Source organism: Streptomyces sp. HmicA12, from assembly GCF_000373565.1.
In the GTDB taxonomy this organism is placed as follows: domain Bacteria; phylum Actinomycetota; class Actinomycetes; order Streptomycetales; family Streptomycetaceae; genus Streptomyces.
On record NZ_KB891798.1, the window covers coordinates 398651 to 509857 of the forward strand.

The 111207-nt window shown below is 71.5% G+C and carries 114 protein-coding genes and 2 pseudogenes (2 of these 116 only partly in view); 67 read left to right on the forward strand and 49 right to left on the reverse strand.

Annotated features, from left to right (window positions below; translation table 11 throughout):
• The 4 genes in view from B072_RS0105600 to B072_RS0105615 are tightly spaced (at most 47 nt apart) and all read right to left on the reverse strand, a layout consistent with a single transcriptional unit that may run on beyond the window.
• Positions 1 to 1239, reverse strand: the 5' portion of a protein-coding gene (locus B072_RS0105600) for a beta-N-acetylhexosaminidase (protein ID WP_018528955.1). 291 nt of this gene lie to the left of the window's left edge; the window shows 1239 of its 1530 coding nt (coding positions 1–1239); the start codon lies at positions 1237 to 1239; the stop codon falls past the left edge of the window.
• A 35-nt stretch (positions 1240 to 1274) separates the two neighbouring features.
• A complete protein-coding gene (locus tag B072_RS0105605) occupies positions 1275 to 2111 on the reverse strand; it encodes a carbohydrate ABC transporter permease (RefSeq protein WP_018528956.1) in 837 nt (278 codons plus the stop codon).
• Entirely contained in the window at positions 2108 to 3076 is a 969-nt protein-coding gene (locus B072_RS0105610) for a carbohydrate ABC transporter permease (protein WP_018528957.1), read from the reverse strand. The genes B072_RS0105605 and B072_RS0105610 overlap by 4 nt, the downstream gene beginning before the upstream one ends.
• Before the next feature lie 47 nt (positions 3077 to 3123).
• Complete coding sequence (locus B072_RS0105615) at positions 3124 to 4395, reverse strand: extracellular solute-binding protein (protein ID WP_018528958.1); 1272 nt, start codon at positions 4393 to 4395, stop codon at positions 3124 to 3126.
• Positions 4396 to 4604: 209 nt separating this feature from the next.
• Here B072_RS0105615 and B072_RS0105620 point away from each other — a divergent pair, with 209 nt between their 5' ends.
• The gene (locus B072_RS0105620) at positions 4605 to 5450 is read left to right on the forward strand and encodes a GntR family transcriptional regulator (RefSeq protein WP_026245486.1); all 846 of its coding nucleotides are present in this window, start codon (positions 4605 to 4607) and stop codon (positions 5448 to 5450) included.
• 19 nt (positions 5451 to 5469) lie between these two features.
• A complete protein-coding gene (locus B072_RS0105625) occupies positions 5470 to 5910 on the forward strand; it encodes an OsmC family protein (protein WP_018528960.1) in 441 nt (146 codons plus the stop codon).
• An 81-nt stretch (positions 5911 to 5991) separates the two neighbouring features.
• Here B072_RS0105625 and B072_RS0105630 read toward each other — a convergent pair whose 3' ends face one another.
• Complete coding sequence (locus B072_RS0105630) at positions 5992 to 7704, reverse strand: chitinase (RefSeq protein WP_018528961.1); 1713 nt, start codon at positions 7702 to 7704, stop codon at positions 5992 to 5994.
• A 142-nt stretch (positions 7705 to 7846) separates the two neighbouring features.
• Positions 7847 to 8347, reverse strand: a complete 501-nt coding sequence (locus tag B072_RS0105635; RefSeq protein WP_026245488.1) for a mycothiol transferase — start codon at positions 8345 to 8347, stop codon at positions 7847 to 7849.
• Positions 8348 to 8605: 258 nt separating this feature from the next.
• On the opposite strand from B072_RS0105635, the gene B072_RS0105640 reads away from it, so the two are divergent.
• From B072_RS0105640 to B072_RS0105660, 4 genes are all read left to right on the forward strand, one after another.
• Entirely contained in the window at positions 8606 to 9019 is a 414-nt protein-coding gene (locus B072_RS0105640; protein WP_026245489.1) for a hypothetical protein, read from the forward strand.
• Positions 9020 to 9157: 138 nt separating this feature from the next.
• Positions 9158 to 9523, forward strand: coding sequence for a hypothetical protein (locus tag B072_RS0105650; RefSeq protein ID WP_018528964.1), 366 nt, complete (start codon positions 9158 to 9160; stop codon positions 9521 to 9523).
• Between the two features lie 7 nt (positions 9524 to 9530).
• Positions 9531 to 10043: a hypothetical protein gene (locus tag B072_RS0105655; RefSeq protein WP_018528965.1), complete on the forward strand. Its 513-nt coding sequence runs from the start codon at positions 9531 to 9533 to the stop codon at positions 10041 to 10043.
• A gap of 45 nt (positions 10044 to 10088) precedes the next feature.
• Complete coding sequence (locus tag B072_RS0105660; protein WP_018528966.1) at positions 10089 to 10457, forward strand: peptidase inhibitor family I36 protein; 369 nt, start codon at positions 10089 to 10091, stop codon at positions 10455 to 10457.
• A gap of 40 nt (positions 10458 to 10497) precedes the next feature.
• On the opposite strand, the gene B072_RS0105665 is transcribed toward B072_RS0105660, so the two are convergent.
• Positions 10498 to 11730 (reverse strand): GNAT family N-acetyltransferase, encoded by a 1233-nt coding sequence (locus B072_RS0105665; protein WP_018528967.1) that lies wholly within the window; start codon positions 11728 to 11730, stop codon positions 10498 to 10500.
• A 372-nt stretch (positions 11731 to 12102) separates the two neighbouring features.
• Here B072_RS0105665 and B072_RS0105670 point away from each other — a divergent pair, with 372 nt between their 5' ends.
• Positions 12103 to 13092: a MerR family transcriptional regulator gene (locus B072_RS0105670; protein WP_051127097.1), complete on the forward strand. Its 990-nt coding sequence runs from the start codon at positions 12103 to 12105 to the stop codon at positions 13090 to 13092.
• Here B072_RS0105670 and B072_RS0105675 read toward each other — a convergent pair.
• Both B072_RS0105675 and B072_RS0105680 read right to left on the reverse strand, forming a co-directional pair.
• The gene (locus tag B072_RS0105675; RefSeq protein ID WP_018528969.1) at positions 13067 to 14440 is read right to left on the reverse strand and encodes a cryptochrome/photolyase family protein; all 1374 of its coding nucleotides are present in this window, start codon (positions 14438 to 14440) and stop codon (positions 13067 to 13069) included. The two genes, B072_RS0105670 and B072_RS0105675, sit on opposite strands and share 26 nt — an antisense overlap.
• Before the next feature lie 456 nt (positions 14441 to 14896).
• Positions 14897 to 16870, reverse strand: coding sequence for a hypothetical protein (locus B072_RS0105680; protein WP_018528970.1), 1974 nt, complete (start codon positions 16868 to 16870; stop codon positions 14897 to 14899).
• Between the two features lie 190 nt (positions 16871 to 17060).
• Between B072_RS0105680 and B072_RS0105685 the strand changes: the two genes are divergently transcribed.
• Positions 17061 to 17519: an ATP-binding protein gene (locus tag B072_RS0105685; protein WP_018528971.1), complete on the forward strand. Its 459-nt coding sequence runs from the start codon at positions 17061 to 17063 to the stop codon at positions 17517 to 17519.
• A gap of 265 nt (positions 17520 to 17784) precedes the next feature.
• On the opposite strand, the gene B072_RS0105690 is transcribed toward B072_RS0105685, so the two are convergent.
• On the reverse strand, positions 17785 to 18654 hold the full coding sequence (locus tag B072_RS0105690) for an RNA polymerase sigma factor SigF (RefSeq protein ID WP_026245490.1): 870 nt from the start codon (positions 18652 to 18654) through the stop codon (positions 17785 to 17787).
• Positions 18655 to 18752: 98 nt separating this feature from the next.
• Between B072_RS0105690 and B072_RS0105695 the strand changes: the two genes are divergently transcribed.
• The gene (locus B072_RS0105695; RefSeq protein ID WP_018528973.1) at positions 18753 to 20183 is read left to right on the forward strand and encodes an FAD-linked oxidase C-terminal domain-containing protein; all 1431 of its coding nucleotides are present in this window, start codon (positions 18753 to 18755) and stop codon (positions 20181 to 20183) included.
• A gap of 18 nt (positions 20184 to 20201) precedes the next feature.
• On the opposite strand, the gene B072_RS0105700 is transcribed toward B072_RS0105695, so the two are convergent.
• Complete coding sequence (locus B072_RS0105700; protein WP_018528974.1) at positions 20202 to 22616, reverse strand: GH92 family glycosyl hydrolase; 2415 nt, start codon at positions 22614 to 22616, stop codon at positions 20202 to 20204.
• A 237-nt stretch (positions 22617 to 22853) separates the two neighbouring features.
• Here B072_RS0105700 and B072_RS0105705 point away from each other — a divergent pair, with 237 nt between their 5' ends.
• Positions 22854 to 23726 (forward strand): universal stress protein, encoded by an 873-nt coding sequence (locus tag B072_RS0105705; RefSeq protein ID WP_018528975.1) that lies wholly within the window; start codon positions 22854 to 22856, stop codon positions 23724 to 23726.
• Positions 23727 to 23736: 10 nt separating this feature from the next.
• On the opposite strand, the gene B072_RS0105710 is transcribed toward B072_RS0105705, so the two are convergent.
• Entirely contained in the window at positions 23737 to 23937 is a 201-nt protein-coding gene (locus B072_RS0105710) for a ferredoxin (RefSeq protein ID WP_026245492.1), read from the reverse strand.
• Positions 23938 to 23942: 5 nt separating this feature from the next.
• Entirely contained in the window at positions 23943 to 25175 is a 1233-nt protein-coding gene (locus tag B072_RS0105715; protein ID WP_018528977.1) for a cytochrome P450, read from the reverse strand.
• Positions 25176 to 25580: 405 nt separating this feature from the next.
• Between B072_RS0105715 and B072_RS0105720 the strand changes: the two genes are divergently transcribed.
• From B072_RS0105720 to trpS, 3 genes are all read left to right on the forward strand, one after another.
• On the forward strand, positions 25581 to 26621 hold the full coding sequence (locus B072_RS0105720) for an NAD(P)-dependent alcohol dehydrogenase (RefSeq protein ID WP_018528978.1): 1041 nt from the start codon (positions 25581 to 25583) through the stop codon (positions 26619 to 26621).
• Between the two features lie 139 nt (positions 26622 to 26760).
• On the forward strand, positions 26761 to 27984 hold the full coding sequence (locus tag B072_RS0105725) for a cytochrome P450 (protein ID WP_018528979.1): 1224 nt from the start codon (positions 26761 to 26763) through the stop codon (positions 27982 to 27984).
• A 192-nt stretch (positions 27985 to 28176) separates the two neighbouring features.
• Entirely contained in the window at positions 28177 to 29262 is a 1086-nt protein-coding gene (trpS, locus tag B072_RS0105730) for a tryptophan--tRNA ligase (protein ID WP_018528980.1), read from the forward strand.
• Between the two features lie 22 nt (positions 29263 to 29284).
• Here the strand turns inward: trpS and B072_RS0105735 are convergent, their stop codons facing one another.
• From B072_RS0105735 to B072_RS0105765, 7 genes are all read right to left on the reverse strand, one after another.
• Positions 29285 to 30526, reverse strand: a complete 1242-nt coding sequence (locus B072_RS0105735) for a cytochrome P450 (RefSeq protein WP_018528981.1) — start codon at positions 30524 to 30526, stop codon at positions 29285 to 29287.
• The gene (locus B072_RS0105740) at positions 30523 to 31140 is read right to left on the reverse strand and encodes a GTP-binding protein (RefSeq protein ID WP_018528982.1); all 618 of its coding nucleotides are present in this window, start codon (positions 31138 to 31140) and stop codon (positions 30523 to 30525) included. The genes B072_RS0105735 and B072_RS0105740 overlap by 4 nt, the downstream gene beginning before the upstream one ends.
• The gene (locus B072_RS0105745; protein ID WP_018528983.1) at positions 31121 to 31480 is read right to left on the reverse strand and encodes a DUF742 domain-containing protein; all 360 of its coding nucleotides are present in this window, start codon (positions 31478 to 31480) and stop codon (positions 31121 to 31123) included. The genes B072_RS0105740 and B072_RS0105745 overlap by 20 nt, the downstream gene beginning before the upstream one ends.
• Positions 31477 to 31896, reverse strand: a complete 420-nt coding sequence (locus tag B072_RS0105750) for a roadblock/LC7 domain-containing protein (protein ID WP_051127109.1) — start codon at positions 31894 to 31896, stop codon at positions 31477 to 31479. Before B072_RS0105750 ends, B072_RS0105745 begins: the two co-directional genes overlap by 4 nt.
• A gap of 107 nt (positions 31897 to 32003) precedes the next feature.
• On the reverse strand, positions 32004 to 33737 hold the full coding sequence (locus B072_RS0105755) for a sensor histidine kinase (protein WP_078506302.1): 1734 nt from the start codon (positions 33735 to 33737) through the stop codon (positions 32004 to 32006).
• A 348-nt stretch (positions 33738 to 34085) separates the two neighbouring features.
• On the reverse strand, positions 34086 to 34277 hold the full coding sequence (locus B072_RS0105760; protein ID WP_018528986.1) for a hypothetical protein: 192 nt from the start codon (positions 34275 to 34277) through the stop codon (positions 34086 to 34088).
• A 285-nt stretch (positions 34278 to 34562) separates the two neighbouring features.
• Positions 34563 to 38447: a hypothetical protein gene (locus B072_RS0105765; RefSeq protein ID WP_018528987.1), complete on the reverse strand. Its 3885-nt coding sequence runs from the start codon at positions 38445 to 38447 to the stop codon at positions 34563 to 34565.
• Between the two features lie 215 nt (positions 38448 to 38662).
• On the opposite strand from B072_RS0105765, the gene B072_RS42505 reads away from it, so the two are divergent.
• Positions 38663 to 38998, forward strand: a complete 336-nt coding sequence (locus B072_RS42505; RefSeq protein WP_018528988.1) for a hypothetical protein — start codon at positions 38663 to 38665, stop codon at positions 38996 to 38998.
• Between the two features lie 199 nt (positions 38999 to 39197).
• On the opposite strand, the gene B072_RS0105775 is transcribed toward B072_RS42505, so the two are convergent.
• The gene (locus B072_RS0105775; RefSeq protein WP_043243426.1) at positions 39198 to 39488 is read right to left on the reverse strand and encodes a zinc-ribbon domain-containing protein; all 291 of its coding nucleotides are present in this window, start codon (positions 39486 to 39488) and stop codon (positions 39198 to 39200) included.
• Positions 39489 to 39567: 79 nt separating this feature from the next.
• Positions 39568 to 40209, reverse strand: a complete 642-nt coding sequence (locus B072_RS0105780) for a MerR family transcriptional regulator (protein WP_018528990.1) — start codon at positions 40207 to 40209, stop codon at positions 39568 to 39570.
• An 86-nt stretch (positions 40210 to 40295) separates the two neighbouring features.
• On the opposite strand from B072_RS0105780, the gene B072_RS0105785 reads away from it, so the two are divergent.
• The 3 genes from B072_RS0105785 to B072_RS0105795 all read left to right on the forward strand — a co-directional run bounded on the left by B072_RS0105785 (position 40296) and on the right by B072_RS0105795 (position 42866).
• Positions 40296 to 40757 (forward strand): DUF4188 domain-containing protein, encoded by a 462-nt coding sequence (locus B072_RS0105785; protein WP_018528991.1) that lies wholly within the window; start codon positions 40296 to 40298, stop codon positions 40755 to 40757.
• Between the two features lie 102 nt (positions 40758 to 40859).
• Entirely contained in the window at positions 40860 to 41351 is a 492-nt protein-coding gene (locus B072_RS0105790) for a peptidylprolyl isomerase (protein ID WP_018528992.1), read from the forward strand.
• Between the two features lie 180 nt (positions 41352 to 41531).
• Positions 41532 to 42866 carry a S28 family serine protease gene (locus tag B072_RS0105795; RefSeq protein WP_018528993.1) on the forward strand — a complete coding sequence of 445 codons (1335 nt, stop codon included), beginning with the start codon at positions 41532 to 41534 and terminating at the stop codon, positions 42864 to 42866.
• A 3-nt stretch (positions 42867 to 42869) separates the two neighbouring features.
• Here the strand turns inward: B072_RS0105795 and B072_RS0105800 are convergent, their stop codons facing one another.
• The 3 genes from B072_RS0105800 to B072_RS0105810 form a co-directional block, all read right to left on the reverse strand.
• Positions 42870 to 43613, reverse strand: coding sequence for a ferredoxin reductase (locus tag B072_RS0105800; protein WP_018528994.1), 744 nt, complete (start codon positions 43611 to 43613; stop codon positions 42870 to 42872).
• Positions 43606 to 44217, reverse strand: a complete 612-nt coding sequence (locus B072_RS0105805; protein ID WP_018528995.1) for a sulfite oxidase-like oxidoreductase — start codon at positions 44215 to 44217, stop codon at positions 43606 to 43608. Before B072_RS0105805 ends, B072_RS0105800 begins: the two co-directional genes overlap by 8 nt.
• Positions 44218 to 44316: 99 nt before the next feature.
• Positions 44317 to 46485 (reverse strand): FUSC family protein, encoded by a 2169-nt coding sequence (locus B072_RS0105810; protein ID WP_078506316.1) that lies wholly within the window; start codon positions 46483 to 46485, stop codon positions 44317 to 44319.
• Between the two features lie 264 nt (positions 46486 to 46749).
• Between B072_RS0105810 and B072_RS0105815 the strand changes: the two genes are divergently transcribed.
• Complete coding sequence (locus B072_RS0105815) at positions 46750 to 47880, forward strand: glycoside hydrolase family 88 protein (RefSeq protein WP_018528997.1); 1131 nt, start codon at positions 46750 to 46752, stop codon at positions 47878 to 47880.
• A gap of 87 nt (positions 47881 to 47967) precedes the next feature.
• Positions 47968 to 48168 (forward strand): hypothetical protein, encoded by a 201-nt coding sequence (locus B072_RS0105820; protein WP_026245494.1) that lies wholly within the window; start codon positions 47968 to 47970, stop codon positions 48166 to 48168.
• Here B072_RS0105820 and B072_RS0105825 read toward each other — a convergent pair.
• Positions 48162 to 49805, reverse strand: a complete 1644-nt coding sequence (locus B072_RS0105825) for a penicillin-binding transpeptidase domain-containing protein (protein ID WP_234018797.1) — start codon at positions 49803 to 49805, stop codon at positions 48162 to 48164. The genes B072_RS0105820 and B072_RS0105825 overlap by 7 nt on opposite strands.
• 126 nt (positions 49806 to 49931) lie before the next feature.
• Here B072_RS0105825 and B072_RS0105830 point away from each other — a divergent pair, with 126 nt between their 5' ends.
• Positions 49932 to 51155: an alpha/beta hydrolase family protein gene (locus tag B072_RS0105830; protein WP_018529000.1), complete on the forward strand. Its 1224-nt coding sequence runs from the start codon at positions 49932 to 49934 to the stop codon at positions 51153 to 51155.
• A gap of 9 nt (positions 51156 to 51164) precedes the next feature.
• Here the strand turns inward: B072_RS0105830 and B072_RS0105835 are convergent, their stop codons facing one another.
• Together B072_RS0105835 and B072_RS48605 are read right to left on the reverse strand one after the other, a co-directional pair.
• Positions 51165 to 52040: an SGNH/GDSL hydrolase family protein gene (locus B072_RS0105835; protein ID WP_018529001.1), complete on the reverse strand. Its 876-nt coding sequence runs from the start codon at positions 52038 to 52040 to the stop codon at positions 51165 to 51167.
• Positions 52041 to 52234: 194 nt separating this feature from the next.
• Complete coding sequence (locus tag B072_RS48605) at positions 52235 to 52396, reverse strand: hypothetical protein (RefSeq protein WP_018529002.1); 162 nt, start codon at positions 52394 to 52396, stop codon at positions 52235 to 52237.
• A 167-nt stretch (positions 52397 to 52563) separates the two neighbouring features.
• On the opposite strand from B072_RS48605, the gene B072_RS0105845 reads away from it, so the two are divergent.
• Positions 52564 to 52959, forward strand: coding sequence for a tautomerase family protein (locus B072_RS0105845; protein ID WP_018529003.1), 396 nt, complete (start codon positions 52564 to 52566; stop codon positions 52957 to 52959).
• A 74-nt stretch (positions 52960 to 53033) separates the two neighbouring features.
• On the opposite strand, the gene B072_RS0105850 is transcribed toward B072_RS0105845, so the two are convergent.
• Positions 53034 to 54269, reverse strand: a complete 1236-nt coding sequence (locus B072_RS0105850; RefSeq protein WP_018529004.1) for an MFS transporter — start codon at positions 54267 to 54269, stop codon at positions 53034 to 53036.
• A 116-nt stretch (positions 54270 to 54385) separates the two neighbouring features.
• Here B072_RS0105850 and B072_RS0105855 point away from each other — a divergent pair, with 116 nt between their 5' ends.
• The 3 genes from B072_RS0105855 to B072_RS0105865 all read left to right on the forward strand — a co-directional run bounded on the left by B072_RS0105855 (position 54386) and on the right by B072_RS0105865 (position 56347).
• Positions 54386 to 54844 carry a winged helix-turn-helix transcriptional regulator gene (locus B072_RS0105855; RefSeq protein WP_018529005.1) on the forward strand — a complete coding sequence of 153 codons (459 nt, stop codon included), beginning with the start codon at positions 54386 to 54388 and terminating at the stop codon, positions 54842 to 54844.
• A gap of 228 nt (positions 54845 to 55072) precedes the next feature.
• Complete coding sequence (locus B072_RS0105860; protein WP_018529006.1) at positions 55073 to 55282, forward strand: hypothetical protein; 210 nt, start codon at positions 55073 to 55075, stop codon at positions 55280 to 55282.
• Between the two features lie 111 nt (positions 55283 to 55393).
• Complete coding sequence (locus B072_RS0105865) at positions 55394 to 56347, forward strand: ankyrin repeat domain-containing protein (RefSeq protein ID WP_018529007.1); 954 nt, start codon at positions 55394 to 55396, stop codon at positions 56345 to 56347.
• Between the two features lie 3 nt (positions 56348 to 56350).
• Here B072_RS0105865 and B072_RS0105870 read toward each other — a convergent pair whose 3' ends face one another.
• On the reverse strand, positions 56351 to 57571 hold the full coding sequence (locus B072_RS0105870; RefSeq protein WP_018529008.1) for an MFS transporter: 1221 nt from the start codon (positions 57569 to 57571) through the stop codon (positions 56351 to 56353).
• Positions 57572 to 57672: 101 nt separating this feature from the next.
• On the opposite strand from B072_RS0105870, the gene B072_RS0105875 reads away from it, so the two are divergent.
• Positions 57673 to 58758 carry a helix-turn-helix domain-containing protein gene (locus B072_RS0105875; RefSeq protein ID WP_018529009.1) on the forward strand — a complete coding sequence of 362 codons (1086 nt, stop codon included), beginning with the start codon at positions 57673 to 57675 and terminating at the stop codon, positions 58756 to 58758.
• 120 nt (positions 58759 to 58878) lie between these two features.
• Positions 58879 to 59364, forward strand: a complete 486-nt coding sequence (locus tag B072_RS0105880; RefSeq protein ID WP_018529010.1) for a GNAT family N-acetyltransferase — start codon at positions 58879 to 58881, stop codon at positions 59362 to 59364.
• A 9-nt stretch (positions 59365 to 59373) separates the two neighbouring features.
• Here B072_RS0105880 and B072_RS0105885 read toward each other — a convergent pair whose 3' ends face one another.
• The 5 genes from B072_RS0105885 to B072_RS0105905 form a co-directional block, all read right to left on the reverse strand.
• A complete protein-coding gene (locus B072_RS0105885; protein ID WP_018529011.1) occupies positions 59374 to 60288 on the reverse strand; it encodes a PDR/VanB family oxidoreductase in 915 nt (304 codons plus the stop codon).
• A complete protein-coding gene (locus B072_RS0105890; RefSeq protein WP_018529012.1) occupies positions 60285 to 60470 on the reverse strand; it encodes a hypothetical protein in 186 nt (61 codons plus the stop codon). Before B072_RS0105890 ends, B072_RS0105885 begins: the two co-directional genes overlap by 4 nt.
• Complete coding sequence (locus tag B072_RS0105895) at positions 60467 to 61489, reverse strand: aromatic ring-hydroxylating dioxygenase subunit alpha (protein ID WP_018529013.1); 1023 nt, start codon at positions 61487 to 61489, stop codon at positions 60467 to 60469. The genes B072_RS0105890 and B072_RS0105895 overlap by 4 nt, the downstream gene beginning before the upstream one ends.
• A gap of 95 nt (positions 61490 to 61584) precedes the next feature.
• Complete coding sequence (locus B072_RS0105900; RefSeq protein WP_018529014.1) at positions 61585 to 62355, reverse strand: IclR family transcriptional regulator; 771 nt, start codon at positions 62353 to 62355, stop codon at positions 61585 to 61587.
• Positions 62352 to 63161, reverse strand: coding sequence for an alpha/beta fold hydrolase (locus B072_RS0105905; RefSeq protein ID WP_018529015.1), 810 nt, complete (start codon positions 63159 to 63161; stop codon positions 62352 to 62354). Before B072_RS0105905 ends, B072_RS0105900 begins: the two co-directional genes overlap by 4 nt.
• A gap of 137 nt (positions 63162 to 63298) precedes the next feature.
• Here B072_RS0105905 and B072_RS0105910 point away from each other — a divergent pair, with 137 nt between their 5' ends.
• From B072_RS0105910 to B072_RS0105960, 12 genes and pseudogenes are all read left to right on the forward strand, one after another.
• On the forward strand, positions 63299 to 64447 hold the full coding sequence (locus tag B072_RS0105910) for an ROK family transcriptional regulator (RefSeq protein WP_018529016.1): 1149 nt from the start codon (positions 63299 to 63301) through the stop codon (positions 64445 to 64447).
• Positions 64448 to 64605: 158 nt separating this feature from the next.
• Positions 64606 to 65481, forward strand: a complete 876-nt coding sequence (locus B072_RS0105915) for a Cof-type HAD-IIB family hydrolase (protein WP_018529017.1) — start codon at positions 64606 to 64608, stop codon at positions 65479 to 65481.
• A gap of 107 nt (positions 65482 to 65588) precedes the next feature.
• On the forward strand, positions 65589 to 66065 hold the full coding sequence (locus tag B072_RS0105920) for an HIT family protein (protein ID WP_234018798.1): 477 nt from the start codon (positions 65589 to 65591) through the stop codon (positions 66063 to 66065).
• Positions 66066 to 66250: 185 nt separating this feature from the next.
• Positions 66251 to 67414 carry a S1 family peptidase gene (locus tag B072_RS0105925; protein ID WP_018529019.1) on the forward strand — a complete coding sequence of 388 codons (1164 nt, stop codon included), beginning with the start codon at positions 66251 to 66253 and terminating at the stop codon, positions 67412 to 67414.
• A gap of 70 nt (positions 67415 to 67484) precedes the next feature.
• On the forward strand, positions 67485 to 68204 hold the full coding sequence (locus tag B072_RS0105930; RefSeq protein WP_018529020.1) for a hypothetical protein: 720 nt from the start codon (positions 67485 to 67487) through the stop codon (positions 68202 to 68204).
• A 515-nt stretch (positions 68205 to 68719) separates the two neighbouring features.
• Complete coding sequence (locus B072_RS0105935; protein ID WP_018529021.1) at positions 68720 to 68953, forward strand: hypothetical protein; 234 nt, start codon at positions 68720 to 68722, stop codon at positions 68951 to 68953.
• 168 nt (positions 68954 to 69121) lie between these two features.
• Positions 69122 to 70042 (forward strand): dioxygenase, encoded by a 921-nt coding sequence (locus B072_RS0105940; protein WP_018529022.1) that lies wholly within the window; start codon positions 69122 to 69124, stop codon positions 70040 to 70042.
• 68 nt (positions 70043 to 70110) lie between these two features.
• Positions 70111 to 71190: a maleylacetate reductase gene (locus B072_RS0105945; RefSeq protein ID WP_018529023.1), complete on the forward strand. Its 1080-nt coding sequence runs from the start codon at positions 70111 to 70113 to the stop codon at positions 71188 to 71190.
• Between the two features lie 161 nt (positions 71191 to 71351).
• Positions 71352 to 71783, forward strand: coding sequence for a hypothetical protein (locus tag B072_RS0105950; protein ID WP_158689156.1), 432 nt, complete (start codon positions 71352 to 71354; stop codon positions 71781 to 71783).
• Positions 71784 to 71886: 103 nt separating this feature from the next.
• Complete coding sequence (locus B072_RS0105955) at positions 71887 to 72675, forward strand: NPP1 family protein (RefSeq protein WP_018529025.1); 789 nt, start codon at positions 71887 to 71889, stop codon at positions 72673 to 72675.
• A 182-nt stretch (positions 72676 to 72857) separates the two neighbouring features.
• Positions 72858 to 72992: pseudogene (locus B072_RS49910) on the forward strand (triacylglycerol lipase); the annotation flags it as partial.
• Positions 72993 to 73114: 122 nt separating this feature from the next.
• Positions 73115 to 73525, forward strand: coding sequence for a RidA family protein (locus tag B072_RS0105960; RefSeq protein WP_018529026.1), 411 nt, complete (start codon positions 73115 to 73117; stop codon positions 73523 to 73525).
• A gap of 68 nt (positions 73526 to 73593) precedes the next feature.
• On the opposite strand, the gene B072_RS0105965 is transcribed toward B072_RS0105960, so the two are convergent.
• Complete coding sequence (locus tag B072_RS0105965) at positions 73594 to 75048, reverse strand: SulP family inorganic anion transporter (RefSeq protein ID WP_018529027.1); 1455 nt, start codon at positions 75046 to 75048, stop codon at positions 73594 to 73596.
• A gap of 8 nt (positions 75049 to 75056) precedes the next feature.
• Positions 75057 to 75638, reverse strand: a complete 582-nt coding sequence (locus B072_RS0105970) for a carbonic anhydrase (RefSeq protein WP_018529028.1) — start codon at positions 75636 to 75638, stop codon at positions 75057 to 75059.
• 462 nt (positions 75639 to 76100) lie between these two features.
• On the opposite strand from B072_RS0105970, the gene B072_RS0105975 reads away from it, so the two are divergent.
• Positions 76101 to 76769, forward strand: coding sequence for a haloacid dehalogenase type II (locus B072_RS0105975; protein ID WP_018529029.1), 669 nt, complete (start codon positions 76101 to 76103; stop codon positions 76767 to 76769).
• A 72-nt stretch (positions 76770 to 76841) separates the two neighbouring features.
• On the opposite strand, the gene B072_RS0105980 is transcribed toward B072_RS0105975, so the two are convergent.
• The 3 genes from B072_RS0105980 to B072_RS48030 form a co-directional block, all read right to left on the reverse strand.
• Positions 76842 to 78206, reverse strand: a complete 1365-nt coding sequence (locus B072_RS0105980) for an FAD-dependent oxidoreductase (RefSeq protein WP_018529030.1) — start codon at positions 78204 to 78206, stop codon at positions 76842 to 76844.
• A gap of 169 nt (positions 78207 to 78375) precedes the next feature.
• Positions 78376 to 79248, reverse strand: a complete 873-nt coding sequence (locus B072_RS0105985) for an alpha/beta fold hydrolase (protein WP_018529031.1) — start codon at positions 79246 to 79248, stop codon at positions 78376 to 78378.
• 45 nt (positions 79249 to 79293) lie between these two features.
• Positions 79294 to 79845, reverse strand: a complete 552-nt coding sequence (locus B072_RS48030) for a PHB depolymerase family esterase (RefSeq protein WP_018529032.1) — start codon at positions 79843 to 79845, stop codon at positions 79294 to 79296.
• Between the two features lie 382 nt (positions 79846 to 80227).
• On the opposite strand from B072_RS48030, the gene B072_RS48035 reads away from it, so the two are divergent.
• From B072_RS48035 to B072_RS42515, 3 genes are all read left to right on the forward strand, one after another.
• Positions 80228 to 80644, forward strand: a complete 417-nt coding sequence (locus tag B072_RS48035; RefSeq protein ID WP_018529033.1) for a hypothetical protein — start codon at positions 80228 to 80230, stop codon at positions 80642 to 80644.
• A gap of 130 nt (positions 80645 to 80774) precedes the next feature.
• A complete protein-coding gene (locus B072_RS0106005) occupies positions 80775 to 81170 on the forward strand; it encodes a VOC family protein (RefSeq protein ID WP_018529034.1) in 396 nt (131 codons plus the stop codon).
• A 201-nt stretch (positions 81171 to 81371) separates the two neighbouring features.
• Complete coding sequence (locus tag B072_RS42515; protein ID WP_018529035.1) at positions 81372 to 81743, forward strand: hypothetical protein; 372 nt, start codon at positions 81372 to 81374, stop codon at positions 81741 to 81743.
• 112 nt (positions 81744 to 81855) lie between these two features.
• On the opposite strand, the gene B072_RS0106015 is transcribed toward B072_RS42515, so the two are convergent.
• Positions 81856 to 83814, reverse strand: coding sequence for an acyl-CoA dehydrogenase (locus B072_RS0106015; RefSeq protein WP_026245499.1), 1959 nt, complete (start codon positions 83812 to 83814; stop codon positions 81856 to 81858).
• Between the two features lie 234 nt (positions 83815 to 84048).
• Between B072_RS0106015 and B072_RS0106020 the strand changes: the two genes are divergently transcribed.
• The 13 genes from B072_RS0106020 (at position 84049) to B072_RS0106080 (ending at position 95157) form a co-directional block, all read left to right on the forward strand.
• A complete protein-coding gene (locus tag B072_RS0106020; RefSeq protein WP_018529037.1) occupies positions 84049 to 85515 on the forward strand; it encodes an MFS transporter in 1467 nt (488 codons plus the stop codon).
• Complete coding sequence (locus tag B072_RS0106025) at positions 85512 to 86087, forward strand: TetR/AcrR family transcriptional regulator (RefSeq protein ID WP_018529038.1); 576 nt, start codon at positions 85512 to 85514, stop codon at positions 86085 to 86087. Before B072_RS0106020 ends, B072_RS0106025 begins: the two co-directional genes overlap by 4 nt.
• A 64-nt stretch (positions 86088 to 86151) precedes the next feature.
• The gene (locus B072_RS0106030) at positions 86152 to 86535 is read left to right on the forward strand and encodes a VOC family protein (RefSeq protein WP_026245500.1); all 384 of its coding nucleotides are present in this window, start codon (positions 86152 to 86154) and stop codon (positions 86533 to 86535) included.
• A 126-nt stretch (positions 86536 to 86661) separates the two neighbouring features.
• The gene (locus B072_RS0106035; RefSeq protein WP_026245501.1) at positions 86662 to 87588 is read left to right on the forward strand and encodes a YihY/virulence factor BrkB family protein; all 927 of its coding nucleotides are present in this window, start codon (positions 86662 to 86664) and stop codon (positions 87586 to 87588) included.
• A 4-nt stretch (positions 87589 to 87592) separates the two neighbouring features.
• Positions 87593 to 88633, forward strand: a complete 1041-nt coding sequence (locus B072_RS0106040) for a YdcF family protein (RefSeq protein WP_018529041.1) — start codon at positions 87593 to 87595, stop codon at positions 88631 to 88633.
• Positions 88634 to 88921: 288 nt separating this feature from the next.
• On the forward strand, positions 88922 to 90508 hold the full coding sequence (locus tag B072_RS0106045) for a PP2C family protein-serine/threonine phosphatase (protein WP_018529042.1): 1587 nt from the start codon (positions 88922 to 88924) through the stop codon (positions 90506 to 90508).
• On the forward strand, positions 90505 to 91617 hold the full coding sequence (locus B072_RS0106050; protein WP_018529043.1) for a cobalamin B12-binding domain-containing protein: 1113 nt from the start codon (positions 90505 to 90507) through the stop codon (positions 91615 to 91617). The genes B072_RS0106045 and B072_RS0106050 overlap by 4 nt, the downstream gene beginning before the upstream one ends.
• On the forward strand, positions 91614 to 92027 hold the full coding sequence (locus tag B072_RS42520; protein WP_018529044.1) for an STAS domain-containing protein: 414 nt from the start codon (positions 91614 to 91616) through the stop codon (positions 92025 to 92027). Before B072_RS0106050 ends, B072_RS42520 begins: the two co-directional genes overlap by 4 nt.
• A 35-nt stretch (positions 92028 to 92062) precedes the next feature.
• Positions 92063 to 92458 (forward strand): STAS domain-containing protein, encoded by a 396-nt coding sequence (locus B072_RS42525; protein WP_018529045.1) that lies wholly within the window; start codon positions 92063 to 92065, stop codon positions 92456 to 92458.
• Between the two features lie 52 nt (positions 92459 to 92510).
• Entirely contained in the window at positions 92511 to 92945 is a 435-nt protein-coding gene (locus B072_RS45410; RefSeq protein WP_018529046.1) for an ATP-binding protein, read from the forward strand.
• Between the two features lie 170 nt (positions 92946 to 93115).
• On the forward strand, positions 93116 to 93538 hold the full coding sequence (locus B072_RS45415; RefSeq protein ID WP_018529047.1) for an ATP-binding protein: 423 nt from the start codon (positions 93116 to 93118) through the stop codon (positions 93536 to 93538).
• Positions 93539 to 93634: 96 nt separating this feature from the next.
• Positions 93635 to 94504, forward strand: a complete 870-nt coding sequence (locus B072_RS0106075) for a SigB/SigF/SigG family RNA polymerase sigma factor (protein WP_018529048.1) — start codon at positions 93635 to 93637, stop codon at positions 94502 to 94504.
• 152 nt (positions 94505 to 94656) lie between these two features.
• A complete protein-coding gene (locus B072_RS0106080) occupies positions 94657 to 95157 on the forward strand; it encodes a MarR family winged helix-turn-helix transcriptional regulator (protein ID WP_018529049.1) in 501 nt (166 codons plus the stop codon).
• Positions 95158 to 95174: 17 nt separating this feature from the next.
• Here B072_RS0106080 and B072_RS46250 read toward each other — a convergent pair whose 3' ends face one another.
• Positions 95175 to 95669 carry a MarR family winged helix-turn-helix transcriptional regulator gene (locus tag B072_RS46250; RefSeq protein WP_018529050.1) on the reverse strand — a complete coding sequence of 165 codons (495 nt, stop codon included), beginning with the start codon at positions 95667 to 95669 and terminating at the stop codon, positions 95175 to 95177.
• A gap of 162 nt (positions 95670 to 95831) precedes the next feature.
• Between B072_RS46250 and B072_RS0106090 the strand changes: the two genes are divergently transcribed.
• The 3 genes from B072_RS0106090 (at position 95832) to B072_RS0106100 (ending at position 98100) form a co-directional block, all read left to right on the forward strand.
• Positions 95832 to 97178: a PP2C family protein-serine/threonine phosphatase gene (locus tag B072_RS0106090; protein WP_018529051.1), complete on the forward strand. Its 1347-nt coding sequence runs from the start codon at positions 95832 to 95834 to the stop codon at positions 97176 to 97178.
• Between the two features lie 207 nt (positions 97179 to 97385).
• Positions 97386 to 97745: an STAS domain-containing protein gene (locus tag B072_RS42545; RefSeq protein WP_018529052.1), complete on the forward strand. Its 360-nt coding sequence runs from the start codon at positions 97386 to 97388 to the stop codon at positions 97743 to 97745.
• 82 nt (positions 97746 to 97827) lie between these two features.
• Complete coding sequence (locus B072_RS0106100; protein ID WP_026245503.1) at positions 97828 to 98100, forward strand: hypothetical protein; 273 nt, start codon at positions 97828 to 97830, stop codon at positions 98098 to 98100.
• Positions 98101 to 98136: 36 nt separating this feature from the next.
• On the opposite strand, the gene B072_RS0106105 is transcribed toward B072_RS0106100, so the two are convergent.
• Both B072_RS0106105 and B072_RS0106110 read right to left on the reverse strand, forming a co-directional pair.
• The gene (locus B072_RS0106105) at positions 98137 to 99066 is read right to left on the reverse strand and encodes a serine hydrolase (protein WP_018529054.1); all 930 of its coding nucleotides are present in this window, start codon (positions 99064 to 99066) and stop codon (positions 98137 to 98139) included.
• Complete coding sequence (locus tag B072_RS0106110; protein WP_018529055.1) at positions 99063 to 99998, reverse strand: LysR family transcriptional regulator; 936 nt, start codon at positions 99996 to 99998, stop codon at positions 99063 to 99065. Before B072_RS0106110 ends, B072_RS0106105 begins: the two co-directional genes overlap by 4 nt.
• 169 nt (positions 99999 to 100167) lie before the next feature.
• Here B072_RS0106110 and bla point away from each other — a divergent pair, with 169 nt between their 5' ends.
• Both bla and B072_RS0106120 read left to right on the forward strand, forming a co-directional pair.
• A complete protein-coding gene (bla, locus tag B072_RS0106115) occupies positions 100168 to 101145 on the forward strand; it encodes a class A beta-lactamase (protein ID WP_234018799.1) in 978 nt (325 codons plus the stop codon).
• Between the two features lie 127 nt (positions 101146 to 101272).
• Entirely contained in the window at positions 101273 to 101767 is a 495-nt protein-coding gene (locus tag B072_RS0106120; protein WP_018529057.1) for a hypothetical protein, read from the forward strand.
• A 27-nt stretch (positions 101768 to 101794) separates the two neighbouring features.
• On the opposite strand, the gene B072_RS0106125 is transcribed toward B072_RS0106120, so the two are convergent.
• Entirely contained in the window at positions 101795 to 102157 is a 363-nt protein-coding gene (locus tag B072_RS0106125; protein WP_018529058.1) for a DoxX family protein, read from the reverse strand.
• 160 nt (positions 102158 to 102317) lie between these two features.
• Between B072_RS0106125 and B072_RS42550 the strand changes: the two genes are divergently transcribed.
• Positions 102318 to 103202: a LysR substrate-binding domain-containing protein gene (locus tag B072_RS42550; RefSeq protein WP_018529059.1), complete on the forward strand. Its 885-nt coding sequence runs from the start codon at positions 102318 to 102320 to the stop codon at positions 103200 to 103202.
• A 42-nt stretch (positions 103203 to 103244) separates the two neighbouring features.
• The gene (locus B072_RS0106135; protein WP_026245504.1) at positions 103245 to 103673 is read left to right on the forward strand and encodes a DUF6892 domain-containing protein; all 429 of its coding nucleotides are present in this window, start codon (positions 103245 to 103247) and stop codon (positions 103671 to 103673) included.
• Between the two features lie 40 nt (positions 103674 to 103713).
• On the opposite strand, the gene B072_RS0106140 is transcribed toward B072_RS0106135, so the two are convergent.
• Entirely contained in the window at positions 103714 to 104328 is a 615-nt protein-coding gene (locus tag B072_RS0106140) for a GNAT family N-acetyltransferase (protein ID WP_026245505.1), read from the reverse strand.
• The gene (locus B072_RS0106145) at positions 104321 to 106402 is read right to left on the reverse strand and encodes a penicillin acylase family protein (protein ID WP_018529062.1); all 2082 of its coding nucleotides are present in this window, start codon (positions 106400 to 106402) and stop codon (positions 104321 to 104323) included. The genes B072_RS0106140 and B072_RS0106145 overlap by 8 nt, the downstream gene beginning before the upstream one ends.
• An 81-nt stretch (positions 106403 to 106483) precedes the next feature.
• On the opposite strand from B072_RS0106145, the pseudogene B072_RS42555 reads away from it, so the two are divergent.
• Both B072_RS42555 and B072_RS0106155 read left to right on the forward strand, forming a co-directional pair.
• Positions 106484 to 107207, forward strand: a pseudogene (locus B072_RS42555) (siderophore-interacting protein).
• A 156-nt stretch (positions 107208 to 107363) separates the two neighbouring features.
• Positions 107364 to 107900, forward strand: coding sequence for a hypothetical protein (locus tag B072_RS0106155; protein WP_018529064.1), 537 nt, complete (start codon positions 107364 to 107366; stop codon positions 107898 to 107900).
• A gap of 82 nt (positions 107901 to 107982) precedes the next feature.
• Here the strand turns inward: B072_RS0106155 and B072_RS0106160 are convergent, their stop codons facing one another.
• Together B072_RS0106160 and B072_RS0106165 are read right to left on the reverse strand one after the other, a co-directional pair.
• On the reverse strand, positions 107983 to 108423 hold the full coding sequence (locus B072_RS0106160) for a PPOX class F420-dependent oxidoreductase (protein WP_018529065.1): 441 nt from the start codon (positions 108421 to 108423) through the stop codon (positions 107983 to 107985).
• Positions 108424 to 108506: 83 nt separating this feature from the next.
• The gene (locus tag B072_RS0106165; protein ID WP_018529066.1) at positions 108507 to 109976 is read right to left on the reverse strand and encodes an MFS transporter; all 1470 of its coding nucleotides are present in this window, start codon (positions 109974 to 109976) and stop codon (positions 108507 to 108509) included.
• Positions 109977 to 110130: 154 nt separating this feature from the next.
• Between B072_RS0106165 and B072_RS0106170 the strand changes: the two genes are divergently transcribed.
• The 3 genes in view from B072_RS0106170 to B072_RS0106180 are tightly spaced (at most 44 nt apart) and all read left to right on the forward strand, a layout consistent with a single transcriptional unit that may run on beyond the window.
• A complete protein-coding gene (locus tag B072_RS0106170) occupies positions 110131 to 110778 on the forward strand; it encodes a TetR/AcrR family transcriptional regulator (protein WP_018529067.1) in 648 nt (215 codons plus the stop codon).
• A 44-nt stretch (positions 110779 to 110822) separates the two neighbouring features.
• Complete coding sequence (locus tag B072_RS0106175) at positions 110823 to 111077, forward strand: plasmid mobilization protein (protein WP_018529068.1); 255 nt, start codon at positions 110823 to 110825, stop codon at positions 111075 to 111077.
• Positions 111074 to 111207 carry the beginning of a hypothetical protein gene (locus tag B072_RS0106180; protein ID WP_018529069.1) on the forward strand. 241 nt of this gene lie beyond the right edge of the window, so the window shows 134 of its 375 coding nt (coding positions 1–134); the start codon lies at positions 111074 to 111076; the stop codon falls past the right edge of the window. The genes B072_RS0106175 and B072_RS0106180 overlap by 4 nt, the downstream gene beginning before the upstream one ends.

Sequence of the window (111207 nt, forward strand, 5' to 3'; positions counted from 1 at the left end):
GGGCAGATCGACCACCAGGCCCGGCTGTGCGGGCGTTGCGTCGAGGGAGTCCGTCTGCGCGTAGTCGAGGTACGCCGCCCGGTGCTGGCAGCTGATCACCGGATGCCCGCGCTTGAGCGCGATCCGCGTGTGCTCAGGGTCGCGCCAGGTCATCACCGCGAAGTGCGGCGGCAGTCCTTCGCCGGTCTCCGCCCACGCGAGGGGGATCCGGCCGCGCTCCACGAGGAACGCGCCGATCCGGCCGAGGAACCAGTCGCGCAGCGCGTCCGTGTGGGCCAGGCCCTCGGCGGCGGCCCGCGCCCGTGCCACCGGGCTCGCCGCCCATTCGCCGGTGGGGCACTCGTCGCCGCCGATGTGGATGTGCCGCGACGGGAAGACGTCGAGGACCTCTTCGAGGACCGTGCGGCAGAAGTCGAGCACCGGCTCGTGGACGCCGAACACCGTGTCGCACACGCCCCAGCGCGGCCACACGTCGAGGCGGCGCCCGGGCTCGTTGCCGAGTTCCGGGTACGCGGCGAGGGCCGCCCGGGCGTGGCCGGGCATCTCGATCTCCGGCACGACGGTCACGCCCCGCGCGGCGGCGTACGCGACGAGGTCCCGCAACTCCTCGCGCGTGTAGGCCCCTTCGTGCGGCACGGGCCCGGCGCGACGGCCGCCCACCTCGGTCAGCAGCGGATACGTGGCGACCGGCATCCGCCATCCCTGGTCGTCCGTGAGGTGCAGGTGCAGCACGTTCAGCTTGTGCAGGGCGAGCAGATCCACGTACCGGCGCAGGAAGGACACCGGCTGGAAGTGCCGTGCCACGTCGAGCATGAAGCCACGCCAGGCCTGCCGCGGCACATCCGTGATCTCGACGCAGGGCAGCCGCCACGGCACGTCCGGCCGCGGCTCGTCCAACAGCGTTTCGACCGGCAGGAGCTGACGCACCGTCTGGATGCCGCGCAGCAGACCGGTGACGTGCGCGGCGCGCAGCAGCACCGCGTCCGGGGCGACCGTCAGGCCGTACCCCTCCTCACCCAGCCCTCCGAGGTCCGGGTCGAGGGCGAGCACGAAGGCGCCGTCCGGGGAAGGGGCGAGCGGCAGCCCGGTGGCGGGGGCGAGCAGCGTGCGGAGCAGGTCGGCGGCCGGGGCCGCGCCGGGCGGGAATCGGACCGTGGTGTCGGCGGACAGGGTGAAGTGGCCCGGCCGGTGGGTGAGTTGAGTGGGGAGCGGGACGAGTGCGGGCAGGTGTGCGGGCACGGCGAACCTCCGAGGCGAGAGCTGGCGGGACGGGCTCAGCCCTTGACGGCGCCCGCCGCGAACCCCGACGTCACATGCCGCTGCAGCAGCAGGAAGATCACCAGGGCGGGCAGCGCGAACAGGGTGGAGGCGGCCATCGTGGCGCCCCAGTCGGTACCGAACGTGTTGTGGAACGAGGACAGCCACACCGGCAGCGTCCGGTGGTCCTGCTCCTTGATGATGAGGAAGTTGGCGTACGCGAACTCGTTCCACGCCGTGATGTAGCCGAACAGCGAGGTCGCCATCAGCCCGGGCGCGAGCAGCGGGAACGCGATGTGCCGGAACGCTCCGACCCGCGTACAGCCGTCCACCTGCGCCGACTCCTCCAGTTCCTGGGGAATCGTCGCGATGAAACCGCGCAGCACCACGATGGTGAACGGCAGCGTCATCATGAAGTAGACGAGCGTGAGCGTCGGCAGCCGGTCCAGCATCCCCGTGTCGCGGGAGATGATGTACACGGGGATGATCAGCGACTCCCACGGTGCCATCTGGGCGACGAACACCATGAGCATGAACTGCCGCCGGCCGCGCCACCGCATCCGGGCCACCGCGAACGACGCGCCGAGGGCGACGACCAGCGCGAGAGCCACGGCGCCGAGCGTGACGAGCACGCTGTTGCGCCAGAACAGGCCGAACCCGTCGGCGTCGATGGCCCGCCGGAAGTGGTCGAGCGTCCACGTCTGCGGCAGCAGTTGCGGGTTCTCCGACTGGATGTCCCGGGACGGTTTGAAGGCCGTCGCGACCATCCAGTACGCCGGGAACAGACACACGACCACGGTCACGGTCGCGGCGATGTTCAGCGGCAGGCGGCGCAGGACGCGCACGGTGCTCACAGCTCGGCCTCCTGACGGAACATCTGCCGGAAGTAGGCGACGAGCACCCCGGACATCAGCACCACGGTGATCATCGACGCGGCGGAGCCGAGGTCGTAGCGCTGCCCGGCGAGCGCCGTCTGCACGGCGTACACCGGCAGGATCGTCGTCGCGTCACCGGGACCGCCGCGGGTCATCACCCAGATCTGCACGAACGCCTTGAACGTCCAGATCACCTCGAGCGACAGCACCAGCATGAAGATCGGCCGCACGATCGGCAGCGTGACGGACCGGAAGATGCGCGCCCCGGACGCGCCGTCGATACGTGCCGCCTCGTGCAGTTCGGCCGGGACGGTGGTCAGCGCCGAGTACAGGGTGATCGCCGCGAACGGCACCGACTGCCACACCACCAGCGTCACCAGGATCGCGAAGGCCGCCGGACCGTGCGCCAGCCACGGATACCCCTCGAACCGTGTGAACCCGAGCCCGGTCAGCGCATGGTTCACCACCCCGAACTCCGAGTGGAACAGCCACTGGAACACCGTCGTCGCCGCGACCACCGGCATCGCCCACGTCAGCACCAGCGCGCTGAGCACCGCCGTGCGCCCGAACCGGCCGAGCCGCTCCACCATGAGCGCCACCAGCGTGGACAGGACCATGATCAGGGCGACGTTGACCGCCATGAACAGGAACGTCCGGCGCACCACCGTCCAGAACTCCGGCGCGGACAGCAGCGTCGTGTAGTTGTCGAACCCGGTGAAGTGGGCGTCACCGAGGATGAGTTGACGCAGTCCGAAGTCCTGGAACGAGATCAGGACCGCCCGCGCCAGCGGATAGACCAGCAGGTACAGCATGCCCAGCACGGCCGGCGCCACCAGCAGATAGGGCCAGACACCCGCCATGGTGGCGCGGCGGGACGGACCCGGCGTGCGCCGCGGCGGCCGGGCGAGAGGGCGCGGGGCGGTCCGTTCACGGACGACCGACACGGCGCACGCTCCTTTCGAAGAGGCGATGGTTCACGGGGTGGGGGCGGTCACGAACCGGAGTTCATCGCCGACGTGATCGCGTCGGACGCCTTCTTCGCCTCCCGCTCGGGATCCCCGCCCGCCAGCACGGCGGTCATGTAGTCCTTGATCGGGTTCTTAGCCTCGACGGCCGCCCACTCCGGCGTGTTCGGCGTCGCGTGCCCGACGGCCGCGCCGACGGCCATGGTCGAGGCGCCCGGGTCCTTCGCGACGGCGCTCGCGAGCGTCGTCTTGTTCGGTACGTAGCTCATCGCGACGGCGAGCTTCTTCTGCCAGGCGTCGCCCGTGAGCTCCTTGACGAACGTGTAGGCGGCGTCGTGATGCTGCGACACGGTCGGGATGACCAGGTCCGAACCGCCGGTGAAGACCGCGCCCGGCGTGTCCGCGTCCTTCCCCGGGATCGGGAAGAACCCCAGCTTGCCCTTCAGGTCGGGGTTGTTCTGGGCGACCACGGCGGCGCCGCCGGGCACGCTGATGACCTGCGCCACCTTGCCCTTCGCCATCACCTCCGCCTGCGGCGGCTGCGCCTCGTCCGAGTCCTTCGGGCCCTTGCCGAGCGCCTGGAGCTTGTCGTAGAAGGCCATGGCCCGCAGCGCCTCCGGCGAATCGAGGGCACCCTTCCACTTACCACCGGACTCGGTGGCGAGATCGCCGCCCTCGTCCCAGACGAAGCCCGAGAGCGTGTACCAGTTCTGCCCGGGGAGGTAGATCCCCTGCTGGGAGCCCTTGTCGAGCTTGCGTGTCGCGGCGATCCACTGCTCGCGCGTCCTGATCGTCGAGGCGTCGACGCCGGCCTGCTCGAAGAGGTCCTTGCGGTACACGACGACACGGTTCGCCGCGTAGTAGGGGATCCCGTACTGCTTGCCCTCGTAGGCGCCCGGCTCCGCGAGCCCCTTCAGCCAGTCCTCGCCGCCGAGCTCGTCGACCTTGTCGCTGAGGTCCAGCAGGCCGCCGCTCTGCGCGAACTGGGCGACCTGGGTGTTGCCGGTCTCGATCACGTCCGGCGCGTCGTTGCTGGCGAGCGCGGCCGTGACCTTCTCGCCGATGCCGTCCCACTCCTGGACCTGGATCCGTACGTCGATGTCCGGGTGCGCGGCCTCGAACCCCTTCTCGAAGTCCTTCTGGAAGGCGGCCGAGACACTGTCGCGCATCAGCCACACGTCGATGCGGGTACGACCGCCGTCGGCGGACTCCCCGTCACCGGAGCCGGACGAACTGCAGGCACTGAGCCCGGCCACCGCGACGAGCGCGGACACACCGGCGAGCAAGCGGAGCTTCACGGTTCACCTCTGGGGTGCCGGACCTGACCAGTTCTCCAACTGGTCAGGTGACCTCTGATGAGGGAGAAAGCTGGCATAGACCAATGGGCACGTCAACCCCCAGGTAAAAGCTGGGTAGTTGCCAAGGTTGTTGTCGATCTACGCCAGGCCGTGATGAACTGGTCAGGCAACTGGTCGTACGGGTGGAAGGGGCGGGCGTGAACGCCGACGTGAACAGTCAGGCGCCGGGGGCGGTGCTCAAGCGGGAGCGGGTGCGCGACCGCATCCTCGAGCTCATCGAGTCGCGGCGCCCCGGCGACCCGATCCCCTCCGAGCGCGCGCTCTGCGCCGACTTCGGCGTGTCCCGGCCCACCCTGCGCGCGGCCGTCGACGAACTGGTCGTCGCGGGGCTTCTCGTCCGCGAACACGGGCGCGGCATGTTCGTCGCCCCCGAGAAGATCACCCAGGAACTCGTCTCCGAGCGGCAGGGCCTGACACTCCCTCAGGCATCGGGCGCCTGGTCGAGCAGGCTCCTGGAGTTCACGACGATCCAGGCGGGCGCCCGGGTCGGCCGCAAGCTGCGCCTGTCACCGGCGGCGCGGATCGTGTACGTGGCCCGGCTGCGCCTCGTCGACGGGGCGCCGATGGCCATCGAGCACCTGCACATCCGCGCCGATCTCGTCCCGGGCCTCAGCGCCCAGGAGCTGGAGAGCGGCGACCTGTACGAGCACCTGCGGGAACACCATGACGTTCACGTCCGCGAAGCCGTCCAGGCCATCGAGCCCACGGTGGTCACCCGCGCCGAGGCCGAGCTCCTCGACGTGCCCGAGCTCTCCCCGGCCCTGCTCTTCGAACGGCTGACCTCCGACACGACCGGACGGCCCGTCGAGTACGTCCACTCGCTCTACCGCGGTGACCGCTACCGCATCGTCTCCAGGCTCACCCTGGGGCCCGCGGCCACCGCGACCGCCGCGGCGGAACCGCCGGCCGGGCACCACCCCGGCATCCCGCCCGGCGACTTCGCCCACCGCGACACGGTCGTCTCCACGACGCGCGGCGACGTGCAGACGCCCTGAGCCTGGTTACGGTTCCGCCATGGCCGACTACCGCATCGAAACCGTACGCAACGGCGAACGCGACTGGACCGCGCGCAACGACCGGGGTGCCGAGGTCCGCATCGCCCCCGCCGACTCCGCCGACGCGCAGCCCTCCTTCACCCCCGTGGAACTCCTCCTCGCCGCACTCGGCGGCTGCGGCGGCCTCGTGCTCGACCGCACCGCCCGCACCGTCCCCCACGACGACCTGCGCATCGTCGTCGAGTCCGTCTCGCGCCCCGAGGACGACGGCCGCGTCGGCGCCGTCCGCATCAGCTACGAACTCGCCCTGCCCGAGGGGGACCAGGCCGCCGCCGAGACCTTCGAGCGCGGCATCCGGCTGACCCACGAGAAGTACTGCACGGTCAGCCGCACGGTCGAACACGGGGCCCGCGTGGAGGCCGTGGGACCCGACGGCACGATGCTCTTCATGGGCGGCTGAAAGAGCGCGACAGGAAAAGCGCGACGGCCTCAACAGGCGGACCGGGTCCGCCTGTTGAGGCTGTTCAGCCGCCTGCCGGAGCTACGGCAGGCTGTGCACCTTCGGGCCGACGGCGTTCGACCAGGCGTTGCCGGACGTCGCGTCCCAGTTGGTGGACCAGGTCATGGCGCCGCGGAGGCCGGGGTACGTCTTCGCGGGCTTGAACGTTCCGCACCCCGTGCCCCGCGCCAGACAGTCGAGCGCGTTGTTCACCACGGACGGGGCCACGTAGCCGCTGCCCGCGCCCCGCGTCGACGCCGGCACACCGATGCCCACCTGGGACGGGTCGAGGCCGCCCTCCAGCTGGATGCAGGCGAGCGCGGTGAGGAAGTCCACCGAGCCCTGGCTGTAGACCTTGCCGTCGCAGCCGAGCATCGAACCGCTGTTGTAGTACTGCATGTTGACGACCGTGAGAATGTCCTTCACATTCAGCGCCGTCTTGAAGTACTCGCCGGACGTGGACTGCATGTCGATGGTCTGCGGCGCCATCGTCAGCACGAGCTTGGAGCCCGCCTTCGCCGAAAGCGCGCGCAACGCCTTCGTCATGTAGGTGGAGTTGAGGCCGTTCTCCAGGTCGATGTCGACGCCGTCGAAGCCGTACTCCTGCATCAGCGCGTACGCGCTGTTCGCGAACGCCGTCGCGGAGGCGTCGCTGTTGACGGAGATGCTGCCCTTCTCGCCGCCGACCGAAAGGATCACCGATTTGCCGGCCGTGTGCTTCGCGGCGATGTCCGCCTTGAAGTCGGCGGCGGACGCGTATCCGACGGCCGGGTCCAGGTTGAAGGTGATCTGGCCGGGCGTGGTCGTCGCGTCGGCGAACGACACCGCGATGATGTCGTACTGCGCCGGGACGTCCCGCAGCTTCTGCACGGTGGCGCCGTTGTCGAAGTTCTGCCAGTAGCCCGTCACCGCGTGCTTGGGCACGGTGCCGCCGCCTCCACCGCCACCGCCGCTCGTGGCGGTCTTCGCGGTCACCGCCGTCGACTTCGGCGACTCGCCGGCCGCGTTGGTGGCCGTGACCTGGAAGCTGTACGAGGTGTCGGCGCTCAGGCCGGCGACCGTCGCCGACGCGCCCGTGGCCGAGGAGACCTTCGTCCCGTCCCGGTACACGTTGTAGCCCGTGGCCCCGGAGACCGGCGTCCACGACAGGTCCACCGACGAGGACGTGGTCGCGCCCGCCGCGAGACCGGACGGCGCGGCCGGGACGACGACCGGGTCGCTGCCCCCGCCCCCGTCGGGACCGAACACGTTCACGTCGTCGACGTAGTACGCGCTCTGCCCGTACCAGCCGTGCGTGTAGATCGTGACCGACGTCGTGTTCGCGCCGGTCTTGAAGCTGGTCGTGAGCTGCTGCCAGGACGAGGTGCCGGGCGTCCACGTGGAGACATCGGTCGTGCCGGTACCGCTCGCGCCCAGGTAGACGTAGCTGCCCTGCACCCAACTGCTCAGGGTGTACGTCGAGTTCGGCTTGACCGCGACGGTCTGCGTGCACTGGGCGGTGTCCTGGCCCGACGGCGTGCCCTTGAGGGCCTTGGCGCCGCCGTGCACGGGTGAGGAGACGACCGAGCCGCTGCCCGCGGTGCAGGTCCAGTTGCTCAGGTCCGACTCGAAGCCCGCGTTCTTGGCGACGTTGACGTCCGCCGCCTGGGCGGGAACGGCCAGCGCGGTGACGCCTAGCGCCGCGGCCGCGGTGACGGCCAGTGCGGCGGCAAGGCGTCTGCGCGCGCCGGGTCTGCCATGACGTGCACGGTCCACAGGGTGCCTCCGGGGGAGAGGAGAGGGGCGGATGTGGACGACGGTGGCCACCGCTGTCGTGCGCCAAAGTTGGTTCAGACCAATCGAGTTGTCAAGACCTGTGGAGGTGCGAGGCGTTCCGCGGTCCCGTCCCGGCGGTGCGTCAGAGCGACCCGCGCACGTACGCCGCCTGTCCCACGTGCTGCAGATCGTCCGAGAGCACGCTCACCAGGCGCACCCCCAGCGTCACCGGCGGATCCCAGCGTTCGTCCACGATCCGGTCCAGATCGGCGGCCTTGAGCCCCGCGAGGTAGCCGAGCGTCTGCTCGTGCACGGCGTCGTAGTAGTCCAGGTGCAGCTCGCCGCCGGCGACCCGCACCTGCCCCACCTGTTTCGGCGTGTGGCCGTATCCGATGTCCGTCGCGTCGAGCGGCAGGTCGAAGCGGTCGGCCCAGCCTCCCGCGAGCCATACCTGCTCGAACCCCGCCGCGTCCGCGACGTGGTCGTCCTGCACCCGGGTGAGATGCCAGACCAGCCAGGCGATGGAATTCGTCTCGCCCCCGGGACGCGCGTGCAGCTCCTCGACGGAAAGCCCGTCGAGCACCGCGTGCACCTCTTCCTTAATGCGGCTGTAACCATCAATGAGTACGTCATGTGAGTGCATGGTCCGCAGTGTTGTCGACCTGACGGATTTCGGCCAACGGAAGTGCGGAATATGCCAGGAGACTGGCGTGAAAAGCGTGGTGACAGCGGGCGGGAAGTGCCGATACTCGACTCTTGGGACGGTTGAACATTGTTCGGAATCGACGCGCCGCGAATGCCGGGGAGTAATTTCCTTGATCGCGTCCGCCGGTGCGGTCGATAACTGATCACCGCTCGACTCCTCGTGGGTGATCAAGGGCGCCAGGCAATGGGGGAGATCGTGCACGACGAATTCCTGTGCCATGTCACCGCGTACGGAATCTGCGGCGGACAGCGCGTGGGTGTACCGCTCGGCACGTACCGCGCCCCGACCCTCCCGCTCGCCCTGTGGTGGCTGCGCGACCGCGCCACCTGGATCGCCGAGCGGCTCGATCCGCGCCCCGAGCTGCCGCACCTGCCCGAGGGTGCCCTGATGCCGATGGCCGAGGACACACCCGACGTGCCCGCCGTGCTGCGGGCCTGGTGCGCGGACACCGAGCACCAGGAGCGCGTCGCCGAGGAACTGGCGGGCGGCCACCTCGTCCGGCTGGCCACCCGCGACGACACCACCGAGTACGAACTCCTCGCCGAGTCGGTGGACGCCCTGCGCATGGCCCGGACGCTTCCGCACGGCGCGACCCCCGTGCCCGTATGACAGTCATGAGTAGTCACCGACACGGGTGAAACGCGCTTACCTGCGCAAACGCATGGGGAGTGTGGTCACGCACAGTGAGAGCGCCCGCTCGGCGACGCTCTCGCCCTCCCGCACCACGACCACCTCGGGGCCGCCTGAATGAAACGCACGTCCGTCCTCGCCCTCGCCGTCCTCACGCTCGCCGCCGGTGCCGCACCGGCGGCGGCCGCACCCGACTCCCGGGCCATGTCCGGGCCCGGCCAGGTCTGCTTCTGGACCGAACCGGGCCAGCACGGCCAGGCCTGGTGCTACGCACCTCCCGGCTACGCCGAGGCCGAGAACGGCACCCAGCGCCACGCCGCCTCCTTCGAGTCCCGCGCGGGCCAGACCGTCTACGCGATCAGCTACACCGTCTCCAACTGCCTGTACCGGGAGATCAGGCCGGACGACTACGACGAGAACTGGGTGTGGGCCAACAAGCTCGACGGCGTCAGCGACAACACCATGGGGTGCGAGCGGGGCTGACCCGGCCATGAACCACCGACCACGCCCCTGGGCCGCCGTCTGCGCACTGGCCGTGCTGCTGCTCGCCGGATGCGCGCAGCAGCCCGAGCGGCCCGCGCTCTCGCCCGACGACACCATCAGGGCCGCACAGCAGAAGCTCACCGACCGTTGCCTGACCCGGCAGGGCCTCACCCCACCCAGACCGGGACGGCGCGCCGCGAACGCCGCCGAGGAACGGCGCGTCGCCGACGCCCTGTTCGGCCGACCGCCGGCCGAACTGTCCCTGACTCTCGCCAACGGCATCCCCGTCCGCGCCCACACCGACGGCTGCCTGGCCGCCGCCCAGCGCACCCTCTACGGCGACGAGAAGCGCTGGTTCCACACCTCGACCGTCGTCAACAACCTCCGACCCGAAGCCGCCTACCGACACAGCTCGCTCGCCACCGTGCGCGAACGCCACCGTGCCGAGATGAGCGAGTGGCGCCGCCTGCGGGCCCATGCCCTCGACGCGTCCGCCCGCGTGCTGCACAGCACGTCCTGACCCCCTGCGCATGCGCACCCGTACCTCGAAGGAGAACGAACCATCGTGAAGCACCCCCTCGCCGTGATCGCCGCCGCCGTGATCGCCCTCGGCGGCGCCGCGGTCACCACCACCGCGTACGCCGCCCAGTGCCCCAGCGGCGAGTTCTGCGCCTGGACCGACGCCAACTACACCGGAATGCGCTGGAACTGGTCCGGCGACGACCACGACTGGGAGCCCGGCATCCAGGACGAGGACTCCTCCTGGGCCAACCACGGCATCTCGGGACCCGGCATCAAGGACCACGTCCAGGTCTACGAGAACCCCGGCCTGATCGGACTCGGCACCGTCTGTCTCGCGCCGGGCCAGGAGATCCCCTACGACAGCTGGGGCAACGACAGCGGCGACTCCCACACCTGGAAGATGGGCTGCTGAACCCGGATCGCCCCTGAACTCCCCTGCCTGCGGCGGGATTTCAGAACTCGTCCACTGTGTGCGGCATCGTCCCCACGGCCAGCGCGGCGTCGAGCATCGACGCCGCGCCCGGCGTGTGCTCCGTGACGAGGCCCGCCGCCACCGACGAGCGCACGGTCACCGCCCCCAGGTAGGCGCTCGCCAGATCGCGGACCTCCAGCGACAGATCGGGGGAGTCCGCCGTCGGCGCGTACGAGAAGCCGTCCGGAGAGGCGATCAGACGGAACGTCCCGGCGTTGGCGGGCAGCCGGTCGTCGCGCACCTCCAGGACCACATCCGCCGGAGCCGCCCACGTCCGGGCCGCCAGCGCCGCCCGGACGTCCACGAGCCGCACCCACAGTGCCGGGAACTCCTCCGTGACCCGCACCTGGTCCCGGTCCGCCGCGAACAGCGTCAGCGGATCGTCGACCGGACGCCCCCAGGCCCGCACCCTGCCCGTCAGGTCGATCGCGGCCAGATAGCTCCACAGCGCGGCCGCGACCTGCGGCGAATCGGCCTCCAGGTCGTCCAGGCGGACCAGACCCGGCGTACGCCTCGCGTCGTCACCCGGCTTGGTGCGGTAGATCGCGTACCCGGCGAGCGGATCGCCGAGCGCGACCACCCGGGGCGGCGACAGCTCGTCGTCCTCCTCGTCCTTGTCGACCAGCCACTCCTCGCGCCACCACTCCGGCGTGCGCCCGAGCCGGCCCGCCCGACGGGTCCGGGTCCGCTCGAAGTACGGTCCGAGCAGCGCCGGCGCGGCGTCCGTGTCGACCAGGCGCAGTGGGCGCGGGTCGGGGGAGACCCGCAGCGCCAGCGGGCGGCTCGAGTCGATCTCCACCGTCGCGCCGTACGTGCCCGCGCCGTAGCCGAAACGTCCGTAGATCGACGCCTCCGAGGCCCACAGGGAGACCAGGGGCGCGCCCTCGGCCGCACAGCGCGAGAACAGCTCGGCCATCATTCCGGACAGCACGCCGCGCCTGCGGTGGGTCGGCGCGACGGACACGAACGTCACGCCGGGGCAGGGGAGTTGGGCGCCGCCGGGCACGGAGAGGTCGAAGGGGTGCGCCGCCGCGAAACCCACCAGTTCGTCACCGTCGTAGGCCCCGATCCGCAGGCAGGTGGCGAGCACCTTCTCGTGGTGGCGCCGCTTGTCGCCCTCGGGAGACTCGTGGAAGACGAGGTAGGCGAGCGCCAGGGCGCGCTCGATCTGGGGCTCCGGTACGGCACGGAACTGGACGGAAGGGGCACTCATGATCACGAACCCTAGCCGGGTGCCGCCTGCCCCGCCCGCGAGCGCCCACGCCCCGGGCGGGGCAGGCGGCACCCGGGCAGCGGGGTCCGGGCTGCCCGGGTGCGTGCGGCCCTGCAGTCGCGTGAGGCCTACGGAGGTATTCGCCCGCACGGGGTACGTCGGATGCAGCGGATCCAGGTTTTCCCTCACCTGCGTCCCGGAGAGTCGGGGCGGATGTCGGTCCGCCACCGAAGCCTGGAAACGGTCGCGAACTCGACGTGCGCCGACCACGAACGGACGTACGGACGGCACCCTCGGCCACGGACCGGTCATCCGGCAAACGGGTTCGGCAGCACGGCAACTCGCATCGGTTGTGCGTCGTATCGTGAGTCGATGGACGAGGGGCGAGGCGGACCACAAGCGGTGAACGAATCGGAAGAAGGGCCCGGCGTCACCACCGGCGCCCTCGCGCGGCGACTCGGGGTCTCCCCGACGACCCTGCGCAGTTGGGACCGGCGCTACGGGCTCGGGCCCGCCGAGCGCTCGGCGGGCCACCACCGGCGCTGGACGGACCAGGACGTCGCGGTCGTCGAGGAGATGTGCCGGCTCACCACGACGGGCCTGCCGCCCGCGGAAGCCGCACGCCTGGCCCGCAAGCGCGTCGAGGAGGGGCCCGCCGCCCTGCCGCGCCAGCGCACGGCACCGGCCACCGCACCGACGGCGGCCACTCTGGAGCGCCGCTGCCGGGGCATCTCCCGCGCCGCGACCCGGCTCGACGCGCCGACCGTGCAGAACCTGCTGACCGGCGCGGTGACGGAGTACGGCCTGGTCACCGCCTGGCAGGACGTCATGGTGCCCGTGCTGCACGCCGTGGGCCGCAAGTGGGAGGAGGCGGGCGACCGGTATGTGGAGGTCGAGCACCTGCTGTCCTGGCACGTCTCGCGCGCCCTGCACCGGGGCGCCCCCGTCGAACCGCCGGCCGAGGTGCCGCCCCTGGTCCTCGCCTGCGTCCCGTCCGAACAGCACGTGCTGCCGCTGGAGGCGCTCAGCGCGAGCCTCGACCAACTCGGCGTGCCGCAGAGGATGTTCGGCGCCGCCGTGCCCGTCGAGGCGGTCTCCGCCGCCGTGCGCAGAATCGGGCCGCGCGTCGTCGTGCTGTGGGCACAGGCCCGGTCGACGGCGAGCATGCCGCTGGCCCGGCACCTCGCCGAGACCCACTGGGGCGTGCGAGGCGCCCGCGGCAAGCCCGCCGTGATGCTGGCCGGCCCGGGCTGGGCGGGCCGTACGGTGCGCGGCGCGCTGCATCCCACGACGCTGCCGCAGGCGCTGGCCCAGATCGAGCTGGTGTATCCGGAACTCAGTCGAGACCCCTGGCTCGTTTGAACCGGGCCAGCCCGTCGGACAGGTCGACGATCGGGTCGGGGTAGTCGAGCCCGGCCCGGTCCAGGCCCTTGAGCTTCCACGGCTGGTGCACCGCGGGCCCGTCGAGGCCGGCGAGCTCCGGCACCCAGCGCCGCACGTACGCGCCGTCGGGGTCGTACCGCTCGGCCTGCCTCAGCGGGTTGAGGACCCGGTTCGGACGGCTGTCCGTTCCGGTGCCCGCCATCCACTGCCAGTTCAGCTGGTTGTTGGCGAGGTCGCCGTCCACGAGCAGCTCCAGGAAGTGCCGGGCGCCGACCCGCCAGTCCACGTAGAGCGTCTTGGTGAGGAAACTCGCGACCAGCAGCCGGCCCCGGTTGTGCATCCAGCCCTCGTGGAGCAGCTGCCGCATCGCCGCGTCCACCACCGGATAGCCCGTACGTCCCTCGCGCCACGCGTCGATGTCGTGGCGCGCGTCGCGCTCGGTGCGCCAACGGTCCTTCTGCGAACGGTAGTTGTCGTGTGCCGCGGCCGGGCGGGCGGCGAGCACCTGATGGTGGAAGTCCCGCCACGCGAGCTGCCGCACGAACGCCTCGGCGCCGGGGCCGCCCACGGCCCGAGCCCGCTGCGCCGCCTCCACCGGGCCGACCGTGCCGAAGTGCAGGTGCGGGGAGAGTCGGGACGTGGCGTCGCCCGGCATGTCGTCGTGGCGCTCCTCGTACGCGGCGATCCCCGACCGCAGCCAGGCAGTGAGCCGGGCCCGGCCGGCCGTCTCACCGCCCGCCGCTAGGCCCGGCGACACCCCGGGCACGTCACCGCGGTCCGGCAGCGGCGCCGAACCCACGCCGTCGGGCACCGAGACCGCGCGCGGCGCCCGCACCACGGCGCGGGTCGGCTGCTGGTCCCAGTGCCGGTGGTACGGGGTGAACACGGCGAAGTGGTCCTTGCCCGCGGGCGCGATCTCGCCCGGCGGCACGCAGGTCACGACCGCGTCGTGCACGACCACCTCGCAGCCGAGGCTGCGCAGCGCGGCGCGCAGCTTGTCCTCGCGGCGCCGCGCGTAGCCGCTCACGCCGCCCGCGAGATGCACCGCGCACGCATCGGTCTCGGTCACCACCTTCGCGACCTCGTCCGTCACCTCGCCGTCCCGCACGATCAGCCGTCCGCCGCGCCGGCGCAGCGAGTCGTCCAGGTCGCCCAGGCAGTCCGCGAGGAAGGCCTCCCGGTTCGGCGCGGTGAACCCGCTCGCGGCGATCCCCGTGTCCCGGACGAACAGCGGCACCACGGCGTCGGAGGCGTCGAGGGCGGCCCGCAGCGGCGGATGGTCGTGCACCCGCAGGTCGGAGGTGAACAGGACGACACGGACACGCACGGAGGGACTCCTGGTGGGGACGGCGGGCGGACGGTTTCGTGAGCCCTTCCCCGGCCGGAGCGCGGGTGGATGCAGCGGTGGTCCGAACGGGTTGGCGAAGTTCGTGCATGTACGGGTCAGCAGCGGGCAGCCGGAGTACAGGGACGACGGAGCGTCACAGGGTGAGGGCGGTCCGTGAGAACGCGACGGGTGGAGGTGCCTGGCGATATGCGGGCAGATGTGTTGCGACGGTTTCCGGCGGGAGCACCGCGAGGATCCTGGCCGGCCGAGGAGTACGCCGCGAGGCTGCGTGCTCAGGGACGATCGGCACGGGTGGTGATGGACCTGGAGTCGGACGCGTTCCTGGTGGTGGCCGGGGACGGCGAAGGCTCCGGCTGATCGGGGGAGCGGTCCGCGCACCGGCAGCGGCGCGGACCGACCCACCCCGGTAGAGCCCCTGGCCCTGTGGCCGGGGGCTCAACGACGTACGGGACCCACTTCCGCGAGCTTCTCCCCGCCGGCCTTCGCGTCGAGGAGCGCCGTCACCCGCACCGTGCCGCCCGCCGGAGCCCGCACGGCCATCGTGCGGCCGGGACGCGCGGCGTCGACGGCCCCGCTCGCCGTGATCCGGGTGACCGCGCGGCTGCCCGCCGCGAGCAGGAACCAGTGGTCCTTCGGCGACTTCCAGCGTGTCGACGCCACCACGTGCTGCCCGAACCGGCTGCACGCGGCCGTGTCGCGGGCCTGTCCGACGACCCGCGCGGGCTCCGTGACGGACGCGGCTGGCGTGCGCAGCAGCAGGGACACGTCGCCCGGGCCGCGCCACGTCGAGGCCCGCGCGCACGTCCACACCGCGTGGCCCCCGCCCTCCGGCAGATCCTGCTCGGCGAAGTCCCAGGCGTTGACGGCACGCACCCCGCCGCCGTGCCACGCACCGAGCCCGCAGGCGCCGCGCGCCCACGCGAGCAGGGCCTGGGCACTCGTCGCCTCACGGGGCTGACGGGGCGGCGGAGTGCCGTGGCCCGGCAGTGGCGTGTACGTGAGGTGCACCGGCGAGAGGCCGCCGAGATCGGCGACCACGAACGCGTGGTGCTCCACGATCCGTGACGACGACCGCAGTTGCAGGACGGGACGGCGGTCGCAGCCGCTCGCCCCCGCCACCGGGACGGCATCGGTCACGCCGTCCTGGGACACATGCAGCTCCCGCGCCGGACTGTCCGGCCTCAGCAGGTCGCGCGTCGTCGACTCGGCGACCCACGGAGCCGTCAGATAGCGGGCGGACCCCTCGGACCTGGCCAGCACCACGACGGCGGCCGTGGTGACGTCGGCGTCGTCGACCCGGGCGAGGTCGAGCGTGGCCGGCTCGTCCCCGTCCGCGTCCGTGTAGCGGGCCAGCCGCTCGCCGTCGCTGAACAGGACCACGGCCCGGCCCCCGACCTCTCCCGCGTACAGCAGCTGCGGGGTGCGCGGCGGCGCGTCGACCGCGGTGCCGGGCGTCGCCGTCACCTTGACGTCGGTGGTCGGCGCGGCCCAGGTGCCGAGCGCGCGGGTGAGCAGTTCCTCGTCGTCCTTGCGGTCACCGCGCGCCGGCCAGACCGTGAAGTCGACCCGGGAGGTGTCGGCCCATTGGCCCGCGTCGGCCCGCACCAGTCGGTCGGCGGAGAGTTCGCGGGGCGTGGTCGCGCGCGCGGCCGTCGTCGGCCGGTCGGGCTGCGTGGCCTGGGGCACGAGCAGCGCCGCCACCGCGGCGACGCCCACCGCACCGGCGATCCAGGCGGCCCGCTTGCGCCGCGAGCGGCGCACCAGATCCGTCGGCCGGGTCTGCACCGAGCAGGCGTCGAACTCCTGGGAGCGCAGCAGGGCTTCGGCGGCCGCTCCGGCGGCGGCGTCGAGCGTCGCGGACTCGCGGACCGAGGCCCCGGCGTCCGAGACACCGGCCGCGGCGAGCAGTTCCGCGACGCGACGGTCCGGCAGCCCGTCGACCCGGCGCAGCACGAACGCCGCCCGGGTGGGCGCCGGGGCGTCCGCCAGCGCCTGCCCGAGGGTGATCTCCTCCGCGCCGCCCGCGCGGGGGAACAGCCGAAGCCCCCACACGACGGGGAGCCGGGGAACCAGGGCCCGGGGTGGTGGCAGCGCGCCGGGCCAGCCGGTCGGACGGTGGGCGGCGGACAGAGCGCCGCGCAACACGCGCACTCGCAGGGCGTCGTGCGTGACGACGTCGTCGTCGTGGGGGCCGCGCGGACGCGGCACGAGCGCGGTCCGGGTGCCGGGCAGGGCCCGTTGGGCCGCGCCGTGGGCCAGCAGCACCCGGCGGTGCCGGGAAAGCGTGGCGGGAAGCGTGAGATACGCCAGGCGTACGAGCGCCGTGTACTGCGCGACGAGGGCGGCCTCGGCGCGGTCGGTGGCTATCCGGGTGCGCACGAGCGGGCGGCCGTGACGGAGCGCGGGCATGAGCGGGCCTTTCGTGTCGAGTGACGGGCCGAAGAACGGGTCGACGCACGAGAGCTGTCGACGACCTTCAAACGACCGGGACCGGAGTCGGTCACTCGATGCTTCAAGCAGGACTGCAAAGCCCGAGTCGGGGTATCAGCATGGCTGCGGGGGCCTCTGCCACGGAGGCCGGCCGACGAGAGAGACATGGATGACCGAGTACACCGAGTACATGGACGGGGCAGTGATCCGGGCGGGTTTCGACGTGCCGGTCGAGCCGTTGCGCCAGGTGACGCACTATTCCGGCGAGGACGGCTGCATAGCCGAGGCGCGCGCGTGCACCGACACCTTCCTGGCGCGGCTGGGCCAGGAGTGGTGCGTCGGGCTCGACGCGCGGACGGCCGGCGACATCCTGCTCGTCGTCAGCGAGCTGATCACCAACGCGGACCGGCACAGCCCGGGACCCTACGTTCTGGAGCTCGAGGGCACGGCGCGGCACGTCGCCGTCACCGTCTACGACAGCAGTGAGGCCGTGCCCCTGCGCTATCCCCGGGATCCGGGGCGCGTCGGTGGGCACGGCCTGGAGATCGTGGACGCGCTCGCCGAGGTCACCGTCGAGCGGGTGCCGGTCGGCAAGCGCGTCCGTGCGCTGATCGCGCTGTCCGCCTAGGGCCTGTCTTCAAACTCCCGTCGTCGCCCGAAGGCCGGCCTCGCGGCGTCAATGGGTTCCCTGCTCGAACGGAGTTGAGAGCTTGGGGAAGCGTGCTCTCGGCGTGCCGGGTGCACGACACCCGCGATGGACCGGACGTACTTGGCCTTGTGCCCGGTGCGGCGAGAGCGGGTGCCAGGCGTCGCGAGGCAGACGGGAGTTTGAAGACAGGCCCTAGTCCTAGTGCCGCGTGCTCCGCGCGGCACTGCCTCTCGGGGCGGGCGGATCAGGCGGTGTCCGCCTCGGCCAGCATGCCGGTCCGCAGCTTCGCGATGAGCTGCTTGATGAGGCGCGACACATGCATCTGCGAGTAGCCGAGCCGTTCGCCGATCTCCGACTGGGTCAGCTCCTCCACGAAGCGGAGGTGCAGCAGCTTCCGGTCCCGCTCCGGCAGCTTCGCCAGCAGCGGAGCGAGCGCGTGGAAGTCCTCCACGAGTTCCATCGCCCCGTCCTCGACCCCGATGAAGTCGGCGAGCACCGATTCGCCGTCCTGACCGTTGTCCCCGGTCAGTGCCGCGTCCAGCGACGCCGACGTGTAGCCGTTCGAGGCGAGCTGGGCCTCCACGACCTGACCCTCGGACAGGTCCATCAGCGTGGCCAGCTCGGCGGTCGTCGGCTCCCGGTCCAGGCGGCTGCACAACTCGTCGCGCGCCTTGGCCAGTTCCAGCCGCAGCTCCTGCAGCCGGCGCGGCACGTGCACGGCCCACGTCGTGTCGCGGAAGAAGCGCTTGATCTCGCCGGTGATGTACGGCAGGACGAACGAGGTGAACTCGACCTCGCGCGAGATCTCGAACCGGTCGATCGCCTTGATCAGCCCGATCGTGCCGACCTGGACGATGTCCTCCATGTCGTCGCCGCGGTGCCTGAAGCGTCCCGCCGCGAAGCGGACCAGCGACATGTTCATCTCGATCAGCGTGTTGCGCGTGTACTGGTACTCCTCGGTGCCCTCCTCCAGCTCCGCGAGGCGCCTGAAGAACTGCCGCGACAGCTCCCGCGCGTCCAGCGGCGCGACCCGGCCGGGGTCCGGGATGTCGTACGCAGATGCCTCACCATCCGTGGTCCGGGCCCTGTCCGCAGTGACGTCCGTCCCGCTCATGGTGGAGTCCACCGTCCCTCCCGCGCCGTGCGATGACGCGAAGCCTTGTTCCATCATGGTCTTCGGCAGTTACCCGTGAACGCGCGGGTCATGCAGTTTTGTTCTGGAGGTACGACATCAACACGGCAGACACAGCAGGGGCGGTACGCGAACTGGCCGCCGCGCTGCCCGGCAGCACCTTGGTCACCGACGCCGACGTCCTCGCGTCGCTCGGCCAGGACGACGCCGAGTGGGCGCCCGTGGGACGGCCCTTGGCGGCGGTGCGCGCCACGTCCGCCGACGAGGTACAGGCGGTGGTGCGGGAGTGCGCGGCCCGGCGGATACCCGTCGTCACGCGCGGCGCGGGCACCGGTCTGTCCGGCGGAGCCAACGCCGTCGACGGCTGTCTCGTCCTCGACGTGTCGCGGATGAACCGCATCCTGGAGATCGACACCGAGAACCTCGTTGCCGTCGTGCAACCCGGCGTCGTCAACAACGACCTGAAGGCCGCCGTCGCCGAACACGGCCTGTGGTACCCGCCGGACCCGGCGAGCGCCCCCTGGTCCACGATCGGCGGCAACGTATCGACGAACGCGGGCGGCCTGTGCTGCCTCAAGTACGGCGTCACGCGCGACTACGTCCTCGGGATGGAGGTCGTCATGGGCGGCCCGGCCGGGGAGTACGGCTCCCGCGTCCGGCTCGGCCGGCGCACCACCAAGGGCGTCGCCGGGTACGACCTGACGAGTCTGTTCGTCGGCTCCGAGGGCACCTTCGGCGTCATCACCGAGATCACCCTGAAGCTGCGGCCCGCGCCGGCCGGCGAGCCCCGCACCGTCGTCGGCGCGTTCGACAGCCTCGTCGCGGCGGGCGCAGCGGTCGCCCTCGTCACGAGCCGGGGCCTGGCCCCCGCCGCCCTCGAACTCCTGGACCGCGCCTGCATGCAGGCCGTCGAGGACTGGAAGCACCTCGGCATCGAACCCGGCGCCGAGGCCATGCTGCTCGCCCGGATCGACGCCCCGGGCGACGCGGGCGCCGCCGAGGCGGACGCCATGGCCACCGCCTTTCAGGAGGCCGGGGCGATGTGGGCCGAGCAGTCCACGGACGCCGTCGAGGCCGAGGCCCTGTTCGACGTACGACGCCTCGCCTATCCCGCGCTGGAGCGGCTCGGCCCGGTGCTCACCGAGGACCTGTGCGTGCCGCGCTCCGCGGTGCCCGAGATGCTCGCCACCATCGAGAAGATCGGCCGTAGGCACGGCGTGCGCATCGCCACCATCGCGCACGCGGGCGACGGCAACCTGCACCCGCTCCTGATCACCGAGCCCGGCGACGAGGCGGCCCGGCTCGCCGCGCAGGACGCCTTCGAGGAACTCCTCCAGGCGGCGATCGCCGCGGGCGGCACCGTCACCGGCGAGCACGGCGTGGGCCTCCTCAAGCGCGGCGGCATGCGCAGCGAACTGGGGCCCGAGGTCTGCGCGCTGCAGCGTGCGGTGAAGCAGACCATGGACCCGCTGGATCTGTTCAACCCGGGGAAGGTCGTCGGCGAGGACTGACCTTCCCCGGGCGTCACGTCAGCGCGGCAGGCCCGCCGGATCGGTGGCCCAGCCCGTGTCCGGCCGATCCGTCAGCCGGTACGCGAGCGTGCCGCCGGTCCGCAGGAGGTCCGCGTCGGTCCACGACCGGTCCTGGTCACGGCCGTTCAGGCGCACCCCGGCCACGTACGCGTGCGTGGCGTCGGTCGCGGGCGCGTCGATCACGAGGTCCGCGCGCCCCGGCCGGTCCACCACCGCGTGCGGGAACAGCGGGGCGCCGAGCAGCAGATCGGCGCTGCCCGGCGCCTTCGGGTACAGGCCGAGAGCGGAGAAGACGTACCAGGCGGACATGGTGCCCAGGTCGTCGTTGCCCGGCAGTCCCGAAGGCCCGGTCCCGTACACCGTGTTCACGATCTCGCGGACCGTGGCCTGCGTCTTCCACGGCTGACCGAGCGCGTTGTAGAGCCAGGGAGCGTGGATGCCGGGCTCGTTCGTCGGGTCGTAGCGCAGCGCGTCGCCGCCCCTCACCGACCAGGAGCCGTCCGCCTTGTGGAAGAACCCGTCGAGGCGGGTGGCCGCCGTCTCCCGGCCGCCCATCGCGTCCGCGAGGCCCTGCACGTCCTGCGGCACCATCCAGGTGTACGTGGCGCTCGTGCCCTGCGCGAAACCGAGGTCGCTGCCCGGGCTGAACGGCATCACCCACGATCCGTCGAGCTCGCGCGCCTGGACGTACCCGGTCCCGGGGTTGAAGACATTGCGCCACCAGGTGCCGCGGTCGGTGAAGTACGCGGCCTCCTCGTCCCGGCCGAGCAGCTTCGCCCAGGAGCCGAGCGCGGCGTCGGCGACCGAGTCCTCCAGCGTCTCGGCGGCCCCGCCCCAGCAGTGGCAGACGTCCTGCGCCGCGTAGTGGGAGCTCAAGTACTGCGCCAGATTGGGGCGTTGGCCCTCGCACTGGCCGGGGCAGCCGGCGTCCGACAGGCCCGCGTCGCGCGGCTCGGTCGCCTGCCGCGCCAGCGACTCGAAGGCGCCCTCGTAGTCGAAGCCCCGGACACCCATCGCGTAGAAGGTGGCGAGCGTCGCCGCCGACGGATCGCCCGTCATGACGTGCGTGGCCCCGTTCACGTGCACCCAGCGGTCCCACACACCGTCGTTCTGCCCCGCGAAGTTGTACAGCGACTGCGCGAAGTCCCCCGCCACCTTCGGCTTGAGCAGGGCGAGCAGCTGGATCTGCGCGCGGTACTGGTCCCAGCCCGAGAAGTTGCTGTACTGCGCGCTCTGCCCGTGCGCGAGGCGGTGCGGGGCGCCGTCCATACCGGGATAGCGGCCGTCGGTGTCGCTGATGATGTTCGGCTGCATCAGGGAGTGATAGAGCGCCGTGTAGAAGGCGGTGCGCTGCGACTCGCTGCCCCCGGAGATCCGTACCGAGTCCAGCTCGCGGTCCCAGTCGCGGCGCGCCTCGGCCGCCACGGCGTCGACGCTCACCCGTGGCGCGATCTCCTCGCGCAGATTCGTCTCGGCGCCCTTCAGGGACACGTACGAGATGCCGAGCCGCATGTGGACATCGTTGTCAGGCGCCGTGTCGAAGCCGACCCAGCCACCCGAGCCGCGTCCCGCGCGATCCGCCCCGGTCGCGTACCCCTCGCCGCCGCCACCGCTGGTGGAGCCGGGGGAGACGGTGGCGTCCTTCCAGGTCCCGTACGAGTCGAAGTCCCGGTCGAACGAGGCGCTGAAGTAGAGCTTGTAGTAGCTCTTGCGGTTGTTGGTGCCGCCGTTGGCGCGCCGGCCGCAGAAGGCGCCCGTCAGTACCCATCCGGTCACCTTGCGGTGCGCGCGGTCGATGTCGATGTGCGCGTCCTCGCTCCCGTTGAGGGAGTTGGAGGTGCGGAACAGCAGCGAAGCGGCCTTGCCGGAGGGGAACGCGAAGTCGGCGACGCCCGCGCGGCGGCTCACCGCGAGGTCGGCCTCGGCGCCCGAGTCGAGGCCGAGGGTGTAACGGCCGGGCACCGCCCTCTCGTTGTCGTGCGAGAAGTCCGACGCGTACACCGCGTCCTTGGTGTCGGCGGACGGGGACGAGGTGACGTCACCGACGAACGGCATGATCGGTATGTCGCCCGCGGCGCCCGGATTGCAGCCCGCGCCGTTGACGTGGGTGAGGCTCAGGCCGCGTATGCGGGTGGTGTCGTACGAGTATCCGTTCGCCGCGCCGGTACTGGTCTGGTCGCCGGTGGTGCTGGTCGGGGACCAGGCGATCATGCCGTACGGGCGGGTGGCCCCCGGGTAGGTGTTGCCGCCGTTCGCCGAGCCGATCAGCGGGTCGACGGAGGCGGTGGGGCGTTCCTGCGCGGGGTGCGGCACGGCGGCTGAGGCGAGCGGGCCCGGCAGGGTCAGGGCGAGGGTGGTCGCCAGACCGAGGGCGGCGATGCGGCGCGTGGGCGCCGCCGGTCTGTGGGACACGGAGGGAACCTTTCGTCGTCGGGGCAGCGGAGCGCCGCCGAGCGTAGATCGCCGGGCCGTCCCGCGGAACGGGATCAGCCGCATCAGAGGTGAACACCCGGTGAAACCGGCCCACTTCGGCCACGGCGCCCGGCAGAGCCTCCGGGGTGCGTAGGACCCGCGCTTCCGGACAAACGGGACGGTGAGGCAAGATCGGGGAGAGCAGCGCACGGACGAGACGATGAGGAGGCGGTCCGCATGACCCGGCCGATCACCGCGGGAGTGGACGGATCACCCGAGAGCGCGGCAGCCGCCGCATGGGCGGCACGCGAGGCGGTGCGGCGTGGCCTGCCGCTGCGCCTGGTGCACGTGGGCGAGGCCGCGCCGGACATTCCGGCGCTCGCCGCGGACGAGGCCGCGCAGGCCCGGTGGGCCCGCGATCTCCTCGCGGACACGGATCGGGAGATCACCGAGCGGCACCCGGGACTCCCGGTCACCACCGACGTCCTCGACGACGACGCTCCCGAGGCGCTGACGGCCGCCGCGCGTGACGCGGAGCTCCTCGTGCTCGGCTCGCGCGGGCACGGCGCACTCGTCGGGTTCCTCCTCGGCTCGGTCGGCCAGCAGGTGATCGCGACGGCCGAGAGCCCCGTCGTCCTGGTCCGGGCCGGCGAGGGGGCGAGCGGTGAAGCGGCCGGGCGGGAGATCGTCGTCGGACAGGAAGGCGACGCCGAGGACAGCGCCGCCGCCCTGGAGTTCGCCTTCCGCACCGCCGCCGCCCGGGGCGCGTCCGTGCGGGCCGTGCGCGCGTGGAGCCTGCCGCCGGTCTTCACCTACAGCCCCGCCTCCCTCGAACTCCTCGACGAGTCCGGTGGCATGGAGCCGTACGAGAAGAAGGCGCTCGGCGAGGCCCTCGCGCCGTGGCGCGAACGTTTCCCCGACGTGCCCGTGACCGAGCACGTCGAGATCGGCAGCGCGGGCCAGGTGCTCCTCTCGGTGGCCCCGCGGGCCCAGCTCCTCGTGGTCGGCCGCCGGGCCCGGCGCACCGCCGTCGGCGCCCGCATCGGCTCCGTCGCGCACGCCGTGCTGCACCACGCGCCGTGCCCGGTGGCCGTGGTGCCGCACGTCTGAGTGGGGCGGGTCAGTCCCCGGTGACCAGCTCCACCGCGCTCACCGGGCAGGCCCGTACCGCCTCCTTCACCAGGGGCTGCTCGGCGGCCGCGGTGTCGCGCCCGGGAAGCACCTCGCTGAACCCGTCGTCGTCCTGTGTGAACACGTCCGGCGCGGTCAGCGCGCACATGCCCGCGCCCACGCACCGCTCCTTGTCGACCTCGATCCGCACGGCGCTCACCACGCGACGGGCAGTTCGAGCATGCCCTGAATGGTGTCGCCGGGTTTGAACGGGATCTCCTCGGCGGGTGCGGCGAGACGGAGCCCGGGGAAGCGCCGCAACAGGCTGCCGAGCGCGATGTCGAGCTCGGCGCGGGCCAGGTTCTGGCCCAGGCACTGGTGGATCCCGAAGCCGAACGCCAGGTGATGGCGCGCGCTGCGGTCCCAGTCGAGGCTCTCCGGCGCCGCGAAGGCGCCGTCGTCCCGGTTGATCAGCGACGTGGAGAACACGACACCCTCACCCGCCCGGATGGTCTCCCCGGCCACCTCGATGTCCTCGACCGCGACCCGCAGCATCCCGTCCGCGATCGACAGGAACCGCAGCAACTCCTCCACCGCGTCGGCCGTCGTCGTCGCGCCCGAGCGGAGCGCCGCCAGCTGATCGGGGTGGCGCAGCAGCGTGAACGTACCGAGCGAGATCATGTTCGCCGTCGTCTCGTGGCCGGCCACGAGCAGGATGACCGCGAACGAGATCAGCTCGTCACGGTCCAGCGGGTCGCCGGGGGAGTCCCGGTGGATCAGCTCGTCGAGCAGCCCGTCGCCGGGATCGCGCCGTTTGCGGTCGATCAATTCGCCGAGATACGCCTCCAGTTCGTCCCGCGCCCGCACGACGTCGTCCACCCCGGGGCCGCGCAGCAGCCGACGCGAGCACTCCTCGAAGAACGCGTGGTCGGCGTAGGGCACCCCGAGCAGCGCACAGATCACCATCGACGGCACCGGCAGCGCGAACGCCGAGACCAGCTCCGCCGGCGGGCCCTGCCGCTCCATCGCGTCGAGCAGCCCATCCACCGTCTCCTGGACGCGCGGGCGCAGCGCGGCGATCCGCTTCAGCGAGAAGCTGGGGATCAGCATCCGGCGCTGGGTGTTGTGCTCGGGGTCGTCGGCGCCCAGCAGCGCCACCCGCCGGTTCGTGACCTGCGCGAGCCGCTCGGTCGTCACCGGGAACCCGGACCGGTCGCGGACGCTGGACAGGCGGGAGTCGGCGAGCAGGTCACGGGCCAGGGTGTGCCCGGTGACGGCCCAGATCTCCCGGCCGTCGTAGAGGGTGACCCGGCCGAGCGGCCGGGCCTCGCGCAGCGGGGCGTAGGCGGTGGGCGGGTGGTAGGGGCAGCCTCTGTCCTGCGGGAAGGAGACCGGGGCGGTGGTGGGGTCCAGGTCCTGGCGGGCCGCTTCCGTGGGGGATTGCGTCATGAATCGGATCGCCTCGCAAGTGCTCGGTCGTACGCGCGGAGCGGGACGTTCCGCGCTCCCTCGTCATTGGATGCCCCAGACACCTATAAGGGCCACGACAAGACCGGCCAGTTCGCACGGACGAGGTATCTGGCCGGAATGGACGGTCATGCTCCGGTCGCGCGCGGCGGAAATGTCTGAGAATGAGCTATGTGTCCGAGGTCACGGTCTCCGGGAGGGGCGGGTGGTGGGGAGCACGGTTGTTCGCTGTTAAACTTTGAACCAAGGCCCCGACCGTTCTCCCCCGTACGGTCGGGGTCCTTTTTATGTCGTGACGCATGTCCCATCGGGACACATGTCTCACTGGGACGCGAGCGAGTTACGGTGGAGGGGCGGGGGCTCGCAGAGCGACAAAGGAGTCGAGTCATGAAGGCACTGCAGTACCGGAGCGTCGGGGCAGCACCCGAGGTCGTCACCGTCCCCGATCCGGAGCCCGGCCCCGGGCAGGTCCTGCTGAAGGTCACCGCCGCGGGTGTCTGTCACTCCGACATCGCCGTGATGAGCTGGCCCGCCGAGGAGTTCCCGTACGAGCTTCCGCTGACGCTCGGCCACGAGGGCGTGGGCACCGTCGCCGCCCTCGGCGCGGGTGTCACCGGCCTCTCCGTCGGCGACCCGGTCGCCGTCTACGGTCCGTGGGGCTGCGGCACCTGCGCCAACTGTGCGCAGGGCAAGGAGAACTACTGCCTGCGCGCCGATGAGCTCGGCATCCGCCCGCCCGGGCTCGGCGCCCCGGGGTCGATGGCCGAGTACATGATCGTCGACGACCCGCGTCACCTCGTGCCGATCGACGGTCTCGACCCCGTCGCCACCGTGCCGCTCACCGACGCCGGCCTCACCCCGTACCACGCGATCAAGCGCTCGCTGCCCAAGCTGGTGCCGGGTTCCACCGCCGTGGTCATCGGCACCGGCGGCCTCGGCCACGTCGCGATCCAGCTGCTCCGCGCCATGACGGCCGCCCGGGTCGTCGCCCTCGACGTGACCGAGGAGAAGCTCGCCCTCGCTCGCACGGTGGGCGCCCACGAAGCTCTCCTTTCGGACAGCGAGGCCGCCGCGAAGGTGCGCGAGCTGACCGGCGGGCGCGGCGCCGAGGCCGTCTTCGACTTCGTCGGCGTCCAGCCCACCGTCGAGACCGCCGGAGCCGTCGCCGCGATCGAGGGCGACGTGACCATCGTCGGCATCGGCGGCGGCACGCTGCCCGTCGGCTTCGGGAAGACCAACTTCGAGGTCAGCGTCACGGCCCCGTACTGGGGGAGCCGCGGTGAGCTCATCGAGGTCCTCGACCTGGCGAGGGCCGGCGCCGTCTCCGTGCACACCGAGACGTTCACCCTCGACGAGGCGCCCCTCGCGTACGAGCGACTGCACGACGGCAAGATCAACGGCCGCGCGGTGATCCTGCCCAATGGCTGACATCGGGCCCCGATCAAGGTCGGTTTTCGGCCACAGAATGCGTGCAACATTCAACTGACGGCGTGGAGGGCACTGTTCCGGGTGACGGGTGATCAATAGCCTGAGGCTGACCGCCCGTTCACCCCATACAGGGAGCGCCATGTCCACCGCGCAGATCCCCGACATCCTGTCGCCGGAGTTCGCCGCCGACCCCTACCCCGCCTACCGCGTCCTGCGTGAGTCGGCGCCCCTCCTCTGGCACGAGGCCACACAGAGCTGGATCGTGTCGCGGTACGCCGACGTGGAGCGTGTCTTCAAGGACAAGGCGGGGCAGTTCACCACCGACAACTACGACTGGCAGCTGGAGCCCGTCCACGGCAAGACGATCCTCCAGCTCAGCGGCCGCGAGCACTCGGTGCGCCGTGCCCTGGTCGCCCCGGCCTTCCGCGGCAGCGACCTCCAGGAGAAGTTCCTCCCGGTCATCGAGAGCAACTCCCGCGCGCTGATAGACCAGTTCCGCGCCACCGGCTCGGCCGACATCGTCAGCGACTACGCCACCCGCTTCCCGGTCAACGTCATCGCCGACATGCTCGGCCTCGACAAGGCCGACCACGCCCGCTTCCACGGCTGGTACACCGCCGTCATCGCCTTCCTCGGCAACCTGTCCGGGGACCAGGAGGTGACGGCGGCGGGGGAGCGGACCCGGGTCGAGTTCGCCGAGTACATGATCCCGATCATCCGGGCCCGCCGCGAGAACCCCGGCGACGACCTGCTCTCCGCCCTGTGCGCCGCCGAGGTCGACGGCGTACGGATGAGCGACGAGGACATCAAGGCGTTCTGCAGCCTGCTGCTCGCGGCCGGCGGTGAGACCACCGACAAGGCGATCGCCAGCATCTTCGCCAACCTCCTGATGAACCCGGAGCAGCTGGCAGCCGTGCGCGAGGACCGCTCGCTCATCGAGCGGGCCTTCGCCGAGACGCTGCGCCACACGCCCCCGGTCCACATGATCATGCGGCAGTCCGCCGTCGACGTGGAGCTGAGCGGTGGCACCGTCCCCGCCGGAGCCACCGTCACCTGCCTCATCGGCGCCGCCAACCGCGACGAGGACCGCTACCGGAACCCCGACCGCTTCGACCTCTTCCGCGACGACCTCACCTCGACCAAGGCGTTCTCCGCCGCCGCCGACCACCTCGCCTTCGCGCTCGGCCGGCACTTCTGCGTGGGCGCCCTGCTCGCCAAGGCGGAGGTCGAGATCGGCGTGAACCAGCTGCTCGACGCGATGCCCGACCTGCGCCTCGCCGACGGCTTCGACCCGGTCGAGCAGGGCGTGTTCACCCGCGGCCCGCAGTCGTTGCCGGTGCGCTTCACCCCGGTCGCCTCCTGACCCCTCCTGGTCGGGGAGCCCGGTGCTAACCTCGTACACATGCTTCGTTCCACGTGTCTGAACTGGTGGCGCCTCACTTAGAGGCGGCCACAGTCATGCACGAACAAGGGCCGTCCCCGGACGGCCCTTCTTGCTTCCCTCCCGCGGAGGTCATGCCGTCCCGAGGACGCCCGTGACCCGCAGGGAGACCTCATGAGCATCACCGTCGAGACGACCACCACCGACGCCCTCGGCACCTCCGCCGCACAGGCCCGCAGCGCCGAACTGGAGCGGCTGATCCGCGAGGACCCCGGGCGGTTCCGGGTCCTGACCGGCGACCGGCCGACCGGGCGGCTGCACCTCGGCCACTACTTCGGCACACTCCACAACCGCGTCAGACTCCAGGACCTCGGCGTCGAGACCTTCGTCCTCGTCCCCGACTACCAGGTCCTCACCGACCGCGACGTCGCCGAGAACCTCAAGGAGTACGTCGAGGACCTCGTCCTGGACTACCTCGCCATCGGCATCGACCCGGACCGGTCCACGATCTTCGCGCACAGCGCCGTGCCCGCCCTCAACCAGCTGCTGCTGCCGTTCCTCAGCCTGGTCTCCGTCGCCGAGCTGAACCGCAACCCGACCGTGAAGGACGAGATCGCGCACTCCCGGCAGTCGGCCGTCAGCGGCCTGATGCTCACCTACCCCGTCCACCAGGCCGCCGACATCCTCTCCGTGAAGGCCAACCTGGTGCCCGTCGGCCAGGACCAGCTGCCCCACCTGGAGATCACCCGCACTGTCGCCCGCCGCTTCAACGACCGCTACGGGCACGGCACCCCGGTCTTCCCGCGGCCCGAGGCGCTGCTCTCCGACGCGCCGCTGCTGCTCGGCACCGACGGCACGAAGATGAGCAAGAGCCGCGGAAACGCCATCGCCCTGTCCGCCGACGCCGACGAGACCGCCCGCCTGTTGCGCGGCGCGAAGACGGACACCGCGCGCCGCATCACCTACGAGCCCGCGACCCGACCCGAGGTCTCCTCCCTGGTGCTGCTCGCCGCCCTGTGCGAGGGCGCCGACCCCCGGCAGGTGGCCGACGAGATCGGCGACGGCGGAGGCGCCGCCCTCAAGCGACGCGTCACCGACGCCGTGAACACGTACCTGGCACCGATCCGGGCCCGCCGCGCCGCCTACGCGCAGGACCGGCAGGCGGTCAGGGACGTGCTGCGGGCAGGGAACGAGCGGGCCGGCGCCCTCGCGGAGCAGACCCTCGACGACGTACGGGCCGCCATGCGCACCGACTACTGAGGAGCCCCGGGCGGGGGCCGTCTCACTGCACGACGGGCGTGAAGCTCACCGGCAGTGAGGTCAGCCCCCGCATCCAGATCGACGGTCGCCACGTCAGCTCCCCCGGCTCGACCGCGAGGACGATGTCCGGCAGCCGGTCCAACAGCGTCTCCACCGCCGTGCGCGCGATGACGTCGGCGAGCAGCGGTGCCGGGTAGGGGCAGCGGTGCTCGCCGTTGCTGAACGACAGGTGCGCCGCGTTCTCCGCGCCGACATGGCCCTCCGGCCAGATCTGCGGGTCCGAGTTCGCGGCGGCGAGGCCCAGGACGAGACAGTCGCCCGCGCGGATCTGCCGGCCACCGAGCTGGGTGTCGCGCACCGCCCAGCGGCCGATGAAGTTCTGCGTCGGGGTGTCCAGCCACAGCACCTCGTTCAGCGCCTCGCCGACGCTCAGCCGGCCGCCCGAGACGTTGATCGCGAAGCGTTCGTCGGTCAGCAGGAGCCGGAGCGTGTTGCAGATCCAGTTCGCGGTCGGCTGCTGGGCCGCCGCTATCACCGAGATCAGGTCCTGCACGATCTCCTCGTCGGTCAGCCCCGCCGGGTCCAGGATCATGCGGGACGTGACGTCGGCGCCCGGCCGCTCCCGCTTCTCCTTCACCAGGCGCTGGATGCGCTCGCCGACGCGGACGTACGCCGCCACCGGGTCGTCGCCCTCGTGCGCGTCCAGGGAGATCCGCAGATCGTCCACCAGATCCTGGGTCTCGTCGGCGAGTTGCGGCATCCCGCACATCTGCACCGCGGCCCGCATCGCCAGCGCGTGCGCGTACGCGGACATCAGCTCGGCCTGCCCGCTGCCCGCGAACGACGAGATCAACCGGTCGGCGATCTGCGCGCTGTCCCGGGCCAGCTCGAACTGGTCGACCTGCTCCAGGGCGTGCGTGATCACCCCCGCCCGGCGCCGGTGCTCCTCGCCCTCGGTGAACAGCACCGACGGCTGGTACCCGACGAACGGCATCAGCGGCCAGTCGGCCGGGATGTTCTCCCACTGGTTCCAGCGCCGCGAGTCCCGGGCGAACAGCTCGTCGTGCGCGGTGACATAGCCGACCTCGGCGTAGCCGAGCACCAGCCACGCGGGCACGTCCCCGTCGAGCAGCACCGGCGCGACCGGGCCGTGCTCCGAGCGCAGCGCCCGGTACAGCTGCGACGGCGCCTGCTGGTACTCCAGGCCGCTCAGCGGGAGCGCGCCCGGGTGCGCCGGGGATCCCGGGGTCCTGTGGTCCGTCACGGTGTCGTCTCCTGGGCCATGGCGAGGTCGTAGAGGTGATCCACGAGGGTGATCAGCACGTCCTTGCCGGAGGACCTGACGCGGGCGTCGCAGTCGACCATCGGCACGTGCGCGGGCAGCGCGAGCGCCTGCCGTATCTCGTCGAGGGAGTAGCGCACCGGCTCGTCGTCGAACCGGTTGATCGCCACGACGAACGGCGTGCCGTGGTGCTCCAGCCGGTCGATCGCGTACCAGGAGTCGTCCATGCGACGGGTGTCGACGAGGACGACGGCGCCGAGCGTCCCGGAGAACAGCCGGTCCCACAGGAACCAGAACCGCTCCTGGCCGGGAGCGCCGAACAAGTACAGGACCATCCGGTCGTTGAGGCTGATGCGGCCGAAGTCGAAGGCGACGGTGGTCGTCGTCTTCTCCGCCACCGCCGACGTCTCGTCGACGCCCACGCCGGCCTGCGTCATCACCTCTTCGGTGTTGAGCGGGCGGATCTCGCTGACCGAGCGGACGAGCGTGGTCTTGCCGACCCCGAACCCGCCCACCACGACGATCTTCAGGCCGGTGTCCGCCGAGGCGCCGAGCGGTGTGCGCTGTGCGGGCAGCTCAGAGGTTGCGGAGCCCATGGAGCACCTCCTTGAGAAGGGCGGAATCGGGGAGCGCGGCCACGGACTCGGCCGCGCGCGGATGCCGGGCGGTGATCTTGCCGCCCGCCAGCAGGTCGCCGAGCAGGATGCGCACGACCGTGATGGGCAGCCGCAGTTCGGCGGCGATCTCCACCAGCGCCGTCGGCTGTCGGCACAGTTCGAGGATGCGTACGTGCTCGGACTGCATTCCCGCGACCGGCTCGCACTCGCTCACCACCAGGGTCACCAGGTCGAAGGCGGCGTCGTCGGCGCGGCTGCGGCCCCCCGTGACCGTGTAGAGCCGGTCCGGGGCGCCGGTGTCCACCGGCCGCCGGGTCACTGGGCGCCGCCTCCCGCGGAGCCCTCGCGCGGCGCGGCCCGCAGATGCTCCCCGATCTGCTCCACCAGTTGCGTCATCTGATGGCCCACGACCCCCGGATCGGCGTCCTCGTCCGCGACGACCGCCAAGTGCGCGCCGTCGCCGGCGTCCACGATGAACAGGAGGCCGCCGTGGAACTCCGTCATCGAGTGCCGTACGCCGCCGCTGCCGTTGCCGAACTCCATGGACGCACCCTGCGCGAGCGCCTGGATGCCGGAGCAGATCGCCGAGAGCTGGTCGGCCTGGTCGAGCGTCAGGTGCTCGCTCCAGCACAGCTTGAGCCCGTCCCGCGACAGGACGAGGGCGTACCGGGTGCCCGGCGTGCGCTCCAGAAGGCTCTCCAGGAGCCAGGTCAGGCTGGTGTCAGTGGTCTGCATGGCGGGGTCGGGCCGGTCCTCCGCGGTACGGAGCACCGCCCGTGCCTCCAATCTCACGGTGTCGAGCGGGGGTTGAGAGGGGGGAGGGACTGGTCGGGCGTCGCGGGTCAGTCCGTGGGGGCGGACTGGTCGGGTCGCGCGGTGTCCTTGGCGTCTTCGGCGTTCTGCGCCCTGCGTGCGCGGTGGAAGGCTCCGAAACGGGCGCCCGCGTCCCGGGACGGTGTGCGGTCGGCGGCCGGCGCGGGGCGCGAGCGCTGCTGCTCGGCGGCGGCCATGGTGCGGCCCGGCGGACGCACCGGCAGGCCGTTGGGCGTGGCGGCGGCGGGCCGCACCGGGCTCGGCACGGCGTCGTCGTCGGTGTCCGTGCCGGTAGCGGTGTCGGGGACCGAGCGCGCGGGCGGCAAAGGGGCCGCCGTCAGCGGGGCGGGAGCGGCGTCCGCACGCTCATGGCTCTCGGCGGGCACCGCGGGGTGCGGCACGTGCACGGGCTGCGCGACGTCCCGTTCCTGGGCGAGCAGTTGGGGCGGCAACAGGACGACCACCCCGGTGCCGCCGCGCGAGGACGGCCGGAAGTTCACCGTGATGCGGTACTTGTCGGCGAGCCGGCCCACCACGGCGAGCCCCAGTCGGGTGCCCTGCAGCGAGGCGAGGTCCGTGACCTGACCGGAGACCGCGGCCTCGGCCCGCCGCATCGCCGCGTCGGCCATCTTCAGGCCGCTGTCCTCGATGGTCACGACGAGACCCGCGGAGCGCTCCTCCACGTAGACGTGCACCTCGTCTATCGGCGGGGAGAAGTTCGCCGCGTTGTCCATCAGCTCGGCGAGCAGGTGCATCACACCCTCCGCCGCGAATCCGGCGATCGCCGCGTCCGTGGCGCAGTGCAGCCGCACCCGCTGGTAGGCGGCGATCCGGCCGACGGCGCCGCGCAGCACGCTCTCCATCACGATGGGGCGGTTCCAGGCGCGGCTGGAGCGGCCGCCCATCAGCAGGGCGAGACGGTCCGTCATCAGCCCGAGCTGGGACGTCGAGTGGTCCAGGCGCAGCAGGTCGCCGAAGACCTCCTCGCCGTGCCGCTCCTGCATGCCGCGAAGGTCGGCGAGCATGCTCACGGCCTTCGCCTGGACCCGGCTGAGCGCCTTCGCCGAAGCGGCCTGCGCGGCGGCTCCCCGTCGCTCGCTCAGGGCCAGTTCCCGAAGGAAGGTCTCGGCCGGAACCCTCAACAGGGGGTTCTCGGGCCACACCGGTTCGGCGAGCACCGCGTCGGCCGAGGCGCCCTCGCGCAGCCGGGCCACGGCCGCCGGGAACGTCTCGGAGGTCAGCCGCTCCAACTGGGCTGCCGCGCGCTCCAGTTCGGCCCGGGCCGCGTCACGCTCGGCCGCGGTCAGCGATGCCTGGCGCACGGACTCGTCGACGGCGGTCGTGAAGTCCTGGAGGATCCGGGCCAGTTGAGGGTCGGAGGGCGCGTTCGCCACGGGCGTCGCGCCGTCCCGCAGCCGCCGCACCACGCTGGGCAGGGTCACGTTCACCAACTGCGCCGACTCGGCCGCCAGTTGCGTGGATCGGCCCGCGGCCAGCGCCAGTTCCGCGCGGGCGCTCTGTGTGTCCCGCCGGGCGCGGCCGAGCGCCACGGTGTAAGCCGTCACGGCCAGCGCCAGACACCCCCAGGCGGCCAGGGACGTCCACACCGCCCAGGTGCGCGCCGAGGCCGGAGCGAGCGCCGCCGCGCCACCGGCCGCGGCGGCCGCCACCACCAGCACGGCGAGCGCCGCGATCGGCTTGGCGCGGCGTGCTCTCGGGTTCGGCTGCGGGCGGGCAGAGGCGGGTGGGGCAGGCACTGGCATTCCGCGGTCCCTCGGTCGTTGCGTGCGGGAAGCGGCCGCCCGACCGGTCGCGTCGGCGGCGGATCCGGTTGGCGGGCGCCCAAGGGGACGCCGATCTTCCGGACCGTACGGACGCTCATGCTAGTCACGCCGTGCGACGAGCAGACCGGACAAGCCGGGCAGTTTTCCCTACCGGTAACTTCGTCGTGAACTCGCCCCCATCCCGTCCGGCCGTGCTAGCGGCCGGACGGGGCGTACGACACCACGGGAGACGGAGGTCGGGCAGGCAGGACGCCCCTTCGCCGACCGCCGACATGTCCCGTCCCTTCCGGTCTCACCTTCCGGTCGAAGGGATGGTTTCAGCCAACATCACTCGTCTTCCACGACCTGCCAGCACCCCACTTCCCTGTACTGGGAGTCGTGGATCGCCGCTTCGTCGCCCGGCGTCAGGGCGAAGTGATGGAGATTGCCGCCCCAGTAGCGCAGCACGCGCCCCAACTCGCGCGCCGCGTCGCCGTCGAACGCCGTGTCACCCATGTCGACCTCAAGAAGAAACTTCATGGCTTCTACGGTGTCATTGAACTGCCCATTGAGACTTTTGCGCCGCCTCGGCCAGGCAGGAGCGCGCGCCCGCAGGAGCCCGCAAAAAAGGCGTGCATGCTCCGGCCGATCGCGGGCACCAGCGATATAGACAGGCTCTGGCAGCCCACCCCCCCCGGGCGCTCGAGCTGTGGCCCCGCCACCTCCTCTCCCCCCCCCTGTGAGGTGGCGGGGCCTTCGTCTGCCCACGCGCTCGCCTCGGGCCGCCCGGGCAGTCTTCTCTGGACCAGCAGCGACACCGAAGACCTACGACACCGACGTCGTCGGCTGCTGTTCCAGCAGTTCGGGCCAGGGACCTCCGCAGCGGGTCCGCGCATGCATGCGCAGCCTGTTGCCCACCGACTGTTGCAACGTCGGGGAAAGTCCGGGCCGATGGGCCAGTTCACGGAACCAGGCGGGCGGATCCGCGACGGAGGATTCCTGAAGCTGGGCGAACACCTCGACCGTTCGGCGGGCGAGGGCCACGTCCTCGGTGACCAGGTCCAGGATGAGGTTCTTGCGGCCCGTGCTGCCCAGATGCGCCAGCAGGACGCGCAGCGGCACGCTCCAGCGATTGGCGATCTCGCGCTTGGGTTTGAGGACGCGTGGGTCATAGGCGTGCAGAGCCCTGGAGACCGTCAGCAGCAGTCGGGCGGCCGCGCCGGGGTCGTGGGGAGCCATGCGCTCGATCAGCCGTCCCAGTTCGCGGATGTCCTCGGTCACCAGGGGCCCGTGAGCCGGAGTCGTCGGAAGGATCGAGGGCAGCAGCGCGGCGTACGCCGCCTCGGCAGCGTCGCTGTCCTCGACCGGGGTGAGGCGGCACACGGCGGTGGTCAGAACGTGGCGCGCCATCGCGGTGACATTCTTCTCCGCTGTGCCGGATGCGGCGCGGCCGTCGGCCGGCGGGGCCGCCAGGTCGTTCAGCACGGGCAGCAGTGACCGCAGATCCGCGTGACCCCAGCCGCCGGAAAGCACGGCCGCGCGGATGAGCTCCAGGACCGTGATGCGTAGGGGAGCGGCTCCGGAGCGCAGTTCTTCGGCCAGGTCCTTGCTGAGCGGCGGGCTCCAGCCTGCGCTCTCCAGCAGAACCCTGAGGAGCCGGTATCCCTGCCGACGGCGGTTGGCGTGGCTCGTGGTCAACGTGTGGGCCAGCGTGCGCAGCCGCTCCGCGTGGCGCGACAGCACATCAGCGGCTTGTTGCGTGCGGACGGCGTCCAGCACGGTGACGAGCAAGCCGGTGTTCTCGGTGAGGAGCGCCTCCTCCACCGGGTGGTTCAGCAGCCGGGGATTCGTGTCGACGTATTCGACGAAGTCGGTGGCGAAGGCTGCCGGGGCCTGTCGATCGCTGACGCTGGTGGCGTGGACCACGGGATCGGTGGCCCACGCGTGCAGTGCGCTGTCAGCCTGTGTTTCCCCGGCCGCCGCGGCGGCTACCGCCAGTTTTGCGAGTCCGTCGGCGTTCAGCCACACGTCCCGCGGCGCCACGGGCAAGATCCGCAGCAGGGTGTCGGGGGCTGGGCGCGCACGCCACACCCCTTCCAGGAACAGCCGGGGGAGGGTTCTCCGGCGGTCCTGGTAGGGCGGAGCCGGCAGCTGCCGCAGGGCCTCACGGCACCTGGTCTCGATGAGCCGAACAAACGCGGAATCCCGGTGGCGGTCACCGTCCGGCCGCCCGACGCCGCCGTCGGACAGCGTGGGGACCACCACCATGTCCAGGACCGCCGACTGCGCACCGGGGTCGTCCAGGTCGAACAGTGCCTGCACGATCTTGGCGGCTCCGTGCTCGTCGAGGTTCGTGGCCAGAAGGCCCGCTCCGAACAGTTTCGCGCGGTGCGTGGGCTCGCTGAGTCTGCCGGCCACCGCGTCCAGCGCCAGCTTCAGCTGCTCCGCCGCCTGCGCGGTGGCATTCGAGGCGGCCCACAGGGTGCCCAACGCCGAGACGACCGCGTCGAGTTCCATACCGAGCAAGGCCGGAGCACTGCCATCGAGGAGGCCCTCGAAATGCGCGGCCGACCGGCGTCGGGCCCGCGCGGCCGAGGCGGGTTCCTCGATGAGTTCCCCTTCCTCCGCCGCGGCCCGCATGAGGTCAGCGAGGCCTGCGGTGGCTCTGTCGTCGCTGAAGTGCAGCCAGAAGCTGGTCATCTGGCCGAGTGTCCAGTCGAGGTCGTACCGGAAGGCCGCGCGGAGAAGCCTCAGGTACAGGTGGTCGTGCGAGCGCAGAGCGGGTGAGCTCCATGTCAGCAGCCACGCGACACACTCCAGGTCGTCCAGCAGTTCCAGCGCGGTGACTGGATGCTGCCGCAGCAGACGGCACAGAGACTCCAGCAGCTGGATCCGGACGGCACGGCCGTCGGAGGCCGCCTGCTCACCGCGCTCCCACACCGCGGTGAGGTCGGCCATCCAGCGGTCGGGGCGTGGGTGACGGATACCGGGGAGAACGGTGAGGAACCTCTTCACCGGGTCGGCAGGCATGCTGCGCAGCCGTTCCTGGGCGGTGACCGCCGCGATTCCGAGGGTGCGGAGCCGGGCGTACAGCTCCAGCCCCAACGGGGCGGTCCGGTCGTCGTTCAGCAACGGGAGCAGCAGGCGGTCCGCCCGGCCCGGTGCCTCCCGGGGTACGAGCTGACCGGCGACGGCGGCCAGAACCAGGTCCGTGGGATTGTCCAGCAGGCGGTCGACGAGTTCCTGCGCCCGTCCGGCCGTGCGCAGCCAGTCGGCGGCCATGTACTCGAAGAAGGTCTGGTGGAAGAACCGGACGCGGGTGGTGCCGGCGATGGTCGAGATGACTCCACGGCGTTCCAGCTCATCGAGTTCGTCCGCGATGGTGTCCCACGGCTTGCCGGGGAGCAGTTCCTCCAGATGGTGTCCCGCCATGGGCAGGTCGACCTCCAACTCGTTGGCGGCGAGCATGAAGCGGGCCAGCGCCTGGGCAGTGCTCCGCAGGTTGCGCGTGGCTCGTTCCGATCGCGACGAGTCGCCGTACCCGGCTCTGCTGTCCTGCTCGACGCGCTGCCGGCGAACCTGGTCGTAGAGCGAGGCGACGTCGATGTCCTGGACCGGCGGATCCGGCGCGTAGACGTCGAACAGCATGCGCAGGGTCAGCGGGTTGTCACACACCTCGCGCAGGGGGAGGTCCTGATAGACGGCTCCCATGATGCGCTGTTCCAGCTGCTGCGCTGCGAGTGGGCCGTGTACGGCTTGAGGGCAGTAGATCCGGCTGTGCCTGTGCACTGCCATGGCTCGTTCGTCGGAGCTGTAGGCGCCGAGGCGCAGGGGCGCTCGCAGGAACGCGTCGCGGGCGTCCGCCTCGGCCTCGTCGCCGTCCTCGAACGGCAGGAGCTTGGCTTCCCCCGGGCGGCAGGACATCACCACCGACACCCCGTGGAGGCGGGCGGCGTCGATGAGCTGGGCGACCAGCGCGGCGCCTTCGGGGCTGTGCATGAGAAGGTCAAGAGTGTCGACCAGCAGTACGGGAGCGGCGTCCGCGCGACAGCGGGTGAGGGCCTCGTCGATCTCCGCGACGGTCAGCGCAGTGGGCGGCAGCTCGGGGTCGGGACGCAGCGCGTCGAGCAGGAACGAGGCCTTCACGAACAAGGGTTCCGTTCCCGGCTGTTCCGTGAGCCGGTGAAACAGACTCCACAGCACGGTGGTCTTGCCGTATCCGGGTTCGCCGACGATGAGTTGGGCGCAACCGTCGGGCACGCGGCCGAGGACGGCGCTCTCCAGTCCCCGCGGAACGTGCAGGTCGTCGAGCGAGATCCCGTGCGGGAAGCGGGAGTTGGGCGCCATCAGGAGGCCGGCGTCCTTGACGGCCTGCCGACTCAGCCCACGGACCTTGGCCAGTTCCTCGATTCCGGGCGCGGTCGTGAGCTTTTCCCGGGCCTGCTTCCGCAGGGACTCCATGCGGTCGACGCCCAACGTCTTGAGCAGGGCCGAGTCCAGTGCGGTGAGTGAGCCTGTCTTCTCGCGTTCTCCGGCTTTGAGGCGCAGGTTCACCACGACGGCCTCGAGTCTCTCGGGCTTGTCGGGGACGACGTGGCCGTTCTTCCAGTCGCTGAAGGAGCTCTTGCTGGTTCCCTTGATCGCGTCCAGGGTCGGGCTGCCCGCGAGTTCCCACAATTTGGTCAGCGCCGAGGCGAACTCGTCGGCCATCCATCGCTCCACTTCGTCGTGTTGCTCCGGGATCCCTTGTACAGCAGTCGCTCCGTGGCCGCGCCGGATCCGGCCGGAAATCCCCTCCGAGGCTTCTGACATGGGCTCTTGGGCGGCCGAGGGGGGCGAACGGCACCGGATACAGCCGGAGATGAGCGCAATGGGCATCCGGGCGCGGCCAGCAGCCCGTCGCCGAATTGCCGAGGGGTTCCGTCATGTCGCGTTCGCTGCTTCACCGCATCACGTTGGGGATGACCTACGTGGGCGTCCTGGTGCTCCAGGCCCCGGCACCGGCCGTCGCGGCCGCCGGCCGGTCCGCTGCGGCCTGCCTACCGCTCTCCCCGGCCGGGCGACTGCTCGCGCTGTTTCCCTACCTGTGGTTCATCGTGGTGATCGGACTGCTCATCGGGCTGCTGGTCAGTTGGTTGAGCCGCCGCGCCGGCGACAACGCCTGGGAGTCAGCCCGCCACGGCATGGTCACCGGGCTTGCGGTGGCGGGCCCGCTGCTGACCGTCCTGACCTTGATCGCGGTACTGCCGACCGCGTGCTGAGCGAGACGCCGAGGCGTAGCGGGTTGCAGTGCCCCGCGACTCGTTCAGGCCGTTGACGCGAGGCACTGCAATACACCTGTCCGCATCGGCAGAGGTCATCAGCGCGGTGAGAACCCGCTCGCCGATGCCGTCGACGGCCACGTCCGCAGCCGGGTTCACAGCCCTCTACAGGTGCCCGGCTGATCCAAACGCGAACCGTCTAGCCCTGGTGCCCCTGATGGTCGTGCGGCTGCTGGGCCGGGTGGCCCTGGGGTGCGGAGGCCGTGGCGAGCATGCCCTCGGCCTGTTCCTTGGGGAGCTGGTGCTGTATCCCGCAGAACGTGCACTGCGTGCGGTACTTCGTCGAGATCGGGAACAGCGGTACGAAGAAGAGCGTGAACTTCGTGACGTACTTGCGCAGCGCGTGGGCCGACGGATTGCCGCAACCACCGCAGACGAGTGTGAGCATGGCGAGCTGATACACGTAGCCGCGCGTACCGAAGATGATCATCTGGGGTCCCTCCCGGTCGACGGCCACCGCCGAGAGTCCGGGGCCGTGGCCGTCATCGTAAGCAGCGGTCAGGCCCTCCTCACAAGCCGTATCTGCGGGTGGAATGCTCCTCCTGCGCGAGGCGGTGCAGGGCCAGCAGCACCGGCTCGAAGAGCACGGACGCCGCGACGACCAACTCGGCCTTCTCGACGTCCCCCTCCAGGTCCTCCAGACGCTCCAGGTCCAGCCGCGCCACCTCGTCCATCTGCCGCGCGTACGCCGCGAGGATCTCGGGACCGCACGCGTAACCGAGCCGGGTGAGCACGGCGACCGTGGTGACGAGGCGGCGGTAGCTGGGGGACAGGGTGCCGATCTCGCGCGCGTGATCCCAGCCCACGTCCGCCAGGAATCGCTCGATCCCCGCGGCGGCCTCGACCGTCGCCGGGTCCTCGGCCGGCGCCTCCGGGGGCTGCGGCATCGCCCACATCGCGGCGCCGAGGCGCATCGTCGTACCGAGCGAGTCGTCGTCGATGTGCGCGAGCACCTCACGTGCGTTGGCCACCGGCACCCGGCCGATCTGGATCAGGGCCCGTACGAGGTTCAGGCGCCGCAGATGGGAGTCCTCGTACTCCGCCTGCGTCGCGCTGACCCGGCGCCCCGGCGGCAGCAGTCGCTCCCGCAGGTAGTACTTGATCGTGCCGACCGGTACCCCACTGCGCTCACTCAGCTCCGCCAGTCGCATCTCTTGTGCCCCTCCTTGGGAAGTGTCACTATCCAACCACGCCGACACCGGGAGCCCGAGGGGGAGTTGTGCCCGACAAGCCACGGATGGGACGGACCACGGCCGATGCCGAGGGCGACGTCGTCGTCTTCCTGATCGGTATGCGGATCAATCACTTCTGGGCCGTGCATCGCTGGCTCCCGGTGTTCTGCGCGATGCCCATGATGCTCAGGGAGCTCGGCAAGGACCGCACCCTCGGACTGCTCCACCACATCCTGGGCACCGCGGACCCGCGCACGTACTTCGTCGTCCAGTACTGGGAGTCGAAGGAGAAGCTGCTCGCGTACGCGGCCGCCCCGAGCCGACGCCACCAGCCGTGGTGGGCCAGGATCAACCGCTACGCGCGCAGGAGCCGCGGTCACGTCGGCCTCTGGCACGAGACGTACGTGGTGCCCGCCGGGTCGTACGAGACGATTTACGCCGACATGCCCGCGCAGGGCCTGGCCAAGGCCTACGGGGTGCGAGCGCTGGGTGACGGGGTGCAGGCACGGGACCGACTGGCGGTCTGAGTCGACCACAATCCGTGGCGGTCCGGGCGCACACCGTACGGAAGTGGCCACACCGGTCGCCCGAGTCGGCATTTCGTGGGTCGTGATGAAAGGATTACGCCCATGGCAATCAAGACCTACTTCGACATCACGATCAACGACGAGCCCGCCGGGCGGATCACGTTCAACCTCTTCGAGGACGTCGTCCCGAAGACCGCGGAGAACTTCCGTGCGCTGTGCACCGGTGAGAAGGGCTTCGGCTACGCCGGTTCGTCGTTCCACCGCGTCATCCCGCAGTTCATGCTGCAGGGCGGCGACTTCACCGCCGGCAACGGCACGGGCGGCAAGAGCATCTACGGCGAGAAGTTCGCCGACGAGAACTTCCAGCTCAAGCACACCAAGCCGGGCCAGCTCTCCATGGCCAACGCGGGCCCGAACACCAACGGCTCGCAGTTCTTCATCACCACCATCGTCACCGACTGGCTGGACGGCAAGCACGTCGTCTTCGGCGAGGTCGAGGACGGCATGGAGCTCGTGAAGAAGATCGAGTCGCTCGGTTCGCGCAGCGGTTCCACCGCCGCGAAGATCACGATCGCCGAGTCCGGCCAGCTCTGATCCACGCAGTAACCCCCGGGAGCCGGGGACCCGCCGCACGGCGGGTCCCCGGCTCCCGCCGTTCCGGACCATGACAGTGCGGCAATACGCCGACTTCAACTCGCCCGCACGCGCCCCGGGTTAGGGTCTCGGTCACCGAGCCAGTGATCGACTTCACCGTTCCTCGACCCGGGAGGCCTCGTGCGCCTGCGTACCATACCCACGCTTCTGCTGTCCGCAGCCCTCACCGCGGGCGCCCTCGCCGCCACCGCGGCACCGGCCGCCGCCGCGACCACCGCAGCCCGGGCGTCCTTCGAGGACCAGCTGCGTGCCCTCCCCGGAGTCACCGTGACCGGCGTCGCCGACAAGGAGGGCTTCCCGCTCTACTCGCTGTCGATCACGCAGCCGGTCGACCACACGAACCCCCGCCTCGGCACGTTCCAGCAGCGGTTCACGATCTGGCAGAAGTCCACCGCGAAGCCCGTCGTCGTCTACACCGGCGGCTACGGCCTGTCCTCCGCCACCCGCGAACCCACCACGATCCTCGACGCCAACCAGCTCAGCGTCGAGCACCGCTTCTTCGGCCCGTCCGTCCCGGCCGGGGGCACCCCCTGGGCGAAGATGACCGTCCAGCAGGAGGCGGCCGACGAACACGCGATCGTCCGCGCCGTCAGACCCCTGTACACGAAGTCCTCGAAGTGGCTGGCGACCGGCGGCAGCAAGGGCGGCATGACCGCCACGTACCACTACCGCTTCTACCCGCGCGACTACGACGGCGTCGTCGCCTACGTCGCCCCCAACGACGCGAACAACAAGGACGACAGCACCTACGAGCGCTTCTTCACCTCGGTCGGCACGGCCGAGTGCCGCGACGCGCTCGCCGCCGTGCAGCGCGAGATGCTGGCCCGGCGCGACACGCTGCTGCCCAAGTTCGAGCAGACCGCGAAGGACAACGGCTACACGTTCACGAACACCCTCGGCACCACGGACCGTGCCTACGAGTTCGCCGTCCTCGACCAGGTGTGGAACTTCTGGCAGTCCGGCTCGGTCGACGACTGCCCGACCGTCCCCGACGCGAAGACCGTCTCCGACGACGCGCTGTACCAGTGGTCCCTCGACCACGGCCTGTCGATCTACGAGGACTCCACCCTCGGCGCCAACAGCTCGGGCCCCTACTACCGGCAGGCCGCGGCCCAACTCGGCTGGGCCGACCTGAAGTTCAAGAACCTCAAGGGAGTGCGCCACTATCCGGACATCTACCAGCCGAACTCCGTGCTCCCCGCCGACATGCGCACCACCTACGACGGCACCGTGATCAAGGGCGTCGACAAGTGGGTGCGCACCGAGTCGCAGCGGATGCTGTTCGTGTACGGGCAGAACGACCCGTGGAGCGCCGAGCAGTTCACCCCGAGCCGGCGCGACTCGTACAAGTACATCGTGCCGAAGTCGAACCATGGCGCCCGGATCTCGGCGCTGCCGACGGACGAACAGGACGCGGCGACCGCCACGATCAAGCGCTGGGCCGGAATCGGGTAGACGTCACCCGAAGCGTTCGATGCGGATCCGCTCCACCGGCTGACCGAGCTCGACCAGGAGCCGCGAGGCGTGCTCCGCGAAGGAGTTGGAGCCGCACACGTACGCCTCCCACTCCGGCGCGCCGTCCGTGAAGCACGGCGCCAGATGATCGGCGGCCAGGCGCCGGCGCTCGCCCTCACGGGTGAGCACCGGCGTCGTCTCGTCCCCGTACTCGTCGGCGTAGATCAGGTCCTCGGCCGTACGCGCGGACACGAACAGCCGCAGGGGGAGGTCGAGCCCGCGCCGCCGGTGGTGGCGGAGCATCGACATCAGCGGGACCACGCCCGAGCCCGCGCCGATCAGCAGCGCGGGCCGGTCGCCCGGCCACGCGAAGAAGCCGCTGAGCGGGCCGCGCACCTCCACCACGTCACCGACCCGGGCGACCGTGTGCAGATGCCCGGAGACCTCGCCGCCCTCGACGTGGTCGAGAGTGAGCTCGATGTGCCCCTCGTCGTCCGGGGGAGAGGCGAGCGAGTAGTGGCGCTGCGCCGTGTACCCGTCCTCGGCCGTGAGCCGCAGGATCAGATGCTGGCCGGGCAGATGCCCCTGCCGGCCGGGGACCGCGAAACGGAACGTCGACACGAGCGGGGTCTCGCGGCGGATCTCGGTGATGACCGCGCGCTGCCAGGCGGCGGCGGTCTGCTGCCCGACCGCGATCCGGCTGGGGACGGCGAACCGGGTGGGCGGTGTGAAGGCGGTCTCAGTCACCGGCGTATCGCTGTTCTTCCCAAGGGTTGCCCCGCGCGTGGTACCCGTTCTGCTCCCAGAACCCGGGCTCTTCGTGGTCGAGCAGCCGCAGTCCCGCGAGCCACTTGACGCTCTTCCAGAAGTAGAGGTGCGGCACCAACAGGCGGGCGGGGCCGCCGTGTTCGGTGGGCAGCGGCTCGTCCCCGTGGGTGAAGCCGACCCAGGCCCGGCCGCCGGTGACGTCGGCGAGCGGCAGGTTCGCCGTGTAGCCGGTGTGCGAGTACGCCACGACGTGCGTGGCCGAGGCGTCGGGGCGGACGGCGTCGAGGAACGTGTCCAGGCTGACACCGCCGAAGCGCACCCCGAACTTCGACCAGCCCGTCACACAGTGGATGTCGCCCTCGTACGCGGACGGGGGCAGCGCCCGCGCCTCGTCCCAGGTCCAGGTGCGCTCCTCGGCGACCAGACCGTCGATCCGGAACGTCCAGTCGCGCTCGTCGACACGCGGGGTCACCTCCGCCGAGAGCACGGGCCAGTCGTCGCGCGCGTCGTACTGGCCGGGCGGCAGCCCCGGATTGTGCACGCGGGGGCGCCCCACGAAGCCGCGGGTGGCAGGGCCGGTCATGCGAGGAACTCCAGGTCGGAAAGGGTGCGACGCACACATGTGCGCAGGAGAACACTGCCATCCGCGGCGCCCGGATGCACATCCGAGGGCCGCGGGCGGTCAGACCCGCGGGCCCACCGGCACGTCCAGCGGCCGCGCCAGACCCGTGATCCCCTCGTCGAGGCGCTGCAGATGGCGCAGCACGCGGAACGTGACCGTGTTCGCGGCCGGCATGCCGAGGCCGTCCGTCTCCAGCATCGCCGTGATGCTCGCGCCGGACTCGACGCGGCCCGTGGTGTCCGTCTCGTTCACGTGGGCGACGAGGACGTCGATGTTGTGGTCGATGCGCTGTGCGGCGCGCGCCAGGCGCGGGTCGGCGCCGATCCGCTTGCTGTACGGCACGAGCTCGGCCGTCGCCGCGAGGGACCGCGCGTGGTACGCCGACGTCTCCAGGAGCGCCACCAGATAGCGGGCGGTCTGGCGGCGCCCGCGCAGCGGCGTGATCGGGTGCGTCAGGGGCTGGGTCGAGGCCCGCAGGTCGTCGAGCGCGGTGTCCAGGTCGCGCGCCTTGTCCAGGAGGTCGACGGCGGGGCCGCCGCTGAGCTGCTCCACCGCGCCGGCCACGACCTCGCCGAGGCGCTCCAGGACCGTGCCGAGCAGTTCGTCGGTGCGGCTGTCCGTGCGCACGGGCAGGATCAGCATCGCCGCGATGATGCCGCAGGCCGCGCCGAGCGCCGTCTCCTCGATGCGCAGCACCAGAACATCGAGGCTGTAGGTGTTCAGGAGGGTGTAGAGCAGGCCGAGCATCGCGGTCACGAAGAACGACATCAGGGCGTACGACAGCGGAGCGGTGAAGAACATCGCGAACACGCAGACCAGGACCAGCACGAACGCGACCCAGGTGTGGTTCCCGACCGCGCCCGCGAGCGCCACACCGGCGACGACGCCGAGCACCGTGCCGAGCAGGCGCCGGTAGCCCTTGACGACGATCTCGCCCGTCGACGCGGTGTTGAGGAAGACGACCCAGCAGGTCAGGACCGCCCAGTACCAGCGCTGCGAGGACAGGAACTCGCCGCCGACGATGGCGAGCGCCGAGCCGACCGCGACCTGGAAGGCGGCGCGGGTGGTGGGCCGGTTCAGGCCGGCGGGCTCCTCGGTCTCGTCCTTCTCGGTGCTGGCGATCGACACGTCCTCCGCGTCGAACTCCTCGCGCGAGCGGGTCGTCGCGGGGGAGTCGTCCGACTCGTCCTGCGGCCCGTCCAGGGCGAGGCGCAGACCGAGGACGGCGCGGGCCGCCTCACCGATGCCGCGGAAGACGTCCTGAACGGCGAGGGTGCTGCCCGGCGGGATGCACTCCTCGTCGCGGTAGCCGAGCAGCCGGTTGCGGACGTGGGCGACGGCCGTGCCGCGGTTGGCCTCGGCCGGGCGGGCGACCATCAGGCGCAGGGCACCCAGGTCGCGGCGGAGCGTCGCGGTGGACTCGTCCTCGGCGCGCAGCAGCTTCCCGGTGGCGGGCACCGGAGCGCCCGGCAGATGCAGGGTGAGGGTGTCGGCGCGCTCGGCGCTGCGGGCCGTCAGGAGCAGCATGCCCAGCCGCTCGGCGGCGACCTCGGCGTCGGCGACACGGCGCTGGATCAGCGCGGCCGCGGCGTCGTCGCGGGCGCCGTCCTCCAGGCGTCCCTGGATCAGCAGCGCGGCCTCGTGCAGGCGGGCCGTGTGCCGGCGCAGGTCGTCCAGTACGTCGTCCAGGTCCTCGGGCGGCGCGTCGAGCAGCTGCGTCTGGGCGTCCACCAGCTGCGCGAGCCGCGCCCGGAACGCGTCGCGCAGCCGCCCGAGCACCCGCTGCGGCGTCTCCGGCACCAGCGCGAACCGTGCCACGGCACTGCACCCGAACGCGATCGCCGACGTGCCGAACAGGAGCGGGAGTTGATCCACCGACGCGTTCACGAACAGGGACACGAAGTACACCTGAAAACCGATCAGGCCGAGCGCCGTGCCCCGGTCGCCGAACCGGCGGCTGTACACCGCGCCGAAGATCAGAGCGACGAAGAACGCGTCCCCGATCACCACCAGGCTGTGCAGCAGGGCGCCGAGCGTCATGGCCGCGAGCGCCGTCGGCAGCCCGAGGGCCAGCGTCACCGCCTGCCCGCGCACGTCCTTCTCGCGGATCGCGAACGTCGCCACCATCGCGGTCATCGCGCCCGCGACCATGTGCGTCACGTCCGTGCCGAGCAGCGCGAGCACGGCGAGCGCGAGCCCGATCGCCGCCACCGTGCGCACTCCGGCCATCAGGCGCAGCAGCCCGGGGTCGGACGCCACGAAGCGGTCCCACGTCGCGGTCAGGGTCGGCCGTCGCGCCACCTGCGTTCACTCCAAGATCGATTCGGCGTTGGTGCACCCGAGCATACGAGGACGCGCGCGCGGCCTTGACGTGAGCATGGCCCAGTCCTTTACTGCTGGGACCGAAGTTCATATGCAAGCGCAACGTTCACAGACCTGAACTCCCCTGGCGCAGAGACGAGTTGGACCGCGCCTTGTCGGAAAGAGGCCCCCATGCGCAGACGTCACTTCCTCACCGGCGCCGCCGCCCTCACCGCGACCGCCGCACTCGCCCCACTCGCTGAGGCCGCGCCCCGCCCCGCCGCAGCCCTGCCGCCGCGCGCCGAGATCGTCTCCGTGCTGCGCCGCGTCGCGGACCACTGGCTGGACACCCACACCGACCCGGGCGACAACCAGTGGGCCAACGCCACCTTCTTCAGCGGCCTGATGGCACTGCACCGCCTCACCGGCACCACCCGCTACCTGGCCTACGCCCGCGGCTGGGCCGAGGGGCACGACTACGCCCTCAACGGCGGAGACACCACCCGCCACGCCGACAACCAGTGCGCCGCCCAGGCCTACCTGGACCTGTACGAGGCCGAGCCCGACGAGGCGAAGATCACCGCACTCGAGACGAACCTGCACCGCATGACCTACACCGACCAGGTCGACAAGAACGACGACTGGTGGTGGGACGACGCCCTGCACATGGCGATGCCCCCGTTCGCCCGCCTCGGCGCCCTGCGCTCCGACCTCGCGTACGCGGAGAAACTCCACAAGCTCTACACGCACACCAAGCACACGGAGGGCGGCCCCGGCCTCTACGACGACACGACCGGACTCTGGTACCGCGACAAGCGGTTCCTTCCCGGCGGCATCCTGTCGCCCGCAGGCAAGCCGGTCCTGTGGTCGCGCGGCAACGGCTGGGTCGCGGGCGGCCACGTCAAGACCCTCAAGGCGCTGCCCGCCGCGCACCCGGACGCGGCCGAGTACCGGGCCACGCTGACCCGGCTGGTCGAGGCGGTCGCCGCCGTGCAGCGTGCCGACGGCTTCTGGAACGTGAACCTCGCCGACGCCGCCCATCTGCCGGGCCCCGAGACCAGCGGCACGAGTTTCTTCGCGTACGGCACCGCGTACGCGATCCGGGCCGGACTCGTCGACCGCGCCCGCCACCTGCCCGTCGCGGCCCGCGCCTGGAACGGCCTCGTGACCACGGCCGTCCACCCCGACGGCTTCCTCGGCTACGTACAGAAGGTCGGTGACCGCCCCGAGTCCAGCCAGCCCGTCACCTACGACAGCACCGCCGACTTCGGCGTCGGCGGATTCCTGCTGGCCGGTACGGAGCTTGCCACGCTCGCGTCATGACCTGCGGATACGGCCGATCGGTCGGACTCCGCGAGGCGTCGCGCGCACATCCGCCGTACCCGGTCGGCGGGATCGCACGATAGTCGGATGATCGATGTAGTGGTGCTTCTGTGTGGAGTCGTCGGTGTCGCCCTGCTCACCGAAGCCGCGTGGACGATGCGGCGCAGTGTGCAGGAAGGGGGTGACACGACCGCGGTCGTGGCCAAGGCCGTCAGCATCGCGATGGCCGCCTCGCTGTGCGGGGCGCTGGGCCTCGCCGCGGTGCTGTACTTCGGCGTCGCTCACTGAGCGGACTTCAGAACGGCCGCCACGAGCGGCCCCGACGACTCACCGCCCCGGCCGCCACGACGCATCACGGCGGCCGCGGCGAGATCGTCGTGCCAGGCGGCGAACCAGCCGTTGGGCTTCTTCTGGCCGATGACCTCCGCGGACCCGGTCTTCGCCCCGATGTCGCCGCTGAGGCCCGCCATGGATCCGGACGCGGAACCGGCGGTCGCCGTGGTGTGCAGCAGGTCCCGCAGCTGCGCGTGCGCGGCCGGATCGAGTGTCCGGTGCGCCGTGGCGAGCGTGCGGTGGTCGACGTCGGGCGCGACGAGATACGGCTGCCGGAACTGGCCCGTCCGCGCCGTGGCGACCACGGACGCCATGGTCAGCGGGTTCATCCGCACCTCGCCCTGCCCGATCATCGAGGCCGCCTTCGACGCGGCGTGCTGGACCGGCACCGACCCCGCGAACGTGTCGACGCCGACCGACCAGTGCTCCCCGATCCCGAACACGTCACGGGCCTGCCGGGACAGCGCGTCGTCGGAGATCCGGCCGGCCTGCGTGATGAAGGCCGTGTTGCAGGACGCGGCGAAGCTGCTGCGGAACGTACCGCCGACGATGTCGAAGTCGTCGACGTTGTGGAACTTCCAGCCTCCGTACGAGGCGTTCTTCGGGCACGGATGCGGCTGGTCCGGAGAAGCGAGCTTCTTCTCCAGCAGCAGAGACGCCGTGATCATCTTCATCGTGGAGCCGGGCGCGAGCCGACCTTCCAGGGCCGTGTTCGGGCCGTCCGTCCGGGAGTTGGCGACGGCCAGGATCTCCCCGGTCGACGGCTTGAGCACCACGAGCGAGGCGCCGGACCGCAGCCGCACCTCCCGCTCGGCCGCCTTCTGGACGCGCGCGTCGATCGTGGTCCGCACCTTCCCGGGCGCGCCTTCGGGGACCGACAGCAGCACCGCGCCTCCCGGAGCGGCGCGCAGTTCGAGGCCCGGTCTGCCGCCCGCCGACTTCCCGTACGTGGACCGCAGCCCGTCCATCACGCCGGCCAGCGAGGGGAACGCCTGCGCGTCGAGCGCCCGCCCGTCCCGGTCGAGGGCGTCGACCTGCGCGGGGGCCGTCTCCCGCACCGTGAGCCGTGCGCTGTCGTCGAGCCGGGGATGGAGCACGGACGGCCGCCAGTCCACGACCGGCTCCCCGTCACCGGCCCGCCGCACCACGGCGAGCCCGGTGTCGTACGACACGGGTGCGCGAGCACCCTCGTACGAGAACTCGGCTCGTACGGAGACGGGGACGCGCGTGCCGTCGGGCGTGCCGGGCGTCAGGCGTACGGGCGAGAGGTGCCCGCGCTCCCGGTAGTCGCGCAGGGCCTTGCCGGCGGCCTGCGCGTCGTCCGTGCGGTCCGCGGCCGCCTCCGTGTCGCCGTCGGTCCACGCGTCGAGGAACCCGTGGGCGGCCGAGCGCACCTCCGCCGCCGACAGCGGACCGGTGCGCGGCGCGGGATCCTCGGCAGCGACCACCGCCCAGCCGCCCGCGCCCAGCGCGAGGACGGCGAGCGCCCCGCCGCCGATCCACAGGCCGCGCCTGCGGCCGCTGCCCTGTCCCTGTCCCTCGTCGCCCACGGGCCCTCCGCCCTGCCGCACCTCGACATCCTGACGACTCACCGTAGGCAGGTCCCCGTGAGGCCTCCCTGTCGTAGTGCGCCGTTCAGGGGCTGGGGGATTACCCCCAACGGACGGGGCGGGCCTGCCGGATGGTGCGGCCGGTCCTGGCGCGGCCAGACTCGGGCCATGGACGATCACACGACTGCTCCGTCCCGCCGCCACGTACTGGCCGCCGGCGCCGCGCTGTTGGCTCTCGGCGCCACTCCCGGCGCGGCCGCCGCACAGGAAGGCCCCCGGCGCCTGCGGCCCCGGCTGCCCGCCCCGACCGGGCCGCACCCCGTGGGGACGAGGACCCTGCACCTGGTGGACCGCGGCCGCCGCGACCCCTGGACGGGAGGGGCGGCACGGGAGTTGATGGTCGACGTGCGCTATCCGGCGCGCACCGTCTGCGGACACCGCAGGGCGCCGTACCTGACCCGGGCCGAGGCGGCGGGTTTCGACCGGCTGAACAACTTCGCGGGACTGCCCTCGGGCCGTGTCGACTGGGCGGGGATCCGCACCTTCGCCCACACCGGCGCACCCCGCGACCGGCGGACGCCGCTCCCCGTGATCCTCTACTCGCCGGGCGTCCTCGACCCGCGCCGCCTGGGCACCACCCTCACCGACGAACTCGCCTCCCACGGGTACGTCGTGATCGCGATCGACCACCCCTACGACGTGTCGACGGTCGAGTTCCCCGACGGGCGCGTCGCGCGCAGCCGCCTCCCGGAGGAGTTCGCGGCGGCACAGCAGGAGGGCCCTGACGCGGTGACCGCGCTGCTGAGGAAGACGGCGGGCGTGCGCGTGGCCGACACCCGGTTCGTCCTCGACGCACTGCCACGGCTTCTGGGGGAGCCCGCGGCGCAGGTCGGGATGTTCGGTCAGTCGGCGGGCGGCTTCACCGCGCTGCAGGCCCTGCACGACGATCCCCGGATCGCCGCGGCCGCCGATCTCGACGGCGTCCTCGCGTACGTCCAGGACGACCACGACGAGGGACAGCTGTCCACCGTGGCCGCCGAGGGGGTCGACCGGCCGTACCTCCTGATGGGCGGCGCGGGCAACGACCGCACGAACGTCCCGTCCTGGCGCTCCCTGGTGGAGCGCGGCACCGGATGGCACCGCGACCTGACGCTCAGGGGCGCCGCCCACGCCACGTACACCGACGCGACGAGCCTGCTCCCGCAGATCGCCGCGCACCTGGACCTGCCGCGCGAGACGCTCACGGAGTGGGTCGGCACGATCCCCGCCGACCGGGCGGTCGCGGCTCAACGGGCCTACCTGACCGCCTTCTTCGACCGGTGGCTGCGTGGGCGCGACGACGGCCTGCTGAACGGACCGTCGCCGCGCCACCCCGAGATCACCTTCGTCTAGGACCCGGCGTCACCCCAGGCCGAGCGTGCTGATCGTCCGCTCGGCCATCGCCGCCTCGCCGAGCGCGTTCGGGTGGACCGGCACGAAGTTCGTGCCGAACAGAGCGGGCTCCACCCAGCGCGTCCCGCTCGCCTGGCAGGCGTCGTGCCCCTCGGACGCCTGCGCCAGATCCACGTACGTGGCGCCCGTCTCGTTCGCGGCACGGCGCACCGCACTGTTGAGATGGGTCTGGATGTCGCGGACGTAGGGCACGTCACCGGAGGCGAGCGGCATCTTCGCGAAGCAGCCCGCCTTCGCGGTGGGCGGCATGATCCACGGGTAGCCGAGGACGGCGACGCGTGCGTGCGGCGCCTTGTTCCGCACCGCCTGGAGCGCGGCCTTCACCGCCGGATACGTCTTGGTGTCGATGTCGTCGGCGAAGCTGCTGCCGTACTGGTTCTTGCAGGGGCTGCCCTGTCCCGCGGACAGTATCCCGGCGGCGGCGCACGAGAGGATCGTGCTGATGAAGGTGTTGTTGTCGTTGCCACCTATGGTCAATGTCACCAGACGGGAGTCCGCGGAGAGGGCGTCCAGCTGCGGCGCGATGCCGGGGTACTGGGATCCGGCGAAGTCCTTGGTCTGCGCGGCGCCGCAGGTCACGTCCTTGAGCGCGGCGCCGGTGCGCTCCGCGATCACGTGCGGGTAGTTCTTCGTTGACCGGGCGCACAGCGGCGACGCCGACGGGTCGAGCGGCAGCACGCCGGACGCGGCGCTGTAACTGTCGCCGAGCGCCACATAAGGGAGCGGCCCGGTCGTGGCCTGTGCCGGAGCGGCAAGGCCGGCCAGTGCGGCACCGGACGTGACCGCCACTGCGGCGAAGCGAGTGCGGAACGCGCGAAGCACCATCTGTAGCTCCTTCGAAACCGGCTCGGCTCATGGCCAAGTTCCGTACGAGACAGGGGTTTTCAGCGCGCTGACAGTTGAAGCTACCGACGGGTTAGAAAACGAGTCAATAGGCGTGCACGGGTCGCGACCAGGGGCGGACGGGGCTCCTGGTCGGGGTGCGGCCGGACTGCGGTCGCGGTGGTGCCGGGGCGTGCTCAGTCGCCCTGAGTGGCTTCCGGCTGGTGGCCGAAGTCGAGGACGTCCTCGGCGGTGCGCTCGGCCTTCTGCGCCGCTTCGCGGGCGACGGCGAGGACGTCACCGTGTTCGTCGACGAGCTGGTCGTAGATCGGAGCGGGGGAGGTGGACGGTGCGGGCACGGTGAAACTCCTGGTCGAGGCGGTGCCGGGGCACCTGGTGTTCGGGACAAAAGGGGACCCTACGACGGCGCGTCCGCCGTCGGCCAACCGGGGTAGGACTGACGCCTCGTCATCTGTAACTACTAGTATGTACGGACCCTGCCTTCTGCTGCCCGAGGAGTACGCGCATGCCGCTCGTCCGTATCGACGCCCTGTATGCCGACCGCGAGCGCCTCGACGCGCTCGGCCGCGCCGTGCACGACGCCCTGGGGGAGGTGATGGGCTTCCCGCCGGACGATCTGTTCCAGATCCTCACCGGCCACGACGGCGTGCGTGGCCTGCTGCGCTACGGCCAGTACCTGGGCGTGCGGCGTGACGAGGGCATCGTCCTCGTCGGGATCACGCTGCGCGCGGGCCGTCCGTCCGGACAGAGGCGGGCTCTTTACCGGCGCATAGCCGAACTCGCCCAGGAGTGCGCGGGCACCGAACCCCGCAACGTCCTGGTCACCCTCACCGAGAACGCCTCGATCGACTGGTCCTTCGGCCACGGTCTCGCGCAGTACGACGAGGGGGCCGGCGAGTAGACGTTGTCACACCCGGACTGTCGACTTCTCGTTCATCTTGCCGGAGGTCCTGGATCGGGCCGAGCGGCGTTCTGTCACGCGCTGGAGTCGTCGCGTCCGGTCACCGCCCACAGCGCGAGCCCGGCGCAGCTGAACGCGGCACCCAGCGCGCTGACGGCTCCCCAACCCGCCACCGCGTAGAGGAAGGTGGCGGCGAGGGCGCCGATGGCACTGCCTGCCGAGTAGAAGACCATGTACCCGCCGATCAGCCGGCTGCCCGCGTCCGGGTGCAGTGCGTAGATCAGGGTCTGGTTGGTGACATGGACCGCCTGCACGGCGAGATCGAGGAGGACCACCCCCACGACCAGGGCCCACAGCGAACTGCGGGTGAAGGCCAGGGGCAGCCACGAGACGGCGAGCAGGGTCAGGGCGATGCCGGTGGTGCGCCGGGAGAGGCCGCGGTCGTTCAGTCGGCCCGCGACGGAGGCGGCCAGCGCGCCGGCGACACCGATCAGGCCCAGCGCCCCGATCGCGCTGTGCGACAGGAAGTACGGTGCCTCGCTGAGCGGCAGCGCGACACTGCTCCACAACGTGCTGAAGGCGGCGAAGACCAGCAGCCCGAACAGGGCCCGGAGCCGTAGCAGTCGCTCCCGCGCGAACAGGGCGATCGTGGAGCGCAGGAGCTGTCCGTAGCGCAGCTGCGTCGCAGGCGCCTCGGCGCGGCGCGGCAGCACGCGGTGCAGAACCAGGGCGAGCAGTGCGGTCAGCGACGCCGAGGCGACGTAGACGGAACGCCAGCCCGCCAGATCGGCCAGCAGCCCGGACACGGTGCGGGCGAGCAGGATCCCGACGACCACGCCGCTGGTGACCAGGCCGACGACCCGCCCGCGCCCGGCGGGATCGGCGAGCGACGCCGCGAACGCCACCAGGGTCTGCGTGACGACCGCGAGCAGCCCCGTCGCCGCCATGCCGACGAGCAGGACCGCCGTCGTGGGGGCGCCGGCCACCACGCCCAATGCGACCACCAGGCAGAGCAGTTGGACCACGACGAGCCGCCTGCGGTCGACCATGTCGCCCAGCGGGACGAGGAAGAAGAGGCCGAGACCGTATCCGACCTGCGTGAGAGTGACCACGCTGCCGACCAGCGCCGGGCTCATGCCGAGATCGTGGCCCATTGTCACCAGGAGCGGCTGCGAGAAGTAGACGTTCGCCACCGCCGCCCCGCAGGCGACGGCGAACAGGGCGACGACGCCACGGGTCAGGGCGTATCCGGAACCTTTCCGGCCGTGAGCCTCGGCCGGTGGTGTCGCGACCTCGCATCTGCCGGGCATCGGCATCCCTCCTATAACGCGTTGAATGCTGTGCTGACTGGTTGCAACTTGCTACCGGTGAGGGACAGTACGGCCTCCTGGTAGCATGTTGCAACCAGTTGAGAGTGAGGGACGTCATGGTGACCAGGACCCGTTTCGACGACAGTGACTGCCCCGTGGCCCGGTCGATGGACGCGATCGGTGACTGGTGGTCCCTGCTGATCGTGCGCGACGCCTTCGACGGGAGCCGCCGCTTCGGAGAGTTCCAGCGCAGCCTCGGCGTCGCGAAGAACATCCTCACGGCGCGGCTGCGCACCCTGGTCGCCGGAGGTGTCCTGGAGACCGTCCCCGCCTCGGACGGCAGTGCCTACCGCGAGTACGTCCTGACCCCGAAGGGGCAGGCCCTCTTCCCTGTCGTCGTGGCGCTGCGGCAGTGGGGCGAGCAGTACTTCTTCGCCCCCGGTGAACCGCACTCCCGGCTTGTCGACCGCGAGCGCGAGGAGCCGCTGAGCCCCCTGGAGGTGCGCGCCGCCGACGGCCGACGGGTCGACCCCGACGACACGGTCGTCCACAAGCTCCCCGGACAGAACAGCTAGGCCGCGTGGTGGCCGCTCACGGCCGACCGCGCGTCGCGAGCTCCGTACGAAACGGCCGTACGAGAGCGGCTGCGCGCGCTGCCGCAAGGAGCTGGTGGCGGCGCGGGCACACTGGCGCTGATCGGGTCATATTCGCGCCAACTATGCGCAACTACCTTACCGGGAAAGAAAGTTCACGTTACACAGGAAGGGGAACGCCAGGCCGCGGGGGTAGGGGAGGGCCGTCGAGTGGTCACCATCGATGTCACGTTGTTGCTGGCCGTCATCGTCGTCCTGCTCCTGCGCCGCCGGGTGCAGGCGAGGTCGCGCACCGACACGGCGTTCACCATGCTCCTCGTGCTCGTCCTGGGGATCCTCATCGCCCCCACCGCCTTCGGCCAGGGGGTCTACGACATGGTGGCCCAACTCGCCTCCGGCGTTTCGCAGGCCGGTCCCTGAGTGTCGTACGCGGCCGGTGAGCGCGGCAGTTGGCCACACTGGGCGACGTATCCGGCCGAGCCGCTCCGCGCGAGGGGCTCGCGGCCGGCCGTCACAGGAGGAGGAGCCACGGTGGCCGTGCGAGGCGAAGGCTGGGCCGGGGTGGGGTGGGACTGGCGCGATGTCGACGACATCCGGCGCCGGCTCGACCAGGGTGCCGACCCGGAAGCGTGGAGCGGCGGCAGGCCTCTCCACCGGGCAGCGGGGTTCGGTTCCCCCGAGGTGGTCGCCGAACTGGCCCGGCGGGTCGCGGACGTGGACGCGCTGGACGACGGTGTGACCGCGCTGTGGGAAGCCGTCATGGCAGGGAAACCGGAGAACGCACGGGCACTCGCCGCGGCCGGCGCCGACCCGTGGCTGCCTCTGTGGGGCGGATGGTCGCCCGGGCGACTGAGCCTGGCCGGTCCCACCCCGGACCTGTTCGCGGCGCCACCGGGTCAGTCCCTCAGCGCCGCGGAGCGTGCACAGGCCGAGGAGGCCCATCGGCTCAGGGCGGCGCTGGGCACCTTCCACCAGGAGGGCACGGGGCTGGCCTGCGTGGCAGGTGTCGACGCCGCGGAGGCCGTACGCCGCCTGGGCGCGACTCCGGCACCGGAGGAGATCGTCGACGACGTACTGGAGGACTTCTTCGGCCTCGACATCGCGGAGACCGAACTGCTCGTCGGCGTGACATCGGTTCCGGGCGGCTGCGTGGTGACCCAGCCCTGGGGATTCGCCCCACAGATGAAGGGAGTTCTGACCCGGCTGTCGGCCGGCACCCTCTGCTACGGCCTGTACGCCAACCCCAAGAGCGGCAACCAGGGCAGCATCGCCCGCGACGGCACGATCGAAGGCTGGGACCTGCACCCGGGCGGCGCACCGCAGGAGACCGACACCCCCGAAGAGGTGCTGACCTCCTACCTGTATCAGTACGACGCGGTGGCCTACGCGTGTGCCTACGCCGGACTGCGCCTGACCGAAGCCCGCGCGGTGGCCGGACCGCCGGACGCATGGGTGATGCTGCCTCGGCGCGACTGGAGAAGCTGACGCTCACCTGCTGGAGAGCCTCGTCCCGCGCTCCTTCTCGGCGGCGACGGCGACGGCGGACAGAAGGGTCGCGGCGGCGAGGCTGCCCCAGAGGGCGACCGGGCCGTGCGGTGCGAGTGCGGTGATGACCGCGGGGGAGACGGCGAGGCCGAAGCCCGTGGAGAGCTGGAAGCGCGCCAGGGCGCGTCCCAGGACAGGAGCCGGGGCGAGTGCGGTGACGAGAGCGGTGGCGCTGCCGGCGTAGACGATCTCGCCGAGCGTGCAGACCACGGACACCGCGGCGACGGCCGGGACGCCCCAGCCGTGTCCCAGCGAGCCGGCCGCGAGGAAACCGAGGTACGACACGGCCAGCAGCACGCCGGACAGGGCCAGAACGGTCCGCCGGGAGAAGCGGGACAGGAGCACGGTGACCGGAACCTGCAGGGTGACGACCAGCACCGTGTTGGCCACGAAGACGGCGGAGGCCCACGCCCAGGACGCATGGAGCTGCCTCACCAGGACCAGGGGGAGCGCGATCTCGGGCACGTTGAGGCAGAAGACATAGACCACGTTGGCGGCGAGCAGCGCGCGCATCCGGGGTGCGGGCTCGTCGTCCCGGACCTCCACCGGGGCGGCCTTCGCCGGATGCGCGCGCACGCGGACCGACCATGCCAAGGCGGCCGCGACCAGGTAGGCGAGCGCGGTGACCGCCGCCAGCGCCCGCAGCCCGGTGGTGCCGCCTGCCATGCACGCTGTGGCGAGGAGCGCTCCGACACCCAGGGCGGCGTTGCGCAGCGCGCGGGCCGCCGCGAGGGCGGTGTCGCGCTCCCGGCCGCGCGCGACCGTCGCCACCAGAGCGGCGTGGGCGGCCGGCCATGCCTGGTTGCCGATGCCGAGGAAGAGCGCCGCCGCCGCGAAGAGCCGGACGTGCCCCGCCGGTGCGGCCAGCAGCAGGGCCACGCCCAGGACCCGCACCAGCATGGCCGCCGCCACGACCGTGCTGCGTGCGCCGCGATCCAGCCAGCGCCCCACCACGGGCATGCACGCGAGACCCGCCACGATGCCGACCGTCATGGCGGTGCCGGTGACCGGCGCGGGCAGCCTCAGCACGGTGATGCCGTAGAGCAGGAGAAAGGGCCGCAGCAGGCCGGTGCCCAGTGCGTCCACGGCCAGGGCGACGGTATAGCGCGGGCCGCCCGAGGCGCGGACGAGGGCGCGGGGCTGGATTCCGGTGAGGGTTGTCATGGCGTCAGACCGTGCGCCCGGTCGCCGGGCGGGGCACGTCGGTTGACGGACTTCGTCAAGCGACCACGTCGACAGGTGGTCCGGGCGGAGATGATGGGGGGATGACGTTGAGGATCGACATCAGCGGGCTGCCGTCCGAGCGGGTGCGGTTCGTCGCCTCTCCACTGGCCGAACTGACCGCGATGCTCCACGTGTTGGCCGAACCAGGGCACCATCCGCAGTTCGCCGACTGGGCCGCGGAGGTCTGGACCGGGCTGCGGGACGAACTGGCCGAGCGGCTCAAGGAGGCGGAGTTCCTCTGGCGCTCCTCACAGGCCGACTTCCTGATCCCCGCGCGGCCCCGTGCCACTCTCGCCGAGGAGTTGGACGACGTGGACCGGATCGACGACGAGACGTACGTGACCGCCGCGCTCGTCACCACGTGCGGCAGCAGCCGGGTCCATTTCCGCGGCGCGTCGCCGCTCACCGACACGACCGCGCGCGAGCGGGCCCTGGACGTGGCCCAGGCCCGCGGCGCACGGCAGGAGGCCTTCGCGGAACGGCTGCTCGCGGACCCGGCCGCGGTGCGGGCCCGGGTGCGCCACACCCTCGAAGAGTGCGCCGAAGCCTTCTTCGACGGCGCCTGGGCGGGCGCCGCGGTACAACTCGCCACCGATCTGCGGCTGAAGAACGAACTGCTCAGGCGCCAGGGAATCGGGGCGGCACTCGCCTCGGTCTCCGGCGCGGTCACCCTGGCACCGGACGGCGACTGCATCGTCGTGGACAAGGTGCAGGACAAGGCGACCGCCGCCCGTGACGCCGGGGTCACCTTCATCCCCAGCGTCTTCGGCCGTCCGCACCTGGTGGCGGTCCACGCACCCGGCTGGCACCCGGTGGTGCAGTACCCCGTCGCCGAGCCCGGTCCGGCGGAGCCGGTCTCCCTGGAGACGGTCAGCCTCCGGCTCGAGGCGCTGTCCCATCCGGTACGGCTGCGGCTGCTGCGCACCCTGGCCCGCGGCCCGCACACCAACGCGGAGTTGGCCAACTTCTGGGAACTCTCGCCCCCGGAGGTGTCCCGCCACCTCGCCGTCCTGCGCCGCGCGGGTCTGCTCACGTCCCGGCGGCACGGCCGTTACGTCCGGTACAGCCTCAACCTGCCCGACCTGACGGAGCTGGGCGCCGACCTGCTGGCCGCCGTACTGCGCTGAGCGGCTTCCGTCCTACGGACTTCAGCTGCAGCAGGCCTTCTTCGGCGACGTACAAGGGGCAGCAGGAGCCGTAGGCGACGGCCGATCCGGGTCGCTCGGCGGCCGTGCCAGACTCGCCCCATGATGATCAGAGACTTCCGTGCCGACGACTGGGGGCGGATCTGGCCGTTCTGGCGGCAGATCGTGCGGGCGGGCGAGACGTACACCTGGGACCCCGACACGAACGAGGCCGAAGCCCGCGCCCTGTGGACCGAGGGCGCGGGCAAGCGGGTCTTCGTCGCCGAGGACGCGGCGGGCGCGCTCGTCGCCACGGCGTACGTCAAGCCCAACTACGGCGGCCCGGCCGGGGACATCGCCAACGCCGGATTCATGGTGGACCCGGCCCACGGCGGCCACGGCCACGGCCGGGCGCTGGCCGAGCACGTCCTGGCCGAGGCCAAGGCGGACGGGTTTCGCGCGATGGTCTTCAACGCCGTCGTGGAGACCAACCCGGCGGTGCGGCTGTGGAGTTCGCTCGGGTTCACGATCCTCGGCACGGTGCCGGACGCGTTCGACCATCCGCGCCACGGCCGCGTCGGGCTGCATGTGATGCACCGCGTGCTGTGACGCGCGAGGTCACAGGTCCAGGGTGAGGCGGCCTCCCTTCGCCGCCCGGGACACGCACACCATCATCGTCTCGTTGCAGGCCTGCTCCTGAGGGGTGAGCACGCTGTCGCGGTGATCGACCGCGCCGGCGACGACGTCCGTCTCGCAGGTGCCGCACGTGCCTTCCGTGCAGGAGTAGAGGACCTCGATCCCGGCGTCCTGGAGCGTGGCGAGAACCGACCGGCCGGCCGGAACCGTCAACGTGCGACCCGAGCGGGCGAGTTCGACCTCGAAGGCCTCGTCGCCGCCCACCGGTGCCGCCACCGGCGTGAACCGCTCGGTGCGCAGCGCGTCGGGCGGGACGAGTGCCTCCACCGCGGCGAGGAGGGACTCGGGGCCGCAGGCGTACACGAGTTCACCGGGACGGAGGTCGGCGAGCTGGGTCGTCAGGTCGAGCAGCCCTTCGTGGAGATGGACCCGCCCGGCGGGATGCAGTGCGGCCAACTCCGTGGCAAAAGCCATGGATCGGAGCGACCGGCCGCCGTAGAAGAGCCTTCCTCGCGTGCCGGCCGCCGCCAGCATCGGCAGGATCGGGGTGATGCCGATGCCGCCCGCCACGAACCGGTACGAGGTCGCCGGTTCGAGCCGGAAGTGATTACGGGGCCCACGGGCGCGTACACGACGGCCGACCTCCAACTCCCGGTGCACATGCGCCGATCCGCCTCGCCCGTCCGTCTCCCTGAGCACCGCGATCCGCCACGAGGACGCGTCGCCGCCGCACAGCGAGTACTGCCGCTCCAGACCCTCGTCCAGGACCAGGTCGATGTGGGCGCCCGGCTCCCACCCGGGCAGTGGAGCGCCGTCCGGGCGGCGCAGGATCAGGGAGACGACATCGGTGGCCTCCTGGTGGCGTTCGGCGACGACGAGATCGAGCAACTCGCTCACGGGGTACGGTCCTTCGGGGTGCTGGAGGGGTGGCCGGGATGGTCCGGATGGGCGAGCATCCACTCCCACATGGCCACCGGATCCTCGTCCTCGTGGTGGGCGCCGCAGTGGCAGCGCCCGCTGAGCAGATCCGTGCCGGGCAGCCAGTCGATGCGGAAGACCTCGCCGGGGGAGCCGCTCATCCGGCGGCCAGCTTGGCGAGGATGCGGCGGGCGGCGAGGCCGCCGGTGTCGATGTTGATGCTCAGCTCCTGGTACCCGGCGGGCTCGGAGTCGAGGGAGCGCTGGAGCAGGTTCAGCGCGTCCACGTCCTGCATGACGACCGTGTGGTTGAAGTCCCGCAGGAACGTGGTGACTTCGTCGTCGTCGACCGCGAAGTTCCGTGAGACGGCCCAGAAGTCGTAGACCTTGCCGGGCGCCGAGGGAGTGATCGCGTAGGTGATCTCGGTGAGGAACGCGGGGGAGTCCTGGCCGGTCGGGCTGATCCTGCTGTGCAGCAGATACAGGCACGGCGCGTGGTACTCGATGTCCTGCAGCCGCTGGATGCGCCCCTCGATCCCCGTGGAACGGGCGTAGAACGGCGGGCATTCGGCGTCCGTCATGTGCCGCGAGACGCGCACGATCCCGGCCGCCTCGTCGACCTCCGTCGTGATCGGCGTCTCCGCGACCTCGGGGGTCCCTATGTAGCCGCCGTGCAGATACGTCTCGTGGGAGAGGTCGAGGAGGTTGTCGACGAGGAGCCCGTAGTCGGCGTCGATCGGCTCCATTCCCTGCACGGTGACCCAGCCGTCGGCGGCCAGGTGCGGGGCGCGCGGAATGGTGTCCGGGTCGGCGAGCGCCGGATCGCCGACCCACACCCACACCATGTTGTCGATCTCGGCCACGGGGTACGAACTCACGCGCGCGGTACGGGGGATGCGCTTCTGCCCGGGCACGAACACGCAGGTGCCGGTCGTGTCGTAGGTGAACCCGTGGTACCCGCACACGACCCGGTCACCGTCCAGGTTGCTCGCGGACAGCGGGTAGCGGCGGTGCACGCACCGGTCGGCGAGGACGACCGGCTCGCCCGCCTCCGTCCGGTAGAGGGCGAGGGGTTCGCCGAGCACGGTGCGGCCGAGCAGGTCGCGGCCGACCTCCGACGACCAGGCGGCGACGTACCACTGGTCGCGGGCGAAAGCGGACTCGTTGGGGTGAGCGGCCATGGCAGGCGTCCCTCCTGTCACCGTGCGCGGCACCGTCGCCGCGCACTGCTGAACAGACTGGTGACGTGGGCCACACCCCCACAACACCGCTTCCGTCAGACGGAAGGAGTGGCCGCGGGAGGCTGGGTGGGCTGCCAGCCGAGAGCGCGCGAGATGCCGCGTCCGGCCAGCTGCACCGCCGGTGTCAGCGCGGGTGTCCGCGCGCCCGCCACCGGTACGACGACGGAGACCGCCGCGACGACGTCGCCGCGCGGCCCGCGCACCGGCGCCGCCACCGACAGCGCGTCGTCGGTGATCTGACGGTCGCTCACCGCGATGCCGGAGCGGCGCACCTCGGCGAGCATCCGGCGCAGCCGCAGCGGCTCGGTCACGGTGTACGGGGTGAACGCGGCCAGGTCCTCGGCCGCGTACCCGTCCTGGAGTTCGCGTCCGCCGTGGGCGAGCAGCACGAGGCCGACTCCGGTGGCGTGCAGCGGCCAGCGCGCGCCGACCCGCGAGTGCACGCCCACCGCGCTGCGCCCGGACAGCCGCTCGATGTAGACGACCTCGCGGCCGTCACGGACGGCGAGGTGCACGTTCTCGTGCGTGGCCTCGTACAGGTCCTCCAGGAAGGGCAGCGCGGCCTGCCGGAGCCCGAGGCCGCGCGGCGCGAGAGCGGCCAGCTCCCAGAGCCGCAGCCCGACGTGGTAGCGGCCGTCCTCGTCCCGCTCCAGGGCGCCCCACCCGGCGAGCGCGCCGACCAGCCGGTGCGCCGTGGCCAGCGGCAGGTCGGCGCGCCGGGCGAGTTCGGTGAGCGAGAGCGCCGGGTGGCCCTGGTCGAACGCGCCGAGGACGTCGAGCAGCCGGTCCGGGGCGGAACGGGTCACCGGGGGACGCGGGTGCGCAGGAAGTCGAGGAGCGCGTCGTTGAAACGGTCCGGCTGCTCGGCGCCCGGCAGATGCCCGGCGTCCTCGATCACCACGAGCGTGGCGTCGGGCAGCAGTTCGGCGATGGACTCGGCCTCGGCGACCGGCGTGTACGCGTCGTCCGCGCCGACCACGACGAGCGCGGGCACCCGCGCCGCGGCCAGGGAATCCCGGTAGTCGGGGCGTTCTGCCCGCCCGCGCAGCGCCGCGGCGGCTCCGCGCGGATCGGTCCCGCGCATCATGCCGAGCACGTCGTCGGCGACCTTCGGCAGCGCGGTCACGTTGTACGCGGCGAGCATCTTGTCGATGACCTCGTCGGCGTACCCGCCCATGCCCTCGGCGAGCAGCCGGTCCGCGAGCCGGTTGCGGAACGCCTTGCCCTCCTCGGTCTCGGCGGGCGCCGACGTGTCCGAGAGCACGAGCGCCGCGGTCCGCCCGGGATGCCGCAGATGAAACTCCATGGCGATCTGCCCGCCCATGGAGACTCCGCCGACCACGGCCCGCTCGACCCCCACGTGGTCGAGCAGGGCGAGTACGTCGTCGGCGAACCGGGAGAGCAAGACCCGGCCCTCGGTCACCTCGCTCTCGCCGTACCCGCGCAGATCGGGCACGAGCACCCGATATCCGGCCGCGGCGAGCGCGTCGGCCTGGGGGCTCCACAGGGTCCGGTTGAACGGGTGCCCGTGCACGAGCACGACCGGCACCCCGTCCCCGGCGCCGAGGTCGTCGTGACGCAGAACGGCGCCGTCCACCGTGAGCTGGCCCATCGCACTCTCCTGATCAGGTCGGATGCCCGGACCGTACGGCCCGCGGCCCGCCCGTTCAAGGGGTGGGGCGAGGTGGGGGGACAGGCGGCCGCCGAGGTTTAGGCAAGAGTCCTTACTAGATTGTTTAGACTGGCGGCATGGCCCCGTCGAAACCGATGTCGCGACCGTCGCTGGAGATGCTGTGCGCGCTGACCGACGAGAACGTGCTGCGCGCGCTCATGGCCGAGTCCCGTCTCACCCGGGCCGAGATCGCCGCCCGCACCGGCATCTCCAAGCCCACGATCTCCGACAGCGTGCAGCGCCTCGTCCGGGCGGGCCTGGTGGTCGACACCGGCGAGCGCACCACGGGGCGCGGCCGCGTCGGCTCGTACCACGGAATCGCTCCGGGGCTCGGGGCCGCGCTCGTCGTCGGGATCACCCCGCACGGCGTCACGGCCGAGGCGGTCGACGCGCTCGGCAGTGTCCGGGCGCGACAGGAGACGGGGCTCGGCCGGGACGCGGGCCCCCAGGCCGTCGGCGACGCCCTGGGCTCGGCCGTGCGGCGTCTCGCCGAGCGCACCGAGGGCGGCCTGCGCACCGGTGTCGTCAGCGCCGCCGACCCGGTGGACCGCACCACGGGTCGCCTGGTGCATCTGCCGGACGCGCCGTTCCTCGTCGGCGACCTCGACCCGCCGGCCGTCCTCGCCCCGTACGTGACGGGGCCCCTCCTCGTCGACAACGACGTCAACTGGGCGGCCCGCGCCGAACGCACCGACGGCCGCGCCCGGGGCGTCGACGACTTCGTCTACCTCCACCTCGGCGAAGGGCTCGGCGGCGCCGTCGTCTCCGACGGGGAGGTGCGCCGCGGCCACCACGGCTTCGCCGGCGAGATCGCCCACCTGTGCGTGCCGGGTCCGGACGGCACGGCCCTGGCGCTGACGGAGGTGTTCGCCGCGCTCGGCCTGCGCAGGCCAGGCTCCACCGCCGTCGACGTCGCCGCCCTGCACGCCCGGCTCGCGGCCGACGACGCGCGGGCCGAGCACACCCGCACCGTCCTCGCCGACGCGATCGGCGCCGTGCTCGCGGCAGCCGTCGCCTTCGCCGACCCCCGCACCGTCGTGCTCGGCGGCAGCTGGGGGCCGGCGCTGGCCCCCGCGGTCGACGACCGCTTCCGCCGCAGCCCCCGTCCCGTCCCCGTCACCGCGGCCACCCTGACCGGTCCCGAACTGACCGGGGCGCGCGCCCACGCGGTGGACACGCTGCGCACCCTCGTCGTGCGCTCGGCCCACCCGACTCTCGACCCTTGACCCACCCGACTCTCGACCCTTGACCCTTGACCCGCCTGGACCTTCGATCCCTGATCCGCCTCGGCCTTCGATCGCTGACTCCCGACACTGCGCCGACCGCCTCCGCCCCGATCTTCGACACCACCCCGACCCGACTCCACCCCGACCCAGGAACCACTGTGACCACGCAGCACCACCCGGCCCCCACCGCTCCGGCCGTCACCCCGCCCGACATCCGCCTGATCGTCACCGACATGGACGGCACGCTCCTGGACGCCGACGGCCGCATACCCGACGAGGTGTGGCCGCTCCTCGCGGAACTGAACCGCCGCGGCATCGTCTTCTGCCCGGCCAGCGGCCGCCAGTACGCCACGCTCGCAGCCCAGTTCGCCGCGGTGGACGACGGCGGCATGGTGTACGTCGCGGAGAACGGCACCTACGTCGTGCGCGGCGGCACCGAGCTCAGCTCCGACGTCCTCGACCCGGCCGTCGTGTCCTGGATCGTCGCGTCGGTGCGCGACCTCGCAGACGCGAGCGGGCCCGGCGGCGCGGACGTGGGCGTCGTCGTCTGCGGCAAGCAGTCCGCGTACGTGGAGCGTTCCGACGAGGCGTTCATGACCGAGGTGCGCAAGTACTACCGCAACCACCGGGTCGTCGACGACGTCACCGCCGTCGACGACGACGTCATCAAGGTCGCCGTCTTCGACTTCGGGCAGGCGGAGCGGACCGTGGCCCCGGCCCTCGCGCCCCTCGCCGAGACCCACCAGGTCGTCGTCTCCGGCGCGCACTGGGTCGACGTCATGAATCCGACTGCGAACAAGGGCGTCGCCGTCCGCGGCCTCCAGCGCGACCTGGACATCACACCCGCGCAGACCATGGTGTTCGGCGACTACCTCAACGACCTGGAGATGCTGGACGCCGCCGACTGGTCCTACGCCATGGCGGGAGCCCACCCCGACGTCCTGCGCCGGGCCCGCCACCGGGCACCGGCGCACACCGAGAACGGCGTCGTCCGCACGGTCCGTGAGGTCCTCGGCCTGCCGCCGCTGGACTGAGGGCCCGGCCTTCGGGTGCACGGCGCGGCCGAGTCTGCGCAGCGGTCGGCGGTTCGCTGCGCCCCGATCCCTTCATCGACCCGACCGCGCACGGGATTGTGGAACCCATGACGCCGCCCATGCCCGAGCCGCCCGCGCCCCTGCCTCCCGGTTGTCACGCCTGCGCCGGCGAGGCCGGGTTCGCGGACCTGCCGCCCCGTGAACGCATCGCCCACGACGCCCACTGGCGCGTGGCCCACTCCTTCAACACCGCGCTGCCCGGCTGGCTGGTCCTGCTGCCCCGGCGCCATGTGACCGCGGTGCACGACCTCACCGACGCCGAGGCCGCCGTCCTGGGCGGCTGGCAGGTCGGGCTCTCCCGCGCGCTGCGCGAGGTCACCGGCTGCGCCAAGACGTACGTGATGCAGTTCGCGGAGGCCGAGGGCTTCGCGCATGTGCACTTCCACATCGTCCCGCGCACGGAGCGGCTGTCCCGGGCCCAACGAGGTCCCGGCGTCTTCGAGTTGCTGCACCGCCCGGAGCGGGAGTGGGTGACGGGCGAGCAGGCGGACCGGTTGGCGCACGCGGTGCGCGCCCGGCTGTGAGCGCCCCGGCGCCGTGAACTCCGAGGTCACGGGGCATGGCCGGATCACGCCCCCGCATTGGCATGGACCTGTCCATGATCACTCGCTAGGCTCCGGCACGGACGGGCCTCGGGAGCGCTCCCAGGCGTCCCGAGCGCGCCGTGCTGTTCCACCCCCACATCACTGGAACAACGAAGGGTCGCACCATGAGACGTACCAGCAGACGTACCGGCATCCTGCGCACCGTTCTGTCCGCACTCGTCGTCACCGGCGCCTGCGCCACCGCCGGATTCGTTCCGGCCGCCGCCGCGGACGCCGCCCCGACCGGCGCGAAGGCGCCCGCGTCCGGTGGCGTACTCGCCGCCATGCAGCGGGACTTCGGCCTCACCCGGAGCGCGGCCGAGGAGCGGCTGGCCGTGGAGAAGAAGGCGACCGGCACCGAGAAGCGGGCCCGCGGCGCGGCCGGATCCGCCTACGCGGGCTCCTGGTTCACCCCGCGGACGGGCGAGCTGACCGTCGCCCTCGCCGACCCGGACCGGGCCGACGCCGTCCGGGCCACCGGCGCGAACGTCGAACTCGTCACCCGCAGCGCCCGGCAGCTCGACGCGGCGAAAGCGCGCATCGACGATCTCAAGGCCCCCGCGGGCGTGAGCAGTTGGCGCGTGGACTGGAAGTCGAACCGCGTCGTCGTGGAGGTCGTCGCCGCCCAGCAGCGCGACAACGATGTCAAGCGCTTCCTGGCGCAGGCCCGCGAGAAGGCTCCCGTGGCCGTCGAGACCGCCGACCACGCACCCACCACGCTCGCCGCGGGCACTGTCGGCGGCGATCCCTTCTCCACCGGCAACGTCCGCTGCTCCATAGGCTTCTCGGTGCAGGGCGGCTTCGTCACAGCCGGCCACTGCGGTGGCGCGGGCCAGGGCGTCAACGGCTGGGACGGCTCCTACGTCGGCAACATCCAGGGCTCGTCGTTCCCCGACAACGACTACGCGTGGGTGAACGTCGGCAGCGGCTGGTGGACGGTGCCCGTCGTGCTCGGCTGGGGAACCGTCTCCGACCAGTTGGTGCGCGGCTCGGCGGAGGCTCCCATCGGTGCCTCCATCTGCCGGTCCGGCTCCACCTCCCACTGGCACTGCGGGACCGTCCTCGCCAAGAACGAGACGGTCAACTACAGCCAGGGCGCCGTCCATCAGATGACCAAGACGAACGTGTGCGCCGAACCGGGCGACTCGGGCGGCTCGTTCATCAGCGGCGACCAGGCCCAGGGCGTCACCTCCGGCGGCTGGGGCAACTGCAGCAGCGGCGGCGAGACCTGGTACCAGCCGATCAACGAGATCCTGGGCCGCTACGGCCTGACCCTGCACACCGCCTGACCCGGTCCGAGGCGGGGCCCGCGTCAATCCGGTGGCGCGGTCCCCTCCGCACCGGCCATGATCCACAGTCATGACGACATCGCAGCACCCGCCGGTCCATGCCGCCGCCCGCAACAACGCGCTCTGGTGCGCCGCCATGAGCCGCACGCACGGTGTGACCGGCCGGTTCGCCGACGAGGCCTGGGCGTCGCCGGTCCGCACGCCTCTGTACTACCCGGACGCGGTGACCCTGGCGCCCGGCGCGGGCGCCGCCGCACTCGTGGCCCGGATCGACACCGATGCGCCGGGCGCCACGGTCAAGGACAGCTTCGGCGATCTCGATCTGAGCGACGCGGGATTCCGGGTGCTGTTCGAGGCCCGGTGGATCCACCGCCCGGCCGGCGCGTCCGGACTGGCCTTGTCCGGGGCGGCCTTGTCCTGGGACGTCGTGACGGACCAGGAGACCCTGCGGTCCTGGGCCCTGGCCTGGGACGACGACGATGCGGATCTCTTCCGACCCGCGCTCCTCGACGTACCCGATGTGCACGTGATCGCGGGCCGCGACGCCGAAGGGCAAGTGACCTCCGGCGCGGTGCTGAACCGGGGCGCCGACGCGGTCGGCGTCTCCAACGTCTTCTCCCGTGGAACGGGCACAGGCACAGACATTGCTTGGTCGTGCGTCCTGGACGCCGCGCACCAGCTGTATCCGGGCCTTCCGGTCGTCGGGTACGAGCATGGCGACGACCTCGCGACTGCCCTGCGGCACGGCTTCGAGGCGGTCGGCCCGCTGCGGATCTGGCTGAAGCCATGAAACGCCGGACGCGATCGCCTCGTAAGAGGCGCTGTCCGAACACGCCTTCCGCAGCTGGGAGATGATCGAGGCGTGAGCTTCCGTGCTGATGTCAGACGCGTCCGCGACCGTGAAGTTCCCTTCGTGCGGCGTCACCGGGCTCTCAGGGCTGCTGCGGGCCGCTGTCACCCGCTCGGGTTCTGCGGGACGTGGGCGTATCTGAGCACTGCGGGCGATGTGAGGAACGACGAGGCCGCGCTGCTGTGTGCGCTGGAGATGCTGGAGACGAGCCGGGCGGTGTGGCTGACGGAGATGGAGGCCTTCGCACAGCGGCGTCGCAGCGAGAAGGCCGCGCACCGTAGGACTCCCCGGCAGGACGAGTTGCGCTATCTGTGCGGCTGGAGATGGCCCGGTCCGCAGGCGAAGCAGGCGATGCTGGGCGAGGTCGACCGGCTCTGGACCGTGCATGCCCGGGCACCATTTCCGGATGTCCCCGCCGCCGACAAGAGCGACCTGGCCGAGCTGGACATGTGGACATGTGGCTCGGCGGCTGCGTCTCCGCCTGTCTCGCGAACCAGGGCGAGCTCGACACCGGCCGCCGGGACGTCCTCCTCGCGCATGTCCCTGAACTGCGCCGACACGGCGCCAGGTTCGGGTATCCGCAGGCATGCCCCGAAGGCTTCGACAGCTTCCGCCGTCTGCTGAGTATGGCCGAACTGATCGTCCATGATCTGGCCCGTGGTGCGTGGGACGAACAACGCCGCCGGTGAACAGCCGGCGTGGCACCGGCCCGCCACGGCTCGGCCAACTGGGTCAGAGTGCGCAGGAGTTGGCGTCACGGGTGGTGTGATGCACACGGAACGCGCCGGTACGGCGCCCGTGCACCGCCACCGCCACCGCGCACCTGTACGCACCGTACGAGCCGGGCAGGAGAGACCATGACCACCCACCACCCCGAATCCGCCACGAAGAGCACCCCGGTGCCGACATCCCTGTTCGCCGCGGAGCGCTCCGCCGAGATCGTCGCCGACAGCTTCGCCGCGACCCCCGACCCGCGGTTGCGCGAGATCCTCGGCTCCCTCGTCCACCACCTGCACGCCTTCGCCAAGGACGTGGACCTCACCGTCGACGAATGGGCCGCCGGCATCCGGTTCCTGACCGAGACCGGGCACACCTGCGACGACACCCGGCAGGAGTTCATCATGCTCTCCGACGTGCTCGGCCTGTCCATGCTGGTGGAGACCCTCGCGAACCCGGCCCAGGACCGGTACACGGAATCGACCGTGGAGGGCCCCTTCCACATGGTCGCATCGCCGCCCCGCGCACTCGGCGACAGCATCGACGAGGCGGCCGCGGGCGGTGAACCGTGCCTCGTCACCGGGCGGGTCACGGACGCCGACGGCGCCCCCGTCGCGGGCGCGAGCGTCGACGTGTGGCAGGCAGACGCGGACGGCTTCTACGACGTGCAGCGCCCCGGCGAGGTCCCCGACCGCAATCTGCGCGGACTGTTCACGGCCGACGACGACGGCCGTTTCCACTTCCGCACCATCGTGCCGCGCCACTATCCGATCCCCACCGACGGGCCCGTCGGCGGCCTGCTGCGGGCGACCGGACGGCACTGTTACCGCGCCGCCCACATCCACGTACAGGTGTCGTCACCCACGACGCGCACGCTCACCACGCACCTGTTCGTCGCCGACTCGCCCTACCTGGACTCGGACGCCGTCTTCGGCGTCAAGGAGAGCCTGATCCGTACCTTCGCCGAGGTCGACGATCCCGAACGGGCCGCCGCCCACGCCCTCCCGAACCCCTTCCGGCACGTCGACTTCCCGGTCACGGTCCAGCGCACCGGCACCTGAGCCCGTGCCGGTGCGCGCCGGCATCCGACCCCGAAGGCCACCACTGCCCCTCCCGGAGGACCCGCGCCATGAACGACCACCCCACCGATCCCACGGCCGGCCCCAGCCCCACCCCTGTCACCGTCCACGAGACACTGCCCACGCGCGTCCTCATCGGCCCCGGATCCCGCCACGACATCCCCCGCGAGACCGAGCGCATCGGCGCCCGCCGCATCCTGCTCGTCTCCACCGCGTCCGCGGCGGGTCCCGCCGACGAACTGGCCCGCGCCCTCGGCCCGTGCCTCGCCGGACGCTTCGACCGAATCGCCGCGCACACCCCCGTGACCGTCACCGAGGAGGCCGTGCGGGTGCGGGACGACGTGTCCGCGGACAGTGTCGTGGCGCTCGGCGGGGGCTCCGCCGTCGGGCTCGCCAAAGCCCTGTCCGTGCGCACCGGGATTCCGCAGATCGCCGTCCCCACCACGTACGCGGGGTCGGAGGCGACCCCGGTCCTCGGGGAGACCAGGGACGGTGTGAAGACCACCCGCCGCGGACCCGAGATCGCGCCGGGCACGATCGTCTACGATCCCGAACTGACCCTCACCATGCCACCGGGCCTCACCCTCACCAGCGCGCTCAACGCCCTCGCCCACGCCGTGGAGACCTTGTGGGCACCCCAGGTCACCGTCGTCGGTGAGGCGCTGGCGACGGAGGCCGCCGACGGCATCCTCGCCACCCTCCCGCGCGTCCTCGACGACCCGTCACATATCGGCCACCGAGGCCGGCTCCAGGAGAGCGCATGGCTCGCCGGGCTCTGCCTGGCCGGCACCCGCATGGGCCTGCACCACCAACTCGCCCACGCCCTCGGCGGCACCTACGACCTGCCCCACGCCGCCCTGCACACCCTGCTCCTGCCGCACGTGATGGCCTTCAACCTGCCGTACGCCCCGACGGCCGCCGCCCGCCTGAACCGGGTCGCCGGGGGAGACCCGGTGGCCGCCGTCACCCGGCTCGCCCGGTCCTACGACGGCCCGACCACGCTCACCGCCCTCGGTGTACCGCGCGACGGCCTGCGCCCGATCGCCGAACGCGTCGCCGCCGCACCGCACCCGAACCCCCGCACCGTGACGACCGACGCCGTCACCCGGCTCCTCGAAGGGGCCCTCTGAGGCTCGCGTGTGCGCCGCCTTGTGCCTCAACCTCCCACTGTGCGCCGCAGACTCACCCTCTGCGCGTGCGGTGCGCCCCCCGTCCGGGGCTTCGCGCCGGGCAAGCCGGGTGATACCGCTGGAGACACGGCTCACCGGCAGGGGGGATGAAGGGACTCGGCATGGCATACCAGGCACAGGTGGAAGCGGGGCGGCTGTCCGCCATAGCGAAGATTCTCGACCGGGCCGACGGCCACCTCAGCGCGGCGGTGCGCGACTGGACGTCGGTACCGGCCCACCTCGACGACCCGGACAGGCAGTGCATCCAGTCGCTGCTCGAGGTCTCGCGCAGCGCCTCCCACGATGTGACCCGCGCCGTTCAGCACGCCTGCAGCGGTGATCTGGCGCAGGCCCAGGCCCACCTGGAAGCGGCGCGCACGGCCCCCGACAAACACACCGCACTCGCGGCCGCCATGCCCTGGCCGCTGCCCGCACCGGTGCGCACGGCACTCCAACTCCTGCGCGGCATCCAGGGGTTCTTCAGCGCAGAAGCCGAAGACGCCTTCGTCCGCGCCCTCAGCTGCGACGCCCGCCAGGAGCGCGCGGCGAGCTGACCGGGAACCGCACACTCCACCCGAGCAACATGCGTCTCCCGCGTTCGGCGGGGGCATGACACTCATCGCACCCGTCATGCCCCAACTGCCGTGACAGGAGAGCATGTTGAAGCCCAGCAGGACAGTCAGTGCCACCCGAATCCTTCGCAGAGGGTCCCTGGTCACCGGCGGCGCCCTCGCCCTCGTCGTCGCGTTCGCGGGCAGCGCCCTCGCCGCGCCGCCGGCCGCCCTGCCCGCGAACGCGGACAGCACGGAGCAGACCTTCCAGCCCGCCTACGACTACGACACCGACGGCTGCTACCCCACCCCGGCCATCGGACCCGACGGCACCGTCAACGGCGGCCTCGCCCCGAGCGGAGCGCTCAACGGCCAGTGCCGCGACGCCGAGGACCTCGCCAACACCAACGGATACGCGCGCACCAAGTGCGACAACGGCTGGTGCGCCGTCATGTACGCCCTCTACTTCGAGAAGGACCAGGCGGTGGTGGGCAGCGGCCTCGGCGGCCACCGGAACGACTGGGAGCACGTCGTGGTCTGGGTGAAGGACGGCACCGCCCAGTACGTCGCCACGTCCGCCCACGGCGACTTCGTCGTCCATGCCCGCGACGCGATCCGCTGGGACGGCACCCACCCGAAGATCGTCTACCACAAGGACGGCATCGGCACCCACTGCTTCCGCCTCGCGACCTCCGGCGACGAACCGCCCGAGAACCACCGCGGCACCTGGCAGTTCCCCGCCCTCGTCGGCTGGAACGGCTACCCGGCGGGCCTGCGCGACACCCTGAGCACCCACGACTTCGGCAGCGCCACCTTCGGCCTGAAGGACGCGAGCTTCCCGAGCCATCTCGCGGCCGCGCTGCCCGATGGTGTGCCGTTCGACGTCAACTCCTGAATCTTCGCGGTAGTGCCGTGCTGGACACCGTCCCCGCGACCCGTGGGGACGGTGGGACGTCCGTCCTCGCGCCGATGCTTCCGCCTGCGCTCAGGAAGTCCATCCATCCGTCTGCCGCCGCAGTCGTCACCGTCGCCGCCTGCCTCGGCGCCCAGTCCGCGCCGCGCCTTCAGGGGGTCCACGTCAAGGACAACCTCGTCCCGCACGCCCAGGCCCGCGAGTTGGCCGTCGACTGGTGCGGGAAGGGCGCCCAGGTCACGTACAAGCCGGTGGTCCTCCCCGATGTCGGCCGCGCGCTCAGCAACCACTTCGGCCCGCATCCTCCAACTGCGATTCCCTGCCCGCCCAGTAGAAAAAAGGAGCGAAGGCGACGCGGTCCCCGTGGCAGCATGGCCGGGCTCCGCGGCCGTGGAGCGCCCACTCGAAGGAGACCAGGTCCGTGCCCCGCTCCGTCACCCTGATCCGCTCCGCCGCGCTGTCCGACGTCGCCGAGTACGCGTACGCGGCGACGGCGCCCGCCGACGCCCGGCTCGTCTTCCTCGCCGGCGCCTGCCCGCTCGACGAGGACGGCGCGACCGTGGCCGTCGGCGATCACGCCGGGCAGGCCGCCCAATGTGTCGCCAACATGACGACCGCCCTCGCCGAGGCCGGGGCCACGCTCAAGGACGTCATCAGCACGCGCGTCCTCGTGGCATCGACCCGGCAGGAGGACCTGGTCGCCGCATGGACCGTGGTCAGGGACGCCTTCGGCGAGCACGACGTGCCGAGCACCCTCATGGGCGTCACGGTGCTCGGCTACACCGATCAGCTCGTCGAGATCGAGGCCGTCGCGGCGGTCCTGGACGACTGAGGCCGGACGCGGAAACGGAGAAGGCCCAACTGTCGTGGAGGCGCACGACAGTTGGGCCCGGAGCCGGATCAGGCCGACGTGACCTTCACCGGTTCCGTCTCGGGGGAGCTGTGCCGCTGCGCCCAGTTCTCCAGCGCGGTCCGGCAGGCGTGGTCGAGGTGATGCAAGCCCGACAGGTCCACCTCGACGGGCCGGTCGTGCGGCAGTGCCTCCAGGCTGTCGAGGATCTTCGGCAGCCGCAGGAACGTCGCGTTGCCCGACAGGTGCGCCTGCACGGGACCCGCGCCCTTGTCGACGACCTCCAGCCTCACGTGCGAGGCGTCCCACGCCGTCTTCACGACGGACAGGGCCACGCCCACCAGCACGCCCTCGAACATGCTGACCGCGACGATCGACACCGCTGTGACCGCCAGGATCAGGACTTCCCCGCGATGCTCGCGCCACAGACCCACCATGGCCCGTACGGGAATGAGCTTCGCCCCGGCATGCACGAGGACGCCCGCGAGTGCCGGGATCGGGATGTACGCGAGCACCCCCGGCAGCAGCGCCGCGAACAGCAGCAGCCACACGCCGTGCATCACCCGCGACGCCTTGGTCCGCGCGCCCGCCTGCACGTTGGCGGCGCTGCGCACGATCACCGCGGTCATCGGCAGGGCGCCGAGGATGCCGCACACCGCGTTGCCCGCGCCCTGCGCCATCAACTCCTTGTCGTACTTGGTCCGCGGTCCGTCGTGCATCCGGTCCACGGCCGCGGCGCTGAACAGTGACTCGGCGGAGGCGATCAGGGTGAACGCCACGATCGTCCCGAGGAGACCGAGCCCGGCGAGCTCGCCGAAGGCGTCCAGGGACGGCGGCTGGACGGACTCGACGAGACCGCTGACCTCGACGGTGGCGACCGGCAGGTCCAGGGTGACGGCGGCGAGTGTCGCGAGACCGACGGCCGCCAGTGGACCCGGCACCACGCGCACCCGCCCGGGCAGGTGCTTCCACAGCACCAGCACGAGCACGGTTGCGGTGCCCAGGCAGAGCGACGCGAGCGAGCGGGTGCTGCCGAGCGCGTCCGCGAAGGCCCCCGGGAGACCGGCTATCTTGCCGAGCCCGGACTCGGGCGCCTTCGTGGCGAGGACCGAGTACAGCTGGCCCGCGATGAGCACGAGCCCGATGCCGGCCAGCATTCCTTCCACCACCGAGACCGAGATGGCCCGGAAGTAGCGGCCCACCTTCAGGGCGCCCATCCCGAGCTGCAGCAGCCCGGTCACGAGCACCACGACGCCGAGCACCGGGAGACCGAACTCCCGCACGGCCTCGTACACGAGCACGGTCAACCCGGCCGCGGGGCCGGACACCTGCAGACTGCTGCCGCGCATCAGACCGGTGACGATGCCACCGACGATGCCGGTCACCAGACCCAGCTCGGCGGGCACGCCGGACGCCACCGCGACCCCCACGCACAGGGGGAGCGCGACCAGGAAGACGACCAGCGAGGCGGTGAAGTCCTGCTTGAGATGAGGGTATTTGGTCATCGTCGACCTCACAGGGACTCGAACGCGTCGGTGGCGGCGCGGTGTTCGCGCACACCGCCCGTGTGCACTTCGTAGTACCAGCCGCGTAGGCGCAGCCGTCCGTCCGCGAGGCGTCGCTCGACGCAGGGGTACGAGCGCAGCCTCAACAGCTGGGTGAGCACGTGCTGTTGCACTGCTTCGGCGACGGTCGGGTCGGCGGGGTCCTCTGCGGACGGCGAGTCCGCGGCGTGCGCGAGCCAGTCGCGCACGGCGGGCACGGTCCCGAGGTCGTCGCCGCGCACCAGGGCGCCGATCGCGCCGCAGTGCGAGTGTCCGCAGACCACGATGTCCTGGACCCCGAGCACCTCCACGGCGTACTCGATGGTGGCGGTCTCCCCGCAGGGGTGCTCGGTGGAGTAGGCGGGCACGATGTTGCCCGCGGTGCGCAGTTCGAAGAGCTCCCCGGGGCGGGCTCCCGTGATCAGGGCCGGCACGACGCGTGAGTCGGAGCAGGTGATGAACAGAACCTGCGGCGACTGGCCGTCGGCGAGCCGGGCGAACTCCTCAGGGCGTTGTCCGAACGTGCGGGCGTTGTCGATGAGGGGCTGCATATGTGTTGATTCCTCCTGGCGCGCCGTGGGGGACGCGTCGGACGTGCAGGACAGGTGTCACGGGCACGGTGGGGCGCGGTCCGCTCGGACGCGTGTGCGGGAGCGAACGGGCGCGCGAAGGCGCGCCGCGACTGCGATGGCGCGGCGGCGTACGGGGGGCGTGCCGCGCGAGTCCTCTCACCTCGGTTCATGCTCCCCCTCTCCGCTTTCCGTACACCAAGAAAGTTCCAACGGTTGGTCAACCGAAGGTCAAGAAGAAGGTTAGCTGTGCAAAGGTGATCGTGGGGTTAACGCGAGGTTGCCGACCTGAGGATGCGTGGAAAGTGCGGTGTGTTTGGCGTGAACGACACGTTGGGGCGCGGTGGTTGACGCGGGCATCCATGGGGTGACGTGAAATACCGATGCCGGTGGGCGTGTTGAGGTCACGTCCGTCCACGCCGTCGCCTTTTTCGAGGAGAGACCGTGAGTACGCCCGTTCCTCGGTTCATCACCTTCGACATGTACGGAACGCTGACCGACTTCGCCATCGGCGCCGCCGCCCGCGCGGTGGTCGAGGATGTGGCCTCGGCGGAGCAACTGGACATCTTCGAGCACCGGTTCGGCCGCTACCAGCTCGACGAGGCGATGGGGGACTGGCGTCCGTACGGCGAGGTCGTCGCCCGCGCCTTCGAGCGCGCCTGCGGGAGCGCCGGTATCGCGTTCCGGCCGGGCGACGCGGCCGAGGTCTACGAGCGGATCCCGGGCTTCGGCCCGCACCCCGACGTCCCCGGGGCGCTGGCGCAGCTCGCCGGGCACGTCCCGCTGGTGATCATCTCGAACGCCGCGAACAGCCAGGCCGGACGGAACGTGGCCCTGCTCGGAGCCCCGTTCCACGCGGTGTTCACGGCGGAGATGTCACGCGCGTACAAACCTCGGCTGCGCGCCTTCGAGTTCGCGTACGAGCGGCTGGGATGCCGCCCCGAGGAGACGATGCACGTCTCGTCCAGCCCGCGCTACGACCTGCAGTCGGCGACCGACCTGGGAGTGCGGGACACGGTGTACCTGAACCGGGGCCACGAGCCGTCGGTGCCCGCCTATCACGCCCACGAAGTCACCTCGCTCACCCAGGTGGTGGACCTTCTGGGCCGGTGACGGCGGAGACGGCGGAGACGGAAAAGAGGGCGGGGGTGCGGTTCGTCACCGCGTCCCCGCCCTCCCGGTCGATCAGGCGCCGCTGGCGTCGAGCATCCCGTCCCGCTCGACGATCTTGACGCGCTCGCGTCCCTGCGGCTCGCCGAGCGCCTTCTCGGCGGCGTCAAGCCGGTGCCAGCCCTCCCACGTGGTGTAGCGGACGCCCCGCTCTCCCAGGTACGCCTCGACGGCCTCCGGCGCGGGGGAGTCCGGGGTGTGCAGCCGGCCGGTGGTGAAGTCCTCGAGCAGGCTGCTCACCGTCTCGTTGGCGTCGCCCTTGGTGTGACCGATGAGGCCGATCGGGCCGCGCCGGATCCAGCCGGTCACGTACGTGGACCGCAGGTGCTCCCCGCTGTCCTCGATGACGCGGCCGGCCGCGTCCGGCACCGTGCCGCTGGCCAGGTCCCAGGGCAGCTTCGGCAGTTCGTCGGAGAGGTAGCCGACCGCGCGGTACACGGCGGTGACGTCCCAGTCGGTGTGGACGCCGGTGCCCTTGACGTTCCCCGTGCCGTCCAGTTCGGTGCGCTCCGTGCGCAGACCCACGACCCGGCCGTCCTCGTCGAGGATCTCGCTCGGCGACTCGAAGAAGTGCAGGAACAGCTTGTGCGGACGCTCGCCGATGTCTCGGATCGCCCAGTTCTCCAGGGTCTTGGCGACCATGTCGGCCTGCTTGTTGCCGCGCCGGGTCGCGATCGACCCCTCGTCGTAGTCGATGTCCTCGGGGTTGACGATGACCTCGATGTTCGGGGAGTGGTCCAGCTCCCTGAGCTCCATCGGGCTGAACTTCGCCTGCGCGGGGCCGCGACGGCCGAAGACGTGGATCTCGCGGGCCCTGTTGGCCTTGAGCCCCTCGTGCACGTTCGCCGGGATCTCGGTCGGCAGCAGTTCCTCGGCGGTCTTCGCCAGGATGCGGGCGACGTCGAGGGCGACGTTGCCGACACCGAGCACGGCGACCTTCTCGGCCTCCAGCGGCCACGTCCGGGGTACGTCGGGGTGCCCGTCGTACCAGGAGACGAAGTCCGCCGCGCCGTACGAACCCTCGGACTCGATCCCCGGGATGTCGAGCGCCCGGTCGGCGGTCGCGCCCGTGGAGAACACGACGGCGTCGTAGAACGAGCGCAGTGTGTCCAGGTCGATGTCGCGCGGGTAGTCGACGTTGCCGAAGAGGCGGATCTGGGGCTTGTCGAGGACCTGGTGCAGGGCGTTGACGATGCCCTTGATCCGGGGGTGGTCGGGGGCTACGCCGTAGCGGATCAGGCCGAAGGGGGCCGGCATGCGCTCGAAGAGGTCGATGGACACGCCGGGTTCGTCGGCCGTCGCGGACTTGAGCAGTGCGTCAGCGGCGTAGATACCGGCGGGGCCGGCTCCGACAATGGCGACCCGCAGGGGGCGAGGCATGTTCAGGTTCCCTTCGAGTGGGGCGGGTGGTGCTCGAAGGAATCTTAAAGTAAGGCAAGCCTTAGTTGGCAGGCGGGTCGGGTCTATGACCTCATAAGGATCACTTATGAGGTCGATCGGCATTCCTTTGGGGTCCCGGACCGCCCCGATCCGGGCCTTGTTCGCGGGCTCAGAGGGCGGCGAGCCGGGCCGCGACCGTGCGGGCCGGATCCCCCATCAGGATCATGTAGTGGTTGCAGTCGGGCACGGGCTCGGACGTCAGGTTCAGCACCTTCGAGGTCCAGTAGCCGACCAGTTCGGGCGGGAGCATACCGGGAGCCGCGCCGAGCAGGCCGAACGGGGCGTACAGCAGTCGGGCCGGCAGCGTCAGGCCGGTCAGGTCGTGACCGAAGTCCTCGCCGCGGACCAGCAGTTCACGCCCGTCGTGTCGGACCGCCGGCTCCTGCGCGCGCGAGCGACGGGCGCCCACCGGCCCGGTCAGGTCGTAACGGACGTACGCCTCGATGTCCTCGTTCCAGTGCGGGCCGAGCGCGGGGTGCCCGCGGAAGAACGCGACGTAGTCCTCGTCGCTGTCGTACGTCAGAGCCAGCCGCTCGATCGCCGGACCGAGGGTGGCGTCGAGCAGCGCGTCGGGGTCCGCGCCCGCGGGGACCGGCAGCGGGAGCCCGCCGTCCACCAGCAGGACACCGCCGAAGAGCCGGGGCGCGCGGGCGGCGGCGCGCAGGACGACGTACGCCCCCATGGACTGGCCCATGAGCGCCACCGGGCGCCCGCCGCCCCAGTACTGCGCCGCCGCGCACACGTCGTCGGCGTGCCGGTCGATGCCGTACGGGCCGTCGGCGGCGGAACTGCCGCCCCTGCCCCGCAGGTCGAGGGCGTACAGGGACCACTCCGGCGGCAGATGGCGGGCGACGGCGGCGAACGACATCGCGGACGCCGTGATCCCATGGGCCGCCACGGCGATCCGCCGGCCCGTGCCGAAGCGCAGCACCCGCAGGGTCGCGCCGTCCACCGGGAGATCGAGTTCGACCGGCTTGGTCATCGGTACGTGTTCCTTCCGCTCGGGGTGTGCCGGGCCGCGGACGGCTCAACCGCCCAGCGCGTGCACCTGGTTCATGATCGCGCGCATCTGCGGCGCGGACTTCTGCGCGTAGTCGCCGCCCGTGTAACCCCACCAGTCCCAGCGGCCCTGAGGGTTGCCGCGGGCGACGCTGATGTCGGTCTGCGGGTAGAGGACAACCAGGTCATTGGTGTCGGCGTACTCGTTCGGACGGGACCCGCGGGCGAACCGGTCGCCGAGGAAGGGGTTGTCGCTGAGGCAGCCGTGCGGGGCGACGACCAGCTTGCACGCGGCGCCCTTGGCACAGGAGTCGGGCGTGTACAGAAAACTCTTGCCGCCCATGCTGTACCACTGGGCCCAGCCGCCGGGCACATAGCGGCCCTGGTCGTACGCGTCGAGCGTCCCGGTCCGCACGGCCGCGGGCGCCTTCACCGGGCCCAGCCAGTGGCTCAGCATCTCGCCCCGCGGGTCGTTGCCGCAGTCGATGAGGAACGGGTAGGCGGTGGCGCCGCAAGGGAGCGGACCGTTCGGCGTGGGCCTGCCGTGCCCGGCCGGATCGGCGTCGTGGTAAGTGAACACGGCCTTGCCGCGAGCCCCACCACGGGGTACGTGCCGGTGATGTTCAAGGACGGCAGAGCGGGCTCGTCGGCGTGAGCGGGGGCACCGAGGCCGAGAACCGCCGCGGCGACGGCGGTGACGACACCGGCGACCCGGGTCCTGACGCGCATGCGCATGACGTGGCACTCCTTCTGCCGGCCTTCTGTCGGCGAACGTCGGGGCGGCCGGATCGCGGAGCGCGAAGCCGACGCCCGACATGGTTGGCCGCGACGAGCACCGCGCGTAATGGACGAGATCACCACCACGCCCCGCCGACGGGTGGAGAACTCCGCAACCCCTGCGCTCCGCGACGATTCCCCTTTCCCTCACCACAGGGCCACAGATGTGCGATATGACTACGCGGGTGACGACGACGCACCCCGGCAGCCTGTTGCGCCTGCTGCGCGAGGAGGCGGACGCGGCGGCCTTCCACACCGTCGGCGCGGAACCGGAACACGTCGAGGACGCCCCCGCCATCCGCGCGCTGCCGGCCGCGCACCGCCGCCGCGGGGCCGCGCTCGCCGGCCTCTACGAGACCGCGGGAGACCTCGCCTCCCTGCGCGACGTGGAGGACGTCCTACGGGTCATCGTCCGCCGCGCCCGCACGCTCGTGGGCACCGATGTCGCGTACCTGCTGCTCAGCGACGCCGAGGCGGGCGACACCTACGTCTACGTCACCGACGGCATCACCACCGAGGCGTTCCGCACCGGCCGCCTCGCCGTCGGCACCGGGCTCGATGGCCTCGTCGCCGAGACCGCGCAGCCGTGCCACACGCCCTGATCGGCGACGGCTGTCGGCGCGGCGACGAAGCACTGCACGTCCATCTGGCACTCGAGATCGAGACGACGGCACAGCGGTAACGGACAGCACACGGCTCACCAGCCACAGCCAGCAGAAGAGGGGAAACCGCATGATCAAGGGTCTCAGCAAGCTCGAGGTCATCACCTTGTTCGCCGAGGACCTGGCCGCCACCAAGGCGTTCTACACGGACGTCTTCGGCCTGGAGGTGGTCTACGAGAACGAGGACTCCGCCGTCATCAAGTTCGACAACCTGATGCTGAACGTGCTGACGGTGGCCAACGCGCCCGAACTCGTCACCCCCACCGCCGTCGCGGGCGCCGACACCGGCCCACGGGCACTGTTCACCCTCGAGGTGGCCGACGCGAACGCGGTCTGCGCCGAGCTCGAGCGCCACGGCGTGGCCCTCCTCAACGGCCCGATCGACCGCCCCTGGGGCCGGCGCACCGCCGCCTTCGCCGACCCGGCGGGTCATGTCTGGGAGATCGCCGAAGTCCTGCACGACTAGGGACTGCCCGGCGCATTCGTTCCGTACCTCGCTACCCTTCCGCCGTGGAGCTCTACTTCGATCCGGTGCCGCTGCCGGGTGACGCGCGTGCGTTGTTCCAGGGGCGGTGGGCGGACCGGAAGTGGCTCAACGTGCCAGGGACCGTTCTACGGAGCCGACACCGACAACTGCGGCACGGGCCGGATCCATGCCCCGGAGCTCGTGCTCTATGAGGGCGATCACTTCACCGAGTACGTCTACCAGCAGCCCCGTAGCGTGGAGGAGCTCCGGCAGTTGATCGACGCCGCCGAGGCGGAGGCCTTCTCCGGCTACGGCTGTGACGGCGACGACCACTGGACGCCCGCGGCGGTCCGGGAATGGCGGCGCGACAGAGGCCGGATCAGGGAGTACCTGGCGGACCGGCGTGGCGCGTGGGAGGCCCACGACGAGAAGTCCGCGCAGGGCACCGCTCCCGCCGCCCGCGACTACGCCACGTACCTCGACGGTGACCTGGCCGCTCACCTCAGGGCTTACCTCTTCTGGCTCGACGAGCGGCGCCCTCCGACGCTGACGGACCGGCTGCCACCCCTCTAGCCGAGGCCGCTCCACAAGGTACTTGGCCCAGTGTCGAGGTCGTCCGACGATTCACCCGACACGGCCCGGACGCGGGGTCGGGCTCCGGCCGATCAGACCGGAGCCCCCGCGATCAGCCCACCAGATCGGGGGAGCGCAGCATCTCCCGCGGGATGCCCCACGCGTCGACGAGGTCGACCGCGAGCGGCCTGACCTTGCGGCAGAGGTCGTTGACCTCGCTGCTGATCGCCTTGGAGCGTTGGACGGTCAGCCGGCCGTGCTCCATGAACCAGGCCCGGTCGGCCTCGATCGTGGACAGGGCGAACAGGTCGCACAGCAGCCCCAGCGCGACCTTGTTGCCGTCGTCCGGCAGCGTGCGCACCTTGTCGACGAACGCCTCGAGCACCAGACGCTCGACATGGGCGCGCGCCACAGCGATCACGTGATCCTGCACATGGGAGAAGACGACGCCGGGATTGCGTTTCTGGTCCATCCCGCGCTTGAGCCGCCGCGCCAGCCCGGCGAGCATGTGCTCCTCGCGGAAACGGACCATGGCGAGCTGGTACTCCGAGTCGAGCAGACCGGCCTCCTGGTCCCACTCGTCACCGCCGGGCAGCAGGTCGCGCACCCGCTCCAGCAACTTGTGCGCCGACGTCTTCTCGATGACCGTCTCGACGGCCTGGCCGGTGACGAACCGGACCATGCCGAGCTGATCGAGATCCTCGAATTCCTGCGCGAAGTTGGTGAGAAGCCCCTTGGCCACGAGCTGCAGCAGGACGTGGTTGTCGCCCTCGAACGTCGTGAAGACATCGCTGTCCGCCTTGAGCGCGGCGAACCGGTTGACGGCGAGATAGCCCGCGCCGCCGCACGCCTCGCGGCACTCCTGGATCGTCCGCGTCGCGTGCCAGGTGCCGAGCGCCTTGGTCCCCGCGGCCCGTGACTCCAGCTCGCGGCGGGCCTGATCGTCGCCCCGCTCCTGCGAGAAGACCTCGTGCAACTGGGTGCGGACCACGTCCTGGGCGAAGTGCAGGGCGTAGGTGCGGGCGACGAGCGGCAGGAGGCGGCGCTGGTGCATGCCGTAGTCGAGCAGCAGCTGCTCCTCGGTGTCCGATGCCGCCTCGAACTGCCGACGGCGCACCGCGTACTTCGTGGCGATCGCCAGCGCGACCTTCGCCGCGTTGATGGCGCCGCCGCCCACGCTGACCCGCCCCTGGACCAGAGTGCCGAGCATGGTGAAGAAGCGGCGGCCCGGATTCTCGATCGGGCTCTCGTACGCGCCCTCCGGCGTGACGTCGGCGAACCGGTTGAGCAGCGCCTCGCGCGGCACCCGCACACCGTCGAACCAGATGCGGCCGTTGTCGACGCCGTTGAGCCCCATCTTGCGGCCGGCGTCCTCGATCCGGACACCCGGGGCGGGCTCGCCGTCGACGCGGACCGGCACGACGAACGCGTGCACCCCCTCGGACCGGTCGCCCACCTTCAACTGGGCGAACACGACGGCCAGTTCGGCATGGCGGGCGGCGTTGCCGATGTAGTCCTTGCGCGCGGCGTCGCCGTGCGTGGTGATGACGAACTCCTGGCGGTCGGCGTCGTACGTCGCCACCGTGCCCAGCGCCTGGACGTTGGAGCCGTGCCCGGTCTCGGTCATCGCGAAGCAGCCCATCAGCTTCCCGGTGATCAGGTCCGGCAGGTAGGCCCGGTGGTGCCGCTCGGTGCCGAGGTGCAGGATCGCGCCGCCGAAGAGCCCGAACTGCACCCCCACCTTCACCAGAAGCGACAGATCGCCGAAGGCGAGCGTCTCGAACGCGGCGATCGAGGCACCGATGTCGCCGCCCCCGCCGTACTCCTTGGGGAACCCCATCCCCGTCTGGCCGGTCGCCGCCATCGTGACGGCGAGCTCGCGCACCCGCTCGCGGAACGCGTCGATGCCGAGCTCCTCGGCTTCTTCCAGGACGGAGGCGTGCGCCGCGAGGTTCGTGCGGACCAGGTCGCGGATCTCGGCGTACTCGCCGTCGAGCACCGCGGTGAGGGCGCGTACGTCGATGTCGGGCTGCACGTAACCGCCCGAGGGCGTGGAGGCATCGGTGATCATGGTGCCCAGGTACCCCGTCGGGTCCGGGTGCAAGCAGCCGCCCGCCGCGGTGCCCCCGGATGCCGGTCCGCGGCCGATCGCCCGCGCCACCCCTCGCCCCAACGGCGGCCCGCACTGTGTCATCATGCGATGACATCGCTTGGTGACATGAAGAGGAAGTCTTCCTTGCAGCCCCCTATACGGTCGACCGTGCCGACTCCCGATGGAACCGAACCCGATGGACCCGAACCGGACGTGCCGGCATCCGCGCTCCGCCACCCGCGCGCTCTGGTGCCCGTGCTCGTCTCCCTCGGGATGCTCGTGGCCGTGGTCAGCAGCCTCGGCGCGCCGCTGATCCCGACGATCGCCGCCGAGGACCATGTCGCTGTCTCGACCGCACAGTGGGCGCTGACGGTGACGATGCTGGTGGGGGCCATCGCCACGCCGGTGATGGGGCGCCTGGGCGACGGCCCGCACCGCAAGAACGTGATCCTGGGCGGCCTCGTCTTCGTCCTCGCCGGCAGCGTCCTCGCGGCCCTGCCTCTCGGTTTCGCCTGCCTCCTGATGGGCCGGGCCCTCCAGGGCGTGGGAATGGGCCTCGTCCCGCTCGCCATCGCCACCGCCCGGGACGCGCTGCCGCCCGCCCGGGCACGGTCCGCGGTGGCGACGCTGTCGCTCACCACGGCCGCGGGCGTCGGCCTCGGCTACCCGATCACCGGCATGTTCGCCGAGTACCTCGGCATGTACGCCGGCTTCTGGTTCGCGGCCGTCACGGCCGCCCTCGCACTGACCGCCACCCTGATCGTGGTGCCCCGCGCACCCCACCGCCCCAGCGTTCCGATGGACGTCCCCGGCGCGCTGCTGCTGGCCGGCGGCCTGGCGGCGCTGCTGATGACCCTCGCCGAGGGCGAGCGATGGGGCTGGGACTCGGTGCCGCTGCTCGCGCTGGCCGCCGCGGCCGTCCTCCTGCTCGCCGGCTGGGTCGCGCACTCGCTGCGCAGTACCCACCCGCTGATACGGGTACGGCTGGTCAAGGACCGCGGCGTCCTCGTCGCCAACCTCACCACGATGGTCGGCGGCGTCGGCACGTACCTCCTGATCGCGCTGGTCACCCGCTACGTGCAGACGCCCGAGTCCGCAGGCTACGGCTTCTCCGCCTCCATCGTCGTCACCGGACTGCTGCTCGTGCCGTTCTCGGTGGCCAGCCTCGTCACCGGCCGCCTCGTCGGGCTGCTGGGGCGCGCCGCGACACCCGGGCGCATGCTCCCGCTCGGCTGCCTGCTCTCGCTCGGCTCCCTCGTCTGCTTCCTCCTCGCCCGCTCCAGCCTGTGGGGCATCGGCTCGATGATGGCGCTCGCCGGACTCGGCGTCGGTGTCACCTTCGCCGTCACCCCCGGTCTGATCGTCGCCGGGGTGCCGGCCGCGGAGACCGGCAGCGCGATGAGTTTCAATCAGGTCGTGAAGTACATCGGATACTCGACCGGCAGCGCCCTCAGCGCCGTCATCCTGCAGGCGGCCACCGCCCCCGGCGCGACCTTGCCGAGCAACGACGGCTACCGCACCGCGGGCCTGGTCGGCTGCGCCGCCTTCCTCGTCACCGGCATCCTCGCGGTGGTGTTCACCCGCGCGGGCAGGCGGCTCCGCCCGTCCGTCGTCGCGGCGGTCAATACCGGCCCGGCCGTCAGCGGCGAACCCGCGCCGTCCGCGCCGAGTGCCTCGTGACCGCGGCGCAGACGGCACCGCGCCGCAACGCCACCCGCAGCCGGGAGGCGCTCCTGGCCGCGGCGACCGCGCTCTTCTCCGAGCGGGGCTACGACCGCACCACGATCCGCGAGATCGGCGAACGCGCCGGTGTCGACCCGGCCCTCATCGCCCGCTACTTCGGCAGCAAACCGCTGCTCTACGTGGAGGTGCTGCGGGCCGAACACGGCGACACCCCGCCCGACGACCTGCTCACCGAACCCCGCCTGCGCGAGGTCGCCCGGCGTGCGGAGCGGCGCGGCCCGGTACCGCTGCTCCGCGTCGCCGTCGAGCCCCTGCGGGACGCGGCGGCCCAGGAAGCGACCCGGGCCGCACTGCGGGACCGCCTCGTGGAACCGTTGCGGGCCCGCTTCACCCGGGAGGGACACGACCGGCCGGGGCTGCGCGCCGACGTGCTGGTGGCGGCGGTCTCGGGAGTGCTGCTGGCCCGCCATTCCGGGGCCTTCGACGACCTGGCCGACGCGGAGGTGGACGACGTCGTCGACATCCTCCTGGAGACCCTCGCCGCGCAGGGCCCCGCCGACGCCCGATGAACCTCGCGGGACGCACCGGTACAACCCGGTGGCGTTCGGCAGGAAGATCGGGAAGGCTCACCGCATGGTTTCGGTGGTGCAGAACGTAGCGATCGATTGTGCGGACGCCTATGAACTGGCGCGGTTCTGGAGTGCGGTGACGGGCCGTCCGCTGGACCCGGAGGCCAGGCCGGGGGACCGGGAGACTCAGGTGCCGCTCGCCGAGGGCCCGATGCTGTACTTCAACCAGGTACCCGAGACCAAGACCGGCAAGAACCGGATCCATCTGTGCCTGCGCCCCGAGACCTCCCGGGACCAGGAGGTGCAGCGATTGCGCGGGCTCGGTGCGGGTTTCGTCGCCGACCACACGCATCCCGACGGTACGGGCTGGGTGATCCTGGCCGACCCGGAGGGCAACGAATTCTGTGTGCTGCGCAGCGAGTCCGACCGGGCGGCCACGACGTCCTGACACCTGCCGACCTCCTGAGCCGGCGCCGATCGCGGCGCCGGCCGGTCGGACCAGGCCTTCCGCGCCCCGTACGGTGTCCGGACGCGCACTCGCGTCACGTCACCGTCCGCTCGCACCGAAGGCCCCATGTCCGCTGAATCACAGCCCGCACCGCCCCGGCGTCCCGAGGACCCGGCCCACCCACGGCCCGCCGTCCTCCCGGTGTCCGACTGGGCGGACGCCCTGCGTCGCACACCGGGGGTGATGTGGCGTGACGACATCTCCGACTACGCGGCCGCGCTCACCTACTACTCCCTCCTGGCCGTGCTGCCCGCCCTGCTCGTCACCGCCATGGCGTACAGCCTGATCAGCCCGGAGACCGCGAAGGACTTCATCGCGCACGTCACGGACTACGCGCCCGGCCAGTCGGGCGCCCAGCTCCACGACGTGCTCTCCCGGACCGTGCACACGGGCACGGCCGCCTGGACGCTGCTCGCCGCCGGCACGGTGAGCGCCCTGTGGTCGGCCTCCAGCTACCTGGCCGTCTTCCGCCGCGCGCTGCACCGCATGCACCACACCCCCGACCGGCGCTCCACCTGGCGCAAGGCCCACCGCCTCGTGCTGACCGCGCTCGCGCTGCTCGGCCTGCTGCTCGTCAGCGCTCTCGTCCTGCTCCTCACCGGTCCGGCCGCCGAGCGCCTGGGCCGCCTGATCGGGCTCGACACCGTGGCGGCGTGGGGCTGGAGCCTGCTGCGCTGGCCGCTCCTGCTGTGCGTAGTGGCACTCCTCGTCGTCCTCGTCTTCCGCACCGGCCCCCCTGTCGCACGGACCCGGGACCGCACCCTGCCCGGCGGTGCCCTCGCCGCGATCCTCTGGCTCACCGTCTCCGCCGGCTTCGCCGTGTACGCCTCCGTGCTGAGCACCTACAGCAGGCTCTACGGCTCGCTCGCCGGCAGCGTGGTCTTCCTCATCTGGCTGTGGCTGTCCAACCTCGCCCTGCTGGCCGGCGCGCAGTTCAGCGCCGAGCTGCGCACGACCCGCGGTCCTGCGCCGTCCCAGCCCTCAGTAGCATGAGCGGATGCTGGCCTACGCTCCCTCGGTCCTGTGCCTGCTGGCGTTCGGTTGGGGGGTGTTGCGCGACCGGCGCAGAGTCAGCAACGCCGTCCTGCTCGGACTCACCCTCGTCTTCGCGCTGACCGCACTCGTCTTCCAACTGGTCTCCAGGCGCCCGCAGTTCAGCGACGACCTGGCGGTCGCCCTGCTGGTGCTGGCCGCGCTGAGCGTCGTCACGCTGGCCGGATTCCTGCTCGCCAACGGCGTCACCATGGTGCGCAAGGAAGGCAGAAGCCCGGGTAACCTGCTGTCCCTGGGCGTCGGACTCTCCCTGTTCGCGCTGCTCGCCCTGCTGATCGCCGCCCTGGTACTGCACACGCGCGTACTGATGGTGGTCGCCGGCACCGCCGTCCTGCTCGCCGGGCACGGCGCCTTCCTCTTCCTGTGCTTCCTCCTGTACGCCACGCTCTACCAGCGCCTGCGGATCCGCCGCAGGGCCGACTACGTGGTGGTCCTCGGCTCGGGACTCATCGGCGGCGACACCGTTCCGCCCCTGCTGGCCAGCCGTCTCGACCGGGCCGCGAAGGAACACGCCAGGCTCATGCGCAAGGGCCGGCGGCCGGTACTCATCACGTCGGGCGGGCAGGGGCCGGACGAGGACCTGCCGGAGTCGCACGCGATGGCCGACTACCTCGTCACCCGCGGCTTCCCGCCCGAACTCGTCGAACGCGAGGACCGGTCCACCAGCACCGAGGAGAACCTGAACTTCAGCAAGGCGATCATGCGGAAGGCGAACCCGGCGTACCGCTGCGTCGTCGTCACGAACAACTACCACGTCTTCCGGGCTGCGGTGACCGCCCGGCGCGCAGGGGTCCGAGGACACGTCGTGGGCGCGTCCACGGCGTCGTACTTCTGGCCGAGCGCCATGATCCGCGAGTTCGTCGCCCTGCTGCTCACCTATCGCCGGACCAACGCAGCCCTGTTCCTGCTCGTCGCCCTGGGAGGCGCGTGCATCTGGTGGCTTGCCTGGCCGTTCACCGGCCGCGTCTCACTCTTCGACGTATGAGACCGTGGGCCGGTGTCGGGGTGACGCAAGGAGATCACGCTTGCCGCAGTGTGAACATGACCGTCCTGGGTAGTGTGAGAGCCTCGTTGCGCAGCGGGGCGCGGACGATGTGGAGGATGTCCGGAACCCCCGTGCAGCACGCGTAGGGCACAACTGGCTCTGCGATTTCGCTTTGAAGGGTGGTGGGGGCCCGCGTTTGCGGGCTCCACGTTCATGGTTTCCTCCCCGGAGCCGCAGGGCTCCCGCGGTGCAGGACTGGCCAGTCGGCCCGTGAGAGTCTCGTATCCGATGCTGGTCGCCGACGGGGCAGGGAGAGTCGTCTCCCACAACGACGAAGCGGCCGTCCTCATGCCCGGACTGATCGTGGGTGCCGCGCTCGCCGACGTGGCACCCGCCTGGCTCGCCGACGCGCACGAGGAGAGGGCGCGGGATGCGGGCGACCACGCCGCTTCCGTGGCCGGTGGCCTCATGGGTGAGTACTGCGTCGAGGCGTTTCCCGGCGCCGGTCCGGCGGGCTGCGTGACCTGGTGGCTCGTGGACGACGGCGATCTCCGCTTCGTCCAGGCCCAGTTGGACAGCGAGCGGGCGCAGATACGAGCACTGCAGGAGATCTCCAGCGAACTGCTGTCCTCCTTGAACGTGGAACGGTGCATGGAGGTGACCGCCTCGATGGCAGCCCGGCATCTGGCCGACGCGGTCGTCGTCGTCGGAGTGGGCAGCGGCCGCTCCTATCCGGTGACCTGGGCCTGCGCGGACGGATCGATGACGCAGCAGCGGATCCGCATGAACCCGGAAGAGGTGCCGGGCCTGGAGGAGGCACTCCTGGGGTTCCCTCCCGTGCCGTCCCGGTGGATCGACCCGGCGCTGATCCCCGCCTGGGCCATCCCCGAGGGCTTCGCGCGGGACGCGTCGCAGATCGGTTCGGTCGTGGTGGTCCCGCTGCCCGGGCACGGCCTGCCGGCCGGGGCGATCGTGATGATGCGCCGCGGGCGGGAGGCGGCCTTCACCGAGGCGGAGGAGGCCTTCGCCCGGCTGTTCGCGGCGCGCGCCGGTGCGGCCCTGTCGGCGGCACGCGTGTACGCCGAGCAGACCCGCATCACCGATGTGCTGATGCGCGAATTGCTGCCGCCGCGCGTGGAGCAGGCCAAGGGCATCGACTTCTCCGCCCGCTACCGCGCCTCGGCCGCCACCGAGCGCATCGGCGGCGACTTCTACGACGTCTACCCCGCCGACAGCCCGGAGGGGGAGACCTTCGCCGTCCTGGGCGATGTCTGCGGCAAGGGACTGGAAGCGGCCGTCCTGACCGGCAAGATCCGCAACGCGGTCGAGGCGCTCCTGCCGTTCACCTCCGACCACGCCCGGCTGCTGACGCTGCTGAACAGCGCGCTGCTGTCGTCGCACCACACCCGCTTCGCCACCATGGCCCTGGCGTCGGCCAAGCGGGTAGGGGGTCAGGTGCGGCTGCGCGTGACGAGTGCGGGACACCCGACTCCGCTGCTGATCCGGGCCGACGGCAGGGTCGAGACGGCGCAGACGCGCGGCACCCTGGTCGGCGCGCTGCCCCAGGTGGAGTCGACCACCGCGGTGATCGACCTGGAACCCGGCGAGACATGCCTGTTCTACTCTGACGGAATCACCGAAGCCCATGGTGGACCGCTGGGGGACCGTATGTTCGGAGAGGAACGGCTCCACGGCGTGCTGGCCGAGTGCGCGGGCCTGCCCGCGGAGGCCGTCACCGAGCGTGTGCAGATGGTCGCCTCGCAATGGGTCGGGGACGGCCACCACGACGACATGGCGGTTCTCGCGATCACGGCACCACGTTCCGCACATCTGACGGCGGTGGACGGACACACTCGGGGCAGGTTCACCGCATGACCATCAGTGAAACGGCCGCAGGCACTCCGGAGCTGACCCGCGACGAGCTGCGGGAGCAGCTCTGGCAGGCGGCGATCGGCTGCGACGAGACCCACGCGGTGGCACTGGCGCGGCACGCCGTCGGCTCCGGCGCACCGGACCAGGTGCTCGCCGCGGCCGAGCAGGTGCTGCTGGACCTGATCGCGTCGGTGCAGCGACGGGTCGGCGTGGAATGGGCGGCCAACAAGATCTCCGTCGCGCAGGAACACGCGGCGACCGCGATCAACGAGCGCTGCATCTCCGCCGTCGCGGACGCCGCCGCCCTCGCCGTCGCCGCGATCGGTGCGCCCCGCGGCCGGGTGACGGTGGCGTGCGTGGACGGCGAATGGCACGCGCTGCCCGCCCGGCTGGTGACCGAAGTGCTGCGCCTGCGCGGCTGGGAAGTGGACTACCTCGGTGCCCAGGTCCCCACGGAACACCTCGTCGGCCACCTCCACCGACGCCAGGCCGACGCCGTCCTGCTGTCCTCGTCCCTCCCCGCGCACCTGCCCACGGCCCACGCGGCGATCAGCGCCTGCCAGGTCGCGGGCACGCCCGTGATGGCGGGCGGCGCCGCGTTCGGACCACAGGGCCGCTACGCCCACCGGATGCAGGCCGCCTGGGCCCCGGACGCCGTCGGTGCGCACGCCGTCCTGGAGCGCGGCCTCGAACGGCCGCGAGCGGAGGCGGCCCGGCTGCCCGACCTCGACCTGCCGCATCTGAACGACCAGGAGTACACCCTGGTACGCCAGTCCAGACGGCAGTTGGTCAAGCAGACCCTGGCCGATGTCGAGGAAGCCTTTCCGCCGATGCGCGCCTACAGCGACTATCAGCTGGACAAGACGGCCGAGGACATCGACCACATCGTCACCTTCCTGGCCACGGCTCTCTACGTCGACGACCCCGACCTGTTCACCAACTTCATCGTCTGGACCGCGGGCATCCTCGAGTCCCGCGGTGTGCCCCCGCAGTGCCTGCTGCCCGCCCTGGGCTCCCTGCGGCGGCAGCTCGACGACTTCCCGCGCGCCACCGGCATGCTCGCCGCCGCCCGTCGCCTCGTGACCGTCCCGGGCCCGGGGAAGCCCGCATGACCGCGTACGTACCCCTGTCCCTCGTCACCGCAGGCCCCAGCGAGGGGGTGCTGACGGTGGAGATCCGCGGAGCCCTGGACTACGAGACGAGCGATCAGTTCTGCGGGTACGCGCGTAAGGCCCTGGCGGACCATCCGGGCATCCGGACGCTGCGGCTCGACTGCGCCGGTGTGACGCTCGTCGACTCGATGGGCCTGTCGGTCCTGTTGCGTCTGCGGCGCGAGGTGCACGGGGCCGGGTCGAGGCTGCGGCTGGAGCGGCGCCCCCTGCGGTTGGAGCGGCTGCTGCAGCTCACGGGGACGCTCGAACATCTCACCGGTGCCCCGGCCGCCGAGCAGTCCGACGAAGCGGCGACCGGCGACGCGGACACCGCCGGTCACGAGGACCAGTCGCCCGGGCACGGCCGCTGAACGGACGGTGCGGCCGCAGATGAAAGAATGCCCTCATGCGTGAGTCTTTGCAGGTCGCCGCCGAGCTGAGCGGGGCGAGGTCGGTGATCGTCCTGGCCGGTGATTGTGACGAGGACACCGAACCCCTTCTCGACGAGACCTTGGCGCGGGCCCTGGACTCTGCTCCGGGCATCCTGGAAGTCGATGTGGCAGGAGTGGGATTCGCCGACTCGACTCTGCTGCACGCCCTGCTGCGAGGGCTGGACGCCCAGCGCGCCCGGCAGGGTCGCTTCATCCTTCGAGGGCCGTTGAGTGCCGGAGTCGAGCGGCTGCTCATCGCGACCGGCACGCTGAAGGTGTTCCAGGGCTGCCTCGAGAGCGGCGTACGTACGGAAAATGACGTCCAGAGCGAGTCCGGGGACGCCTCGCGGAACGAGGAGTGTCGTTCGTGAGGGGAATGCGCGGGCCGGCGGGGCACGGCGTCCGGCGGGGCAGGAGAACGTGATGCAGGCAGCGCGTGATGACGCACACGAACCCGCGAGGCCCGTCGCCGTCTCCCCGCCGCTCTCCGGTGCGCAGGCGCGCGAACAGGTCCGCCGGGCGGTGCACGCATGCCTGGCCGGCCAGGACGGCGGATCCGTGGCCGAGACGACGGAACTGCGCGCCTTGGACGCCCAGTTGGCCTGCTCGGAACTGCTGTCCAATGCCCGCCGTCACGGCGGTGGACTGGCCTGGTTCCGGGTGCGCGCCGAGCACGGCCATGTCGTGATCGAGGTGGCCGACCACAGCAGCGAGCTCCCGCTCTCCCCGCCGCGGGACGTACGGGAGCCGGGCGGGTTCGGCTGGGCGCTGGTGCAGCGGCTGGCCGCGAAGGTCGTGGTCGAGATCGTGCCGGACGGCACCGGAAAAGTCGTCACCGCCTATCTGCCGGTCCGCTGACGGCACACCACCGGTTGAGCGAGAGCGCTTTCACGGCCGCGAACGACGGCCGACAGGGAGGCCGAGTCGCGACCGTCCGGGGGAGTGTGCGGCGCAAAGCGCCGGGCAGAGGAGGAGGAAGGACGAATCGAGACAACAGGGTTTGCAGGCGTGAGGGAAGGACCGGTGCCGTGAGCGTCGCAGAAACGCTGGAAGCAGAGGACGTCAGCTGTGCCGACACCCGGTCGGCGGTGCGCTCCGTGCTGCTGGAGGCGTGCTTCGCCCTGCCACCGCACGAGGCGACGCGGCTGCGCGACGACGCGCTGCTGGTGGTGAGCGAGTTGACGACGAACGCCCTGCTGCACGCCGGCGGCGTGACCCGTTTCACCGCCTGTCTGACGGGTGGTGAGCTCCAGCTGCGGGTGAGCGACCGTAGCGTCGAGGTGCCGCGGCGCCTGCCGACGGTCCCCGGCCGGCCGGGGGGTTACGGCTGGATGGTCGTCCAGCGTCTTGCCTCGCGGGTGAGCGTCGAGGTGGGGCCCGAGGGGAAGACGATCGTCGCCGCGCTGGCCCTTCCGGGACCCCTCACGCGACCCTCATCCACCGGGATGTGAAATCGTGTTGCCTGTCGCATGCATAGATGATCTTGCACGGGGCAACCGCAGAAGTGTAGGAGTTGTGCCGACAGGCAACCAGACAAGGGGAACCCGATGAGCACCGTGACGGTCCACGAGCAGGCGTACACCACGGCCGGGGTGGCCAAGGAGGCTCTGATCGAGCGGGCCTGCGCGGACCCGACCTCGATCGCGCCGCGCGACGCCCGTGAGGTGGGTCGGCATTTCTTCGACCGCTTGGCGCGGCTCGAGGAGGGCACGCACGAATACAGCTATGTGCGCAATGTGCTGATTGAGATGAACCTCTCCCTGGTGCAGTACGCGGCTTCCCGGTTCAAGCACCGTGGGCCGCAGGAGATGGAGGACATCGTCCAGGTCGGCACGATCGGTCTGATCAAGGCGATCGACCGTTTCGAGTTGTCCCGCGAGGTCGAGTTCACGTCCTTCGCCGTTCCTTACATCACCGGCGAGATCAAGCGCTTCTTCCGTGACACCTCGTGGGCCGTGCACGTGCCGCGCCGTCTGCAGGAAGCGCGTATCGAACTGACGAAGGCCACCGAGGAGTTGCGCACGCGTCTGGGGCGGTCCCCCTCGACGGCCGAGCTCGCGGAGCTGATGCAGCTCGACCCGGCGGAGGTCGCCGAGGCGCAGAAGGCGTCCAACGGCTACAACAGCGTCTCCCTCGACGCGGCCGTCAACGGTTCCGACGACGAGTCCGAGACGTTGCTGGCCGACTTCATCGGCGTCGACGAGGACCGCTTCGAGCTCGTGGAGAACTTCAACTCCCTCGCTCCCCTGATCGCGGATCTGGACGACCGGGACCGGCGCCTGATCCACCTGCGCTTCGTCGAGGAGCGGACCCAGCAGGAGATCGCCGACGAGATCGGCTGCTCGCAGATGCACGTCTCCCGTCTGATCACGCGCGTCGTCACCAAGCTGCGCGCCGGTCTGATGACGGCCGAGTAGAACCCCTGGCCCGTCTCGCAGCCGGGTACGGAGGCCTCGTCGCGGAGGCCGTGTGGAATGATGCCGAAAAGGTGAACCGCGGCAAGGACGAGATCGTTGCCGCTCACCGGCCTCCGTACTGTGTGCCTCGCTGCGAACGGGAGGGTGCTGCGATGCCTCGGAATCTGCCGTTCCACACCCCTGAGCGTGTGGCCCAAGCGGTGAGCGATGTGTCGGAGCTGCTCCAGGTTCTGTGGGGGCGCGGCCAGGAGGCCGCGCCCTCCGGGCCGTTGCCCCCCTCGCAGTTCCGGGCGTTGACGGTGATCGAGGAGCAGCGGCGGGTGAATCAGCGCACCCTGGGCGAGGCGCTCGGTTCCCGGCCGCCCGCCGTGAGCCGTCTGTGCGACCGCCTGGAAGCCGCCGGCCTGGTCGAGCGGATCGCCAGTGCCACCAGCCGCAGGGAGGTCGATCTGCGACTGAGCCGCCGTGGGGCGAGCGTGCTCGAGGAACTGCGGTCGTCGAGGGCGCGCGAGGTCGAGGCGGTGCTGCACGCGATGTCCCCCGCTCAACTGCGCACGCTCGCCGAGGGCCTTGAACAGTTCCGGACAGCGGCCACCGCGCACATGGGCCTGGAGCGGCAGGAGGCGGACGGTGACTCCGAGGCGATCGCCTGAGAGGGCCGAACGCCGGGTCAGGCCGTGGCCGTCGTGACCAGCCCCAGCGCGTGTGCCGCGGTGGTGAAGGCCTGCAGCCCCCTCAGGAGTTCCTCCCGCGACGCGGACGACATGTGGCCGAGTACGTTGTTCAGCGCCTGGGCGCGCTGAGCGCTGAGGGCGCGCAGCGCGTGGTCCCCCTGCCGGGTCAGGGAGAGCTCGATCTTGCGGCCGCTCGTCGGTGCCGGGTCACGCCGCAGCAGACCGGCCGCTTCCAGCCTGTCGCACAGCCTGCTGGCGGCCGAGGGAGCGACGTCGACCTGCTCGGCGAGCGCGCCGAGATTGATGTGCGGGACGGCCCGGGCGACGAGCAGTGCCCGCAGTTGCAGGGGAGAGAGCTGGGGGATGCCGTTCCGGGACGCGCGGGTCCACAAGGACACCAGTGCCTCCGCCGCCACGGCCGTCTCGGCCGTCGGGTCGGCGTCCGGTCGCTGTGGTGGGCCGGCGCACGCCCCGTTGCCGTCAGTGTCCATGAGAAGAGGGGCACCTCTCGCGAGCTGTGGCTGTCGGTACGCGTACTGTCCCGTGTGCCCGATCTGGCGAAAGTATCCCCGTGGACCGAACCGCGGCGGCATCGGTGTGCCGGTGCCGGATAGAATCTGTGAACAGTTGCCGGACGGCAACATTGTGGTGCTTTGACGTTCCCGCTCGGCCGAGACAGGCGCGGCGCGGGGATCGTGGTCGAGGTCGTGCCGATGAAGGGCCTGCCGCCAGGAGCGTTCTTCCGGGCCGAGGGGCGATCCGGTGGTGCCGAAATCCCGTCCCTCTCCCGCTCGGTGGCCGACATCCCCTCGGAGAAGGCTGCTGTGACGACGAACTTCCAGGCTGTTGAACGGGTCATCCGCGCCGCGGCGCCGTACGGCCTCTTGCAGGCGTTCCGCGACGCGCTGGGTGCGCGCTACGGAGCCACGGGCGTGGAACTGCTGATGGCCGACTACAGTCACACCGTCCTGCGGCCGGTCGCCGACCCGGGGTGCACCACGGATCCGCTGCCGGTGCACGGGAGCCCCGAGGGGCGGGTGTTCGGCAGTCAGGAACCGCGTACGTACCCTGTGAACGACGAGGGCGTGCTGCGGTTGCACCTGCCCGTCACCGTCCGCGGCGACCGCCTCGGGGTGCTCGCGCTGCGGCTTCCCGAGGAGAGATGCACGCCCGACGGCGTACGTGAACTGGTGGACCTGGCGCAGATCCTCGGCCACGAGATCGTGGTCGCCGACCGGGACACCGATGTCTACCTGCAGGCGCGAAGAGCGAGTCGGCTCACCCTGGCCGCCGAGATGCAGTGGCAGCTGCTGCCCGGCCGGTCCTGCTCCCGCACGGAGTACGCGATCGGCGCGCAACTGGAACCCGCCTACGCCATCCACGGCGACAACTTCGACTGGGCCACGACCGCCGAGACCCTGACGCTCACCATCACCAACGGCATGGGGGAGGGGATCGACGCCGCTCTCCTCACCAACCTCGCCGTGAACGCGCTGCGCAACGCGCGCAGGGCCGGCATCGGTATCGCGGACCAGGCGGCCCTCGCCGATCAGGCGTTGTACGCGCAGTACAGGGGGGACGCGCACGTGTCGACGCTGCTGCTCTCCTTCGAGCTCGCGACGGGCCGCGTCCTGACCGTGGACGCCGGCTCGCCGCAGCTGTGGCGGCAGCGGGACAGGGTCGTGGAGCAGGTGCCGTTCGAAGCACAGCTGCCCCTGGGCATGTTCGAGGAGACGGACTACATCCCCCAGGAGTTCCAGGCCCTGCCGGGCGACCGGCTGCTCTTCGTCAGCGACGGGGTCTACGCCGCGCTGTCCCGGTCGGGGGAGAAGTACGGGGAGCGGATGCTCGCGCGGGCGATCCAGTCCGCGAGCCTGCTCCCGGCGGCCGCCGTACCGCGCGCGATCCTGCAGGAGCTCGCCGCCCACGTGGACGCCGACGCCGAGGACGACGCCCTCGTGGTGTGCCTCGACTGGTACGGCCGTGGCCCCGTGGAGTGACCATGGTTGCTTGGACGGCCTGAATCGTGCAACTGTTGCCACATGACAACTGTATTCGCGTGCTGAAGCCGGGAACTAGTGAACTCGCCTGCTCCGCAAGCCCTGCGTGACTGTGCCCCAAGGGCGACGAGTCATCGCTTGGTGGCCCCCCGATCGCGGACAGGCGGCGCGTGCAGACCCCAACAGCATGAGGGAGAAGACAGCCAAGTGGACCCGACGTATCGGTGGACGGGGATCAGAGCCTTTCACCAGCAGGGCCCGGTCTGGGTCATCGAGTTGGCCGGAGAGTTCGACTACTCGATCCTGAACGACGTCGCCGAAGCCACCGCGGAGGCTCTTCGCGCCCATACGGGGCCGCTCGTCTACGACATGGGCGAGCTGACGTTCTGCGACTCGGCACTGCTGAACCACCTGTTGTGGGTGAAGCGGCAGCGCCGGGTGATGCTGACGCGCGTACCGCAGCAGACGCGACGGTTGCTCGAACTCACCGGGACGTCCGATTACCTGGAGGCACACAAGGACGTCGGCGAGGCGGTCCAGGCCGTCGGGCCCCTCTCCGATCATTAGCAAGGCCCCGTCGGACCGCGACACGACGGGCTCCCGGCGCGATCGGTGCATCGCCGGTGCTCCAGCGGGCACTCGGTGAAGCATGAGTCCTCACGAGGAGCACGGCACCGCGCAGGGCATGGGCGACATGGAACGCGGCACCACGCAGCGGGTGGCGGCACGTCAACGCACCTGGGCGCAGGCCTGGAGCGCACTGTGCGTGCTGCTCGCCCTGTGGTCGGTGGCCTGGGGTGTCGGATGGGCCACCGGCAGCACGGACGCATGGGCCTACGGGCTGGTGGGACTGATCCTGCTGGGGTGCGCGCTCTGGGCACGGCGGTCCGCCGTCCGGAACGCGCCACCGCGCCATCTGTGAGGCCGGCCCGGGAGGGCCTGCGGGAAGGCGCCCCGCTCACTTCACTCGCTGATGAGCCGGGCGAGTTCGACGCCGCAGGTGGTCGCGCAAGGTACGCGCCGCGTGGCCCATCAGTGCCTCCGCGCCCGGTTGACTGCTGGCGGGCACCAGGGACTCCGTGAGCGCGACGACGGCGAAGCACTGGCCGTCGGTGTGCTCCACGACCCCCACTTCATGACGGAGATTCAGCAGGGTGCCGGTCTTGGACGACCAGACGGTCGCGTCCGAGCTGAAGTCGGGCGCCAGGCGGTGGCGCAGCAGGTTGTGCCGCATCAACTCACGTACCCGCTCGGCCGTCGCGGTCGGTACGGCCGAGGGCAGCCACAACGCCTGGAGCAGGTCCGCCCAGGCCCGTGCGGTGCCGGTGTTGGCACGGCTGGTGTCGAGCTGGGGCAGCCGGTGTCCGCGTCCCGCGGTGCTCGCCCCGATGGCCAGGGCGTGCGCCAAGTGGGCCTGACCGGGGCCCAGTTGCTCCTGCGGCGTCTCGCTGAGCTCCTCGGTGCGGTGCCGGATGGTGATGCCCGTCAGACCCCATCGCCGCAGTTGTTCCGTCACCCGATCCGGCGGCGTGAGGTCGAACAGGGCGTCGGCCGCCGTGCCGTCGCTCATGCACGTGCTCAGGTAGAGGAGATCGTCCAGGGCCACGCGCGCCGGGTGGCGAAAGCGGCTCAGGCCGGTCGGGCCGGAGGTGGTGATCCGTCCGGGCGCCACCTCGACGGCGTGGGCGCCGTCCAGTTCACCGCGCCGGATACGGTCCACCGTGGCGAGGGCGAGCGGCAGCTTCACGAGCGATGCGGACGGCAACGGTACGTCCGGATCGAGGCCGACCTCGTCGCCCGTTGCCAGGTCGCGTACCAGCAGGCTGGCGCGCAGCCCGCCGTCGTCCAATTCGTCGCGCAGCGTGCGCAGCAGCGTCTCGGTGCTCATACGCCCGCTGCCTCGACCGCCGCGTCCAGGACAGACGGGTCCGTCGCCGGCTCGCCGTCAGCCCCCGTGGCGCCGAGACATCGACCGATCTGTACGCCGAGCCTGGTGAGCGCCGGTGGCGGTGTGCCATGGGCCGCCGTGCGCAGCACGTACCCGCGGGTGGGGGTGAACTCGCCCAACGGCCGCCAGAGCAGGCCGAGCGAGCGGGCCTGGGCGACGGAGCACAGCAGCAGGTCGGGCGCGGCGTGCACTTCGGCCGCCGCCGTCGTGAGGTCCTTCGCGGTCGCCAGCTGGGTGGGCCGGAGCCCGACCGCGTCGCACAGCCGGGACAGCGGGTCCCGCAGGTGCGGGACGTCGTCCTCCGGCTGCAGCCAGAGGCGGCGGGCCGGGCCGCGCGCGGTGCGGCCCACCCGCAGGGTCTCGACGTGGATGAACCCGTCACCGGGATCGTCGGCGGTGGCCAGCCCCAGGGGGATCGGCCAGGCCGCCTCCGAGGCGGGGACCGCGAGCAGCGCGGCCTGAACCCGCCCCGCCAGGAGCAGTTCGGCGCGGCGGGCCGGGGGCGCCGCCTGCGGCTCCAGCGGAATGCCCAGGCCGCGGGCCTCGGCGATGAGCAGGGCGAGACCGCTGGTCGGGCAGGTCTCGGGCACGGCGAGCCGCCATGGCCTGCGGTGCGCGGCGGCGGCCTCGTGCAGCAGCCCGTCCGCGTCCTCGACGAGCCGGCGGGCGTGCGGCAGCATCTCGCGGCCGAACGGGGTGAGTACGGCGCGTCGCACCGTCCGCTCGAACAGTCGCGCCCCGAGGTGCGCTTCGAGGGCGGCGACGCGGCGGCTCACGACCGGCTGGGAGACGCCGGCGGCCGCCGCACCGTCGGTGAAGCCGTTGTGATCGCTGACGTTGACGAAAGCGCGACATGCTCCGAGCAGATCCACCCCGCCACTCTATGCGGATCGTGCATGAAATCCGGGGTGAACGTATTGGTAGCCGAACCGAGTGATCGGCGAGGGTGTGCGACAGGGCGTCACTGATGCCCCGGCCGGACCCCTGCGCGGGTCGGCCGTCCGCGCCCCGAGGCCGGGGCCCACCGGAGGGAACCGCTTGATGAGGCGTCACCGACCGAACCACCGCCGCGCCGCGCGGATGGGCCGCGCGAGCATCACCCTCACCGCCGTCCTCACCCTCCTGTCCGCCGCGGGCTGCGGACAGGACACCAGCGCGAGCGGCGGCGGGCAGTCCGCCACGGCGTCCGTCCGACCGGCCGATCCGGCCGAGCGTTCCGGCCGACAGGACGAGGCGTTCGCCCGCCTGGAGCGCGAGTACGGCGCACACCTCGGCCTCTACGCGGTCGACACCGGCAGTGGCCGCGAGGTGACCTGGAACGACACCCGGCGCTTCTCGTACAACTCGACCATCAAAGCCTCACTGGCCGCGGCGGTCCTGCACAAGAACGGCATCGACGGCATGGACCGCGTACTGCACTACGACCGGTCCGACCTCGTCGCCAACTCTCCCGTCAGCGAGAAGCACGTGGACTCGGGCATGAGTCTTCGCGCGCTGTGCGACGCGGCCGTCCGGTACAGCGACAACACCGCCGCCAACGTCCTGTTCGAGGACATCGGCGGCCCGGGCCGGCTGGGCGAGTTCCTCAAGAGCGAGCTGCACGACAAGACCACGCGGACCGACCGCCACGAGACCGGCCTGAGCGAGTGGAGCCCGGGGGAGAAGCACGACACGTCCACACCCCGTCAGATGGCGTCCAACCTGCGCGGCCTCGTCCTCGGAGACACGCTGCCCACGGCCGAGCGGCGCCAACTGACCACCTGGCTGCGGACGAACACCACGGGCGCGACGACCATCCGGGCCGGGCTGCCGAAGGGCTGGATCGTCGGGGACAAGACCGGTACCGGCGTCTACTACGCGGCACGCGACGACATCGCGGTCATCTGGCCGCCCGGCCGCAAGCCGTTGGTGATGGCGATCCTCACCTACCGCGACGGCGAGAAGAACGCCGAGGCGAACGACAAGCTCCTGGCCGACGCGGCACGCGCCGCCGTCACCGCACTCGACGCCGACCACTGAGCGGCCGGAGGCGAGCGCAAGGGGCCGTCCCCGGTGTGAGCGTGCTCGTCTCGATGCCGTCCGGTGGTGAAGTGCTCGCGCGTACGCTGAGACCCGGACCGTGCGCACGCGTCGCTGTGGGGGAGACATGGTTGATGACCGCCGTGATCTGGCCGAGGCCGGGCGGATCCTTGCCCGGGTCCGCGACCTGCTGGGCCAGGAGGAGAAGCTCCTGCGCGACGAGTTCGGCGACGTGCGGCGCTCCGGCGACCACTCCGCCGGCAGCCCCGCGCAGACCCTGCAGGGCATCAACCAGATGCACAACTGCGCGCAGGATGCCCTGCAGGGCATCGCCGTGGCCCTCGGATACATCGAGCTGGGCATGGAGGACGAGGCCCGGCGGTGGACCGCTCGGGCGCGTCGCACACCGGTCGGCATTCCTTCCGGCGCGGAGAGGATGCGGCGCCCGCTCGGCGCGTCCACGATCGAGGCCCTGGAGCTCGCCCGTACCCACCTCGGTGGCTTCTTCCGGACCGAGGCCTGGGCGATGAGCGTGGACATCGTGCTGCTGTCACCGCAGGCGACCTACCCGCCCGACGACTGGCGCGAGTACGACCGGCGGCACCTGCACAAGCCTGAGTGACCGGTCGCGCCTGACGGGGCCGATGGGTCACAGCCAGACGGTCGCCAGCCACACGGTCACGGCCGCGGTGACGAAGAGCGCGACGTTGAGGCCGATCCGCCGGTCCCCGAGACGCAGGTGGACCGCGGTCGCGCCGATCTGCAGGACGGCGAAGCCGATGGCGGCGACGAGGGCCAGCCAGGCCGCGATGCCGCTCAGCGGGGGCAGGACCAGCCCGAACGCGCCGAGCACCTCGACCAGCCCGATGGCCCTGACGCCCGCCATCGGCATGCTGTCCACCCAGACCATCATCGGCCGGAGCCGGTCACGGCTGCGGACCAGCTTCACTCCGCCCCCGTAGAGGTAGAAGAGGGCGAGCAGACCGGCGACGATCCAGTAAGCGACGTTCACTGATTTCCACCCTGCGTTGAACGGTCCGGTTCGGGCGGCCGGGGCGCCGTGAGGACAATGAGGCCTCCGGGTTTCGGCCATGCCTCGATTCCACGGCCAGAACGTCACCGTGTCCAAGACTCATTGTGAGACGCCGATACCGTGCGGGTATCGTCGCAGCATGGAGCTGCGGACCCTGCGCTATTTCGTCGCGGTCGCCGAGGAGCTGCACTTCGGCCGGGCCGCCGCCCGACTGCACATGAGCCAGCCGCCTCTGAGCCGGGCGATCAGACGGCTGGAGACCGAGGTCGGCGCCGAGCTGTTCGACCGGTCGCCCGCCGGCGTCTCGCTCACCGCGGTGGGGACCGTGCTGCTCCAAGAGGCGCGCGACCTGCTCGGCCAGGCCGAGCGGATGCGCGTACGCGTCGCCGCGGCGGCCGGCACCGCGTCCCTCACCGTCGGCCTCCTCGGCGACAGCGCCGATCCCGACGTCCGCCGACTGGCCGCGGACTACCGGCTGCGGCACCCGCACGTCGAAGTGCGCATCCGCGAGACCGGGCTCGCCGACCCCACCTGCGGACTGCACGCCGGGCTGGTCGACATCGCCCTGACCCGCGCGCCGTTCGACCAGACCGGCCTGGAGGTGCGCGAGTTGCGTGCCGACCGGGTCGGAGCGCTGCTGCGCGCCGACGACCGGCTGGCCGACCGCGACGCGGTGCGCCTGGCGGACCTGGCCGACCGTCGCTGGTTCGTCTTCCCGGAGGGCACCGACCCCGTCTGGCAGTCGTACTGGAACGGGGGCGAGCCGCGCGAAGGGCCCGTCGTGCGCGCGGTCCAGGAGTGCCGGCAAGCAGTTCTGTGGAACGGCACGGTCGGCATGACGCTGCTGACCCACGAGGCGGGGGAAGGGCTCGCGGTCGTGCCGCTCATCGACATGGAGCCGAGCCGTGCGGTGGTGGCCTGGAACGCCGGTGACCCGAATCCCCTGGTCCGCTCGTTCGCCGAGACCGCCGTCGCCGCCTATCGCGTACGCGGGCCGCACCGGCACACCCGCACGGTCGACTGAGCCGCCGAGCCCCTTGTCAGTGCCGTGTCCTACGTTTCCACCATGGCTTCCTTCACCGACCTCAACTTCAAGCTCGTCGTCGTCGAGCGGCTCATGTACACCGACGGAACACTGGCGCCCCCGTTCCGCCTCGCCGACGTACTGAAGGAACGGGAACTCGGTGACGACCCGTGGGAGTACGCGTACGCGCACGACCTCGCGTACAAGGTGGTGCCCGAGGCCCGCGCGTACTTCGAGACGCTGGAGATGGGCGACGAACTCCTGGCCTCGGTCGAGGAACTGGTGATGGACGGCGGGCTCGAGGTCTATCAGGAGTGCGCGCCCGTCTGGGACGGGGAGGACGACCTGTTCGACATCGCCACCCTTGACGACCTCGCCCTGCTGCCGAATCTCCGGCGCGTCATCGGCTCCGAGTTCCTCGGCCCCGAGTTGCGGGCCGCACTCACGGCCCGCGGTGTCGTCGCCGACTGAAGGCGTACGGAGAACCGGCATGATGGTTCTCCACGGCTCGTCAGCCCAGCTGGTCACGCACCGTTTCCCGCCGCAGGAAAGCGAGTTGAGCCTTCTTCTCCGGCAGGTACACCTCCGGCAGGTCGACCTCGGGCAGGACCACCTCGGGGCCGGCCGTGAAGCCTTGGCGCAGGAAGCGCTGGACGGCCTTCTCATTGCGCACGTCGGGATCGACGACGATGCGGGCGCGGTCGGGCCTGAGGAGGATGTACCGGATGAGGGTCTGCGTCAGGGCCGCCGTCCAGCCGCTGCGGGTGCCCTCCGGGCCTGCCGGCGCGAGCAGCAAGTGGACGCCGATGTCGCCCGGTTCGACGGAGTAGCACTCGCTCACCCGGTCGGCCTCGGGCTCGTAGGTCTGGAGCAGGGCGACGGGGGCACCGTCCTTGAGTGCCAGGTAGGCGTGGTGCGTGTCCAGGGCGTCCATGTGGGCGTACACGTCGGCGACCTGGTCGCGCGTCAGACCGGTCATGCCCCAGAAGACGGCGCGCTCCTCGCTCACCCAGCCGTGGACCACCTCCGCGTCGCGGGCGGCGTCGAGGGCGAGGACGCGCACGGTGCCGAAGCCGTCGAGGAGGTGCTCGTACACGGCGGTGCGGGAGGCATACGGATCAGACATCGGACTCCTTGGTCAGCAGAGTGAAATCGGTGAGGACGGGGACGAGCGAGCCGGCGAGCCACAGCGTCTGCTGGTCGCGGCGGTGGGGCGAGTCGGCGGCGCCGCCGGCGCCGTGCGGCACCACCCAGCCGCTGCGCTGCCGGTCGGCCAGGTCCCAGACGTAGCGGGCGGCCGGGCCGCGCGCCGCACGGTCGGTGAGTCCGGGAACGGCGGAGGTGCACAGCACGCAGTCGTGGTCGCCGGCCAGGCCGGGTTCCGCGGCGTCGGGGGAGTCCGGGTCGGGCAGCGCCCGCCAAGGGGCGAGGCGGTGGGTGTCGCCCCAGGTGGCCGATGCTCCGGAGACGGCGGTCTCCTCGAGTGCCGCACGGACCAGCGCGGCCCGGTCGATGCCGTACAAGTCGCCGGCGCGCAGCAGGTGTTCGAGGGCGTAACCGATCCGGACCGCAAGAGAGAGCCACGGCTGGAACACCTCGGGGTAGGCAGGAGGTACGGCCGCCGCGGCGAAGGCCGGGTGCGCGGCCAGGCGCCGAACGACCGCGCCGCGCACAGCGGAGTAGGCGGCGGCTTCCGCGCTGTCCGCGTCCATGCGGCGGTTCCAGGCGAGGAGGCGGTCGCGCAGGGCGGCGGCCGAGGGGACCAGATCGGTCAGGGAGGCCGCCAGGTCCAGGAGGGGCCCGGCGGAGCCCAGGTGGGTGTCCATGTGGATCGACGGCATGTCCGCCGCCGACCAGAGGTCCTTCTCGGCGAGCAGCTCGGCGATGCGGTCGGCGCGGTGCGGCGGGGCGAACTCGACACCCAGTGGAGCGGCCGGTCCGCGTTGGTTGGCCATCACGGCGACGCCGTCGGTCAGCCCGGCGCGGGCCGGTGTGTGCCAGCCCCGCCACGCGTACTCCTGCTCCCAGGCCGGCACCGGACGCTGCCCGTTGGCCGCCGCCCGCACCGGCACCCGGCCCGCCACCCGGTGCAGCAGCCCGCCCTCGGTGTCAGCGGCCTGCACGACGTTGACCGGCTCGGCCCATGCGTCCAGAGCCCGGTCCACGTCGCGCACCCGGCGGGCCCGCAGGAGCGGCAGCAGGGCGCCGAATCCGAGGTCGCCGGTGACGCGCGGCGGGTGGCGCAGGCTGAGCGCGGCCGGGGTGCCGTCCTGCGGGCCCTCGGGCCCGCCGGCCACGACGGGGCCCCGGTCGGTCTCGATGACCTCGACCTCGACGGTGCCCGCACCCAAGACGTCGATCAGTTCGGTGTGCCGGGTGGCCCGGTGCCAGGCGCCGTCCGGGCCGAGCGCCTCGACGCCGGTGCCGGTGCGGCGCAACCGTTCCTCGTACAGGTCCTGGTAGTCGGCCATGGCGTTGGTGATGGCCCAGGCGACGGTGCCGGTGTGGCCGAAGTGGGCGATGCCGGGCACTCCGGGCACGGCGAGGCCCACGACGTCGAACTCCGGGCAGGACAGATGGATCTGCTGGTAGACGCCGGGATCCTCGATCCAGCGATGCGGATCGCCGGCGATCACCGCGTGGCCGGTGGTGGTCCGCTCGCCGCTGACCAGCCAGCCATTGCTGCCCGTGGTGCCCGGTCCGTCGGCGGCGAACAGGCCGACGGCGTCGGGGCCGAGGTGGGAAGCGATGTGGCCGCGCCAGAGCTTGGCCGGGAAGCCGGCGAAGAGGATATGGGTGGCGAGCCAGACGCCGAGCGGTGTCCAAGGCTCCCAGCGGCCGGGAGCGAGGGCGGCACGGGTGAACTCGACGGCCTGTGCGCCCTGTTCGGCCAGTCCCTCGTTCACGCCGTCGACGTAGGCGCGCACCCACGCGGCGCTCTGCGGATCGGTCTCCTCCAGGGCGGCGAAACAGCGGCGAGCGGTGTCCGCCAGGCGGGCGCGACGGGCGAGCCGGTCCCAGGACAGGGCCTCGGAGCCGAGGAAGGACGCGGAGGTGCCCTGGGCCCGGTGCCGCTCGACCTCCAGCTGCCAGGCGCGGTCGCGGGCGGTCACCCGACCCTGGGCGCGAGCGAGTTCGCCCACGTCGTCGGCGCGTAGATGGGGGATCCCCCAGGCGTCGCGGTATATCTCGGCGCTCACTCCCGCGTCCCTACTTTCCATTAGGTTAGGCTCACCTAAGTATCTGTCGTGGCGAGATCGTACGTGAAAGGTGAAGGGCTGATGGTGCAGGGGCGGGGTTGGGAGGGTGCGGTTCTCAAATTGATGCGCGCCAAGGACTTCGCATTCACGGTGGCGGAGGTCGAGGACCGTCACCCCGCACTTCCGGCGGCTCCGGCTGACCGACGGCGGCATGCTCGCCGAGACCGGAGTGCATCCCGCGATGTGGGTGCGGCTCTGGTTCCCGAATGCGGGCCGGCCCCACCAGCGGGCCTACACCCTGGTCGACCCGGACCCGACGACCGGCACCTTCGGCATGGAGTTCGCCCTGCGCGAGGGGCGCGCGAGTGACTGGGCGCGCAGCGCGCGGCCCGGCGACACCGTCGAGGCGACGGTCCAGGGGGCAGGATTCAAGGGGCCCGAGCCCGCACCCACCCGGCTCTTCGCCGTCGCCGACCCGGCCTCGCTGCCGGCGCTCAACTCCCTGCTGGACGCGCTGGACACCACGCCTGCGACCATCTGGTTCGAGGGCGACCTCGAAGGCCTGCCCTTGCGCAGAGACCCTGAACGTCACGAGGTCCACGCCGTCCCGCGGCGCGATGCCGGCCGATATCTGGCCGAGCAGGTGAGGGCCGCCTTGCCCGAGCTGTTGCGCGACACCCCCGACCCGTACCTGTGGATCGCCTGCGACACCGCGACGACCCGCGCGCCGGCCTCGATGGCGCGCAAGGAACTGGGTCTTCCCAGGCCGCGGGTGCACGCGCTGGGCTACTGGCGCGCGACCTGAGCGTGTGCCTCGGTCTTGAGGCTCCGTTGCCCGTGGTCATCGGCTGAGGGGTGATCAGTTCCCTTGGTGGGGAGGCGACACGGCAGTCGTGTCGGTCGGCGACGGCGTCCGTCTCCTAGGTTTTGAACATGTTCAACAAAGGCGTACGCTCCTGCCATGAACGACAGAGCCGCCCTGCTCAAGGGCATCCGTGTGTGGTTGGTTCTCTTCGTCGTGTGTCTGGTCCTCAGCGGGGCGACCGCCTTCCCGCTCGTCCATGAACTGCGCTGGACGGAGAGCCTGTTGAACTGGCTGTCCGTGGGCGATCACTTCCCCGCGCTGACGGAGTGGACAGCACGCGTCCGCGCCGGACTCGACGAGGCCGACGCGGACTACCCGTTCCTGCTCTACGGCACCGACTGGCTGGCCTTCGCCCACCTGGTCATCGCGGTGGCGTTCTACGGGCCGTACCGCGACCCGGTGCGCAACATCTGGGTGATCGAGTTCGGCATGATCGCCTGCGCCGGGATCATCCCGCTGGCCCTGATCTGCGGGCCGATCAGGGGGATTCCCGTCTGGTGGTCGGTGCTCGACATGTCCTTCGGCGTGCTGGGGGTGATTCCCCTGTACGTGGTGCGGCGGAGGATCCGACGGCTCGAAGCGTTGACCTCGACCTCGACCTCGACCTCGGACGGGGCCGCTGTGCCGGCCTGAGGGGCCTACGGTGCGGAACAAGTCGGCGTTCTCGCACCAGCCGCCGATGTTGCCCCGTCGTGGCGCGCCGCCCACGGGCGGTTCAGCCCGCGGGCTGCCCGTAGACGCGCTCCACGTGAAGGGTGACGAGGACCCGCTTGTCGCGGACCATGGCGTGACGGAAGTCGTCCCAGTCGTCGTGCTCGCCGTTGCGGTCGCGGTAGAGGGTGACCAGGCCCTCGACGGTCTCGTCGTACGGATCAGCGGCGACAGGGGTCAGCTCGGCGCTGCCCTCGGCGACGGTCCAGGCCCAGCGGTCCGGGCTGGTCACGTGGTAGCTGGCCCGGGGATCGCGGCGGAGGTTCTTCGTCTTGGCGCGGTCTTCGGTGACGGAGACGCGGATGGTCCTGGCGGCCGGATCGTAGACGTGCCACACGTTGGACAACTGCGGGCGGCCGTCGCGTTTCAGAGTGACCAGGACGCCTTCCTTGATGTCGGCAGCGAGCTTGAGCAGTACGTCGTCGTGCGCCTGAAGGTCAGCCATGTCCAGCCCAACGCCTCGACGGCATCGAGGATTCCCCGCGTCCCGGAGCGGGACGCGCCGAAGACGCTCGGCGCGTCCCGCTGTCACGCGACTTCGTCGGCGGCAGGTTCCTCGACGGTGTGGGAGTCGGTGAGGCTCAGCGCACCGCCGGCCGCGATCAGTCCGACGACGACGGCGAGAAGGGCGTAAGTGATCCGTTCGCCGTGGAAGAACGACGCGACGAGGTCGCTGCTCCAGGTACCGGCGGGGAGCTGAGTGGTGACCAGCGCGGCGATCAAGGTGCCGACCACGGCGGTACCGACGCTGGAACCGACCTCCTGGGCCGTGTCGTTGAGGGCGGCACCGATCGAGGTGCGGTTGCTCGGCATCGCGTCCACGAGCGCGACCGCGCAGATCGTCATGACGGTGCGCAGCCCCACGGTCATGAGCACCATGCAGACCGCGATGACGGCATACCCGTGCTCGACGCCCCAGGAGAGACCCGCCAGGGACCCGGCCAGGCAGGCCGCACCGACCAGGCAGGCGATGCGGTGCCCGAACCGGCGCGCCAGCCACTCGGACAGGGGAGTCGCGGCGAGCATCGTCACGATGATCGGCAGATTGGCCAGGCCGGCCCGCACCGGGCTCCACCCGTAGGCGTACTGGAAGTGGAGGATCAGCCCGAACATCACGCTGGCCATCGCGATCGACGTCCCGATCTGCGCGAGGGCGGCGCCGCGGACGGTGCCGTTGGAGAAGAGACCCAGATCCAGCATGGGGGCCGCGCTGCGGCGCTCGTGCCGGACGAACGCGATGGCGGCCGCGATCGCGCCCACGACCGACGTGAGGGTGATCGCGGAGAGCCAGCCGTGCTCGACGCCGCTGGTCAGCGAGTAGCAGGCGAGCCCGATGGCGGCGACGCTCAGGACGGCGCCCGGGAGGTCGAGCGCGTCCTTGGTCAGGTCCTCCGGCCGGTCGGCCGGAACGCCGAGTCGGACGCCTATGCAAGCGATCAGGGCGATCGGGGCGTTGACGACCAGCAGCCACTCCCAGCGCACATGGGCCAGCGCGGTGCCGCCGAGCAGTGGCCCGAGGACGAAGCCGGACATGCCGACGACGATCATCACCGTCATCGCGCGCATCCGCAGGGCCTTGTCGTCGAACAGGCGGAAGACCAGTGAGTTCGTGATCGGCGCCATCGCCGCGGCGGCTACGCCTAGCGCGGCCCGCAGCCCGATGAGCTGGCCTGTCGTGGTGACGAAGACGACGCAGAGACTCAGCGCGCCGAACACGGCGAGTCCTATCAGCAGCACACGGCGGCGGCCCAGCCGGTCGGCCATCGACCCCGCGGTGAGCAGCAGGCCGCCGAAGGTCAGCGAGTACGCACCGGTGACCCACTGCAGCGCGGTCGTCCCGCCTCCGAGGTCACGGCCGATCGTGGGCAGCGCGATCGACAGCAGCGTGTTGTCGACCATCTCGACGAAGAAGGCCAGACAGAGGGCGGCCAGAGGGATCCACGCCGCACGTAGGGACGGGTACGTGCGGGACGGAGTTTCAAGCGTGGCGGTGGGCATGGCAGTCCTTCCGATCGAACGCCGTTCGGGTATCGAACAACGTACGATGCGATACGATAGAACAACGTTCGGTTCGATGTAAAACTGATGGGATGAAGCCATGGCAGGCCCGCAGAACCGCCCCGCGAGGGGACGCCGACGCGCTTCGCACTCGATGGAGTCCGTACTCGCCGAGGCGGTGGCCCTGCTGGACGAGGCCGGGGCGCCGGCGCTGACGTTCCGGGCGCTCGCGCAGCGTCTCGGCGGCGGCGTCGCCAGCATCTACTGGTACGTCGCCAGCAAGGAGGAACTGCTCGACCGCGCCACCGACCACGTGATGGGCGCGGTCTTGGCCGACGTCGACAAGCTCCCGCGCAACGACGACCCGATCGACGATCTGCGGGCGATCGCCCTGACGCTGTTCGACGCGATCGTGGAACGGCCCTGGCTGGGCGCCTACTTCATGCGCAACACCGACGTCCAGGGCAACGCCTTGCATCTGTACGAGAGGCTCGGCCAGCAGACCCTTCGCCTGAATCTCAGCGCGCGCCAGCGATTTCACGCGGTGTCCGCGATCGTGGGGGTCGTCGTCGGCTCCGCCGTCGACCTGGGACAGGAGCCGCCCCAGGAGATCCTCGACGGCGCCGTGGGCCGTGAGGAGTTCCTCGGCCGTTTCGCCAAGGCCTGGCGGGAGCTCGACCCCGAGGACTTCCCGTTCGTACGCGAGATCGTCGACGAGTTCGACGGCCACGACGACGTCGACCAGTTCCGCTCCGCACTGGACCTGACTCTGGCGGGTCTCCGTCTGCAAGCGGGAGCTTGAGCCGACTTCCTGTAGCGGCTTGTACGCGGCGCTACTATGGGGGCATGGCGAAGAGGCAGATCAATGTCCGGGTCGACGAAGCGGTCTACGTGGGGATCGAGGAACGCGCGGCCGCCGCCGGCATGGAAGTCAACGAGTACGCCCGTCAGCTGCTTGCCGACGAGGCCAACGACCTGCGTCACCGTTTCCTCGTCGCCGCCGACCACTTCGCGGGTGAATGGGCCGGCCACTTCGACGACCGCTTCGGCAACGATGGTCACGGCGCCGTCCCTGCCCGCAAGGACGACCGCGCCGCGTGATCATCCACATCGACCGGGCGTGGCTCCTCGACCTGGCGCACCGCACCCTGCCGAACGACCCGGAAGTGACCGACTTCGGCAGCCTCCAGGCCGCCGTCGCCCGGCACACCGACAAGGTGATGGACGTCTA

Excerpts from the sequence above, each read along its gene's own strand:
- B072_RS0105625 (WP_018528960.1), top strand. The coding sequence starts at position 5,470 with ATGGCCGACTACCGCATCGAAACCGTACGCAACGGCGAACGCGACTGG.
- B072_RS0105635 (WP_026245488.1), bottom strand. The coding sequence starts at position 8,347 with ATGCACTCACATGACGTACTCATTGATGGTTACAGCCGCATTAAGGAA.
- B072_RS0105650 (WP_018528964.1), top strand. The coding sequence starts at position 9,158 with ATGAAACGCACGTCCGTCCTCGCCCTCGCCGTCCTCACGCTCGCCGCC.
- B072_RS0105655 (WP_018528965.1), top strand. The coding sequence starts at position 9,531 with ATGAACCACCGACCACGCCCCTGGGCCGCCGTCTGCGCACTGGCCGTG.
- B072_RS0105665 (WP_018528967.1), bottom strand. The coding sequence starts at position 11,730 with ATGAGTGCCCCTTCCGTCCAGTTCCGTGCCGTACCGGAGCCCCAGATC.
- B072_RS0105670 (WP_051127097.1), top strand. The coding sequence starts at position 12,103 with ATGGACGAGGGGCGAGGCGGACCACAAGCGGTGAACGAATCGGAAGAA.
- B072_RS0105680 (WP_018528970.1), bottom strand. The coding sequence starts at position 16,870 with ATGCCCGCGCTCCGTCACGGCCGCCCGCTCGTGCGCACCCGGATAGCC.
- B072_RS0105685 (WP_018528971.1), top strand. The coding sequence starts at position 17,061 with ATGACCGAGTACACCGAGTACATGGACGGGGCAGTGATCCGGGCGGGT.
- B072_RS0105690 (WP_026245490.1), bottom strand. The coding sequence starts at position 18,654 with ATGAGCGGGACGGACGTCACTGCGGACAGGGCCCGGACCACGGATGGT.
- B072_RS0105705 (WP_018528975.1), top strand. The coding sequence starts at position 22,854 with ATGACCCGGCCGATCACCGCGGGAGTGGACGGATCACCCGAGAGCGCG.
- B072_RS0105715 (WP_018528977.1), bottom strand. The coding sequence starts at position 25,175 with ATGACGCAATCCCCCACGGAAGCGGCCCGCCAGGACCTGGACCCCACC.
- B072_RS0105720 (WP_018528978.1), top strand. The coding sequence starts at position 25,581 with ATGAAGGCACTGCAGTACCGGAGCGTCGGGGCAGCACCCGAGGTCGTC.
- B072_RS0105725 (WP_018528979.1), top strand. The coding sequence starts at position 26,761 with ATGTCCACCGCGCAGATCCCCGACATCCTGTCGCCGGAGTTCGCCGCC.
- trpS (WP_018528980.1), top strand. The coding sequence starts at position 28,177 with ATGAGCATCACCGTCGAGACGACCACCACCGACGCCCTCGGCACCTCC.
- B072_RS0105740 (WP_018528982.1), bottom strand. The coding sequence starts at position 31,140 with ATGGGCTCCGCAACCTCTGAGCTGCCCGCACAGCGCACACCGCTCGGC.
- B072_RS0105750 (WP_051127109.1), bottom strand. The coding sequence starts at position 31,896 with ATGCAGACCACTGACACCAGCCTGACCTGGCTCCTGGAGAGCCTTCTG.
- B072_RS0105755 (WP_078506302.1), bottom strand. The coding sequence starts at position 33,737 with ATGCCAGTGCCTGCCCCACCCGCCTCTGCCCGCCCGCAGCCGAACCCG.
- B072_RS0105760 (WP_018528986.1), bottom strand. The coding sequence starts at position 34,277 with ATGAAGTTTCTTCTTGAGGTCGACATGGGTGACACGGCGTTCGACGGC.
- B072_RS0105765 (WP_018528987.1), bottom strand. The coding sequence starts at position 38,447 with ATGGCCGACGAGTTCGCCTCGGCGCTGACCAAATTGTGGGAACTCGCG.
- B072_RS42505 (WP_018528988.1), top strand. The coding sequence starts at position 38,663 with ATGTCGCGTTCGCTGCTTCACCGCATCACGTTGGGGATGACCTACGTG.
- B072_RS0105775 (WP_043243426.1), bottom strand. The coding sequence starts at position 39,488 with ATGATCATCTTCGGTACGCGCGGCTACGTGTATCAGCTCGCCATGCTC.
- B072_RS0105780 (WP_018528990.1), bottom strand. The coding sequence starts at position 40,209 with ATGCGACTGGCGGAGCTGAGTGAGCGCAGTGGGGTACCGGTCGGCACG.
- B072_RS0105785 (WP_018528991.1), top strand. The coding sequence starts at position 40,296 with ATGGGACGGACCACGGCCGATGCCGAGGGCGACGTCGTCGTCTTCCTG.
- B072_RS0105790 (WP_018528992.1), top strand. The coding sequence starts at position 40,860 with ATGGCAATCAAGACCTACTTCGACATCACGATCAACGACGAGCCCGCC.
- B072_RS0105805 (WP_018528995.1), bottom strand. The coding sequence starts at position 44,217 with ATGACCGGCCCTGCCACCCGCGGCTTCGTGGGGCGCCCCCGCGTGCAC.
- B072_RS0105810 (WP_078506316.1), bottom strand. The coding sequence starts at position 46,485 with ATGGCCGGAGTGCGCACGGTGGCGGCGATCGGGCTCGCGCTCGCCGTG.
- B072_RS0105815 (WP_018528997.1), top strand. The coding sequence starts at position 46,750 with ATGCGCAGACGTCACTTCCTCACCGGCGCCGCCGCCCTCACCGCGACC.
- B072_RS0105820 (WP_026245494.1), top strand. The coding sequence starts at position 47,968 with ATGATCGATGTAGTGGTGCTTCTGTGTGGAGTCGTCGGTGTCGCCCTG.
- B072_RS0105830 (WP_018529000.1), top strand. The coding sequence starts at position 49,932 with ATGGACGATCACACGACTGCTCCGTCCCGCCGCCACGTACTGGCCGCC.
- B072_RS0105835 (WP_018529001.1), bottom strand. The coding sequence starts at position 52,040 with ATGGTGCTTCGCGCGTTCCGCACTCGCTTCGCCGCAGTGGCGGTCACG.
- B072_RS0105845 (WP_018529003.1), top strand. The coding sequence starts at position 52,564 with ATGCCGCTCGTCCGTATCGACGCCCTGTATGCCGACCGCGAGCGCCTC.
- B072_RS0105850 (WP_018529004.1), bottom strand. The coding sequence starts at position 54,269 with ATGCCCGGCAGATGCGAGGTCGCGACACCACCGGCCGAGGCTCACGGC.
- B072_RS0105855 (WP_018529005.1), top strand. The coding sequence starts at position 54,386 with ATGGTGACCAGGACCCGTTTCGACGACAGTGACTGCCCCGTGGCCCGG.
- B072_RS0105870 (WP_018529008.1), bottom strand. The coding sequence starts at position 57,571 with ATGACAACCCTCACCGGAATCCAGCCCCGCGCCCTCGTCCGCGCCTCG.
- B072_RS0105875 (WP_018529009.1), top strand. The coding sequence starts at position 57,673 with ATGACGTTGAGGATCGACATCAGCGGGCTGCCGTCCGAGCGGGTGCGG.
- B072_RS0105880 (WP_018529010.1), top strand. The coding sequence starts at position 58,879 with ATGATGATCAGAGACTTCCGTGCCGACGACTGGGGGCGGATCTGGCCG.
- B072_RS0105890 (WP_018529012.1), bottom strand. The coding sequence starts at position 60,470 with ATGAGCGGCTCCCCCGGCGAGGTCTTCCGCATCGACTGGCTGCCCGGC.
- B072_RS0105895 (WP_018529013.1), bottom strand. The coding sequence starts at position 61,489 with ATGGCCGCTCACCCCAACGAGTCCGCTTTCGCCCGCGACCAGTGGTAC.
- B072_RS0105905 (WP_018529015.1), bottom strand. The coding sequence starts at position 63,161 with ATGGGCCAGCTCACGGTGGACGGCGCCGTTCTGCGTCACGACGACCTC.
- B072_RS0105910 (WP_018529016.1), top strand. The coding sequence starts at position 63,299 with ATGGCCCCGTCGAAACCGATGTCGCGACCGTCGCTGGAGATGCTGTGC.
- B072_RS0105920 (WP_234018798.1), top strand. The coding sequence starts at position 65,589 with ATGACGCCGCCCATGCCCGAGCCGCCCGCGCCCCTGCCTCCCGGTTGT.
- B072_RS0105925 (WP_018529019.1), top strand. The coding sequence starts at position 66,251 with ATGAGACGTACCAGCAGACGTACCGGCATCCTGCGCACCGTTCTGTCC.
- B072_RS0105930 (WP_018529020.1), top strand. The coding sequence starts at position 67,485 with ATGACGACATCGCAGCACCCGCCGGTCCATGCCGCCGCCCGCAACAAC.
- B072_RS0105935 (WP_018529021.1), top strand. The coding sequence starts at position 68,720 with ATGTGGCTCGGCGGCTGCGTCTCCGCCTGTCTCGCGAACCAGGGCGAG.
- B072_RS0105940 (WP_018529022.1), top strand. The coding sequence starts at position 69,122 with ATGACCACCCACCACCCCGAATCCGCCACGAAGAGCACCCCGGTGCCG.
- B072_RS0105945 (WP_018529023.1), top strand. The coding sequence starts at position 70,111 with ATGAACGACCACCCCACCGATCCCACGGCCGGCCCCAGCCCCACCCCT.
- B072_RS0105950 (WP_158689156.1), top strand. The coding sequence starts at position 71,352 with ATGGCATACCAGGCACAGGTGGAAGCGGGGCGGCTGTCCGCCATAGCG.
- B072_RS0105955 (WP_018529025.1), top strand. The coding sequence starts at position 71,887 with ATGTTGAAGCCCAGCAGGACAGTCAGTGCCACCCGAATCCTTCGCAGA.
- B072_RS0105965 (WP_018529027.1), bottom strand. The coding sequence starts at position 75,048 with ATGACCAAATACCCTCATCTCAAGCAGGACTTCACCGCCTCGCTGGTC.
- B072_RS0105970 (WP_018529028.1), bottom strand. The coding sequence starts at position 75,638 with ATGCAGCCCCTCATCGACAACGCCCGCACGTTCGGACAACGCCCTGAG.
- B072_RS0105980 (WP_018529030.1), bottom strand. The coding sequence starts at position 78,206 with ATGCCTCGCCCCCTGCGGGTCGCCATTGTCGGAGCCGGCCCCGCCGGT.
- B072_RS0105985 (WP_018529031.1), bottom strand. The coding sequence starts at position 79,248 with ATGACCAAGCCGGTCGAACTCGATCTCCCGGTGGACGGCGCGACCCTG.
- B072_RS0106005 (WP_018529034.1), top strand. The coding sequence starts at position 80,775 with ATGATCAAGGGTCTCAGCAAGCTCGAGGTCATCACCTTGTTCGCCGAG.
- B072_RS0106015 (WP_026245499.1), bottom strand. The coding sequence starts at position 83,814 with ATGATCACCGATGCCTCCACGCCCTCGGGCGGTTACGTGCAGCCCGAC.
- B072_RS0106030 (WP_026245500.1), top strand. The coding sequence starts at position 86,152 with ATGGTTTCGGTGGTGCAGAACGTAGCGATCGATTGTGCGGACGCCTAT.
- B072_RS0106035 (WP_026245501.1), top strand. The coding sequence starts at position 86,662 with ATGTCCGCTGAATCACAGCCCGCACCGCCCCGGCGTCCCGAGGACCCG.
- B072_RS0106040 (WP_018529041.1), top strand. The coding sequence starts at position 87,593 with ATGCTGGCCTACGCTCCCTCGGTCCTGTGCCTGCTGGCGTTCGGTTGG.
- B072_RS0106045 (WP_018529042.1), top strand. The coding sequence starts at position 88,922 with ATGCTGGTCGCCGACGGGGCAGGGAGAGTCGTCTCCCACAACGACGAA.
- B072_RS0106050 (WP_018529043.1), top strand. The coding sequence starts at position 90,505 with ATGACCATCAGTGAAACGGCCGCAGGCACTCCGGAGCTGACCCGCGAC.
- B072_RS42520 (WP_018529044.1), top strand. The coding sequence starts at position 91,614 with ATGACCGCGTACGTACCCCTGTCCCTCGTCACCGCAGGCCCCAGCGAG.
- B072_RS42525 (WP_018529045.1), top strand. The coding sequence starts at position 92,063 with ATGCGTGAGTCTTTGCAGGTCGCCGCCGAGCTGAGCGGGGCGAGGTCG.
- B072_RS45410 (WP_018529046.1), top strand. The coding sequence starts at position 92,511 with ATGCAGGCAGCGCGTGATGACGCACACGAACCCGCGAGGCCCGTCGCC.
- B072_RS0106075 (WP_018529048.1), top strand. The coding sequence starts at position 93,635 with ATGAGCACCGTGACGGTCCACGAGCAGGCGTACACCACGGCCGGGGTG.
- B072_RS0106080 (WP_018529049.1), top strand. The coding sequence starts at position 94,657 with ATGCCTCGGAATCTGCCGTTCCACACCCCTGAGCGTGTGGCCCAAGCG.
- B072_RS46250 (WP_018529050.1), bottom strand. The coding sequence starts at position 95,669 with ATGGACACTGACGGCAACGGGGCGTGCGCCGGCCCACCACAGCGACCG.
- B072_RS0106100 (WP_026245503.1), top strand. The coding sequence starts at position 97,828 with ATGAGTCCTCACGAGGAGCACGGCACCGCGCAGGGCATGGGCGACATG.
- B072_RS0106105 (WP_018529054.1), bottom strand. The coding sequence starts at position 99,066 with ATGAGCACCGAGACGCTGCTGCGCACGCTGCGCGACGAATTGGACGAC.
- bla (WP_234018799.1), top strand. The coding sequence starts at position 100,168 with ATGAGGCGTCACCGACCGAACCACCGCCGCGCCGCGCGGATGGGCCGC.
- B072_RS0106120 (WP_018529057.1), top strand. The coding sequence starts at position 101,273 with ATGGTTGATGACCGCCGTGATCTGGCCGAGGCCGGGCGGATCCTTGCC.
- B072_RS42550 (WP_018529059.1), top strand. The coding sequence starts at position 102,318 with ATGGAGCTGCGGACCCTGCGCTATTTCGTCGCGGTCGCCGAGGAGCTG.
- B072_RS0106135 (WP_026245504.1), top strand. The coding sequence starts at position 103,245 with ATGGCTTCCTTCACCGACCTCAACTTCAAGCTCGTCGTCGTCGAGCGG.
- B072_RS0106140 (WP_026245505.1), bottom strand. The coding sequence starts at position 104,328 with ATGTCTGATCCGTATGCCTCCCGCACCGCCGTGTACGAGCACCTCCTC.
- B072_RS0106155 (WP_018529064.1), top strand. The coding sequence starts at position 107,364 with ATGAACGACAGAGCCGCCCTGCTCAAGGGCATCCGTGTGTGGTTGGTT.
- B072_RS0106160 (WP_018529065.1), bottom strand. The coding sequence starts at position 108,423 with ATGGCTGACCTTCAGGCGCACGACGACGTACTGCTCAAGCTCGCTGCC.
- B072_RS0106165 (WP_018529066.1), bottom strand. The coding sequence starts at position 109,976 with ATGCCCACCGCCACGCTTGAAACTCCGTCCCGCACGTACCCGTCCCTA.
- B072_RS0106170 (WP_018529067.1), top strand. The coding sequence starts at position 110,131 with ATGGAGTCCGTACTCGCCGAGGCGGTGGCCCTGCTGGACGAGGCCGGG.
- B072_RS0106175 (WP_018529068.1), top strand. The coding sequence starts at position 110,823 with ATGGCGAAGAGGCAGATCAATGTCCGGGTCGACGAAGCGGTCTACGTG.